Annotated in this window: 107 protein-coding genes, 3 rRNA genes and 1 pseudogene (2 of these 111 running past the window's edge); 75 read left to right on the top strand and 36 right to left on the bottom strand. The window is 71.5% G+C overall.

The window, feature by feature from the left end:
* Positions 1-151, bottom strand: partial view of a nucleopolyhedrovirus P10 family protein gene (locus tag B0675_RS35430; protein ID WP_081223689.1) — the 5' portion only. 599 nt of this gene lie to the left of the window's left edge; the window shows 151 of its 750 coding nt (coding positions 1-151); it begins with the start codon at positions 149-151; its stop codon lies beyond the left edge, outside the window.
* 88 nt (positions 152-239) lie between these two features.
* Between B0675_RS35430 and B0675_RS35425 the strand changes: the two genes are divergently transcribed.
* The 5 genes from B0675_RS35425 to amaP all read left to right on the top strand — a co-directional run bounded on the left by B0675_RS35425 (position 240) and on the right by amaP (position 2,680).
* Positions 240-722: an Asp23/Gls24 family envelope stress response protein gene (locus B0675_RS35425; RefSeq protein WP_081223688.1), complete on the top strand. Its 483-nt coding sequence runs from the start codon at positions 240-242 to the stop codon at positions 720-722.
* An 88-nt stretch (positions 723-810) separates the two neighbouring features.
* Positions 811-996: a hypothetical protein gene (locus B0675_RS35420; RefSeq protein ID WP_081223687.1), complete on the top strand. Its 186-nt coding sequence runs from the start codon at positions 811-813 to the stop codon at positions 994-996.
* Between the two features lie 45 nt (positions 997-1,041).
* Entirely contained in the window at positions 1,042-1,422 is a 381-nt protein-coding gene (locus B0675_RS35415; protein ID WP_081223686.1) for an Asp23/Gls24 family envelope stress response protein, read from the top strand.
* A complete protein-coding gene (locus tag B0675_RS35410; protein WP_081223685.1) occupies positions 1,419-2,096 on the top strand; it encodes a DUF6286 domain-containing protein in 678 nt (225 codons plus the stop codon). The genes B0675_RS35415 and B0675_RS35410 overlap by 4 nt, the downstream gene beginning before the upstream one ends.
* Complete coding sequence (gene amaP, locus B0675_RS35405) at positions 2,093-2,680, top strand: alkaline shock response membrane anchor protein AmaP (protein WP_081223684.1); 588 nt, start codon at positions 2,093-2,095, stop codon at positions 2,678-2,680. Before B0675_RS35410 ends, amaP begins: the two co-directional genes overlap by 4 nt.
* 9 nt (positions 2,681-2,689) lie before the next feature.
* On the opposite strand, the gene B0675_RS35400 is transcribed toward amaP, so the two are convergent.
* The 6 genes from B0675_RS35400 to B0675_RS35375 all read right to left on the bottom strand — a co-directional run bounded on the left by B0675_RS35400 (position 2,690) and on the right by B0675_RS35375 (position 8,547).
* A complete protein-coding gene (locus B0675_RS35400; RefSeq protein ID WP_081223683.1) occupies positions 2,690-3,445 on the bottom strand; it encodes an SDR family oxidoreductase in 756 nt (251 codons plus the stop codon).
* A gap of 67 nt (positions 3,446-3,512) precedes the next feature.
* A complete protein-coding gene (locus B0675_RS35395; protein WP_081224064.1) occupies positions 3,513-5,336 on the bottom strand; it encodes a glycoside hydrolase family 15 protein in 1,824 nt (607 codons plus the stop codon).
* An 86-nt stretch (positions 5,337-5,422) separates the two neighbouring features.
* Positions 5,423-6,220, bottom strand: coding sequence for an SURF1 family protein (locus tag B0675_RS35390; RefSeq protein WP_081223682.1), 798 nt, complete (start codon positions 6,218-6,220; stop codon positions 5,423-5,425).
* A gap of 90 nt (positions 6,221-6,310) precedes the next feature.
* The gene (locus tag B0675_RS35385; RefSeq protein WP_081223681.1) at positions 6,311-6,544 is read right to left on the bottom strand and encodes a hypothetical protein; all 234 of its coding nucleotides are present in this window, start codon (positions 6,542-6,544) and stop codon (positions 6,311-6,313) included.
* A 115-nt stretch (positions 6,545-6,659) separates the two neighbouring features.
* Entirely contained in the window at positions 6,660-7,658 is a 999-nt protein-coding gene (locus B0675_RS35380; protein WP_081223680.1) for a DEDDh family exonuclease, read from the bottom strand.
* A 271-nt stretch (positions 7,659-7,929) separates the two neighbouring features.
* Positions 7,930-8,547, bottom strand: a complete 618-nt coding sequence (locus tag B0675_RS35375) for a TetR/AcrR family transcriptional regulator (RefSeq protein ID WP_081223679.1) — start codon at positions 8,545-8,547, stop codon at positions 7,930-7,932.
* 124 nt (positions 8,548-8,671) lie between these two features.
* Here B0675_RS35375 and B0675_RS35370 point away from each other — a divergent pair, with 124 nt between their 5' ends.
* From B0675_RS35370 to B0675_RS35335, 8 genes are all read left to right on the top strand, one after another.
* Positions 8,672-9,469, top strand: a complete 798-nt coding sequence (locus B0675_RS35370) for an acetoacetate decarboxylase family protein (protein WP_081223678.1) — start codon at positions 8,672-8,674, stop codon at positions 9,467-9,469.
* Entirely contained in the window at positions 9,469-10,353 is an 885-nt protein-coding gene (locus tag B0675_RS35365) for an SDR family NAD(P)-dependent oxidoreductase (protein WP_081223677.1), read from the top strand. The genes B0675_RS35370 and B0675_RS35365 overlap by 1 nt, the downstream gene beginning before the upstream one ends.
* Before the next feature lie 9 nt (positions 10,354-10,362).
* Positions 10,363-11,646 carry an amidohydrolase family protein gene (locus B0675_RS35360; RefSeq protein ID WP_081223676.1) on the top strand — a complete coding sequence of 428 codons (1,284 nt, stop codon included), beginning with the start codon at positions 10,363-10,365 and terminating at the stop codon, positions 11,644-11,646.
* On the top strand, positions 11,643-12,875 hold the full coding sequence (locus tag B0675_RS35355; protein WP_081223675.1) for an amidohydrolase family protein: 1,233 nt from the start codon (positions 11,643-11,645) through the stop codon (positions 12,873-12,875). The genes B0675_RS35360 and B0675_RS35355 overlap by 4 nt, the downstream gene beginning before the upstream one ends.
* Positions 12,876-12,969: 94 nt before the next feature.
* The gene (locus B0675_RS35350) at positions 12,970-13,680 is read left to right on the top strand and encodes a VIT family protein (protein ID WP_081223674.1); all 711 of its coding nucleotides are present in this window, start codon (positions 12,970-12,972) and stop codon (positions 13,678-13,680) included.
* Between the two features lie 142 nt (positions 13,681-13,822).
* A complete protein-coding gene (locus B0675_RS35345; protein ID WP_081223673.1) occupies positions 13,823-14,788 on the top strand; it encodes a sterol desaturase family protein in 966 nt (321 codons plus the stop codon).
* Complete coding sequence (locus tag B0675_RS35340) at positions 14,785-15,456, top strand: lysoplasmalogenase (protein ID WP_081223672.1); 672 nt, start codon at positions 14,785-14,787, stop codon at positions 15,454-15,456. The genes B0675_RS35345 and B0675_RS35340 overlap by 4 nt, the downstream gene beginning before the upstream one ends.
* Before the next feature lie 38 nt (positions 15,457-15,494).
* Positions 15,495-16,538: a zinc-dependent alcohol dehydrogenase family protein gene (locus B0675_RS35335; protein ID WP_081223671.1), complete on the top strand. Its 1,044-nt coding sequence runs from the start codon at positions 15,495-15,497 to the stop codon at positions 16,536-16,538.
* 25 nt (positions 16,539-16,563) lie between these two features.
* Here B0675_RS35335 and B0675_RS35330 read toward each other — a convergent pair whose 3' ends face one another.
* The 3 genes from B0675_RS35330 to B0675_RS35320 form a co-directional block, all read right to left on the bottom strand.
* The gene (locus tag B0675_RS35330; RefSeq protein ID WP_081223670.1) at positions 16,564-17,616 is read right to left on the bottom strand and encodes a CopD family protein; all 1,053 of its coding nucleotides are present in this window, start codon (positions 17,614-17,616) and stop codon (positions 16,564-16,566) included.
* Positions 17,617-17,703: 87 nt separating this feature from the next.
* Positions 17,704-19,116 carry a CoA transferase gene (locus B0675_RS35325; protein WP_241540080.1) on the bottom strand — a complete coding sequence of 471 codons (1,413 nt, stop codon included), beginning with the start codon at positions 19,114-19,116 and terminating at the stop codon, positions 17,704-17,706.
* Between the two features lie 130 nt (positions 19,117-19,246).
* Positions 19,247-20,773, bottom strand: coding sequence for a S8 family serine peptidase (locus B0675_RS35320; RefSeq protein ID WP_081223668.1), 1,527 nt, complete (start codon positions 20,771-20,773; stop codon positions 19,247-19,249).
* Positions 20,774-21,164: 391 nt separating this feature from the next.
* On the opposite strand from B0675_RS35320, the gene B0675_RS35315 reads away from it, so the two are divergent.
* The 3 genes from B0675_RS35315 to moaA all read left to right on the top strand — a co-directional run bounded on the left by B0675_RS35315 (position 21,165) and on the right by moaA (position 24,338).
* Positions 21,165-21,542 carry a DUF485 domain-containing protein gene (locus B0675_RS35315; protein WP_241540079.1) on the top strand — a complete coding sequence of 126 codons (378 nt, stop codon included), beginning with the start codon at positions 21,165-21,167 and terminating at the stop codon, positions 21,540-21,542.
* Positions 21,539-23,176 (top strand): cation acetate symporter, encoded by a 1,638-nt coding sequence (locus B0675_RS35310; protein ID WP_081223666.1) that lies wholly within the window; start codon positions 21,539-21,541, stop codon positions 23,174-23,176. Before B0675_RS35315 ends, B0675_RS35310 begins: the two co-directional genes overlap by 4 nt.
* Positions 23,177-23,348: 172 nt before the next feature.
* Entirely contained in the window at positions 23,349-24,338 is a 990-nt protein-coding gene (moaA, locus tag B0675_RS35305; protein ID WP_081223665.1) for a GTP 3',8-cyclase MoaA, read from the top strand.
* 20 nt (positions 24,339-24,358) lie between these two features.
* Here the strand turns inward: moaA and B0675_RS35300 are convergent, their stop codons facing one another.
* Both B0675_RS35300 and B0675_RS35295 read right to left on the bottom strand, forming a co-directional pair.
* On the bottom strand, positions 24,359-24,595 hold the full coding sequence (locus B0675_RS35300; RefSeq protein ID WP_081223664.1) for a hypothetical protein: 237 nt from the start codon (positions 24,593-24,595) through the stop codon (positions 24,359-24,361).
* Between the two features lie 361 nt (positions 24,596-24,956).
* Positions 24,957-25,343, bottom strand: a complete 387-nt coding sequence (locus B0675_RS35295) for a DUF3099 domain-containing protein (RefSeq protein WP_081224063.1) — start codon at positions 25,341-25,343, stop codon at positions 24,957-24,959.
* Positions 25,344-25,585: 242 nt separating this feature from the next.
* On the opposite strand from B0675_RS35295, the gene B0675_RS35290 reads away from it, so the two are divergent.
* Positions 25,586-25,867 carry a GlsB/YeaQ/YmgE family stress response membrane protein gene (locus B0675_RS35290; RefSeq protein WP_081223663.1) on the top strand — a complete coding sequence of 94 codons (282 nt, stop codon included), beginning with the start codon at positions 25,586-25,588 and terminating at the stop codon, positions 25,865-25,867.
* 87 nt (positions 25,868-25,954) lie between these two features.
* On the opposite strand, the gene tyrS is transcribed toward B0675_RS35290, so the two are convergent.
* The 3 genes from tyrS to B0675_RS35275 are packed head-to-tail and all read right to left on the bottom strand — an operon-like array spanning position 25,955 to position 30,183.
* Complete coding sequence (gene tyrS / locus B0675_RS35285; RefSeq protein WP_081223662.1) at positions 25,955-27,223, bottom strand: tyrosine--tRNA ligase; 1,269 nt, start codon at positions 27,221-27,223, stop codon at positions 25,955-25,957.
* A 45-nt stretch (positions 27,224-27,268) separates the two neighbouring features.
* Complete coding sequence (locus tag B0675_RS35280) at positions 27,269-28,663, bottom strand: metallopeptidase TldD-related protein (protein ID WP_081223661.1); 1,395 nt, start codon at positions 28,661-28,663, stop codon at positions 27,269-27,271.
* Positions 28,660-30,183 carry a TldD/PmbA family protein gene (locus B0675_RS35275; RefSeq protein ID WP_081223660.1) on the bottom strand — a complete coding sequence of 508 codons (1,524 nt, stop codon included), beginning with the start codon at positions 30,181-30,183 and terminating at the stop codon, positions 28,660-28,662. Before B0675_RS35275 ends, B0675_RS35280 begins: the two co-directional genes overlap by 4 nt.
* A 262-nt stretch (positions 30,184-30,445) precedes the next feature.
* On the opposite strand from B0675_RS35275, the gene fabG reads away from it, so the two are divergent.
* The 3 genes from fabG to B0675_RS35260 all read left to right on the top strand — a co-directional run bounded on the left by fabG (position 30,446) and on the right by B0675_RS35260 (position 32,446).
* Complete coding sequence (gene fabG / locus B0675_RS35270; protein WP_081223659.1) at positions 30,446-31,165, top strand: 3-oxoacyl-[acyl-carrier-protein] reductase; 720 nt, start codon at positions 30,446-30,448, stop codon at positions 31,163-31,165.
* 5 nt (positions 31,166-31,170) lie between these two features.
* Complete coding sequence (gene fabI, locus B0675_RS35265) at positions 31,171-31,938, top strand: enoyl-ACP reductase FabI (protein WP_081223658.1); 768 nt, start codon at positions 31,171-31,173, stop codon at positions 31,936-31,938.
* Between the two features lie 151 nt (positions 31,939-32,089).
* Complete coding sequence (locus tag B0675_RS35260; protein WP_081223657.1) at positions 32,090-32,446, top strand: hypothetical protein; 357 nt, start codon at positions 32,090-32,092, stop codon at positions 32,444-32,446.
* 3 nt (positions 32,447-32,449) lie between these two features.
* Here the strand turns inward: B0675_RS35260 and B0675_RS35255 are convergent, their stop codons facing one another.
* The gene (locus tag B0675_RS35255; RefSeq protein WP_081223656.1) at positions 32,450-33,160 is read right to left on the bottom strand and encodes a FadR/GntR family transcriptional regulator; all 711 of its coding nucleotides are present in this window, start codon (positions 33,158-33,160) and stop codon (positions 32,450-32,452) included.
* Positions 33,161-33,279: 119 nt separating this feature from the next.
* On the opposite strand from B0675_RS35255, the gene B0675_RS35250 reads away from it, so the two are divergent.
* The 4 genes from B0675_RS35250 to B0675_RS35240 all read left to right on the top strand — a co-directional run bounded on the left by B0675_RS35250 (position 33,280) and on the right by B0675_RS35240 (position 36,167).
* Positions 33,280-34,569, top strand: a complete 1,290-nt coding sequence (locus B0675_RS35250; RefSeq protein WP_241540078.1) for a CynX/NimT family MFS transporter — start codon at positions 33,280-33,282, stop codon at positions 34,567-34,569.
* 71 nt (positions 34,570-34,640) lie between these two features.
* Entirely contained in the window at positions 34,641-34,757 is a 117-nt protein-coding gene (locus tag B0675_RS42500; RefSeq protein WP_263974370.1) for an SGM_5486 family transporter-associated protein, read from the top strand.
* Positions 34,758-35,040: 283 nt separating this feature from the next.
* Positions 35,041-35,253, top strand: a complete 213-nt coding sequence (locus B0675_RS35245; protein ID WP_081223654.1) for a hypothetical protein — start codon at positions 35,041-35,043, stop codon at positions 35,251-35,253.
* 383 nt (positions 35,254-35,636) lie between these two features.
* Entirely contained in the window at positions 35,637-36,167 is a 531-nt protein-coding gene (locus B0675_RS35240) for a histidine phosphatase family protein (protein WP_081224062.1), read from the top strand.
* A 58-nt stretch (positions 36,168-36,225) separates the two neighbouring features.
* Here B0675_RS35240 and serB read toward each other — a convergent pair whose 3' ends face one another.
* Both serB and B0675_RS35230 read right to left on the bottom strand, forming a co-directional pair.
* The gene (gene serB / locus B0675_RS35235) at positions 36,226-37,449 is read right to left on the bottom strand and encodes a phosphoserine phosphatase SerB (protein WP_081223653.1); all 1,224 of its coding nucleotides are present in this window, start codon (positions 37,447-37,449) and stop codon (positions 36,226-36,228) included.
* 894 nt (positions 37,450-38,343) lie between these two features.
* Positions 38,344-40,176, bottom strand: coding sequence for a streptophobe family protein (locus B0675_RS35230; protein ID WP_347110811.1), 1,833 nt, complete (start codon positions 40,174-40,176; stop codon positions 38,344-38,346).
* Between the two features lie 292 nt (positions 40,177-40,468).
* Here B0675_RS35230 and B0675_RS35225 point away from each other — a divergent pair, with 292 nt between their 5' ends.
* Entirely contained in the window at positions 40,469-42,967 is a 2,499-nt protein-coding gene (locus B0675_RS35225; RefSeq protein WP_081223651.1) for an FHA domain-containing protein, read from the top strand.
* Between the two features lie 88 nt (positions 42,968-43,055).
* Here the strand turns inward: B0675_RS35225 and B0675_RS35220 are convergent, their stop codons facing one another.
* From B0675_RS35220 to B0675_RS35210, 3 genes are all read right to left on the bottom strand, one after another.
* The gene (locus B0675_RS35220) at positions 43,056-43,799 is read right to left on the bottom strand and encodes a transglycosylase SLT domain-containing protein (RefSeq protein WP_081223650.1); all 744 of its coding nucleotides are present in this window, start codon (positions 43,797-43,799) and stop codon (positions 43,056-43,058) included.
* Between the two features lie 302 nt (positions 43,800-44,101).
* Complete coding sequence (locus B0675_RS35215) at positions 44,102-45,226, bottom strand: S-adenosylmethionine:tRNA ribosyltransferase-isomerase (RefSeq protein WP_081223649.1); 1,125 nt, start codon at positions 45,224-45,226, stop codon at positions 44,102-44,104.
* Entirely contained in the window at positions 45,223-45,918 is a 696-nt protein-coding gene (locus tag B0675_RS35210; protein WP_081223648.1) for an SDR family NAD(P)-dependent oxidoreductase, read from the bottom strand. The genes B0675_RS35215 and B0675_RS35210 overlap by 4 nt, the downstream gene beginning before the upstream one ends.
* A gap of 220 nt (positions 45,919-46,138) precedes the next feature.
* On the opposite strand from B0675_RS35210, the gene B0675_RS35205 reads away from it, so the two are divergent.
* The 4 genes from B0675_RS35205 to B0675_RS35190 all read left to right on the top strand — a co-directional run bounded on the left by B0675_RS35205 (position 46,139) and on the right by B0675_RS35190 (position 48,832).
* Entirely contained in the window at positions 46,139-47,305 is a 1,167-nt protein-coding gene (locus B0675_RS35205) for a GAF domain-containing sensor histidine kinase (RefSeq protein WP_081223647.1), read from the top strand.
* Positions 47,298-47,939 carry a response regulator transcription factor gene (locus B0675_RS35200; RefSeq protein ID WP_081223646.1) on the top strand — a complete coding sequence of 214 codons (642 nt, stop codon included), beginning with the start codon at positions 47,298-47,300 and terminating at the stop codon, positions 47,937-47,939. Before B0675_RS35205 ends, B0675_RS35200 begins: the two co-directional genes overlap by 8 nt.
* A gap of 212 nt (positions 47,940-48,151) precedes the next feature.
* Positions 48,152-48,397 carry a chaplin gene (locus tag B0675_RS35195; protein WP_081223645.1) on the top strand — a complete coding sequence of 82 codons (246 nt, stop codon included), beginning with the start codon at positions 48,152-48,154 and terminating at the stop codon, positions 48,395-48,397.
* Positions 48,398-48,592: 195 nt separating this feature from the next.
* Positions 48,593-48,832: a chaplin gene (locus B0675_RS35190; RefSeq protein WP_081223644.1), complete on the top strand. Its 240-nt coding sequence runs from the start codon at positions 48,593-48,595 to the stop codon at positions 48,830-48,832.
* A gap of 263 nt (positions 48,833-49,095) precedes the next feature.
* Here B0675_RS35190 and B0675_RS35185 read toward each other — a convergent pair whose 3' ends face one another.
* Positions 49,096-49,884 carry a hypothetical protein gene (locus B0675_RS35185; protein ID WP_081223643.1) on the bottom strand — a complete coding sequence of 263 codons (789 nt, stop codon included), beginning with the start codon at positions 49,882-49,884 and terminating at the stop codon, positions 49,096-49,098.
* Positions 49,885-50,005: 121 nt separating this feature from the next.
* Between B0675_RS35185 and B0675_RS35180 the strand changes: the two genes are divergently transcribed.
* The 3 genes from B0675_RS35180 to B0675_RS35170 all read left to right on the top strand — a co-directional run bounded on the left by B0675_RS35180 (position 50,006) and on the right by B0675_RS35170 (position 52,420).
* Positions 50,006-50,797, top strand: a complete 792-nt coding sequence (locus tag B0675_RS35180) for an ABC transporter ATP-binding protein (RefSeq protein ID WP_081224061.1) — start codon at positions 50,006-50,008, stop codon at positions 50,795-50,797.
* 95 nt (positions 50,798-50,892) lie between these two features.
* Positions 50,893-51,327: an NfeD family protein gene (locus B0675_RS35175; RefSeq protein WP_081223642.1), complete on the top strand. Its 435-nt coding sequence runs from the start codon at positions 50,893-50,895 to the stop codon at positions 51,325-51,327.
* A 130-nt stretch (positions 51,328-51,457) separates the two neighbouring features.
* Positions 51,458-52,420, top strand: coding sequence for an SPFH domain-containing protein (locus tag B0675_RS35170; RefSeq protein ID WP_081223641.1), 963 nt, complete (start codon positions 51,458-51,460; stop codon positions 52,418-52,420).
* A gap of 60 nt (positions 52,421-52,480) precedes the next feature.
* Here B0675_RS35170 and B0675_RS35165 read toward each other — a convergent pair whose 3' ends face one another.
* The 3 genes from B0675_RS35165 to B0675_RS35155 form a co-directional block, all read right to left on the bottom strand.
* Complete coding sequence (locus B0675_RS35165; protein ID WP_081223640.1) at positions 52,481-52,987, bottom strand: HNH endonuclease; 507 nt, start codon at positions 52,985-52,987, stop codon at positions 52,481-52,483.
* Positions 52,988-53,131: 144 nt separating this feature from the next.
* On the bottom strand, positions 53,132-53,671 hold the full coding sequence (locus B0675_RS35160) for a YbhB/YbcL family Raf kinase inhibitor-like protein (RefSeq protein WP_081223639.1): 540 nt from the start codon (positions 53,669-53,671) through the stop codon (positions 53,132-53,134).
* A 49-nt stretch (positions 53,672-53,720) separates the two neighbouring features.
* On the bottom strand, positions 53,721-54,506 hold the full coding sequence (locus tag B0675_RS35155) for a sporulation protein (RefSeq protein ID WP_081223638.1): 786 nt from the start codon (positions 54,504-54,506) through the stop codon (positions 53,721-53,723).
* Positions 54,507-54,719: 213 nt separating this feature from the next.
* On the opposite strand from B0675_RS35155, the gene B0675_RS35150 reads away from it, so the two are divergent.
* The 6 genes and pseudogenes from B0675_RS35150 (at position 54,720) to B0675_RS41615 (ending at position 63,769) form a co-directional block, all read left to right on the top strand.
* Positions 54,720-55,361: a DNA-3-methyladenine glycosylase gene (locus B0675_RS35150; protein ID WP_081223637.1), complete on the top strand. Its 642-nt coding sequence runs from the start codon at positions 54,720-54,722 to the stop codon at positions 55,359-55,361.
* 636 nt (positions 55,362-55,997) lie between these two features.
* Positions 55,998-57,523: ribosomal RNA gene (locus B0675_RS35140) — 16S ribosomal RNA — on the top strand.
* Between the two features lie 315 nt (positions 57,524-57,838).
* A 23S ribosomal RNA gene (locus B0675_RS35135) occupies positions 57,839-60,960 on the top strand.
* Positions 60,961-61,093: 133 nt separating this feature from the next.
* Positions 61,094-61,210, top strand: a 5S ribosomal RNA gene (gene rrf / locus B0675_RS35130).
* Together the 16S, 23S and 5S rRNA genes form the textbook arrangement of a ribosomal RNA operon.
* A 123-nt stretch (positions 61,211-61,333) precedes the next feature.
* A pseudogene (locus tag B0675_RS42625) lies at positions 61,334-62,245 on the top strand (tetratricopeptide repeat protein); the annotation flags it as partial.
* A 588-nt stretch (positions 62,246-62,833) separates the two neighbouring features.
* Positions 62,834-63,769 (top strand): hypothetical protein, encoded by a 936-nt coding sequence (locus B0675_RS41615; RefSeq protein ID WP_193791575.1) that lies wholly within the window; start codon positions 62,834-62,836, stop codon positions 63,767-63,769.
* A 111-nt stretch (positions 63,770-63,880) separates the two neighbouring features.
* Here the strand turns inward: B0675_RS41615 and B0675_RS35115 are convergent, their stop codons facing one another.
* A complete protein-coding gene (locus tag B0675_RS35115; RefSeq protein WP_081223636.1) occupies positions 63,881-65,173 on the bottom strand; it encodes a DUF1015 domain-containing protein in 1,293 nt (430 codons plus the stop codon).
* Between the two features lie 72 nt (positions 65,174-65,245).
* Here B0675_RS35115 and B0675_RS35110 point away from each other — a divergent pair, with 72 nt between their 5' ends.
* The 4 genes from B0675_RS35110 (at position 65,246) to B0675_RS35095 (ending at position 69,396) form a co-directional block, all read left to right on the top strand.
* A complete protein-coding gene (locus B0675_RS35110) occupies positions 65,246-66,274 on the top strand; it encodes an HAD hydrolase-like protein (protein ID WP_081223635.1) in 1,029 nt (342 codons plus the stop codon).
* Positions 66,275-66,377: 103 nt separating this feature from the next.
* Positions 66,378-67,421: an iron chelate uptake ABC transporter family permease subunit gene (locus B0675_RS35105; RefSeq protein ID WP_081223634.1), complete on the top strand. Its 1,044-nt coding sequence runs from the start codon at positions 66,378-66,380 to the stop codon at positions 67,419-67,421.
* Between the two features lie 11 nt (positions 67,422-67,432).
* Positions 67,433-68,512, top strand: a complete 1,080-nt coding sequence (locus tag B0675_RS35100; protein WP_081224059.1) for an iron chelate uptake ABC transporter family permease subunit — start codon at positions 67,433-67,435, stop codon at positions 68,510-68,512.
* On the top strand, positions 68,509-69,396 hold the full coding sequence (locus tag B0675_RS35095; protein ID WP_081223633.1) for an ABC transporter ATP-binding protein: 888 nt from the start codon (positions 68,509-68,511) through the stop codon (positions 69,394-69,396). Before B0675_RS35100 ends, B0675_RS35095 begins: the two co-directional genes overlap by 4 nt.
* On the opposite strand, the gene B0675_RS35090 is transcribed toward B0675_RS35095, so the two are convergent.
* Entirely contained in the window at positions 69,380-69,727 is a 348-nt protein-coding gene (locus tag B0675_RS35090) for an SCP2 sterol-binding domain-containing protein (RefSeq protein ID WP_081223632.1), read from the bottom strand. The genes B0675_RS35095 and B0675_RS35090 overlap by 17 nt on opposite strands.
* 42 nt (positions 69,728-69,769) lie before the next feature.
* Here B0675_RS35090 and B0675_RS35085 point away from each other — a divergent pair, with 42 nt between their 5' ends.
* The 6 genes from B0675_RS35085 to B0675_RS35060 all read left to right on the top strand — a co-directional run bounded on the left by B0675_RS35085 (position 69,770) and on the right by B0675_RS35060 (position 76,353).
* Complete coding sequence (locus B0675_RS35085) at positions 69,770-70,081, top strand: hypothetical protein (RefSeq protein WP_081223631.1); 312 nt, start codon at positions 69,770-69,772, stop codon at positions 70,079-70,081.
* A 7-nt stretch (positions 70,082-70,088) separates the two neighbouring features.
* Positions 70,089-70,904, top strand: coding sequence for a TlyA family RNA methyltransferase (locus B0675_RS35080; RefSeq protein WP_081223630.1), 816 nt, complete (start codon positions 70,089-70,091; stop codon positions 70,902-70,904).
* On the top strand, positions 70,901-71,806 hold the full coding sequence (locus B0675_RS35075) for an NAD kinase (protein ID WP_081223629.1): 906 nt from the start codon (positions 70,901-70,903) through the stop codon (positions 71,804-71,806). The genes B0675_RS35080 and B0675_RS35075 overlap by 4 nt, the downstream gene beginning before the upstream one ends.
* Before the next feature lie 150 nt (positions 71,807-71,956).
* Positions 71,957-73,687, top strand: a complete 1,731-nt coding sequence (gene recN, locus B0675_RS35070) for a DNA repair protein RecN (protein WP_081223628.1) — start codon at positions 71,957-71,959, stop codon at positions 73,685-73,687.
* A 249-nt stretch (positions 73,688-73,936) separates the two neighbouring features.
* Positions 73,937-74,755, top strand: coding sequence for a hypothetical protein (locus B0675_RS35065; protein ID WP_241540077.1), 819 nt, complete (start codon positions 73,937-73,939; stop codon positions 74,753-74,755).
* 461 nt (positions 74,756-75,216) lie between these two features.
* Positions 75,217-76,353: a glycosyltransferase family 4 protein gene (locus B0675_RS35060; RefSeq protein WP_081223627.1), complete on the top strand. Its 1,137-nt coding sequence runs from the start codon at positions 75,217-75,219 to the stop codon at positions 76,351-76,353.
* Positions 76,354-76,419: 66 nt separating this feature from the next.
* On the opposite strand, the gene B0675_RS35055 is transcribed toward B0675_RS35060, so the two are convergent.
* Together B0675_RS35055 and B0675_RS35050 are read right to left on the bottom strand one after the other, a co-directional pair.
* Positions 76,420-78,048, bottom strand: a complete 1,629-nt coding sequence (locus tag B0675_RS35055; protein WP_081223626.1) for a PucR family transcriptional regulator — start codon at positions 78,046-78,048, stop codon at positions 76,420-76,422.
* Positions 78,049-78,190: 142 nt separating this feature from the next.
* On the bottom strand, positions 78,191-79,993 hold the full coding sequence (locus B0675_RS35050) for a glycoside hydrolase family 15 protein (protein WP_081224058.1): 1,803 nt from the start codon (positions 79,991-79,993) through the stop codon (positions 78,191-78,193).
* Positions 79,994-80,531: 538 nt separating this feature from the next.
* On the opposite strand from B0675_RS35050, the gene B0675_RS35045 reads away from it, so the two are divergent.
* From B0675_RS35045 to B0675_RS34975, 15 genes are all read left to right on the top strand, one after another.
* On the top strand, positions 80,532-82,199 hold the full coding sequence (locus B0675_RS35045; protein WP_081223625.1) for a CTP synthase: 1,668 nt from the start codon (positions 80,532-80,534) through the stop codon (positions 82,197-82,199).
* Positions 82,200-82,310: 111 nt separating this feature from the next.
* Positions 82,311-82,937: an NUDIX hydrolase gene (locus tag B0675_RS35040; protein ID WP_081223624.1), complete on the top strand. Its 627-nt coding sequence runs from the start codon at positions 82,311-82,313 to the stop codon at positions 82,935-82,937.
* A 199-nt stretch (positions 82,938-83,136) separates the two neighbouring features.
* Positions 83,137-85,215, top strand: a complete 2,079-nt coding sequence (locus B0675_RS35035; RefSeq protein ID WP_081224057.1) for a tetratricopeptide repeat protein — start codon at positions 83,137-83,139, stop codon at positions 85,213-85,215.
* Between the two features lie 161 nt (positions 85,216-85,376).
* Positions 85,377-86,501, top strand: a complete 1,125-nt coding sequence (gene ald / locus B0675_RS35030; protein ID WP_179165498.1) for an alanine dehydrogenase — start codon at positions 85,377-85,379, stop codon at positions 86,499-86,501.
* 425 nt (positions 86,502-86,926) lie between these two features.
* On the top strand, positions 86,927-88,063 hold the full coding sequence (locus B0675_RS35025) for a ParA family protein (RefSeq protein WP_081223623.1): 1,137 nt from the start codon (positions 86,927-86,929) through the stop codon (positions 88,061-88,063).
* Positions 88,048-88,632 (top strand): hypothetical protein, encoded by a 585-nt coding sequence (locus tag B0675_RS35020; protein WP_081223622.1) that lies wholly within the window; start codon positions 88,048-88,050, stop codon positions 88,630-88,632. The genes B0675_RS35025 and B0675_RS35020 overlap by 16 nt, the downstream gene beginning before the upstream one ends.
* Before the next feature lie 288 nt (positions 88,633-88,920).
* Positions 88,921-90,204 carry a segregation/condensation protein A gene (locus B0675_RS41610; RefSeq protein WP_347110795.1) on the top strand — a complete coding sequence of 428 codons (1,284 nt, stop codon included), beginning with the start codon at positions 88,921-88,923 and terminating at the stop codon, positions 90,202-90,204.
* Complete coding sequence (gene scpB / locus B0675_RS35010; protein ID WP_081223620.1) at positions 90,201-90,857, top strand: SMC-Scp complex subunit ScpB; 657 nt, start codon at positions 90,201-90,203, stop codon at positions 90,855-90,857. Before B0675_RS41610 ends, scpB begins: the two co-directional genes overlap by 4 nt.
* A complete protein-coding gene (locus tag B0675_RS35005; RefSeq protein ID WP_081223619.1) occupies positions 90,857-92,074 on the top strand; it encodes a pseudouridine synthase in 1,218 nt (405 codons plus the stop codon). Before scpB ends, B0675_RS35005 begins: the two co-directional genes overlap by 1 nt.
* A gap of 169 nt (positions 92,075-92,243) precedes the next feature.
* The gene (locus B0675_RS35000; protein ID WP_081223618.1) at positions 92,244-93,212 is read left to right on the top strand and encodes a sigma-70 family RNA polymerase sigma factor; all 969 of its coding nucleotides are present in this window, start codon (positions 92,244-92,246) and stop codon (positions 93,210-93,212) included.
* Positions 93,209-93,802, top strand: a complete 594-nt coding sequence (locus B0675_RS34995) for a TIGR03086 family metal-binding protein (protein WP_081223617.1) — start codon at positions 93,209-93,211, stop codon at positions 93,800-93,802. Before B0675_RS35000 ends, B0675_RS34995 begins: the two co-directional genes overlap by 4 nt.
* A 20-nt stretch (positions 93,803-93,822) precedes the next feature.
* Complete coding sequence (locus B0675_RS34990; protein WP_081223616.1) at positions 93,823-95,301, top strand: MFS transporter; 1,479 nt, start codon at positions 93,823-93,825, stop codon at positions 95,299-95,301.
* A gap of 182 nt (positions 95,302-95,483) precedes the next feature.
* Complete coding sequence (locus B0675_RS34985) at positions 95,484-96,239, top strand: NUDIX domain-containing protein (RefSeq protein WP_081223615.1); 756 nt, start codon at positions 95,484-95,486, stop codon at positions 96,237-96,239.
* A complete protein-coding gene (locus tag B0675_RS34980) occupies positions 96,239-97,261 on the top strand; it encodes an ADP-ribosylglycohydrolase family protein (protein ID WP_081223614.1) in 1,023 nt (340 codons plus the stop codon). Before B0675_RS34985 ends, B0675_RS34980 begins: the two co-directional genes overlap by 1 nt.
* 3 nt (positions 97,262-97,264) lie before the next feature.
* Positions 97,265-98,044, top strand: a complete 780-nt coding sequence (locus B0675_RS34975; RefSeq protein ID WP_081223613.1) for a nucleotidyltransferase domain-containing protein — start codon at positions 97,265-97,267, stop codon at positions 98,042-98,044.
* On the opposite strand, the gene B0675_RS34970 is transcribed toward B0675_RS34975, so the two are convergent.
* The 4 genes from B0675_RS34970 to B0675_RS34955 are packed head-to-tail and all read right to left on the bottom strand — an operon-like array spanning position 98,041 to position 100,554.
* Positions 98,041-98,802, bottom strand: a complete 762-nt coding sequence (locus tag B0675_RS34970) for a nucleotidyltransferase domain-containing protein (protein WP_081223612.1) — start codon at positions 98,800-98,802, stop codon at positions 98,041-98,043. The two genes, B0675_RS34975 and B0675_RS34970, sit on opposite strands and share 4 nt — an antisense overlap.
* A gap of 21 nt (positions 98,803-98,823) precedes the next feature.
* A complete protein-coding gene (locus tag B0675_RS34965; RefSeq protein ID WP_081223611.1) occupies positions 98,824-99,246 on the bottom strand; it encodes a Rieske (2Fe-2S) protein in 423 nt (140 codons plus the stop codon).
* Positions 99,243-99,827 carry a DUF6529 family protein gene (locus B0675_RS34960; protein ID WP_081223610.1) on the bottom strand — a complete coding sequence of 195 codons (585 nt, stop codon included), beginning with the start codon at positions 99,825-99,827 and terminating at the stop codon, positions 99,243-99,245. Before B0675_RS34960 ends, B0675_RS34965 begins: the two co-directional genes overlap by 4 nt.
* A gap of 25 nt (positions 99,828-99,852) precedes the next feature.
* A complete protein-coding gene (locus B0675_RS34955) occupies positions 99,853-100,554 on the bottom strand; it encodes a hypothetical protein (protein ID WP_081224055.1) in 702 nt (233 codons plus the stop codon).
* Between the two features lie 185 nt (positions 100,555-100,739).
* Here B0675_RS34955 and B0675_RS34950 point away from each other — a divergent pair, with 185 nt between their 5' ends.
* From B0675_RS34950 to der, 6 genes are all read left to right on the top strand, one after another.
* Positions 100,740-101,171 (top strand): YidB family protein, encoded by a 432-nt coding sequence (locus B0675_RS34950; protein ID WP_081223609.1) that lies wholly within the window; start codon positions 100,740-100,742, stop codon positions 101,169-101,171.
* Between the two features lie 135 nt (positions 101,172-101,306).
* On the top strand, positions 101,307-101,669 hold the full coding sequence (aroH, locus tag B0675_RS34945) for a chorismate mutase (RefSeq protein WP_081223608.1): 363 nt from the start codon (positions 101,307-101,309) through the stop codon (positions 101,667-101,669).
* Positions 101,666-102,751, top strand: a complete 1,086-nt coding sequence (locus B0675_RS34940; RefSeq protein WP_081223607.1) for a prephenate dehydrogenase — start codon at positions 101,666-101,668, stop codon at positions 102,749-102,751. Before aroH ends, B0675_RS34940 begins: the two co-directional genes overlap by 4 nt.
* Positions 102,752-102,907: 156 nt before the next feature.
* On the top strand, positions 102,908-103,603 hold the full coding sequence (gene cmk / locus B0675_RS34935; RefSeq protein WP_081223606.1) for a (d)CMP kinase: 696 nt from the start codon (positions 102,908-102,910) through the stop codon (positions 103,601-103,603).
* The gene (locus tag B0675_RS34930; RefSeq protein WP_081223605.1) at positions 103,561-104,274 is read left to right on the top strand and encodes a lysophospholipid acyltransferase family protein; all 714 of its coding nucleotides are present in this window, start codon (positions 103,561-103,563) and stop codon (positions 104,272-104,274) included. Before cmk ends, B0675_RS34930 begins: the two co-directional genes overlap by 43 nt.
* Positions 104,275-104,351: 77 nt before the next feature.
* Positions 104,352-105,830: a ribosome biogenesis GTPase Der gene (gene der, locus B0675_RS34925; protein ID WP_081223604.1), complete on the top strand. Its 1,479-nt coding sequence runs from the start codon at positions 104,352-104,354 to the stop codon at positions 105,828-105,830.
* A 74-nt stretch (positions 105,831-105,904) separates the two neighbouring features.
* Here the strand turns inward: der and B0675_RS34920 are convergent, their stop codons facing one another.
* Both B0675_RS34920 and B0675_RS34915 read right to left on the bottom strand, forming a co-directional pair.
* Positions 105,905-106,255 carry a hypothetical protein gene (locus B0675_RS34920; RefSeq protein ID WP_107482962.1) on the bottom strand — a complete coding sequence of 117 codons (351 nt, stop codon included), beginning with the start codon at positions 106,253-106,255 and terminating at the stop codon, positions 105,905-105,907.
* A 358-nt stretch (positions 106,256-106,613) separates the two neighbouring features.
* Positions 106,614-107,387, bottom strand: coding sequence for a hypothetical protein (locus B0675_RS34915; protein ID WP_081223602.1), 774 nt, complete (start codon positions 107,385-107,387; stop codon positions 106,614-106,616).
* A 559-nt stretch (positions 107,388-107,946) separates the two neighbouring features.
* Between B0675_RS34915 and B0675_RS34910 the strand changes: the two genes are divergently transcribed.
* From B0675_RS34910 to B0675_RS34895, 4 genes are all read left to right on the top strand, one after another.
* Positions 107,947-108,609: a transglycosylase family protein gene (locus B0675_RS34910; protein ID WP_081223601.1), complete on the top strand. Its 663-nt coding sequence runs from the start codon at positions 107,947-107,949 to the stop codon at positions 108,607-108,609.
* Between the two features lie 116 nt (positions 108,610-108,725).
* Positions 108,726-109,439 carry a transglycosylase family protein gene (locus B0675_RS34905; RefSeq protein ID WP_081223600.1) on the top strand — a complete coding sequence of 238 codons (714 nt, stop codon included), beginning with the start codon at positions 108,726-108,728 and terminating at the stop codon, positions 109,437-109,439.
* Between the two features lie 224 nt (positions 109,440-109,663).
* Positions 109,664-110,665 carry a YafY family protein gene (locus B0675_RS34900; RefSeq protein WP_081223599.1) on the top strand — a complete coding sequence of 334 codons (1,002 nt, stop codon included), beginning with the start codon at positions 109,664-109,666 and terminating at the stop codon, positions 110,663-110,665.
* Between the two features lie 355 nt (positions 110,666-111,020).
* Positions 111,021-111,236, top strand: a complete 216-nt coding sequence (locus B0675_RS34895; protein WP_081224054.1) for an I78 family peptidase inhibitor — start codon at positions 111,021-111,023, stop codon at positions 111,234-111,236.
* Between the two features lie 139 nt (positions 111,237-111,375).
* Here B0675_RS34895 and B0675_RS34890 read toward each other — a convergent pair whose 3' ends face one another.
* Positions 111,376-112,413 (bottom strand): phosphatase PAP2 family protein, encoded by a 1,038-nt coding sequence (locus B0675_RS34890; protein WP_081223598.1) that lies wholly within the window; start codon positions 112,411-112,413, stop codon positions 111,376-111,378.
* 597 nt (positions 112,414-113,010) lie between these two features.
* Between B0675_RS34890 and B0675_RS34885 the strand changes: the two genes are divergently transcribed.
* Together B0675_RS34885 and B0675_RS34880 are read left to right on the top strand one after the other, a co-directional pair.
* Positions 113,011-114,684: an MFS transporter gene (locus tag B0675_RS34885; protein ID WP_081223597.1), complete on the top strand. Its 1,674-nt coding sequence runs from the start codon at positions 113,011-113,013 to the stop codon at positions 114,682-114,684.
* A 449-nt stretch (positions 114,685-115,133) separates the two neighbouring features.
* Positions 115,134-115,343, top strand: the beginning of a protein-coding gene (locus B0675_RS34880; RefSeq protein WP_081223596.1) for a GFA family protein. Its footprint extends 228 nt past the window's final position; the window shows 210 of its 438 coding nt (coding positions 1-210); it begins with the start codon at positions 115,134-115,136; its stop codon lies off the right edge, out of view.

Genomic DNA, 115,343 nt, shown 5'->3' with positions numbered 1-115,343 from the left:
GCACGCCGTCCACGGTCGTCGCCGCCCGCCGCAGCACGGCGTCCGCGGCGCTCTCCGTGATCCACGCGCCGTCGCGCGAAAGGCCCAACGGCAGCAGCCTGCCGAGTCCGAGCTGATTCCGTACCACTTGCGCCCACCGGTCCGCGGTCATGGCCCCAGCCTGCCCCATCACCGGGCGCGCGACCGCGCGACCCGACCTACTGTGGCCTCAGGAGGACGACCGAAAGGGACGTACGGCAATGACCGATATGACCGAGCGGAACCGGACGGACAGCCCCGACGCCGAGAAGGAGGCCGGGCGCAGGCCCACCAAGCGCGGCGGCGGGGACCCCGCCACGCGCGGGCGGACCACCATCGCCGACGGTGTCGTGGAGAAGATCGCCGGGCTCGCCGCGCGGGACGTCGTCGGCGTCCACGCGATGGGCAGCGGGATGAGCCGGACCATCGGCGCGATGCGCGACCGGGTGCCCGGCACCAGCAGCAGCAAGTCCGTGACCCGTGGTGTGAAGGCCGAGGTCGGCGAGGTGCAGACCGCCCTCGACCTGGAGATCGTCGTCGACTACGGCGTCTCCATCGCCGACGTGGCGCGTGACGTGCGCGAGAACGTCGTCGCCGCCGTCGAGCGCATGACCGGCCTCGAAGTGGTCGAAGTCAACATCGCGGTGAGTGATGTGAAGCTTCCCGAGGAAGAAGACGAGGAACCGGAGTCCCGTCTCCAGTGACGCCCGGGTCACCGGAACGCCCCGTCCCACCACCCGGCCACCGGGTCACGCGTGATCACACGGCCGCCGAACCGCTGAGGAGCGCACCATGAGCTTGGCCGTTGTCGGCATGATCGCCGGTATGGCGCTGGCCTTCGCCGGGTACTTCGGCGGATTCGGCGCCTTTCTCCTGGTGGCCGCTCTGGGCGCCGTCGGGTTCTTCGTCGGACGGTTCCTCGAGGGGGACCTGGACGTGGGCGACCTGTTCCGCGCCCGTGACGACCGGCGGCGGTGACCCGTGCCAGGTCAGGTCGACCGGCTCGATGAGACCCGGCCGGGCGTGACGACCGTGGTGGCGCCCGAGCGGGGCGCCACCCGGATCGCCGACCGGGTCGTCGCGAAGATCGCGTCGCAGGCGGCGCGCGAGGCACTCCCGCCGCTGCCGCCCGACGCCGTGCCCCCGCACGCGACCGTCGTCGTCCGGAGGCAGTCGTCCGGCGCCGGGGGAGAGGGCGACCGTCCGACGCACAGCGCCCAGGTCCGGGTCAGTCTCGAACTCGGATACCCCTCCGACATCGGTGGCCAGTGCAACGCGGTGCGTCGTCATGTCGCGGAGCGGGTAGAGGCGTTGGCGGGAATGGAAGTGCCGGAGGTCGCCGTCCAGGTGGAGCGGCTGCACCTGGCACACGGGCCGGGTTCGGTACAGGGGAGGACGCGATGAGCGAGCCCCAGGGCTCCGAGAACACCCGGAAGCTGCCGGTGCTGGAGAAGCCGGACGACGCCGGCGGGCTCGGCCAGTCCGCTTCGGCGGCGGCCTACGAACCGCTGGAGACGCTGGACGACAAGGACGCCCGACAGGGCCGCTTCTGGTCCGCGCGACGCGTTCCGGCGTGCGTCCTCGCGATCCTGCTCTTCGTGATCGCCGGATTCTTCCTGTACGACGTCGCGGCCGTCCGCGCCGGGCGCTCCGCGCTCGAACTGCGCAAGTGGTTCGCCCGGCAGCTCGCCGAGCGGCCTCTCGACGACACCGCCGTCCTCGTGGGCGCCGGCATCGCCGCCGCGCTCGGGCTCTGGCTGATCCTGCTCGCCGCCACCCCCGGACTGCGCGACGTGCTGCCCATGCGGCGCACCCACCGCGACGTACGGGCCGGGCTGCACCGGGGAGCCGCCGCGATGGCCCTGCGCGACCGCGCCATGGAGGTCGCCGGCGTCCAGTCGGTCCGGGTCCGCGTGAAGCGGCGCAAGGTCGACGTCCGCGCGGTGTGCCACTTCCGCGAACTCGACGACGTCCGTGCCGACCTGGACTCCACGCTCACCGACGGCATCCAGGGACTGGGGCTGTCCCGCTCACCGGGCCTCTCGGTGCGGGTCGCCCGTCCCGGACGGAAGGGGTGAGGTCCGTGCGCCGGACCGTCAACCGCGTACTGATCGGGCTGGCCGGACTCGTCCTGCTCGCCCTCGGCGGCTCCGTCCTCGCCATCGGGCTCGGCGTCAAGCCGCCCTCGTGGTGGATCCACGACGGACGTCACGACGTGCTCCTCAGCACCGCCGAACGGACCAAGTGGCGCGACCAGGGCTGGTGGTGGCCCGTCGTCATCGCCGCCCTCGCGGTCCTCGTGCTGCTCGCCCTGTGGTGGCTGTTCGCCGACCTCCGGCGCCGGCGCCTCGCCGAGGTGCTCGTCGACACCGGTGACGGAGAGGGCGCCCTGCTGCGCGGGCGGGCGCTGGAGAGCGTGCTGGCCGCCGAGGCCGACGGGCTGGGCGGCGTCGACACGGCCCGGGTCCGCCTGACCGGCCGCCGCACCCTGCCCGAGGCGCACGTACGACTCCTGCTGGAACCGCACGTCGACCCCGGACAGGCGCTGCACCAGCTGACCGTCGAGGCCCTCGCGCACGCGCGGAACTCGGCGGGGCTCGCGGCGCTCCCGGCGGAGGTGCGGCTGCGCGGCGTCAAGCACCGCGCGGAGCGCGTGACCTGAGCGGACCGGTCAGAACCCGCTGCGCATCCCGCCGTCGACCGGAACCATGATGCCGGTCAGGTACGAGGCGGCGGGGGAGAGCAGGAACGCGGCCGTGCGGCCGAACTCCTCCGGGGTGCCGTAGCGGCGCAGCGGGATACGCGACTCGTTGGCCGCCCGGGTGGCCTCGGGGTCGGCCGACAGACCGTCCAGCTCGCGGACCCGGTCCGTGTCGATGCGTGAGGGCAGCAGTCCGACGACGCGGATGCCGCGCGGGCCCAGCTCGTCCGCGAGGGACTTGGCGAAGCCCGCGAGGCCCGGACGCAGTCCGTTGGAGATGGTGAGCCCGCCGATCGGCTCGTACACCGAGCCGGAGAGCACGAAGCCGACGGCGCCGCCCGCGCCGAGTTCCGCGGCGGCCGCGCGGGCCAGCCGCACCGCGCCGAGGAAGACCGACTCGAAGGCGGCCGTCCACTGCTCGTCGGTGTTGTCCGCGGCGAAGCCCGGCGGCGGTCCGCCGACGCTGATGAGGATGCCGTCGAAGGCGCCGAAGTGCTCCCGGGCGGCCGCGATCAGGCGGGCCGGGGCCTCGGGGTCGGCGTTGTCCGCCGCCACCCCGACGGCGTTCGGGCCGAGCGCGGCGGCGGCGTCGGCCGCGCTCTTCGCGTCGCGCCCGCTCAGCACCACCTTCGCGCCGTCGGCGACGAGTTCCCGCGCGGCGGCGTTGCCCAGGCCACGGGTGGCACCCGTGACGACGTACACACGATCCTTCAGTCCAAGATCCATGGCGCCCATCCTCCCCCATGCCGTGGGCCGTCTCCAGGGTGGGCGCCGCCCGGGCGGGCGGAGCCCACTACGCCCCGTCGGGTGTGCCCCCGCCCTCCACCGGCGGGTTCGCGGGCGGTACCCCGAAGAGGCTGAGGGCGGTCACCACCAGGCCGATGTGGCTGAACGCCTGCGGGAAGTTGCCGAGCTGGCGCTCCGCGACGGGGTCGTACTCCTCGGACAGCAGCCCCACGTCGTTGGTGAGACCGACCAGCCGCTCGAACAGCTCGCGCGCCTCCTGCGTACGGCCCGTCAGATACAGGGCGTCGGCGAGCCAGAACGAGCAGACGACGAAGGTGCCCTCGTCACCGGGGAGCCCGTCGACATCGGTCGTCGCCGCGCTGTAGCGGCGCACCAGGAGACCGTCGGGCGCGAGTTCGGCACGGACCGCGTCCACCGTGCCGATCACCTTCGGGTCGTCGGCGGGCAGGAAGCCGACATGGGGGATGAGCAGCAGGGCGGCGTCGAGTTCCGCCGAGCCGTAGGACTGGGTGAACGTGTTGCGTTCGGCGTCGAAGCCGCGCTCGCACACCTCGCGGTGCACCGCGTCGCGCATCGCCCGCCAGCCCTCCAGGTCGCCTTCGAGCGACGGGTCCTCCTCCAGGGTGCGCACGGCGCGGTCGGCGGCCACCCAGGCCATCACCTTGGAGTAGACGAAGTGCCGGCGCGGGCCGCGGATCTCCCAGATCCCCTCGTCCGGCTGCCGCCACGCCACCCGCAGGAAGTCCATCATGGCGCACTGCACCCGCCACATGTGCGGCCTCGACGGCAGGCCCGAACGCCGCGCGAGCCACAGCGAGTCGATGACCTCGCCGTACACGTCGAGCTGCAACTGCTCGACGGCGCTGTTGCCGACCCGGACGGGCGAGGAGCCCGCGTACCCGGACAGCCACGGGATCTCGTACTCCGACAGCCGGCGTTCGCCCGACAGGCCGTACATGATCTGCAGGTCCGCCGGGTCGCCCGCGACCGCCCGCAGCAGCCAGTCGCGCCAGGCCTCGGCCTCCTCCTGATAGCCGGCCGCGAGCAGCGCCCCCAGGGTGAGCGTGGAGTCGCGCAGCCAGCAGTAGCGGTAGTCCCAGTTGCGGACACCGCCCAGCTCCTCGGGGAGCGAGGTGGTCGGGGCGGCCACGATGCCGCCGGTCGGCGCGTAGGTGAGGGCCTTCAGCGTGAGCAGGGAGCGCACGACGACGTCCCGGTGCGGTCCCTCGTAACGGCAGCGGGCGGCCCACGCCCGCCAGTCCGTGACGCTCGTCTCCAGCGACGCGAAGGGATCGCTGAGCGGCGGGCGCGGGCGGTGCGAGGGATGCCAGGTCAGGACGAAGGCGACCTTCTGACCCGCCTCGACGGTGAACTCGGAGTAGGTGCGGAAGTTCTTGCCCCAGGTGGGGACGGGCGGCTCGCTGCGCAGCCACACCGAGTCCGGGCCCGCGACCGCCACCCGGTGCCCGTCCGACTTCCGCATCCAGGGGACGACCGACCCGTAGTCGAAGCGCAGCTGGAGCCGGCTGTTCATCCGCACCCGGCCGCCGAGTCCCTCGACGACGCGCACGAGATCGGGGGCGTGCTCCCGTTGCGGCATCAGGTCGGTCACCCGGACGGACCCCTCGGCGGTGTCCCACTCGGTGTCGAGCACCAGGGTGTCGGGGCGGTACGCGCGCCGGGTGCACACGTCGGCGCCCTCGGGCGCGATCCGCCAGTGGCCGTTGCCCTCGTCGCCCAGCAGGGCCGCGAAGCAGGCGGCGGAGTCGAAGCGGGGAAGGCACAGCCAGTCGACGGACCCGTCGCGGCCCACCAGAGCGGCGGTCTGTTCGTCCCCGATGAGCGCGTAGTCCTCGATGCGTCGGTGCACGGAGGACCGGTTCCCGACCGCGGCGAGCGCCAATCGGGCCGCCGGAGTGGCAGGAGCGGCGACAGCGCTCCGGGGAGCGGATGCTCCTAGACGCCCGCCGGCTCCGCTTCCTCTTCCGGGGCCGTCGCCGCGGCCGCGGCCTCCGCGCGGTCACGGCGCTCACGGCGGACCAGGACCACCCAGCCGAAGGGGACGCCCGCGGAGAACAGCCACCACTGGATCGCGTACGCCATGTGCGGACCGATGTCGCTGTGCTCGGGGTCCGGGATCAGTTCCGGGGAGTCGCCCCCGGGACGCGGCGCGGTCTGCTCGACGTAGCCGCCGAGGACCTCCTCGCCGAGCCGCTGCGCCTGCTGCCGGCTGTTGATCAGCATGACCTGACGGTCGGGCAGCCCGCGGACGTTCTTGATGCCGCTGTCGGCGGTCGTCTGGTCGGCCATCAGCCGGCCGGTGACGGTGATCTCGCCGCGCTCGGGGGCGGGGATCTTCGGGAAGGCGGTCTGCGCGCCGTCCGCCGGGACCCAGCCGCGGTTGACCAGGAGGACCCGGCCGTCGGTCAGCACGAACGGCGTCAGGACGTGATAGCCGACCTCGCCGTCGGAGTTGGTGCGGCGGCGGACGACCTCTTCGTGCGCGGTGTCGAAGTGCCCCGTGGCACTGACGCGGCGGTACAGGTCGTCGTGCCGGATGTGCCGGCCCGGCGCGGTGAGCGTCTCGGCGGGTACCGGCTTCGCCGCCAGCGAGTCGGAGATCACCGTGTTCAGGGCGACCTTGTGCTCGTGCCGGTGCAGCTGCCAGAAGCCCAGCTTGATCATCGTGGGGACGAGCACGAGGGCCACGAGGGTGAGGATCACCCACTGCCGGGACAACAGGAAGCGGTACACCCCATTGACGGTACTCGGCACGGTTTCGGCCCCCGACGGGAGGGTCCCGCCGAGGGCCGCGCGTGGCCTGCTCCCGAGGTGGTCCGAGGCTCAGACCTTGTCGACGACCCCCGTCCTGCCCTCCGCGCGGGCGCAGTGCGCGCCGCAGTACCAGTGGCCCTCGACCTCGACGCCCTGGCCGATGACCTGCACCCGACAGTGCTCGCAGATCGGGGCCATCCGGTGGATCGCGCAGGAGAAGCAGTCGAAGACGTGCACCGCGCCCTGCGCGTGCACCTCGAAGCTCATTCCGTAGTCATTGCCGCATACTTCGCATCTCGCCATGCGCCACAGGGTGGAGTGCCGCGGCGGCGCGGGCGAGCGGGGGCCGGGCGAGTCGCGCGTCAATCACCCGTACGCCCGTCACTCTCCCGTGCCCGTTCGGCCACCCGTACGTCCGTCACCCGTGCGACGCGGGTTCGACGTCGTGCAGCAGCTGTCCGAACGCGGCCTCGTCGATCACCGGCGTCCCGAACTGCCGGGCCTTGACGACCTTCGACGTGGCGGCGTCGGGGTCGTTCGTCACGAGCAGGCTGGTGAGCCGGGACAGGCTCGTCGCGACGTGCAGTCCCGCCTCCACGGCGCGGTCCTCCAGCAGTTCGCGGTCGACGGAGGTGTCCCCCGAGAACGCGACGCGCATGCCCTGCTTGAGTGGTTTGCCCGACTCGTACCGCCCGGGGTTGGGATAGGGGCATGCCGGACGCTTGCGCGAGGGGCGCCAACTCCCCGAGGGGTAGCCGCCCGACGCGTACCCTCCGGCCTGCCGGCCGATCCGGGGCGCCGACGGGCTGCCGGACCACTCCTTGAGCGGCAGGCATTCGAGGAGGGGCAGGCGCACCCCGTCGCGCGCCGCGGCCCGCAGGCTCGGCCGGAACGCCTCGGCCAGCACGCGGGCGTCGTCCAGTGCGTGGTGCGCACGCTGCTGCACGACCCCGAAATGCGCGGCCAGCGACTCCAGCTTGTGGTTGGGCAGCGGCAGGCCCAGCTCCTTGGAGAGGGCGATGGTGCACAGCCGCTGACGCACCGGCGCCTCGCGCTCCGCGCGCGCGTACTCGCGGGCGATCATCGACCAGTCGAAGACCGCGTTGTGCGCGACGAGGACGCGGCCGTCGAGCCGTGCGGCGAACTCCTCGGCGATCTCCGGGAAGAGGGGCGCCCCTTCGAGCATGTCGCTGGTGAGCCCGTGGATCCACACCGGGCCCGGGTCGCGCTCGGGATTGACCATCGTGTACCAGTGGTCCTCGACCTCGCCGCGCGCGTCCAGCCGGTAGACGGCGGCGGAGATTATCCGGTCGTCGCGGGCCAGTCCTGTGGTCTCCACGTCAACGACCGCGTATCCCTGCGGATACGCGGCCGGCCAGGAGGCTGGGGACGCTGCGGTCGTGAGGTCTTCGAGCATGGTCACTGAGGATACGGGCCGTGACTGACAGCTCCGCTGCCGCCTTCCCGGAACGCGGCACTCCCCGGGCCCCGGACGTGGCACCGCGCGCGGGACCTCCCGCACGGGTGTGTTGTGCCCCGGAGTTGACGCCGGGGCGCCCCCGGGACGGCTGCCGGGACGGGTGCGGGTGCGGGATCTCGGCCCGGTGCCGCCATGACGTCCCCGCCCTCGGCGGCCCGTGTCCGCCGTCGGCCGGGCCGGCCGACGGCCGCGCTCTCCGTGCTCCGGGTCAGCCGGCCAGCAGGGCCTCCACCAGTGCCCGTACGGACACGACGAACAGCCGCTCCGGGTCGGCCGGCCGGCTCAGTGCGCGTGCCAGGGCGGGGTCGCCCTGTGCGGTCCGCACGTCCCACAGTTCCTCCTCGGCGGGCCGCTGCACGGGAGCGCGCTCCCGGTTGCGCTCGACGAGGACGAAGCCGACGACCTGGAAGAGCACCGCGCGGACGACCTCGGCCGCCCGCGCCCCGCGCAGCCCCGCCGCGTGCACCTCGCGCACCAGGGCCTGCCGGGCGGGCAGGAACATCCGTTCGGTGAGGCCGCGTTCGTGGACCATCGCCACGAGGTGGGGATGCTCCAGCAACTGTCGGCGCAGGGCCCGGGCGACCGAGACGACGCGGGCGGCGGGTGTGCGCCCGGCGGCCCGGATCTCGCCGAGGTCGGCCACGGTGCGTTCGACGAGGGCGTCGAGAAGCGACTCCCGGTTGCCGACGTGCCAGTAGATCGAGGTGACGGCGGTGCCCAGCTCGGCGGCGAGCCCTCGCATCGTCAGGGCGTCCGGACCGTGCCGCTTCACCAGACCTGCGGCGGTCTCCAGGACCTCCTCGCGGGTGAGTGCGGGTCTTCCCATGGCGCTCCCCGATTCCGTGCCTGCACGTGTCTTCACCCTTCGAGCAGTCTGCTGTAACTGTGTTACAGGCGCCAGTGACGGACCATCAGAAAGCTGCTGCTTCCCCCGCGAAGGGCGGTACGACATGGCACGAGTGAGGTACGGGGCACGCACCGAGGCGGAGATCGCCGCCGCGCGCACCGCGAACTCCCGGCTCCCCGACATCTGGTCCACCGGAGTGGTGGCCGTCTGGGAGAGCGACCCGGACGCGGTCGCGGCGGTCCTGCCGCCGCCGCTGAAGCCCACCGCGCGGCCCCTGGTCCGCGTGAACATCAGCAAGGTCGATCTGCCCGGATACCCGCTGGGCGCCGGCTCGTTCGCCGTCGCCGCCGCGCACGACGGCGTCGAGGGCTGGTACCCGCTGGTCATGCCGATGACCCACGAACGGGCCCTGACCGGCGGGCGCGAGGTCTTCGGGGAACCCAAGAAGCTCGGCGAGGTGACGGTCGAGCGGGACGGGCTCGTGGTGCGTGCCGCCCTCGCCCGGCACGGCATCGCCTTCGTCGAGGTGCGCGGCGCGGTGAGCGGCGACCTGCCGCTGCCGGACCCCGCGCGCAAGACCGACTTCTACTTCAAGTTCCTTCCCGCGGTGGACGGTTCGGGATTCGACCTCGACCCGGTCCTCGTGCACTGCGTGCGCAACGAGAAGGTCCGCCGGCTGGAGCGCGTCACCGGTGACGTCGTCCTGCGCGAGTCGATGTACGACCCGGTCGCCGACCTCCCCGTCCGCCGGCTCGTGGAGATCACCATCGGCGAGAAGACCACCGACCAGCAGGGCAGGGTCGTCGAACGCGTCAGCGCGCAGGCCCTGCTGCCGTACGTCCACCAGCGCTACGACGACCCCCGGCAGATCCTCGACGGCCCGCCCGAAGGGAGCGTGTGATGGACCTGCGCGCGGGACAGGTCGCCGTGGTCACCGGAGCCGCGAGCGGCATCGGGCTGGCGATGGCGCGACGGTTCGCCGCCGAGGGACTGAAGGTGGTCCTCGCCGACGTCGAGGAGGGAGCGCTGGACAAGGCCGCCGCGGAACTGCGCGAGGACGGCGCGGACGTGCACGCGCGCGTGGTGGACGTCGGTGAGCGCTCCGAGGTCGTCGCGCTCGCCGAGGACGCCTACAGCGCGTACGGCGCGGTGCACGTCCTGTGCAACAACGCGGGCGTCGGCTCCGGCGCCGAGGGCCGCATGTGGGAGCACGACCCGAACGACTGGAAGTGGGCCTTCGCCGTCAACGTGTGGGGCGTCTTCCACGGCGTCCAGGCGTTCGTCCCCCGGATGATCGCCGCCGGTGAGCCGGGCCACGTCGTCAACACCTCGTCCGGCGACGGCGGGATCGCCCCGCTGCCCACCGCCTCCGTCTACGCCGTCACCAAGGCCGCCGTGGTGACGATGACCGAGTCGCTGTACGCCCATCTGAAGGCGGAGCACGCGCGCGTGGGTGCCTCCGTCCTCTTCCCCGGACCCCACATGCTCCGCACCGGCCTGTGGGAGTCCCACCGCAACCGTCCCGAGCGCTACGCCAAGGCGCGGCCCCGGAAGACCCCGTACCGCAGCCTCGGCCAGTGGGAGGCCGCGATGAGGGAGTCGGGCCACGACGTCCAGTTCACCCCCGTGGAACAGGTCGCCGACCTCGTCGCCGAGGGAATCCGCCGGGACCGCTTCTGGCTGCTGCCCGAGAGCGAGCACAGCGACCGGCAGATCCGTGCCCGGTCGCAGTCGATGCTCGACCGGGCCGATCCGTCCTACCTGGAAAGCTTCATCCTCGACTGAGGGGGCGCGGTGACCGCACAGGACCCGTATCTGATCATCTCCTCCGACTGCCACGCCGGACTCCCCACCGAGGAGTACCGGCCCTACCTGGACGCCCGGTTCCACCGGGACTTCGACGAGTTCCTCGCGGGCCAGGGCCGGCGCCGCGAGGAGATGACCCGCCTCGGCATCCGCAACGAGACGTTCGCCGACAAGTGGTTCGAGGACAACGAGGAAGGTCTGCGCGGCGGTTGGGACACCGCGCAGCGCCTCAAGGAACTCGACGGCGACGGGGTGGCCGCCGAGGTCGTCTTCCCCGACGCGGACGCCGTCGACAGCCGCACCGCCGCGCCCTTCGGGGTCGGCCTCGGCCTCTCCGGCGACCAGGACCCGGACCTCGGCATGGCGGGCGCGCAGGCCCACAACCGCTGGCTCGCCGAGTTCGTCTCCGAACACCCCGAACGGCACTGCGGGGTGGCACTGCTGCCGGTCACGGGCGAGACCGGCCGGGTCGTCGCCGAGGTGCACCGGGCCAGGGAGTCGGGCCTCGGCGCCCTGATGATCCCGTCCATGTGGGTCGACAAGGAGCCCTACCACGACCGCCGTTACGACCCGGTGTGGGCGGCGGCCGCCGAGTGCGGGATGCCCGTGCTCACCCACTCCGGCGCCGCACCCCGCCACGAGTACGGCGACCACCTCGGGATCTACGTCTCCGAGGTCACCTGGTGGCCCGCCCGCCCCCTCTGGTTCCTGCTCTGGTCCGGAGTCTTCGAACGGCACCCCGGACTCCGCTTCGGTGTCGCGGAGTCCGGCTGCTGGTGGCTGCCCAACCTGCTGTGGTTCATGGACCGGCTCTACCTCGGCGCGCACGGCGGCAAGAAGCTATCGCCCTTCGCCGAACTGAAACGGCCCCCGCACGAGTACCTGGACCGCCAGGTGTTCGTCTGCGCGACCAACACCAAACGCCGCGAACTCGCTCAGCGCTACGAGATCGGCGTCGACAACATCCTCTGGGGCAGCGACTTCCCGCACCCCGAGGGCACCTGGCCCGACACCCGCGCCTGGCTGGCGAGGACCTTCCACGACATCCCGGTGGCGGAGACCCGCCGCATGCTCGGACTCGCCGCGGCCGAGGTGTTCGGCTTCGACGTCACCGAACTCGCCCCGCTCGCCCGGCGGATCGGACCCACACCCGCCGACCTCGGCCAGCCGGAGGACCAGTCGGCGGTCGAGGCGTCCTGGGCGCGCTCGCGCGAGGTCGGCCGCCACTGGCTGACCGACCACGACTTCCCCGACCTGGGGGTGACCCCGTGACCACCGACGACCGCTACACCGTCATCTCCGCCGACTGCCACGCCGGCGCCGACCTCCTCGACTACCGGCCGTACCTGGAGCGCGCCCACCACGACGACTTCGACGCCTGGGCGGCCACGTACGTCAACCCCTACGAGGACCTCCTCGCCGAGACCGCCGACCGGAACTGGAACTCCGCGCGGCGCCTCGCGGAGCTGGAGGAGGACGGCATCGTCGCGGAGGTCGTCTTCCCGAACACTGTGCCGCCCTTCTTCCCCTCGGCGTCCCTGATGGCCCCGGCCCCGACCGCGGCGGAGTTCGAGCAGCGCTGGGCGGGGCTGCGCGCCCACAACCGCTGGCTCGCGGACTTCTGCGCCGCGGCACCCGGCCGGCGCGCGGGCGTCTTCCAGATCCTCCTGAACGACGTCGGCCGAGCGGTCGAGGAGATCCACCGGTCCGCCGACGCCGGCCTGACGGGCGGCCTGCTGCTGCCCGGCACACCCCCCGGCTCCGGCCTGCCCGAGCTGTACTCGACGGCGTACGACCCGATCTGGGCGGCCTGCGCCGAACGCGGCGTCCCGGTCAACCACCACGGAGGCTCGGCCTCGCCGCCCCTCGGCGACGAACCGGCGGCCCGCGCTGTCTTCATGGTGGAGACGACCTGGTTCTCCCACCGGGCCCTGTGGCACCTGGTGTTCGGCGGAGTGTTCGGCCGCCACCCCGGCCTGCGGCTGGTCCTCACCGAACAGGGCTCGGGCTGGATCCCCGGGGTGCTCGACATGCTGGACTACTACCACCGCCGGCTGGTCGCGGCGGCCGGCCGGGCGGCGACGGCGGAGTCCCGGTTCGGCGCCGGGCTGGGCGAGGCGATGGGCAAGGGCCCCTCCCAGGTGTGGCGCGACCACTGCTTCGTCGGCGCCAGCTTCATGCGCCCTCACGAGGTCCCGCTGCGCGACCGCATCGGCCTCGACAAGATCATGTGGGGCAGCGACTACCCGCACGACGAGGGCACCCACCCCTACACCCGTGAAGGCCTGCGGATCGCGTACGCGGGACTGCCCCGCGAGGAGGTCGCCGCCATGGTCGGCGGCAACGCGGCCCGCGTCTACGGGTTCGACCTCGCCCACCTCGACGGGATCGCCGCGAAGGTCGGCCCCACGGTGGCCGAGATCGCCGAACCCCTCGTCACCCCGCCCGCCGACGCGACGAGCCCGGCGTTCGCGAGAGGAGGCTCGGTCCGGGTGTGGTGAGGGCACCCCGGTAGGCCCCGGCACCGTACACACGGACCGGAGAACCATCGGGTCGGTGCGGCGCGCCCCGACCCCGGGGTGCGATCCTCCCCGTGTGACGGAACCGACGCACGACGAGGCCCACGGCGGCACACTCGGCTCGCGGCTCAACTGGCTCCGGGCCGCCGTCCTGGGCGCCAACGACGGCATCGTGTCCACCGCCGGCCTCGTCGTCGGCGTGGCCGGCGCCACCGACAACCGCTCCGCCCTGCTCACCGCGGGCCTCGCGGGACTGCTCGCCGGGTCGATGTCGATGGCCGCGGGCGAGTACGTGTCCGTCTCCACCCAGCGCGACTCGGAACTCGCCGCGCTGGCCATGGAGCGACGCGAACTCAGGGACGCGCCCGAGGCCGAACTGGAGGAGCTGACCGGACTCCTCGAACAACGCGGCCTGTCACGGCAGGTGGCCCGCGAGGCGGCCGAACAGCTCACCGAACGCGACGCCCTGAAGGCCCACGCCTCCGTCGAACTCGGCATCGACCCCGACGACCTCACCAACCCGTGGCACGCCGCCTGGGCGAGCTTCCTCGCGTTCACCGCCGGCGCGCTGCTGCCGCTGCTCGCGATCGTCCTGCCCCCGGCGGCCTGGCGGCTCGGCGTCACCGTGGTCTGCGTACTGGCCGCACTCGCCCTCACCGGCTGGAGCAGCGCACGGCTCGGCGCGGCGGACCCGCGCCGCGCGGTGCTGCGCAACATGGCCGGGGGAGCGCTCGCCATGGCCGTGACGTACGCGGCCGGAGCACTGCTCGGAGCGGCGGGCGTGTGAACGCCCGGCCCGGCACCGGACGCCGCACGGCGAACTCCGGCGACCGGGACGGAAAACCGGCGGAAGGCAAACACCCACCGCCGGTCATACTTGTCGGTAACAGCATCTAGCCGCGGCCGACCAGCGCCTCTACGGTGCATCCATGCCGAACCTGCCCGACGTCGTGCTGTGGTCGATACCCGCCTTCGTGCTGCTCGCCGTGATCGAGATGGTGAGCGTCCGGCTCCATCCGGACGACGACGCCGCGGGCTACGAGCCGAAGGACTCCGCCACCAGCGTCGGCATGGGCCTCGGCAGCCTCTTCTTCGACTTCCTGTGGAAGTTCCCGATCGTCGCGATCTACGCGGCGGTGTACGAACTGACGCCGCTGCGCGTACCGCTCCTGTGGTGGACGGTCCCGCTGATGCTGCTCGCGCAGGACTTCTTCTACTACTGGGCCCACCGCGGCCATCACGTCGTCCGCGTCCTGTGGGCCTGTCACGTCGTCCACCACTCCAGCCGGAGGTTCAACCTCACCACCGCGCTGCGCCAGCCGTGGACCGGCTGGACGTCCTGGCCCTTCTACCTCCCCGTGATCGCGCTCGGCGTGCACCCCGCCGCCCTCGCGTTCTGCTCGTCCGTGAACCTCGTCTACCAGTTCTGGATCCACACCGAGCGCATCGACAAGATGCCCCGCTGGTTCGAGTTCCTCCTCAACACGCCCTCCCACCACCGTGTCCACCACGCGTCCCAGGGCGGCTACCTGGACCGCAACTTCGGCGGCATCCTCATCGTCTGGGACCGGCTCTTCGGATCGTGGGCGGCGGAGACCGACCGGCCCGTCTACGGGCTCACCAAGAACATCACCACCTACAACCCGCTGCGCGTGGCCACCCACGAGTACGCCGCCATCGCCCGGGACGTGAAGGCCGCGACGACCTGGAGCGAACGCGCCGGACGTGTCCTGCGCGGCCCCGGCTGGCAGCCCGCGCCCCCGGCCACGACCCCGGTCTCCGAGCCCGCCGCTTCCGCCTCCGCCTCGACGCCCGCCACCTCTGCCACCGCCCCTGCCTCCGCCTCGACGCCCGCCGCCTCCGCCTCGGCCCCGGTCTCCGAGCCCGCCGCGTGACCCCGCGCTCCACCCGGCTGCTGCTCGGCGCCTTCGCCCTGGCGACGGCCGTGGACGTCCTCTCGCTCGCCGTCGGGTACGAGCCCGGGCACCTCGTCGCCAAACCGCTCCTCATGCCCCTGCTCGCCGCGTACGCCGCCGTCCGCGGCGGACCCCGGCTGCTGATCGCCGCGCTGCTCCTCGGCTGGGCCGGCGACCTGGCCCTCCTCTCCGACGCCGACGCCGCCTTCCTCGCCGGCATGGCCTCGTTCGCGGCGGGACACGTCTGCTACCTCGTGCTCTTCCGGCGGACGGCCCGGGCCCGCGGCCCTTGGCCGTCCATCGCGTACGCCGTCGTCCTGACCGTCCTCGTCGTCCTGCTCTGGCCCGGGCTGCCGGCGGGGCTCCGCGTGCCCGTCGCCGGCTACAGCCTGCTGCTGACCGCGATGGCCTGCGGAGCCACCCGCCTGGGACCCGTCACCGGGCTCGGTGGCGCCCTCTTCATGCTCTCCGACACCCTCATCGCCACCGGTGTCGCCGACCGGCCGCAGCCACCGAACCCCGCCTTCTGGATCATGCTCACATACGCGGCGGCCCAGTTCCTGCTGGTCCGAGGCGTGCTCGGACCCCTCGACGGCTCGCCCGCGTCCGCGGCGGCGTACGGTGGTATGCGCTCGACCACCCCCTGAGCACACACCCCGCACACCGCACGAGAGGGACCCTCGCCATGCGCGCCACCACCATCCACGCCCCGTTCGACATGCGGGTGGAGGACGTGCCCGAGCCCATGGTGCAGCTGCCCACCGACGCCGTCGTCCGCGTGCTGCGCTCCTGCATCTGCGGCAGCGACCTGTGGGCGTACCGCGGTGAGGCGGCCCGCCAGGCCGGCCAGCGGATCGGGCACGAGTTCCTCGGCATCGTCGAGGAGACCGGCTCCGAGGTGGCCGGCGTCCGGCGCGGCGACCTGGTCGTGGCCCCCTTCATGTGGTCCGACGGCGTCTGCGACTTCTGCCGCGAGGGACTCACCACCTCCTGCGAGCACGGCGGCTTCTGGGGTTCCGTCGGCTACGACGGCGGCCAGGGCGAGGCCGTCCGCGTCCCCTTCGCCGACGGCACGCTCGTCCGGCTCCCCAAGGAAGCCGCCTCCGACGACCACCTGCTCTCCGCGCTGCTGACCCTCTCCGACGTCCTCGGCACCGGCCATCACGCGGCCCTCGGCGCCGGCGTCCGCAAGGGATCCACCGTCGCCGTCGTCGGCGACGGTGCCGTCGGCCTGTGCGCCGTACTGGCCGCCAAGCGCCTCGGCGCCGACCGGATCATCGCCCTCGGCCGGCACGCGGCACGGACGGACATCGCGCGCCGCTTCGGCGCCACGGACGTCGTCGCCGAACGCGGTGAGGCGGCCGTCGAGGCCGTGCGCGAGCTGACCCGCGGCCAGGGTGCGATGTGCGTCGTCGAGGCCGTCGGCACCGAGCAGTCCATGAGCACGGCCGTGAACATCACCCGCGACGGCGGCGCCATCGGCTTCGTCGGCGTGCCGCACGGCAGCGGGACGGGCCTCGACCTCGGCGTCATGTTCGACCGCAACGTCGCCCTGCGCGGCGGCGTCGCCCCCGTACGGTCCTACATCCCCGAGCTGCTGCCCGACGTCCTCGACGGCACCGTCGACCCGTCGCCGGTCTTCGACATGACCGTCGGCCTGGAGGGCGTGCCCGAGGGCTACAAGGCGATGGACGAGCGGACCGCTCTCAAGGTCATCGTCACGCACTGAGGTCCGCCGCCGGGCTGCCGGCTGCTCACCAGCGGATGGGCAGCGGCAGCGCCGTCAGCAGACCGGACACCACGACGACCGCCCCCAGCACGACGACCTCCGCCCGCGCGGGGGAGCAGGCGCCGAGCGGGTCCCGCGCGCTCCGCAGCCGCAGTCGCGCGCAGAGCGCCAGCACGGCGACGGCGGCCACGAGGAGCACCTTCGCCAGCAGGGTGCGCCCGTACGCCGTCGTCGTCAGCTGGTCCATGACCGTGCCGGCCGGCATCCGGCGCAGTGAGCTCCACACGCCGGTGGCGGTGATCGCCGCGAACAGGACGGCCGCCACGCGCGCGTAGCGGCCGAGCAGCGCGGCACCGGCCGACGGGCCTTCGTCGGCCCCGGCGGGGCCGACGAAGGCCGACTCCGCCGCGCGCCAGGAGCGCAGCAGTCGCAGGACGTGCAGCAGACCGCCCGCCCACAGCGCCGCGCAGGTCACATGGACGAGTGTCAGACCGGAGCCGGTCGGCGCGGTGTGCTCCGCCGCCGGATGGGCGCGCAGCGCCTCCGCCAGCGCCACCGCGGCCAGCGGCCACACCTGGGTGCCCGGCCTGCGCGACCGGGCACAGAACCAGGCCACCGCGAACGCGTTGACCTCCAGGAGCGCCAGCCTGCCGTCGCGGCTCGCGTAGAGGCCGCCCAGGTCCAGATCGGCGAGGTGGCGGGGCAGCAGGTTGCCGGTCGCGACCACGGAGGCGAGTCCCAGTGCGGCGACGAACCCGGCGACCGCCGCGTACGCCGCCCAGCTGCACGGCGCGTCCACCCGCGGAGCACCGGGCACCCGCCGCGCCAGCCGGGCCGCGAACAGCTCTCCCACGGGGACGCAGAGCGCGGCGAACAGCACCGCGCGCAGCAGGGCGATGCCGGCGACCCCGGGCGCGGCGGCCTCTCCCGTCCCGGTCAGCGCGGTGCGCGGGCCGAGCAGCGGGATCAGGGCCGCGACGGCCACCAGCGCGAGCAGGGCGAGGGCCCTGCGGGTGGCCTGCCGCCGGGCAGCCGCCCCCGCGTCCGCCGCGTCGGCCGTCGGTCGTGTCAACGTCACCCCACGATGCTCACCAGCCGTCGCGTCCCCGGCATCTCACGTTAGTCCGTTCGACGTCGCGGAACCGGGCGCCGGGCAAACCGTCCGTCACAGCCAGCGCGGCGCGTCCGCTCCCCAAGTGCCCGGCGGCCGGGCCCAGTCGGTGGGGCCGTCGGCGAAGGCGACCGGGGGAAGGGCGTACCGCAGGTGGCCGGCGGCGCCGTCGCGGTCGGTGAGCCAGGTGTCCGGCCCCTCGTACGGGAGACCCGTGGCGGCGTTCTCCGTCCCGAGGCCGGTGTAGTCGCCGGTGCCCCGGGCGACGCCGTCCGTCAGCCACGCCGCCGTCCGGGCCAGCGCCAGGCGTACGAGACGGCCCCGGCCGTCTCCGGACCGCTCGGTCAGGGCGCGGAGCACGGCCGCCGCCAGCAGGTACCCGGTGCCGTGGTCGAGTGCCTGCGCGGGCAGGGCGCCCGGCTGCTCGGCCGACCCCTCAGTGACGGCGATCCCGGTCGCCACCTGCACCAGGCTGTCGAAACCCCGTCGCCCGGACCAGGGCCCGTAGGCGCCCCACGCCGACAACTGGGCCACGACCAGGCCGGGCCGACGCTCGGCCAGCGCCTCGGGGGCGAGCCCGAACCGGTCGAGGGCGCCCGGCCGGTACCCGGTCACGACGACGTCGGCCGTCGCGAGCAGCTCCTGGAACCGACGCCGGTCGGTCGCCAGGTCCAGGGTCGTCGAGCGTTTCCCGAAGCCGGTGTCGGCGTGTGCGTCGGCCGCCTCGGGCAGATGCGGCGCGTCCACCCGCAGCACGTCGGCACCCAGCAGCGCGAGGGTGCGGGTGGCGACCGGGCCCGCGATGACCCGGGTCAGGTCGAGCACCCGTACCCCGGCGGCGGGCAGCAGCGGCCCGGCGCCGCCGGGCGGGGCGAAAGCGCGCGCGGGCGCGGAGTCCAGCAGGCCTCGCTCGATCAGCGGCCGGGCCGCCACCGCGCGCGCCTGCGCATGGGCGGCCCACTCCTCCGGGGTGCGCAGGGCGACGGCGAGGCCACCGGCCGCGTACACCGTCTCCTCGACCTCCCGCGCGGGGCGCTCCGCGAGCACCGCGGCCACGTCCTCGGGCGTCGCGTCGACCGCCAGACCCAGGGCCGCCGTCAGTCGTGTCCGGTGATGGGGATAGTTCGCGTGCGTGCGCACCCACCCGTCCGCCGTCCGCCAGAAGCGCGACAGCGGCGCGAACGAGACCGGTGCCCGGCCGTCGACGCGCAGATGGCGTTCGCTGACGAACGCCGTGGCCACGGCGCCGTCGTCCACCGTCACGCGCGGCACCCGGGCGCGTCCGGTCCGCTCGGCCGCCGACTCGGCGGCGGCCAGCGCGCACCCGCCGACACAGGCCCGCGCCATCTCCCGTACGGGCAGCCGGGCCTCCAGTGCCCCCGCCCGCGCCACGGTGGAGACTCGGGCGAGCAGCGCGGGGTCCCCGCCCAGCTCCCGCCACACGGCGGCCATCGGTGATTGCGTCATACGGGCACTATGCGGCGTGGATCGAATCAACATGCGTAGCGGCCCCCCCCCCGACGGGCGCCGCGTGACGTGACGTGGCCCCGGCCACCGCGCAGGGCGGCGGCCGGGGCCACGGAGGCGTCGGCGGAGGCTACTTGACCGCCCGCAGGGCGTTCACGATCCCGAATCCGTAGAAGCCGTTCACGTGCTTGCCGCCCACGCAGGTCGCGTCGACGACACCGTCACCGTTCCCGTCGTACGGTTCGGCCGGGCAACCCGGGTTGTCCGCCTGGGCCTTGAGCAGGATCTGCAGCTGGGCGGGCGTCGCCCAGGGGTACTTGGACTTGAGCAGCGCGGCCACGCCGGCGACGTGCGGCGTCGCCATCGAGGTGCCCTGGAGGTAGCCGTACGTGTTGTTCGGCAGCGTCGACAGGATGCGGCCGTTCTGCGACGGGGTGTCCGGGATCTGGTACCGGTCGCCGCCCGGCGCCGCGACGTCGATGACGCCCTTGCCGTAGCTGGAGAAGTACGACTTGGCGCCCTTGACGCCGGTCGAGGCGACCGTGACGACACCCGGCAACTGGGTAGGGATGTCGTAGCACTTGTGCGGGTCGACGGTCCGCGTCGTCGGCGCCGAGTCGTCGGGGCTGGAGGCGTCGGTCAGCGCGTCCGAGTCGAGGTCGTCGTTGGAGTTGCCCGCCGCGGCGACGTTCAGCGTGCCCTTGTGCTGGGCGTACAGCTGGGCCCGGTTGACGGCGTCGACGATCGCCTTCTGGTCGGGGTCGTCGACGCAGTTGTACAGCCACGGGTCCACGTAGTAGCTGTTGTTGGTGATCTCGACGCCGTGGTCGGCGGCGAACACGAAGGCGCAGACGACGCTCTCCGGGTAGAACAGCTGCGTCGAGTCCGGCTGGGCCACGGTGATGCCGGAGACCTTCACGCCGGGCGCGACACCGGCGACACCGACGCCGTTGCGGGCCGCCGCGATCTCACCGGCGACATGCGTGCCGTGGTAGTGGTCCGCGTCCACCGGACGCCAGGAGCCGTACGTCGTGTCCGGCTTGCCGCCCACACAGTTCGCGGACTGCGAGGCGGAGAAGTTCGGTGCGATGTCCGGGTGCGTGTCGTCGACGCCGACGTCGATCACCGCGACGGTCACCTTCTTGCTGCCCGGATCGACCGCGGCCGCCTTGTCGGCGCCTATCGCGCGCAGATCCCACTGGTCGGCCTCCAGGGGCTCCTCGCCCGGCGCGGCCGTCTTCGCGACCTTGGCGGCCTCGGACGCCGACAGCACCTGCGCCGCGCCCTCGTCCGTCGTCCCCGCGGGCGTCAGGGCCGAGGTGCGGGTGGCACCGGCCGACTGCACTCCGCGCGCCGCCCGGATCCGCTGCCCGAAGTCCGGGTCGGCGGAGTGGACGACGATCACGCCGATCTGCTCGTACGCGATGACGACGCTGCCGCCGGCCGCGGTGATCGCCTGCTTCACCGACGCGATGGTGCGGTGGTCCGCCCGCGTGTTGACCACGTAGGAGAGGTTCGGCCCGTCCGCCGTCGTCGCGGCGGGCGCTGTGGCGGGAGCGGCGGACGCGACACCCGGCAGGAAGCCCAGCGAAGCGGTGAGCGACAGAACGACCGGCACGGCGAGGGCGAGACGGCGTCTGGAACGCAGATGAGCCATGGGATCTCCACATCATCCGGAAAACGGAGCTGCCCGAACACAGGTGGTGCCCGGGCAGGTACATGACGGAAATGGCGCAGGCCGAAGCTATCCTCCCGGCGCCCGGGCCAGCAATGACTTCCGGCGACGACTTCCGCGGGATGGCGACTTCCGAAAGAACGCGGGGGAGTTGAACCGGTCCACGCGTGGCGCCGTGACCTTGGGCAGGGAGCCCGTGGACGATCGAGGCCCCCCGCTGGATCACGGAACGGAGCCGCCGTCTCGCACCCCGTAACGTGATCCACGTCACTGTGAGGTCAGCCGCATGTCCGTACCCGAACCGTCCCCGTCCGCGAGCACCGGCTCGCCCCCGCCCACCGTCGCAACCGCACCCGCAACGCGAGGAGACACCGTGGCCACCGACGCACCGCCACCCGCGAACGACGCCCCTCCGCCCGCGAGGACCGGCGCCCCCCTGCCCTCCACCGAGGAGTTCATCGAGGTCCAGCAGAGCGCCGAGTTCGGTGAACTGCGCCGATCCCACCGCTCGTTCGCCTTCCCGCTGACCATCGGCTTCATCCTCTGGTACCTGCTGTACGTCCTGCTCTCGAACTACGCGGGCGACTTCATGGGCACCAAGCTGTTCGGCAACGTCAACGTCGCCCTGGTGCTCGGCCTCGCCCAGTTCCTCACCACGTTCCTCATCGCCTGGTGGTACTCGCGGCACGCGGCCGCGCAGCTCGACCCCAAGGCCGACGCCATCAAGTCCCGGATGGAGGGCGGCGCATGAGCTCCGTACAGACCAGCGTGCACACGACGGTGCTGGCCGCCGGCGAGGCCAGTGAGCACCGGCCGCTGATCATCACCCTGTTCGCGGTGTTCGTCGCCGCGACCCTCGTCATCACCGTCTGGGCGGGCCGCCAGACCAAGGACGCCGCCGACTTCTACGCGGGCGGCCGCCAGTTCACCGGCTTCCAGAACGGCCTCGCCGTCTCCGGCGACTACATGTCCGCCGCGTCCTTCCTCGGCATCGCCGGCGCCATCGCCCTCTTCGGCTACGACGGCTTCCTCTACTCCATCGGCTTCCTGGTCGCCTGGCTGGTCGCCCTGCTCCTGGTCGCCGAGCCGCTGCGCAACTCCGGCCGGTACACGATGGGCGACGTCCTCGCCTACCGCCTGCGCCAGCGCCCGGTCCGCACCGCCGCGGGCACCTCGACCATCGTCGTGTCGATCTTCTACCTGCTGGCCCAGATGGCCGGCGCCGGCGTCCTCGTCTCCCTGCTCCTCGGCATCACCAGCGACGCCGGCAAGATCGGCATCGTCGCCCTCGTCGGCGTCCTGATGATCGTGTACGTCACCATCGGCGGCATGAAGGGCACCACCTGGGTCCAGATGGTCAAGGCCGTCCTGCTGATCGTCGGCGCCCTGCTGCTCACCTTCCTGGTGCTGCTGAAGTTCAACTTCAACATCTCCGACCTGCTCGGCAAGGCGGCCGAGAACAGCGGCAAGGGATCGCCGTTCCTGGAGCCCGGCCTCAAGTACGGCGCCACCTCCACCACCAAGCTGGACTTCATCTCGCTCGGCATGGCGCTCGTCCTCGGCACCGCGGGCCTCCCGCACATCCTGATCCGCTTCTACACCGTGCCGACCGCCAAGACCGCCCGGAAGTCCGTCAACTGGGCCATCGGCCTCATCGGCGCCTTCTACCTGATGACCCTCGCCCTCGGCTTCGGCGCCGCCGCGCTGATCAAACCGGACGAGATCATCGCCTCCAACAAGGCGGGCAACACGGCGGCACCGCTGCTCGCCCTGCATCTGGGCGGCGTCGACTCCAACTGGGGCGCGATCCTCCTCGCCACCATCTCCGCCGTCGCCTTCGCCACCATCCTCGCGGTCGTCGCGGGACTGACCCTGGCCTCGTCCTCGTCGTTCGCGCACGACATCTACGCGAACGTCATCAAGCGGGGCCAGGCCACGGAGAAGCAGGAGATGCGGGCCGCCCGCTACGCCACCGTCGGCATCGGCGCCGTCTCGATCCTCCTCGGCGCCCTCGCCCGCGACCTCAACGTCGCAGGCCTGGTCGCCCTCGCCTTCGCGGTCGCCGCCTCGGCCAACCTGCCCACGATCCTCTACAGCCTGTTCTGGAAGAGGTTCACCACCCAGGGCGCGCTCTGGTCGATCTACGGCGGTCTGGCCACCGCGGTCGGCCTCGTCCTGTTCTCCCCGGTGGTCTCGGGCAAGCCCACGTCGATGTTCCCGGACGTCGACTTCCACTGGTTCCCGCTGGAGAATCCGGGCCTCATCTCGATCCCGGTCGGCTTCCTGCTGGGCTGGCTCGGCACCCTGCTGTCGAAGGAGGAGCCCGACGCCGGCAAGTACGCCGAGCTGGAGGTCCGCTCCCTGACGGGCACCGGAGCGCACTGAGGCACCGGCATCGCGCGGGCCCGTCGCAGGCCGCTGGTGGATCACCACTAGTAGATCCCTACGACGGGCCCGCGCCGCGTCTCGTGGGATCGGGCCGCTGTCCTTGTCGGCCGCGTCACGTAGGCTCGCAGATGACCGGAAAACGTGATCAGCATCGAGGGAGGGGGCCCACGTGCTCATCGACACCTTCGGCCGAGTAGCCACCGACCTGCGGGTTTCCCTGACAGACCGGTGCAACCTCCGCTGCACCTACTGCATGCCCGAAGAGGGCCTGCAGTGGCTCGCCAAGCCCGATCTGCTCACGGACGACGAGATCGTCCGGCTGATCGACATCGCGGTCACCCACCTCGGCATCGAGGAGGTCCGCTTCACCGGCGGTGAGCCGCTGCTGCGCCCCGGCCTCGTCGGCATCGTCGAGCGCGTCGCGGCCCTCGCCCCGCGCCCCCAGATGTCACTGACGACCAACGGCATCGGCCTCAAGCGCACCGCCACGGCCCTGAAGGCCGCGGGCCTGGACCGGGTGAACGTATCGCTGGACACCCTCCGGCCCGACGTCTTCAAGACCCTCACCCGGCGCGACCGGCACAAGGACGTCATCGACGGTCTCGAGGCCGCCCACACCGCCGGCCTGACCCCGGTGAAGATCAACTCGGTGCTGATGCCCGGCCTGAACGCCGACGAGGCCCCTGACCTCCTCGCCTGGGCCGTCGCCCACGACTACGAACTCCGCTTCATCGAACAGATGCCGCTGGACGCCCAGCACGGCTGGAAGCGCGAGGGCATGGTCACGGCGGGCGACATCCTCGCCTCGCTGCGCACCCGCTTCGAGCTCACCGAGGAGGGTGACGGCGAGCGGGGTTCCGCACCCGCCGAGCGCTGGACCGTCGACGGCGGCCCGCACCGGGTCGGGGTCATCGCCTCGGTGACCCGCCCCTTCTGCGCGGCCTGCGACCGTACGCGTCTCACCGCCGACGGACAGGTGCGCACCTGCCTCTTCGCCACCGAGGAGACCGACCTGCGGGCGGCGCTTCGCTCGGACGCCCCCGACGAGGAGATCGCCCGGATCTGGCGGGTCGCCATGTGGGGCAAGAAGGCGGGAGCGGGTCTGGACGACCCGTCGTTCGTGCAGCCCGACCGTCCGATGTCGGCGATCGGCGGCTGACGCTCTCGCGGGGCGCCCGATCAGGCCTCCGGGGACTCCCACTCCTCCAGCCGCACCACGTCCTTCAGGAACCCGCGGATGCCGAGGAACTGGGACAGGTGTTCGCGGTGTTCGTCGCACGCGAGCCACGTCTTGCGGCGCTCGGGCGTGTGCAGCTTCGGGTTGTTCCACGCGAGCACCCACACGGCGTCCGCGCGGCAGGCCTTGGCCGAGCAGACGGGAGAGGCGGGGTCGGAGCCGGGCACGTTCAGGATCACCCTGCCGACCCTAGCCGAGGCCTCACTTCACGTGTTCCGCGCGGTCGGCCGGCGTCCCCGGAGGAGGTCCTCGACGGGGTCTGCGGCACCCCCGCAAAGGCGACGCCGAGCAGCCACGGGGGGAGCTGCCCGGCGTCGGTCCGTCGCTCCGACGGGGGATGCGGAGCGCGTACGAAGTATGTCACGGCCGACCCGCCGCCCGGCACCTGAACAACATGATTGATCTGAGGTTTTCTTGAGCTTGGCGCGTGGCCGGATTCCGTTTCCGGAGCGGCCTCCGGGGCCGTTTGCGGGCGCGTGACCGGGCCTCTTCGGAACCGTTCCGGAGACGCCTCCGGCGCTCCCGCGGACCCGCCGGGCGTCAGCTCCGATCGTGCGGCTCGGGCCGCAGCGGCATCCCCGGATCGGCGGTGACGTCGTCCGCGAACGGTGCCGCGGGACCGTCCTGACGCGGCGGCGCGATCATCGGCCGCGAGGGCGCGGCGACGAACGTCGAGGGGAGCCCCGGGGCGTTCTCGCGGCCCGCGTTGGCGATGACGACGGCCACGTAGGGGAGGAGGATGCCGAGCACCAGTGCGGCGATCGCCACGTATCGCTCGACGTTCCACAGGGTCGCCCCGAGGATCACCGCGACCGTACGGACGGACATGGAGATGATGTAGCGGCGCTGCCGGCCGCGGACGTCCTCGTCCAGTCCCTGCCGTGCTCCGGTGATCCGGAAGACCTGGACCTCGCTCTGCTTCCTGATCACACTCCACCACCCGTCTGTCTCGGACGCTCCCCGGCCCGTACCCGGTACGAACCCGTCGAGAGCGGGCCCGGACCGTCCCCACGGTACGCCGCGGCTGCGCCGCCTTCGAGACCGGGGCAGGTCCGCGGCGGGTGGATCGGATGCGCCGTACCGCGTATGGCTCCGCCCGACATGCGGCGTATGACCGCCACCACGACACTGGCGGTACTGCTCACGGAGAGCCGTACTAGGAGGCAGACATGGGCTGGTTGTGGGCGATCATCGTCGGGTTCGTGCTGGGCCTGATCGCCAAGGCGATCATTCCGGGCAAGCAGCACAGCCCGCTCTGGCTGACCACGATCTTCGGCATCCTCGGCGCCATCGTCGGCAACGCCATCGCGCGGGGCATCGGCATCGCCGAGACCCGGGGCATCGACTGGGGCCGCCACGCGCTGCAGCTCGCCGCCGCGATCGTCATCGTCTTCCTCGGCGACATGCTCTACATGGCGGTGCGGGGCAACAAGGTGAACACGACCCGGTGAAACCCGCCCGGTGAACGACGACGAAGGGGCGGCCCCCGACCGGGGGCCGCCCCTTCGCCGTACGTCACATCGCCCGGGGCCGATGCCTCAGGCGCCGGTGACCTCGACCGCGGCCAGGCTCTTCTTGCCCCGGCGCAGCACCAGCCACCGTCCGTGCAGCAGGTCCTCCTCGGCGGGGACCGCGTCCTCGGCGGCGACCTTCACGTTGTTCACGTAGGCACCGCCCTCCTTCACCGTCCGGCGGGCGGCCGACTTGCTGGCCACCAGACCGACCTCGGCGAAGAGGTCCACGACGAGACCCGGCTCGGCGACCCGGATGTGCGGCACCTCGGAGAGCGCCGCGCTCAGCGTCCGCTCGTCGAGCCCGGCGAGCTCGCCCTGTCCGAAGAGCGCCTTCGACGCGGCGATCACGGCGGCCGTCTGGTCGGCACCGTGCACCAGCGTCGTCAGTTCCTCGGCCAGCGCCCGCTGCGCGGCCCGCGCCTGCGGCCGCTCCTCCGTCTGCCGCTCCAGCTCCTCCAGCTCCTCACGGGACCGGAAGGACAGGATGCGCAGGTACGTCGAGACGTCCCGGTCGTCCACGTTCAGCCAGAACTGGTAGAAGGCGTACGGCGTCGTCATCTCGGGGTCGAGCCAGATGGCGCCGCCCTCGGTCTTGCCGAACTTGGTGCCGTCCGCCTTCGTCATCAGCGGCGTCGCCAGCGCGTGCACATGGGCCCCCGGCTCCAGCCGGTGGATCAGGTCCAGGCCCGCCGTGAGGTTGCCCCACTGGTCGCTGCCGCCCTGCTGGAGCGTGCAGCCGTACCGGCGGTACAGCTCGAGGAAGTCCATGCCCTGGAGCAGCTGGTAGCTGAACTCCGTGTAGCTGATGCCCTCCTCGGACTCCAGCCGGCGGGCGACCGAGTCCTTGGTGAGCATCTTGTTGACACGGAAGTGCTTGCCGATGTCCCGCAGGAACTCGATGGCCGACAGACCGGCCGTCCAGTCCAGGTTGTTCACCATGACCGCGGCGTTCTCGCCCTCGAAGGACAGGAACGGCTCGATCTGCGACCGCAGGCGCGTCACCCAGTTAGCTACCGTCTCCGGGTCGTTCAGCGTGCGCTCCGCCGTCGGCCGCGGGTCGCCGATCTGTCCCGTCGCCCCGCCGACCAGTGCGAGGGGGCGCAGGCCCGCCTGCTGGAGCCGGCGCATCGTGAGCACCTGCACCAGGTGGCCGACGTGCAGGCTCGCCGCGGTCGGGTCGAAGCCGCAATAGAACGTGACGGGACCGTCCGCGAGCGCCTTGCGCAAAGCATCTTCGTCGGTGGACAGGGAGAACAGCCCCCGCCACTTCAGCTCGTCGACGATGTCCGTCACGATTCTCGTATCTCCTTGGGGTGGTCTCGTGGATCAGGTACGAGGTTATACGCCCTGGCTGACGGAACTCATATTGAAGTCCGGCACCCGCAGCGCGGGCATCGCAGCCCTGGTGAACCAGTCGCTCCATTCGCGCGGCAGCGTCTTTTCCGTCCGCCCCGCCTCGGTGGCCCGACCGAGCAGGCCCACCGGCGACTCGTTGAAGCGGAAGTTGTTCACCGCGCCGACGACCTGGCCCTTCTCGACCAGGTAGACGCCGTCCCGGGTGAGCCCGGTCAGCAGCAGCGTCGCCGGGTCGACCTCACGGATGTACCAGAGGCAGGTGAGCAGCAGACCGCGCTCGGTGGCGGCGACCATGTCCTCCAGCGACCGGTCCTCGCCGCCGTCCAGGACGAGGTTCCCGATCGACGGCGTCACCGGCAGCCCGGTCAGCTCCGCGCTGTGCCGGGTGGTGGACAGGTGCCGCAGCTCGCCCTCCCGGATCCAGTCGGTCGCCGTCAGCGGCAGCCCGTTGTCGAACACGGAGGCGTCGTCGCCCGAGGAGTGCGCCAGCACGAACGGCGCGGACTCCAGGCCCGGTTCGTTCGGGTCGCTGCGCAGGGTCAGCGGCAGCTCGGTGAGCCGCTCGCCGATGCGGGTGCCACCGCCCGGCTTGCTGAAGACCGTCCGGCCCTCGGCGGCGTCCCGGGCGGCCGCCGACCACATCTGGTAGATCATCAGGTCCGCGACGGCGGTCGGCGGCAGCAGCGTCTCGTAGCGCCCGGCGGGCAGGTCGACACGCCGCTCCGCCCAGCCGAGCCGTACCGCCAGCTCCGCGTCCAGCGCGGCCGGATCGACGTCCTTGAAGTCCCGCGTCGAGCGCCCCGCCCACGCCGAACGCGTCCGGTCCGGGGACTTGGCGTTCAGCTCCAGCGTCCCGTTCGGCTGGTCGTGCCGCAGGCGCAGCCCGGTCGACGTGCCGACGTAACTGGTGACGAGCTCGTGGTTGGCGAAGCCGTACAGCTCGCGGCCGCCCGCCCGCGCGCGGGCGAACGACTCGCCCAGCGCCGGCGCGAAGTCGGCGAACACCGCCGACGAGGTCTCGGCCGGCGCGTCCGTGAAGTCGGGGGACTCGGCCACGCCCGTCACGAGCGGCCGGCCGTCCTCGGCGGGACCGGCACCCCGTGCCGCCGCCTCGGCCGCCCGCACCAGCGGCTCCAGCTCGTCGGCGGTCACCGCCGAACGCGAGACGACGCCCGACGCGGTGCCCTCGCGGCCGTCGACGGTGGCGATCACCGTGAGCGTGCGCCCGCGGGTGACCCCGTTGGTGGTCAGGGCGTTGCCCGCCCAGCGCAGGTTGGCGGAGGACTCCTCGTCGGCGATCACCACACAGCCGTCGGCCCGGGACAGTTCGAGGGCGCGCTCGACGACCTCGTGCGGCTTGTTGGTACGGGCGCTCATCGACCGGCCTCCTGCGTCGTGTTCAGAATGTTGACGCCCTTGAAGAGGGCGGAGGGGCAGCCGTGCGAGACCGCGGCGACCTGGCCCGGCTGGGCCTTGCCGCAGTTGAAGGCACCCCCCAGGACGTAGGTCTGCGGACCGCCCACCGCCGCCATCGAACCCCAGAAGTCGGTGGTCGTGGCCTGGTACGCGACATCGCGGAGCTGGCCCGCGATCCGGCCGTTCTCGATGCGGAAGAAGCGCTGCCCGGTGAACTGGAAGTTGTAGCGCTGCATGTCGATGGACCAGGAGCGGTCGCCCACGACGTAGATACCGCGGTCGACACCCCCGATCAGGTCCTCCGTCGACAGGCCGCCCGGGTCCGGCTGGAGCGACACGTTCGCCATGCGCTGCACCGGCACGTGCCCGGGGGAGTCGGCGTAGGCGCAGCCGTTGGAGCGGTCGAAGCCGGTCAGCTTCGCGATGCGCCGGTCCAGCTGGTACCCGACGAGCGTGCCGTCCTTGACGAGGTCCCAGGACTGGCCGGCGACCCCCTCGTCGTCGTACCCGACGGTCGCGAGGCCGTGCTCGGCGGTGCGGTCACCGGTGACGTTCATCAGCTCCGAGCCGTACCGCAGCTTGCCGAGCTGGTCGAAGGTGGCGAACGACGTTCCCGCGTACGCCGCCTCGTAGCCGAGCGCACGGTCCAGCTCGGTGGCGTGCCCGATGGACTCGTGGATCGTCAGCCACAGGTTGGACGGGTCGACGACCAGGTCGTACACCCCCGCCTCGACGCTCGGCGCGCGCATCTTCTCGGCGAGCAGCGCGGGGATGCTCTCCAGTTCGGCGTCCCAGTCCCAGCCGGTGCCGCGCAGGTACTCCCAGCCGCGTCCGACCGGAGGCGCGATCGTCCGCATCGAGTCGAACTCGCCGCTCGACTCGTCCACCGCGACCGCGGTGAGCTGCGGATGCAGCCGCACCCGCTGCTGCGTGGTCACGGTGCCCGCGGTGTCCGCGTAGAACTTGTTCTCGTGCACGGACATCAGCGACGCGTCGACGTGGTTGACGCCGTCGGCCGCCAGCAGCCGCGCGCTCCAGTCGGCGAGCAGTCCCGCCTTCTCCTCGTCCGGCACCGAGAACGGATCGATCTCGTACGAGGAGATCCACGTCCGGTCGGCGTGCACCGGCTCGTCCGCCAGCTCGACCCGCTCGTCGGAACCGGCCGCCCTGATCACCTGGGCGGACAGCTTCGCCATCGCCACGGCCTGCGAGGCGACCTTCGCCGCCGCGTCCATCGTCAGATCGACGCCCGACGCGAACCCCCAGGTCCCGCCGTGCACCACGCGCACCGCGTAGCCCAGGTCCGTGGTGTCCGACGACCCGGCCGGCTTGGCGTCGCGCAACCGCAGGGTCGCGCTGCGCACCCGCTCGAACCGGAAGTCCGCGTGCGCCGCGCCGAGCGCCCGCGCCCGCGCGAGCGCGGCGTCCGCGAGGGCGCGCAGCGGCAGCGCCGTGAACGCTTCGTCGATGGAATGAGGCACCGAGGTCTCCCTGCTGTCGTGGCCTGTCGGGTCCGATCATGTCGCGCGGGACGGCTCCGGGGCCACGTCTTTCGGTTGACCGGGCGCTTTTTCGGCCGGGCCTGCCCGGCTTTCTGTAGGGACCCGACAGAGGGCACCCGGACCCACTGTCGGTGCCCGATTCTCTGACAGGCCGGACGGACCGATAGGTTTTCGAGGAAGGCGCCTGCACGCAGGGGTCCCGCACGCAGGGGTTTCAGTCCGCTATCGAAAGGGTGATCCGTTGAGCCGCTCGGTTCTCGTCACCGGAGGCAACCGAGGCATCGGCCTCGCCATCGCCCGCGCATTCGCCGACGCAGGCGACAAGGTCGCGATCACATACCGGTCCGGTGAGCCGCCGGCCGCCCTCATGGATCTGGGGTGCCTCGCCGTCAAGTGCGACATCACGGACACCGAGCAGGTGGAGCAGGCCTACAAGGAGATCGAGGCCGAGCACGGCCCGGTCGAGGTCCTCGTCGCCAACGCCGGCGTCACCAAGGACCAGCTGCTGATGCGCATGTCCGAGGAGGACTTCACCTCGGTCATCGACACCAACCTGACCGGCGCCTTCCGCGTGGTCAAGCGCGCCAACCGCGGCATGCTGCGGGCCAAGAAGGGCCGCGTCGTCCTCATCTCGTCGGTGGTCGGACTGCTCGGCTCCGCGGGCCAGGCGAACTACGCCGCCTCCAAGGCCGCCCTTGTCGGCTTCGCGCGTTCGCTCGCCCGGGAACTCGGCTCGCGCAACCTCACCTTCAACGTCGTCGCGCCCGGCTTCGTCGACACCGACATGACGCAGGCGCTCACCGACGAGCAGCGCGCGAACATCGTGTCGCAGGTGCCGCTGGGCCGTTACGCGAAGCCCGAGGAGATCGCCGCGACGGTGCGGTTCCTCGCCTCGGACGACGCCTCGTACATCACTGGAGCCGTCATCCCGGTTGACGGCGGACTGGGAATGGGTCACTGATCACCATGAGCGGAATTCTCGAGGGCAAGCGCGTCCTGATCACCGGTGTGCTGATGGAGTCCTCCATCGCCTTCCACACCGCCAAGCTGGCCCAGGAGCAGGGCGCCGAGATCATCCTGACCGCGTTCCCGCGGCCCACGCTGACCGAGCGCATCGCGAGGAAGCTCCCGAAGCCCACGAAGGTCATCGAGCTCGACGTCACCAACGACGAGCACCTCGCCCGTCTCGCCGACCTCGTCGGCGAGGAGCTGGGCGGCCTCGACGGCGTCGTGCACTCCATCGGCTTCGCGCCGCAGGACGCCCTCGGCGGCAACTTCCTCAACACGCCGTTCGAGTCGGTGGCCACGGCCATGCACGTCTCGGCGTTCTCCCTGAAGTCGCTGACCATGGCCTGCCTGCCGCTGATGCAGAGCGGCGGCTCGGTCGTCGGCCTCACCTTCGACGCGCAGTACGCGTGGCCCCAGTACGACTGGATGGGTCCGGCCAAGGCCGCCCTGGAGGCCACCAACCGCTACCTCGCCCGCGACCTGGGCAAGCAGAACGTGCGCTCCAACCTCATCTCCGCGGGCCCCATCGGCTCGATGGCCGCCAAGTCCATCCCGGGCTTCAGCGAGCTGGCCTCCGTGTGGGACTCCCGCGCCCCCCTGGAGTGGGACCTCAAGGACCCCGAGCCCGCCGGCAAGGGCGTCGTCGCCCTGCTGAGCGACTGGTTCCCGAAGACCACCGGCGAGATCATCCACGTGGACGGCGGCCTGCACGCCATCGGCGCGTAACACCCACGCCCGGTCCGACGCCCCGTTTCCCGCAGCTCGCGGGGACGGGGCGTCCCCCGTTCGGCCTACTCGGCCGGGCGCCCGGGGTACCCCGGCACGCAGTCTGGGAAGACGCACCGCCCCGCAGCCGTACGGCCGAGGAGGTCCCCTTGTGCGCCTGTCCCGCCGCGTTGCCCCGGCGCTCGCCGCTGTCACCCTGGTGATGGCCGTTCCGACCGACGCGATACCCCGGACGTCGGGCGACGACGGCACCGGCCTCGCACGCTCCGCGCGGTCCCAGCCCTTCGGCGCCGACTGCCGGACCACCGTGACCGGCTCGCACGTCGTGGCGTACTGCCACAACCCCTATGTGGACACCGACACCGTCCGGCTGCACGTCGAGTGCGCCCGCTGGTGGGACGTCGACACGGACACCGCCCCCGTCGACGTCGCGCCGGCGCTGACCGTCCGGCTGACCGGGCGGTGCTGGAAGGAGATCCGCGCCGTCTGGATCACGCACGGCACCTGACGGTCAGCCGCGGCCGGTCCCCAGCGCCCGCCCCTGGGCGTCCAGCCGCCCCGGCCGGCACATGAACGCGTAGCTCCCCGCCTCCTCGGCCGCGGCCTCCGGGGCGCCCGAGCGGATCGCGTCGACGAGCCGGGCGTGGTCCATGTGACTCTCCGGCGTCAGCTCCGCGCCCACGTCCTCGCGCAGCCAGTCGCGCAGCACCTCGCCCAGGTCCGCGTACATCGCCGTCATGACGTCGTTGTGGGACGCGGCCACCACGGCCAGGTGGAAGGTCGCGTCGGCGGTCACGAAGGCCTCCGTGTCACCCGACTCCCAGGCCTCCTCCCGGCGTACGAGGAGGGCGTCCAGCTGTTTGAGATCGCGCTCGGTGCGCCGCTCGGACGCCAGCGCGGCGGCACTGGACTCCAGCGTGGACCGCAGCTCGGCGATGTGCCGGGGGTCGGCGTCCGCGAACCTGCGGTGCATCACACCCGCCAGCTCACTGGTCGCCACGACATAGGTGCCCGAGCCCTGCCGGATGTCCAGCAGACCGTTGTGGGCCAGCGCCCGGACGGCTTCGCGCACCGTGTTGCGGGCGACACCGAGCTGGTCGACGAGTTCCGGCTCGGTGGGGATGCGGGAGCCCACCGGCCACTCGCCCGAGGTGATCTGGGTCCGCAGCTCGGCGATGACCTGCTCGGACAGTGCCGAACGGCGGGGGTGGCTCAACGGCATGACGGTCCTTCGTACGGGCCCGGGTGCGGTCGGTCGCGCGGGCCGGAGATTCCGGAGATTAACGCAGCGGGTTCAGCGGATTGGACAGCCAATCATCCCATGATTCTATGATGGGCGTCATGGCAAGCGAGGAGACCCGGACGACGATGACGTCCCCACCGACAGACCGGCCCGCCGAGAGCACGACGGCCCGGCCGCCCGCCCCGCGCGCGTGGGCGACGCGATTCGTGGTCGTGGGCATCGTCCTCACCGCCCTGAACCTGCGTCCGGCCATCACCAGCCTCGGCGCCCTCCTCGAAGAGGTGCGCGACGGGCTCGGCATGAGTGGCAGCGTCGCCGGACTGCTCACGTCCGTGCCACCGCTCTGCTTCGCCGTCTTCGGTGTGACGGCTCCCCGGCTCGCCCGCCGCTTCGGGCCCGCCGCGGTCGTCTGCGCGGGCATGGCCGCCATCGCGGCCGGCCTCGCGCTGCGCCCCTTCATCGGGGGGACGGCCGGGTTCCTGGCCGCCAGCGCGCTCGCGCTCATGGGCATCGCCGTCAGCAACGTCCTGATGCCCGTGATCGTCAAGCGCTGGTTCCCGGACCGGGTCGGCTCCATGACGGGCCTGTACTCGATGGCGCTCGCGCTCGGCACCTCGCTCGCCGCGGCCGTCACCGTGCCCATGACCGATGCCCTGGGCGGCTCGTGGAAGTCCGGACTCGTGGTCTGGGCGGGCCTCGCGGCGGCGGCCGTGCTCCCGTGGATCCCGCTCGTCCGCGCGCGGGGAGCCGCTCCCGGCTCCGCCGGACAGGCGCCCGCGGACGCCCGCCAGGAAGCCCCCGCACTGCGCATCACCCGCAGCCGTACGGCCTGGGCCCTCGCCGTCTTCTTCGGCCTCCAGGCCACCGCCGCCTACATCACCATGGGCTGGATGGCACAGATCTTCCGCGACGCCGGCGTCGCCGCGGGCACCGCGGGACTGCTCCTCGCGGTCACCATGGTGATGGGCGTGCCGCTGGCCTTCGTCATCCCGCGTCTCGCCACCCGGCTGCCCCACCAGGGCCCCATCGTGGTCGCCCTCGGTGTCTGCGGACTCGCCGGATACGCGGGCCTCTACCTCGCCCCGGCGGGCGGCGCCTGGGCCTGGGCGGTACTCCTCGGCGTCTCCAACTGCGCCTTCCCGCTGGCCCTCACCATGGTCGGCATGCGGGCCAGGACCGGCGCCGGTGTCGTCCAGCTGTCGGCGTTCTCCCAGAGCACCGGCTACCTCCTGTCGATCCCCGGCCCGCTGCTCGTCGGCGTCCTCTACCAGCACAGCGGCGGCTGGGGCCTCCCGCTCGCGCTCATGGCCGGGCTGATGATCCCGCAGATCGCGGTCGGCGTCCTCGCGGGGCGCAACCGGACGGTCGAGGACGAGCTGGCCGGCTGACCCCGGCCGGCGCGGCCCACGAACCGGGACCCGGCGGCGGCCGGGCCCACCCGGGGTGCGAGACTGAGGCCATGCCTGTGCTCGACCCGAACCCCCAGAACGGCCAGAAGAAGCTGCTGCTCGTGCTCGGCGCGATGCTGGCCATCACGGTGATCATCGGCATCATCGCGTCCATCGCCTCACCGTGAACGACCGCGCCCGTCGACCGTCGAACGGCTGACCTCGCGCCGGTCCGCGGCCGGCCCCGCGTCCTGAGCCCCAGGGCCCGCTCCAGTGCTCTCCCGACCCCGCCGCGTCCCGCGCCGGGGCGCCGCGGAGCCCGGGGGTAGGGCTAACCCCCCGTCCCCTAGGGGGCGAGTGTCAGGGTCAAGTGGGTGGATCACCGGATGGGTCGGAGCCCGCGCGGTCCGTACCTTCGAATCGTGGCCGCGAGGAGCGGCCCGCGACCACTCGAAGACCCACGGAGGCGGCATGTCGGCCCGTACGCACACCCGGATCCACCCGGCGGCGCCCGGCCGTGTGGACATCCGCCTGCCCTGGTGGGCCCTCGCTCTCCCCACGCTCGCCTTCATCACGCTGCTGCTGATGATCCTGAACCCGTCGGACGCGCACGCCGCGGGCGGGGACCCGGCCCTCACGCACGTGTTCGAGCGCATCCAGACGGTGCTGCACACGGCCCCGTGACGAGACGCGCTGCTCCGTGACCGTGTCGCACGAAAGCCACGTGACGGAAGCCCGCCGCCCCGCTGCCCGCCTCCGCCCGCCCGGCCAACCGCGCCTCTCACTCCGCACCCCCGGCCCCGCCTCCACCCACCACGACCAGCCATACCGGCACTTCACACCACCACGACACCGCATGCCACGGGGGCGCGGTGTGTCACCGATGCACCCATGCCGGTGCCCGACCCGCGCGAGGCCCCGCACCGGGCGACCGCCCACCACCGAGAGCGACCGCTTCGCCCCTTTCGGGTACGGCATCACCCCTGACGGGGGAGGGCGTCACCCGTGCCGGGGGAGCACGTCAACTCCCTGCGCCTCGCGGCATGTTTCGTGCGAAGCTGGGACGCATGAGCGTCGCAGAACCCCGCAGGATCGTCCTCTTCCGGCATGCGAAAGCCGACTGGCCGCAGATGTCCGACCACGAGCGGCCGCTCGCCGACCGGGGCCGGATGGACGCCGCCGTCGCCGGGCGCAGGCTGGGTGAGACCGGCATCCCCTTCGATCTGGCCCTCTGTTCCACCTCGATCCGGACCCGTGAGACGTGGAAGCACGCTGTCCAGGAGCTCCCGCACCGGCCGAAAACGGTCTACGAGGAGCGGATCTACGAAGCCTCGCCCGGCGAGCTGATCGCGGTCCTCAACGAGACCCCGGACGACGTGCGGAGCGTGGTCCTGATCGGTCACAACCCGGGCGTCCACGGCCTCGCGGACGTCTTGGCGGGCCAGGCCGAGGACGACACCCGTGAACGGATGAAGGCCCAGGGCTTCCACACCGCGGCCTTCGCGGTGCTCTCCTTCGACGGCCCCTGGAAATCCCTGGAACCGGGATCGGCCTCGCTGACCGAGTACTGGGCGCCCACCGAGGAGACCGGCCACTGACGGCGACGGGGCCCGGCACCACCAGGTGCCGGGCCCCGTCCGCAGCGCGGGCGCCGTGTCAGTGTGCGGCGGTGTCCTCGTCCTCGTGCATGTCGGCGGCCTCGACCTCTTCACGGGTGACGCCCAGCAGGTACAGCACCGTGTCGAGGAACGGGAAGTTCACCGCGGTGTGCGCGGCCTGGCGCACCACCGGCTTCGCGTTGAAGGCGACCCCGAGGCCGGCGGCGTTGAGCATGTCGAGGTCGTTCGCGCCGTCGCCGACCGCCACGGTCTGGGCCAGCGGCACCCCGGCCTCGGCGGCGAACCGGCGCAGCAGACGTGCCTTGCCGGCCCGGTCCACGATCTCCCCGGTCACCCGGCCGGTCAGCTTGCCGTCGACGATCTCCAGGGTGTTGGCGTGGGCGAAGTCGAGCCCGAGCCGCTCCTTCAGATCGTCGGTCACCTGGGTGAACCCGCCCGACACGACGCCGACTTGGTAGCCGAGCCGCTTCAGCGTACGGATCAGGGTGCGCGCGCCGGGAGTCAGCCGGACCTGTTCGCGGACCTTCTGCACGACCGACTCGTCGAGCCCGGCGAGGAGCGCGACGCGGGCGTGCAGCGACTGCTCGAAGTCCAGTTCGCCGCGCATGGCGGCCTCGGTGACTCCCGCGACCTCGTCCTCGCATCCGGCGTGCGCGGCGAAGAGCTCGATCACCTCGTCCTGGATGAGCGTCGAGTCCACGTCCATCACGACGAGCCGCTGGGCGCGCCGGTGCAGGCCCGCCGCCACGACGGCGATGTCGACGCCGAGCGCGGCGGCCTCGGTCACCAGCGCGGTCCGCAGCGCCTCGGTCTCGGCGCCGGACACGGCGAACTCGACTGCTGTCACCGGGTACTTGGCGAGACGGAAGATGCGGTCGATGTTGCCGCCGGTCTTGGTGATCCGGGCGGCGATGGCGGCCGTCGACTCCGCGGTGAGGGGGTGCCCGAGCACCGTCACCAGCGAACGCCCGGAGCCGCGCGGCCGGTTGTCGCCGAGGCCGGAGATGATCTCGGCCTGCATCTTCATCGACTCCGCCCAGCTGTGGACGGTGGCCCTCAGATCACCTTCGAGACCGGGGGTCGGCTCGGTCACGAGCGCGCACAGCACCATGCGGCCCCGGGTGACGACCTGCTCGATGTCGACGACGTCGACGGAGTAGGCGGCGAGGGTGTCGAAGAGTCCGGCGGTTATGCCCGGGCGGTCCTTGCCGAAGATCTTGACGAGGAGTGTGGGCACATCAGAGGTCTGCGAAGCGCTCATGGTGATCCCACCGTATCCGGCACGGCGTGCCGTCCGCCCGCCTGGTCCGCCTGACGGACAGCGAACACTGCCCGACACCCAGGCATCCCCGGGACGACCCCCACACGCCCTCTCGGGTTGCGCCCCGGGATGACCCCCGTACGCCCTCCCCACCACGCACCACCCCGCACCGCCGCCACCCGCCGGGCCGCACCCCCAATCCCTCCACCCGAGGCAGCCCCCGCCGGACCAGCGCGGCACCACCCGTCTCTCGCCCCCTCCGCCCCTACCCGTCCCACCCCTGGGGCTCCGCCCCAGACCCCGCTCCTCAATCGCCGGAGGGGCTGAATTTCCCCCGCTCGAAGCGCTGAAGGATCTGCCCGCACCCGGGATCAGTCGGAAGAGGCGAGCCCCGGCCACGCACGGCCCCCAGCCGCCGTCCACGATGGCCCCACCCTGCTACCGCCCGCGACCGCCCTCCGGCGAGAGGGGCCGTGGAGGGGCGGCCCCAGCCCGCTACCGCCCGCAGCCGCCGTCCGGCGGGAGGGCTCTTGGCCGGCGACCCCAGCCCGCCACCGCCCGCACCCGCCCTCCGGCGAGAGGGGCCTTGGCCGGCGTCCCCGGTCCGCCACCGCCCGCAGCCCCCGTCCGGCGAGAGGGGCCGTGGAGGGGCGGCCCCAGCCCGCTACCGCCCGCAGCCGCCGTCCGGCGGCAGGGCTCTTGGCCGGCGGCCCCAGCCCGCCACCGCCCGCACCCGCCCTCCGGCGAGAGGGGCCGTGCCGGTACATCAGATGCCCGTCGCTTACGTTCGGATCGAGCAGCCGGGCGTTGATGACCGACGTCTGATTCAGCGGCGACGGGCGGATGTACCGGCACGGCCCCGACCCACCCACAGGCGCAGGCGCTCGGCCGGCCTCAGCGCCGCGGCCGTCCTCCCGGCGGAGGCGGCGCCGGCGGTGGCGGGGGCGGCGGCGGAGGAGGCCCACCCTCACCCCCGTCCGGCCGCCGCTTCGGCAACGGCCCCATCGGCCGCATCACCGTCGGCGCCCCGTACACGTCCCCGGACCCCTGTCCCGGCACCGGCCCGCCCTCGCCCCCCGGCCGCCGATCCTCAGGCTCAGCCTTCCGCAACTCCTCCGGCACCCTCAGATACGGATTGGTGTCCGGATTCGGCGCCCGATACGACCCCCGAGGCCGATACGGCCCAGCCTCACCCCCACCACCCGCACCCGGACCAGATCCCGCACCCGGACCAGCTCCCGGACTCAGAGCAACCCCCGCATCAAGACCCGCACCCGCGCCGCCCCCGCTCGCCACAGCCCCCGCCCCCGCCCCCGCCGTCGCCGCCAAGACGGCCACCCGCCGTCCCGCCGCCCCACTCACGCACGCCAGCAAGGCACCCACGCCCCCGGCCCCCGCCCCCCACACCGCACCGAGCACCAACGCCATCCCCAGTCGCCCGTGCAGCAGGATCCCCGCGCCGAAGGCGTCGAACCCGAGGACCGACAGCGACGCGTCCACCGACACGTCCGTCAGCCAGGCGAGCAGCGGCAGTGCCAGTGCGGTCGCGACGCCGAGCCGAACGGCGCAGAGGCCGGCGAACCGCAGCGCGCTCCCACCTCGTACAGAGGTGTCACCCGGTGCCCCCGCAACGGCCGCACCCCCGGCCCGTACGAATGGCGTACGGACAGCCGTCAGGACGCCCGCGTACAGCATCATGAGCGCGGTCGCGACGGCCAACAGCCAGACCCGGCCGTCGAGTTCGGCGAGGCGGCTCAGGGTGACGGGCCGGTCGGTGCCACCGCCGAGGAGCCGGTCGAGCGGATCGGGCAGGAGCTTGGCGAGTTCGCCGGTGGCCCGCCCGTCCCAGGGGACGAAGAGCCCGAGCGGGACGGCGAGCCACGCGCCGTTGGGCGCGCCGAGCAGCGCCGCCCCCGCGATCCGCTTCGGATGGTCGTCGCCGACCGCCGCGTACGCCGCCGCGGCGAGTCCGGCGAGGACCGTGACGAGAAGGACGGTGACGAGGGAGGCGACGGCCGGCCGTACGACGCGGTGCACGGCGTCCCAGCCGGGCGGAAGGGGCGTACGCCGGGAGGCGAGCAGGGCGATCAGCAGGACGCCGGCGGCCCAGGCGGCTCCGCCGAGGAGGGTCGGCGCGGTGTCGACGGAGAAGCCCACGGCCGCCTTCGCCTTCACGAGGTCGCCGACCTTGTCGGGCAGCAGCCCCCCGAGGTCCCCCAGATCGCCCAGTCCGCCCGGAAGTTTGTCGGTGATGTCCCCGAGTCCGCCACTTCCGCCGGCGACCTTGTCGAGCCCGAGCCTGCCGCCGTCGATGGTGATCACGTCGTGGCCGGCCCAGGCGAGTCCGCCGAGGGTGGCGACGAAGAGGACGATCACCGAGCCCGCGCGCGCCAGGAGTTCGGAGGGCGCGACCACAACTCCGGCCGCGCGCAAGGACCTCAGGAAGAACCACCCCATGAGGAGCGCGCCGACGAGCCCGACGCCGAGCGGGGTGATCTGGATGGCGGTGTGGGCCTGCGCGCCCCGCAGGCCGAAGGCGGACACGTCACCGGACGGGGTCACCGAACCGTTCGCCCCGAGCGCGACGACGGCCGCGGTCATCGGGCCGAGCGAGCCCGCGGTGTCCGCGCCGAGGAGATGCAGACCGAGCGCCGCGGTGCCCGCCATGCCGACCAGCGCCCAGCTCACGGAGGCGATCGCCGACAGGAGTACGTCCCCCCACGGCACCCCCCGCGGCACCCTCCCGGTGCCTCCGCCGTGCCGCTCGGTCCCGTTGCCCATCGCCAGACCCCCCGATCCGCGCCGCGGCGATCCCGCGGATGTCCCCCTCGCGGGGGATTACCACTCTCCGGTCCGGTTTCAACCCCGTCAACGGAAACGGGCAACTCGCCCGTACCCATCGTTCACATGGCCCGACTTTCGGTCGGGGGCCTCCTACTGAAATAGTTCCCCACGATGTTCGACATCCCTAGACTCCCTGTGTTGGGGGTAACTCGGGGGACAACACAGTGGGGCTGGAGTGCCGGAACTCGTACTGGAATTGAATGGACGGACCTGGACGCTCGATGCCTCCAGGTCCTACGCCCTCGGACGCGATCCGCAGGGGGACATCGTGCTCGACGACGCCAGGGTGTCCTGGCGTCACGCCACGATCAGCTGGAACGGCCGTAGTTGGGTCATCGACGACCACGGGAGCACCAACGGCACGTTCGTACACGGGCAGCGCGTCCACCAGACGGAGGTCGGACCCGGTTCGGCCGTGCATCTCGGCAACGCGACCGACGGCCCGCGGGTGAGCCTGTCCGGCACGGCGGCCTCGGTCGCACAGCCGCAGCAGCAGCCGTACGCGGCGCAGGGCGCGGGCCCGGGCTGGTCTCAGCAGCCGACGCCGCAGCAGGCTCCGGGCCAGGGCGGGCAGCAGCCGCCGCAGCCCATGGGCATCCCGCAGCAGCAGGGACCCGGTGGGGGCGCGGGGGCGCCGCCGGTGTACGGAGACCGCAGCCCGACGACGTTCCACCAGTTCTCGCTGGGGCGCGTGATGCGCATCGGTCGTGCGCTGGAGAACGAACTGGTGGTCTCGGACCTCCAGGTCTCCCGGCACCACGCCGAGTTCCACGCGACGCCGGACGGCCGCTTCGAGATCCGCGACCTCGGTTCGCACAACGGCACGTACGTCAACGGCATGCCGATCACCAAGGGCGGCTCGGCGCTCCTCGGCCCGAACGACATCGTCGGTGTCGGCCACTCCACGTTCCGGCTGGTGGGGGACCGTCTCGAGGAGTTCGTCGACACCGGTGAGGTGTCCTTCTCGGCCCGTCATCTGACGGTCACGGTCGACGGCGGCAAGCAGATCCTCAAGGACGTCTCCTTCGGCGTGCCGGAGAAGTCGCTCGTCGCGGTGATCGGCCCCTCGGGTTCCGGCAAGTCGACGCTTCTGAAGGCGCTCACGGGTTACCGCCCCGCCAACCAGGGCGACGTCCTCTACGACAACCGAAACCTCTACAAGCAGTTCGCCGAGCTGCGCCAGCGCATCGGTCTGGTCCCGCAGGACGACATCCTGCACAAGGAGCTGACCGTCAAGAAGGCCCTGAAGTACGCGGCCAAGCTGCGCTTCCCCGCGGACACCACGGGCCAGGAGCGCGAGGCCCGGATAGACGAGGTCCTGCGCGAGCTGAAGCTGGACGTCCACAAGGAGAAGAAGGTCACCTCCCTCTCCGGCGGCCAGCGCAAGCGGGTGTCGGTGGCGCTGGAGCTGTTGACCAAGCCGTCGCTGATCTTCCTGGACGAGCCGACCTCCGGTCTCGACCCGGGCATGGACCGTGACGTCATGCAGTTGCTGCGCGGCCTCGCCGACGACGGTCGTACCGTCCTGGTGGTCACGCACTCGGTGGCCGAGCTGGCGATCTGCGACAAGCTCCTCGTGATGGCGCCGGGCGGTGCCGTCGCCTACTTCGGCCCGCCGGAGGAGGCGCTGAACTTCTTCGGCTACGAGACCTGGGCCGACGTCTTCTCCGCGTTCGAGAACTACCGCGACTACGACTGGGCGGGCCGCTGGAAGGGCTCGCAGCACTACCAGATGTACGCCGCGGACATCGACGCCGTCGCCCCGCAGTCGACGCAGATGCCGTCGGCGCAGGCGATGAAGCCGCCGAAGCCGCAGAGCTGGGGCTCCCAGCTGACGACGCTGATCCGGCGCTACGCCTCGGTCATCGCGTCCGACAAGGGCTTCCTGGCGCTGACGGTGATCCTGCCGGCGGTGCTGGGCTCGGTGAGCCTGCTGATCGACAACGGCAAGACCCTGCTGGTCAACGACAAGGTGCTGCCCTCGGGCGTCCATGTCGCGAACGGCACGGCCACGACGGTCCTGCTGATCCTCGCGGTCGGCGCGTGCTTCGCGGGCGCCGCCAACTCCGTCCGTGAGCTGATCAAGGAACGGGTGATCTACGAACGGGAGCGGGCGACCGGGCTGTCCCGGTCCGCCTACCTGATGTCGAAGGTGATCGTCCTCGGCGTGGTCACCCTGCTGCAGGGTGCGCTGGTCGGCGCGATCGGGTTCGGCAGCCGCACGGTCCCGGACGAGGGCCTGATCCTCAAGAGCCTGCCCAAGGTCGAGCTCACCATCCCGATCATGGCGCTGGGCTTCGCGTCGATGATGTTCGGCCTGGTCATCTCCTCGCTGGTGAAGACCGCCGAGAAGACGATGCCGCTGCTGGTCATGTTCGCGATCGTCCAGGTCGTCTTCACCGGCTGCCTGTTCATCCTGAACGGCACGGTGGGGGTCAACCAGTTCTCGTACCTGATGCCGGCCCGCTGGGCGGTCGCCGCGTCCGGCACGACGCTGGACTTCAACAACATCTTCCCGAACCCCGACGATCCGACGAACACGGACCCGCTGTGGGACCACACGGCCGGCGCCTGGGCCATGGACATGGTCGCGCTGATCGCGCTCGGTGTGGCCTGCGGATTCCTCGTGGCCCGCTTCCTGCGCCGCCACGAGCCCGAGGTCATGCGCAAGTAGCTTCCGCGTCCGAGGACAGCGCGAGGGCGGCACCCCGGATCGGGGTGCCGCCCTTCGGCGTCTGTGACGGGAGCTCCGCGCTCGGCCCTCAGTACGCGCTGTTGACGTTGTCCATCGAGCCGTACTTGTCGGCCGCGTAGTTGGCGGCGGCGGTGATGTTGGCGACCGGGTCGTAGATGTTCCACGACGTGCCGGCCACGTGGTAGGCGTTGAAGGTCGGCGGGATGACCTGCAGCAGACCCTTCGACGGGATGCCGTTGATGGCGTTGATGTCCCAGTCGTTGATGGCCTTCGGGTTGCCCGAGGACTCACGCAGGATGTTGCGGTGCAGCCCGTTGTAGGAGCCCGGGATGCCCTTCGACTTCATGATGTCCAGGGACTCGCGGATCCAGCCGTCGAGGTTGTTCGCGTACGTCTTGGCGGAGACGGGCTGGACCTTGATCCGCTCGGAGGAGCGGCTCGCGGCGGCCTTGGAGCGTGCCTGGGCGGCCTTCTTCGCGGCTGCCTTCTTCTTCGCGGCGGCTGCCTCGGCTGCCTTCTTCTTCGCCGCGGCGGCGTCGGCCGCCTTCTTCTTCGCGGCGATGTCCTGGGCCTTCAGCTTCGCGCCGGCCAGCTGGTCGGTGACGCTGGCCTTGACGTCCTTGATCTGCTTGTCGCTGTAGGCGACCTTCGCGGTGGAGACGGCGGCGTCGTTCGTGGTGGTGTGGGAGTTGTCCGGCACCAGGGAGAACGCGAGGGTGGCGGCACCGAGGGTGGCCACGCCGGCGATCGAAAGCTTGTGGAGCTTGGTCAGCTTCGGACTATGTCCAGGAGTGATGATGTTCTTGGGCATGACTGAGACCTCTTCGAATAGCGCGGAGGTCGCTCGCGGTCCGAGGGGACATTGCTTCATTGCGTTTCCGGACGAACGCCCCGGGGCAGAACCCGAGGCGCTGAGCGACGAGGGCAATTCTTAGCGGCCGCAAAATGCTGTGGCAAAGGTGTGACGTACGAAGCCAGGTAGTGGAGACGGAAAGGGCAAAACGGGGCAGACTGGCACGTCTGCCCCGCTCATCCAGGGTCCAGTTGTCTCCTATGTCCGTTCGTACGTGATGTGCACCCTATGTGCGGGCTCACATCGGAGGTGTTGCGATCTCACCAAGAGTTGCGTGCGCAACGCTCTGTGTGAGGGGTCTCCTCCGGGAGGATGAGGTGCACGTCGCCGAACTCGTGCCAGAGGTAGAGCCCGGCCAGCGCGGCCTCGTAGCCACGGTCCACGGCAGCCCTCCCGGCGACCGCCTCCAGCATCAGAAGATGCGAGGCCTCCGGCTCGTGCAGCCCGGTCAGCAGCCCGTCGACGATCCGTACGCCCCGCTCCGGGGTCACCACCAGGTCCGTCCAGCCCCGCGCCGCCCGCACCAGCCCGTCCGGCCCGGTCGCGGACTCCACGGCCCGCACGGCCGTCGTACCGACCGCCACGATCCGGCCCCCACCGGCCCGCGCCGCGTTGATCAGCCGGGCCGACGTCTCCGGCACGGCGTAAGGCTCCGGATACGGCGGCTCGTGCGCCTCCGCCGACGCCACCCCCGTGTGCAGGGTGACCGGAGCGAACTGCACCCCGCGGCTCACCAGCTCCGCCACCATGCGCGCGGTGAAGGGACGGGCCGCGCTCGGCATCTCCGCGCTGCCCGCCCCGTCGTCGGACGGCAGGGCGAACACCGTCTGGTAGGCGGACAGTGGCTGGTCCCGGTCCGTGTAGGAGTAGCGGATGGGCCGCCCGCACCGCCGCAGCAGGCCATGGATGTCCGCGCCGTCCGGCACCCGCGCCCACCACAGCCGCGGTCCGCGCGCGCTCAGCGGCTCCTCCAGGACAAGGCGTACGTCCTCCGGCAGCCGCACCTCCGTCCCGGCGGGCCCGCCCGCACGCGCACGCGTGGTGCCCGTCCCGTCCGGATCCCGCAGCTCGACGGCCCACCGCCCGTCGTCGCCGCGCGTCGAGAAGTGCACCACCACGCGCGCGTGCCCGACCCGCCCGTCCACCGCCGCCGCCAGGGTGGCCGACGTGTTCACGATCAGCAGGTCCCCGGCCTGGAGCTGCCGCGGCAGCTCCACGAACGCGTGATGCGACACCGCACGGCCCCGCGACACCAGCAGCCGTACGGAATCCCGCTCGCGCCCCGCGCCCCGCTGCTCGGCCGGCACCCGCGCGGACAGCTCCTCCGGAACGGCTCCCCACGTCCGGCCGCTCCCGGCCGCAGGCACCCCCGTCGCCGTCGTCATCGCTGCTCCAGCAGGGCCGGAGCGGCGTAGCGGCCGCTGGCCGGCCGTTCGTCGAGCAGTCGCAGGAACGCCGGAACCACCCGGTCCGGCGCCGGCCGCGGATCGTCGTCGTCCGGCACGGCCGCCCGGTACAGGTCCGTTCCCATGTCCCCGGGGTCCACGGCCCAGACCCGCAGCCCGGGCTCCTCCTCGCCGAGCACCGCCGACAGCTGGTCGAGCGCCGCCTTCGAGGCCCCGTACCCGCCCCACGTCTCGTACGCCTCCGCCGCCGCGTCCGAACTGACGGCCACGACCGCCCCGGCCGGCGCCGCCCGCAGCAGGGGCAGCGCCTCCTGGACCAGGCCCAGCGCGGCGACCACATTGACCTCCAGCGCCCGTCGCAGCCCGTCCAGACCCAGCTCCTCCAGACGCACCAGCGGCTCGGCGCCCAGCGCGCTCGCGTTGTTCACCAGCAGGTCGACCCCGCCCAGCTTCCGGGCCGCCGCCACGAGCGCGGCCCGGTGACCGGCGTCCGTCACGTCTCCGGGCAACGCCTCCACCCGCGTCCCGTACGCGGCCAGGTCCACGGCGCTCTCCTCCAGCGCCCCGGCCGATCTGGCGTCCAGCACCAGATCCCAGCCGCGCTCCGCGAGGGCCGCACCCAGCGCCCGTCCCAGTCCCTTAGAGGCCCCTGTGATGATCGCTACCGGCATAACGTCCGTCCCCTCGTCCATGACCCGCCCTCCGGCGGATGCCCTCACGCTAGGAACGGGACCCGCCCGGCCGCCTCGTACGCGGGCCGCAATGATCCGGGTCCCTTCGTCCTAGGTCCGCCAAGGGCACGGGAACGGACCCGGCCTAGGCCCAACGACCCAGGTCGGCGCCATCACCGGTCCGATACGCGCTGTCACCGCCCGCCGGTACGTTGGGGGCATGAGCCAAGGACCCCGGTCGGGCCTGTACGCGGTGAGCACCGCGCTGCTGGCCATGAGCCGGCACCTCGAAGTGCGCGACGTCCTCAAGACGATCGTCGCCTCGGCGCGCGAACTGCTCGACGCGCAGTACGCGGCCCTCGGCGTGCCCGACGACCACGGGGGCTTCGCCCAGTTCGTCGTCGACGGCGTCAGCGACGCGCAGTGGAAGGCCATCGGCCCGCTCCCGCGCCAGCACGGCATCCTCGCCGCGATGCTGAGCGAGGCCCGCCCCGAGCGCCTCGCCGACGTCCGCGAGGACCCCCGCTTCGAGGGCTGGCCCTCCGCCCACCCCGACATGTCCGACTTCCTCGGCCTGCCCATCCGGGACGGCGACGAGACGATCGGGGCGCTCTTCCTCGCGAACAAGCGGCGCCCCGCGGGGGACGACAGCACGGCGCCGGGGGCGCACACCTGCGGCTTCACCGAGGACGACGAGGAACTCCTCACCATCCTCGCCCAGCACGCGGCGATCGCCCTCACCAACGCCCGCCTCTACGAACGCAGCCGCGAGCTGACCATCGCCGAGGAGCGGTCCCGCCTCGCGCACGAACTGCACGACGCCGTCAGCCAGAAGCTGTTCTCCCTGCGCCTCACCGCCCAGGCCGCCGCCACCCTCGTCGACCGGGACCCCTCCCGGGCCAAGGGCGAACTCCAGCACGTGGCCTCCCTCGCAGCGGAGGCCGCGGACGAACTGCGCGCGGCCGTCGTCGAGTTGCGGCCCGCCGCACTCGACGAGGACGGCCTCGTCGCCACCCTGCGCACCCACATACAGGTCCTCGACCGCGCCCACTCCGCGCGCGTCACCTTCGCCGGCCGCGGCGTCCGGGCGCTGCCCGCCTCCCAGGAGGAGGCGATGCTGCGCGTGGCCCAGGAGGCCCTGCACAACGCGCTGCGCCACTCCGGCGCCGCCCACGTCGACGTCACCGTGGAGAGGCGCGGCCCCGGCGCCGTCCTGCACGTGGTCGACGACGGCAGCGGCTTCGACCCCACCGCGACACGCAACGCCGGGCGCCACCTCGGCCTGGTGTCGATGCGGGACCGGGCGAGCGGGGTCGGCGGCAGACTCACCGTGCAATCGGCGCCCGGAAAGGGCACCACGATCGAGATGGAGGTCCCTGGTGGCTGACGCAATCAAGGTGCTGCTCGTCGACGACCACCAGGTCGTCCGCCGGGGCCTGCGCACCTTCCTCGAGGTGCAGGACGACATCGAGGTCGTCGGTGAGGCGTCCGACGGCGCCGAGGGAGTCGCCCGCGCCGAGGAGCTGAAGCCCGACGTCGTCCTGATGGACGTGAAGATGCCGGGCATGGACGGTATCGACGCGCTGCGCAAGCTCCGCGAACTCGCCAACCCCGCCCGCGTGCTGATCGTCACCAGCTTCACCGAGCAGCGCACGGTGGTGCCCGCCCTGCGCGCGGGCGCCGCCGGGTACGTGTACAAGGACGTGGACCCCGACGCGCTGGCCGGCGCCATCCGCTCCGTCCACGCGGGGCACATCCTCCTGCAACCCGAGGTCGCGGGCGCCCTGTTGTCCCAGGAGGAGGCGAACACGGGCCAAGGGAGAGGCGGTTCGCTCACCGAACGGGAACGCGAGGTGCTCGTGCTGATCGCCGACGGCCGCTCCAACCGGGAGATCGCCCGCGCCCTGGTGCTCTCCGAGAAGACGGTGAAGACCCACGTCTCGAACATCCTGATGAAGCTCGACCTCGCCGACCGCACCCAGGCCGCCCTCTGGGCCGTCAGGAACGGCATCGCGGGCTGACCACCCCCGGAGCGGTCACCAGCGGCTCCCTGCTCCGGCGCACCCCTCGGGCGCGGCCGGGGCCGCCCCCCGACGAGGGGGTTCCGGTCCGGAATGAGATTCATACCGTCGTGTGTATGTCCCCCGAACGGCGCAACCTCCGAGGATCGTCGCCGTTCTCCAGGGCGTGCTGCGGCGACCTGCCGCAGTGTTCGCAAGGAGGGGTTTCAGAAGTGAAGAACCTGAAGAAGGTCACCGCTGTCGCGATGGTCGCCGGTGGCCTGGTCGCCGCCGGCGCCGGTATGGCCTCGGCCTCCGACGGATCGCTGGCGGTCGGCAAGGCCGAGGGTTCCCCCGGTGTCATCTCGGGCAACACCATCCAGGCCCCTGTCCACGTCCCGGTGAACGCGGTCGGCAACAGCGTGAACGTCATCGGCGTGCTGAACCCGGCGTTCGGCAACCTCGGCCTCAACCGCTGACGTCCGCCGTCGGACGGTCGTGACCACCGGCTCCCGGGGATTCCCCGGGGGCCGGTCTGTTTGTCGGCTCATCGGTGTAATGCATCGAACGGGGCAATCGCGACGGCCTCCCGTGCCGTCCCGGCCTCCCCGGCGTTGCTCAGCGTACGACCCGCGGGCCGGGTCGGATCCGTATACGCAGGAGGAACGCTTCTCATGAACATCGCCAAGAAGGCCGCCCTGGCCATCACCGTCGCCGGCATCGCCGCCGGTGCTTCCGCCGGTGCCGCTGTCGCCGACTCGGGCGCCGAGGGTGCGGCCATCGGGTCGCCGGGCGTCGCCTCGGGCAACGTCGCGCAGGTCCCGGTCCACGTCCCGGTGAATGTCGTGGGCAACTCCGTCAACGTCATCGGCCTGCTCAACCCGGCCTTCGGCAACGGCGGCGTCAACGGCTGACGCACCACCTGGAGGAGCCCCGCGAACGGAAACGATTCGCGGGGCTCTTCCGCGTCCCGGCCGGCACCGCGCAGCCCCGGCCGCGTCGAGAACTCCGGGGCAGGCCGGCCGGCACGGACACCCGCCCCGCCCGACAACGAGGCCGGCCCGGAACGATGCGGTGACCATCACCCGCATCACCCGCATCACCCGCATCACCCGCATCACCCGCGAAGGCCGCCGACGCGCGCGCACGGGCGCCGGCGTCACGCAGCGGGCCGACTTCAGCGGACGCCGCGCTCCCGCTCCTCCACGAACGCGTTGTACGCCGCCACCTGCGCCCGCCGCGCCGTCCGCTCCACCGGCCGCAGCGCCTCGGCCCGGGCGGCCATCTCCGAGGCGCTCACCGCGCCACCGTGCCCGTTCTCGTACGCCACCGAGATGAGCAGCCCCACCCGCTGCGCCAGTTCCAGCACGCGCACCGCACGCGGCGGATACCCGGGAGCCAGTACCTCCCGCCCGCGCTCGGCCCGCGCCCGGTACGCGTCGACCGCCGCCTCGGCGACCGGTCCCGACCCGGCCACGTCCAGACGCGACAGCACCTCCGTCGCGTCGCGCAGCGCCTCCGCCAGCTCCCGCTCGGCCTCACCGAGCGAGGGCACGTCGGCTGGCGGCGCCTCCCGCACGGCGAGGCAGTGCCAGACGACCTCGACGTGCACGTCGCCGGCGGGCCCGGCCTCGTACACCTCCGGTACGAGCCCCAGTGCCGACCCGTGGCACACCACGGCCTCCTCGGCCTCCAGGGCGCGCGCGTTGAACGCGGGCGGGCCGCTGAGCCCGAGGGGATGGCCCGGCGCGGGCAGCGCCACCCGCAGCCCGGTCACCCCGAGCGCGCGCAGCCGGCCGAGGGCGAGCGTGAGCCCGACGGGCCCCGACTCGCCCGGCAGCCCCTCGACCCGGTGCACGGCGTCGTCACCGACGATGGCGAGCACGGCGTCGTCCGGCGAAACAAGTCCGGCCAATAGGGCATTTCCCCATGCGGCCAGTTGTCCTGAGCGTGGTTCCGAGAGCATGCCTCCACCCTAAGGACCGACCGATGGATCGGTGCGGCCGACCGGTGGCGTAGGTTTTCCCTGGGGGCTGCGTCCACAGACGTAAGCGACGGCCGAGACTGCAATGGGAGACAACGCGCTCATGAGCGATGTACTGGAGCTGGAGGACGTATCCGTGGTCCGCGAGGGCCGGGCTCTGGTGGACCAGGTCTCCTGGTCGGTCAAGGAGGGGGAGCGCTGGGTCATCCTCGGTCCCAACGGCGCCGGGAAGACGACCCTGCTCAACGTCGCCTCCAGCTACCTCTTCCCCAGCGCGGGCACCACCACCATCCTCGGCGAGACCCTCGGCAAGGTCGACGTCTTCGAGCTCCGCCCGCGCATCGGCATCGCCGGCATCGCGCTCGCCGAGAAGCTCCCCAAGCGCCAGACCGTCCTGCAGACCGTCCTCACCGCCGCCTACGGCATGACCGCCGGCTGGAACGAGGACTACGAGGACGTCGACGAGCGGCGCGCCCGCGCCTTCCTCGACCGTCTCGGCATGAGCGAGTACCTGGACCGCAGGTTCGGCACCCTCTCCGAGGGCGAGCGCAAGCGCACGCTGATCGCCCGCGCGCTGATGACCGACCCCGAGCTCCTCCTCCTCGACGAGCCCGCCGCCGGCCTGGACCTCGGGGGACGCGAGGACCTCGTGCGCCGCCTGGGCCGCCTCGCCCGCGACCCGATCGCGCCCTCCATGATCATGGTGACGCACCACGTCGAGGAGATCGCCCCCGGCTTCACCCACGTCCTGATGATCCGTCAGGGCAAGGTGCTCGCGGCCGGACCCCTGGAGCTCGAACTCACCTCGCGCAACCTCTCGCTCTGCTTCGGCCTCCCGCTCGTCGTCGAGCAGGTCGGCGAGCGCTGGACCGCGCAGGGCCTCCCGATGGCCTGACGCCCCCGGGCGCACGGACGCGCAGATCCCGTCAGGAGCAGGCGAGTTGATCGTGCGCCCTGTCCGCGGGAGGAGTGCGGTCCTACCATGACCACGTGGACGACATCGACGCATGGGTGTGGTGGCTGATCGGCGCCGCAGGACTGGGCATCCCGCTCGTGGTGACGGCGATGCCGGAGTTCGGCATGTTCGCCGTGGGAGCCGTCGCCGCGGCGGTCACCGCGGGTCTCGGTGCCGGAATCGTCGTCCAGGTCCTCGTCTTCGTGGCCGTGTCGGTCGCCCTCGTCGCCGTCGTACGGCCCATCGCGGCCCGGCACAGCGCACAGCGCCCCCAACTCGCCTCCGGCGTCGACGCGTTGAAGGGCAGGCAGGCCGTCGTCCTGGAGCGCGTCGACGCCTCGGGCGACGGCAGGATCAAACTCGCCGGAGAGATCTGGTCGGCACGCGCCCTCGACGCCGGACAGGCCTACGAGGTCGGCCAGGAAGTCGATGTGGTGGACATCGACGGAGCCACGGCGATCGTCATGTGACCTCGGACAACGCAAGTGAACCGAACGCCCCACGCGGCAGACGACGTTCTGTCAGACTCGTCCAGCAAGATCTTCAACAGCCATAAGATCTTTCGGAATTACCGAGTGGAGAAGGGTACGGGGAGCATCGATGGAACCGATCATCATCGTCCTGATCATTCTGGTGGTGTTGGTCTTCATCGCCCTGATCAAGACCATCCAGGTCATCCCACAGGCCAGCGCCGCCATCGTCGAACGCTTCGGCCGCTACACGCGGACACTGAACGCCGGCCTCAACATCGTCGTCCCGTTCATAGACTCGATCCGCAACCGCATCGACCTCCGTGAACAGGTCGTCCCCTTCCCGCCCCAGCCGGTGATCACCCAGGACAACCTGGTCGTCAACATCGACACCGTCATCTACTACCAGGTCACCGACGCGCGCGCCGCGACGTACGAGGTCGCCAGCTACATCCAGGCGATCGAGCAGCTCACCGTCACCACGCTGCGCAACATCATCGGCGGCATGGACCTGGAGCGGACCCTGACCTCCCGCGAGGAGATCAACGCGGCCCTGCGCGGGGTCCTCGACGAGGCCACCGGCAAGTGGGGCATCCGCGTCAACCGTGTCGAGCTCAAGGCGATCGAGCCGCCCACCTCCATCCAGGACTCGATGGAGAAGCAGATGCGCGCCGACCGTGACAAGCGTGCCGCGATCCTCACCGCGGAAGGCATCCGGCAGTCGCAGATCCTCACCGCCGAGGGCGAGAAGCAGTCCGCGATCCTCCGCGCCGAGGGTGAGGCCAAGGCCGCGGCCCTGCGCGCCGAGGGCGAGGCCCAGGCCGTCCGTACGGTCTTCGAGGCCATCCACGCCGGAGACCCGGACCAGAAGCTCCTCTCCTACCAGTACCTCCAGATGCTCCCGAAGATCGCCGAGGGCGACGCCAACAAGCTCTGGATCGTGCCCAGCGAGATCGGCGACGCCCTCAAGGGCCTGAGCGGCGCCATGGGCAACTTCGGTGGTCTGGGCGGCGGTTCGGGTTCCGGCAACAGCGGATCGTCCGGAAACTCCGGCGGCAGGGAACGCCGCGAGAAGCCGTCCATCACGGACTGACGCCGTACGACATCGGGGCCCACCTCCTGGTACGGAGGTGGGCCCCGGTCGTTCACGACGCTACGCGGCGGGCTGCGCCAGCCACTCGGGAAGCGCCTTGAAGTCGTCCTGGCCGAGCGCCAGCAGCATGGCGTCCGCCGGTGTCGGCTCGAACGGCTGCCGCAGCAACGGCATCTCGGCCTGCTCCGGCGTACGGTCCGCCTTGCGGTGGTTGTCCTCGGCGCACGAGGCCACCGTGTTCAACCACGAGTCCTGACCACCCTGGGCCCGCGGCACCACGTGGTCCACGGTGGTGGCACGGCGACCGCAGTAGGCACAGCGGTGCCGGTCACGTATCAGTACACCCCGCCTCGACCACGGCGCTTGTCTTCGGAACGGCACCCGGACATAGCGGCAGAGCCTGATCACCCGGGGCACGGGGATGTCCAGGGCGGCCCCGCGCATACGCAGTTCGGGGTGGGCCTGCTCGACGACGGCCTTGTCCGTCAGCACCAGAACGACGGCCCGGTTCAACGTCACCGTCGACAGCGGCTCGAAGCTCGCGTTCAGTACCAGCGTGTCCCGCATGCAGCCCACCTCCTCTTGCGCACCGGCCCACCTGCGGCGGGCTGGGATCAACTTTGGCCGGGCACGACGAGATGGACAACGCAATAAAAAATGCCCGCCCCTGATCACTTCCAAGACCAGAGGCGGGCAAACGTTCCGTGAACGTCAGTCTTCCGCGGGAGCCGCGTACTCACCGACGAGCTGGGCGCGCGCCAGCGTGTGGAACCGCAGGTTGAAACCGACCACGGCCGGCGACGCGTCCGCGTCGGGGCCGAGCTTCTCCTGGTCCACGGCGTACACGGTGAACACGTAGCGGTGGGCGGGGTCCCCGGGGGGCGGCGCGGCGCCGCCGAAGTCCCGCGACCCGTAGTCGTTGCGGGCCTGGACGGCGCCCTCCGGCAGCCCCTCGAAGGTGCCACTGCCCGCACCCACCGGCAGCTCCGTGACGGAGGCCGGGATGTCGAACACGACCCAGTGCCAGAACCCGCTGCCCGTCGGGGCGTCCGGGTCGAAGCAGGTCACGGCGAAGCTCTTGGTCTCCGCCGGGAACCCCTCCCAGCCGAGCTGGGGAGAGGTGTTCCCGGCGGCCTGGACCTGCGCGTCCTTCAGCACGGCCCCCGGCGCGACGTCCTCGCTGGTGACCGTGAACGCCGGCACCGGCGGATGGAAAGCGTGCGGGAGCGGCGCCCTGTTGAGCTCGGTCACGTCATACCTCCTGAACGGCGGAATCTGTGAGTCCGAGCCTAGGACAGTCCTAGAACCAACTGCGCTTGCTGCCGACCTCGGACAGCCACTGGTTCAGGTACCCGGCCCAGTCCGTGCCGTGGAAGTCCTGCAGACCCACCTGGAAGGAGCGGAAGGAGTCGCTGCCCTCGCTGAAGAGGCCCGGCTTCTTGTCCATCTCCAGGATGACGTCCATCGCGCGGTCGTCCGCGACGAAGCTCAGCTCGACCTGGTTCAGCCCGCGGTACTGCGACGGCGGGTAGAACTCGATCTCCTGGTAGAACGGCAGCCGCTGACGCGTGTTCCGGATGTGGCCGCGCTCCATGTCCGCGCTCTTGAAGCGGAAGCCGAGCTGGATGAACGCGTCGAGGATGGCCTTCTGCGCGGGCATCGGGTGCACGTTGATCGGGTCGAGGTCACCCGAGTCGATCGCGCGGGCGATCTCCAGCTCGGTGGTCACCCCGATGTTCATGCCCCGAAGGCTCTGTCCGTCGATCATGGTGATCGGCGTCTCCCACGGGATCTCGAGCCCGAACGGCACCGCGTGCACGGCGCCGGCCTGCAGCTCGAAGGCCCCGCCGAGCCGCACCTTCGCGAAGTCGATGTTCTGCTTGTACTCCTGGTCGTCGTGGCCCTCGACCTCGACCCTGGCCTGCAGGCCGACCGACAGACCTTCGATCGCCTGGTCGACCGATCCGCCCTGGATCCGCACCTCACCCTGGACGACGCCGCCCGGAACGGTGTTCGCCTCGGTCAGCACCGTCTCGACCGAAGCCCCACCGGCCCCCATGCTCGCAAGCAGCCGCTTGAACCCCATGTCACTTCCTCCCCAGGCAAAGCCTGTTCCGTCCTGTGTCCGTGTGGATCCCTTGATCCCTACAAACGCGATCCGGCCCCGACCGGTTCCGTGTCCTCACCCTTCCAAGAGAGAGGACACCTGACCACCCCGCCGACAGCCGTCCCTCAGTACGGCGTGCACCGCAGCCACCGTCGCCCGGCGGACCGGACGGCTGGACTACGCTCGGACGCCATGATCGCGGCCCCTGACCGTACGCCCCTGACACGGGACTTCTTCGACCGCCCCGTACTGGAGGTGGCCCCCGACCTCCTGGGGCGTCTCCTCGTGCGCGACACCCCGGAGGGCCCCATCGAACTGCGCCTCACGGAGGTGGAGGCGTACGACGGACCGGACGACCCTGGCTCACACGCCTACCGTGGCCGCACGGCCCGCAACGGCGTGATGTTCGGTCCACCCGGTCACGTGTACGTCTACTTCACCTACGGCATGTGGTTCTGCATGAACCTGGTCTGTGGCCCCGAGGGCAGGCCCAGCGGTGTCCTGCTCCGGGCCGGCGAGGTCACGGTGGGCGCGGAACTGGCCCGCAGACGTCGACTCTCGGCCCGGAACGACAGGGAACTGGCCAAAGGACCGGCCCGCCTCGCGACGGCACTCGACGTCGACCGAGCACTCGACGGTACGGACGCCTGCGGTCCCCAGGGCTCGCCCGTGACCATGCTGACCGGGACACCCGTGCGTTCCGACCAGGTGAGCAGTGGCCCGCGGACCGGGGTCTCGGGTGACGGAGGCGTCCATCCCTGGCGGTTCTGGATCGCCAACGACCCGACAGTGAGCCCCTATCGAGCCCACGTGCCCCGTAGGCGCCCAACTTGACTCGCCCTTGCGGGAACCGTAATGTAGCCCGAGCCGCTTGACCCGGGTACGGCGTTCAGCCAGCAGCCGGAAGTGGCCAACCCACTACCTACGTCTTCCCCTCCGCCGGGGTCTCTTCGGCATGTCACCATGCCCGAATTCGAACTCGCGGAACTCGATTATGAGTCACCGAGGGAATCCGCTAACGTAGTGAATGTCGAAAGGCCGACGAAACGCGAAAGCTTTCAAAGGCCCAAAGACAACCCCGGCCGACCGGGAATCAGGCCCGAAAGGATCTGATAAAGTCGGACTCGCCGGAAAGGGAAACGCAAAAGCGAAAACCTGGAAAGCGCCGAGGAAATCGGATACGGAAACGGTCTGATAGAGTCGGAAACGCAAGACCGAAGGGAAGCGCCCGGAGGAAAGCCCGAGAGGGTGAGTACAAAGGAAGCGTCCGTTCCTTGAGAACTCAACAGCGTGCCAAAAATCAACGCCAGATATGTTGATACCCCGTCTCCGGCCGTTCGGTCGGGACGAGGTTCCTTTGAAAAAGTCCTGCCCCTCGGGGTAGGCGCACAGCGAGGACGCTGTGAACGACCGGTCCTATTCCGACCGGTTGTTCCGCTCTCGTGGTGTCGTCCCGATTACGGGAAAACATTCACGGAGAGTTTGATCCTGGCTCAGGACGAACGCTGGCGGCGTGCTTAACACATGCAAGTCGAACGATGAAGCCCTTCGGGGTGGATTAGTGGCGAACGGGTGAGTAACACGTGGGCAATCTGCCCTTCACTCTGGGACAAGCCCTGGAAACGGGGTCTAATACCGGATAACACTCCTGCCTGCATGGGTGGGGGTTAAAAGCTCCGGCGGTGAAGGATGAGCCCGCGGCCTATCAGCTTGTTGGTGAGGTAGTGGCTCACCAAGGCGACGACGGGTAGCCGGCCTGAGAGGGCGACCGGCCACACTGGGACTGAGACACGGCCCAGACTCCTACGGGAGGCAGCAGTGGGGAATATTGCACAATGGGCGAAAGCCTGATGCAGCGACGCCGCGTGAGGGATGACGGCCTTCGGGTTGTAAACCTCTTTCAGCAGGGAAGAAGCGAAAGTGACGGTACCTGCAGAAGAAGCGCCGGCTAACTACGTGCCAGCAGCCGCGGTAATACGTAGGGCGCAAGCGTTGTCCGGAATTATTGGGCGTAAAGAGCTCGTAGGCGGCTTGTCACGTCGGTTGTGAAAGCCCGGGGCTTAACCCCGGGTCTGCAGTCGATACGGGCAGGCTAGAGTGTGGTAGGGGAGATCGGAATTCCTGGTGTAGCGGTGAAATGCGCAGATATCAGGAGGAACACCGGTGGCGAAGGCGGATCTCTGGGCCATTACTGACGCTGAGGAGCGAAAGCGTGGGGAGCGAACAGGATTAGATACCCTGGTAGTCCACGCCGTAAACGGTGGGAACTAGGTGTTGGCGACATTCCACGTCGTCGGTGCCGCAGCTAACGCATTAAGTTCCCCGCCTGGGGAGTACGGCCGCAAGGCTAAAACTCAAAGGAATTGACGGGGGCCCGCACAAGCAGCGGAGCATGTGGCTTAATTCGACGCAACGCGAAGAACCTTACCAAGGCTTGACATACACCGGAAAGCATTAGAGATAGTGCCCCCCTTGTGGTCGGTGTACAGGTGGTGCATGGCTGTCGTCAGCTCGTGTCGTGAGATGTTGGGTTAAGTCCCGCAACGAGCGCAACCCTTGTTCTGTGTTGCCAGCATGCCCTTCGGGGTGATGGGGACTCACAGGAGACTGCCGGGGTCAACTCGGAGGAAGGTGGGGACGACGTCAAGTCATCATGCCCCTTATGTCTTGGGCTGCACACGTGCTACAATGGCAGGTACAAAGAGCTGCGAAGCCGTGAGGCGGAGCGAATCTCAAAAAGCCTGTCTCAGTTCGGATTGGGGTCTGCAACTCGACCCCATGAAGTCGGAGTTGCTAGTAATCGCAGATCAGCATTGCTGCGGTGAATACGTTCCCGGGCCTTGTACACACCGCCCGTCACGTCACGAAAGTCGGTAACACCCGAAGCCGGTGGCCCAACCCCTTGTGGGAGGGAGCTGTCGAAGGTGGGACTGGCGATTGGGACGAAGTCGTAACAAGGTAGCCGTACCGGAAGGTGCGGCTGGATCACCTCCTTTCTAAGGAGCACTTCTTACCGAGTCCTTCGGGGCGAGGTCAGAGGCCAGTACATCGGCGAATGTTCGATGCTGGTTGCTCATGGGTGGAACGTTGATTATTCGGCACTCAAGTCATCTCGGGCTGCAAGTACTGTTCTTCGGAGCGTGGAAAGCTGATCACGAGTGGCGAGGGTGTCGGGCACGCTGTTGGGTGTCTGAAGGTACGGCCGATGGTTGGCTGCCTTCAGTGCCGGCCCCAGTGAACTCCGGTGGTAACCGGGGGTGATGGGTGGTTGGTCGTTGTTTGAGAACTGCACAGTGGACGCGAGCATCTGTGGCCAAGTTTTTAAGGGCGCACGGTGGATGCCTTGGCACCAGGAACCGATGAAGGACGTGGGAGGCCACGATAGTCCCCGGGGAGCCGTCAACCAGGCTTTGATCCGGGGGTTTCCGAATGGGGAAACCCGGCAGTCGTCATGGGCTGTCACCCACTGCTGAACACATAGGCAGTGTGGAGGGAACGCGGGGAAGTGAAACATCTCAGTACCCGCAGGAAGAGAAAACAACCGTGATTCCGGGAGTAGTGGCGAGCGAAACCGGATGAGGCCAAACCTTGTATGTGTGAGACCCGGCAGGGGTTGCATGCAGGGGGTTGTGGGATCTCTCTTTCACAGTCTGCCGGCTGTGAGGCGAGTCAGAAACCGTTGATGTAGGCGAAGGACATGCGAAAGGTCCGGCGTAGAGGGTAAGACCCCCGTAGTCGAAACATCAACGGCTCGTTTGAGAGACACCCAAGTAGCACGGGGCCCGAGAAATCCCGTGTGAATCTGGCGGGACCACCCGCTAAGCCTAAATATTCCCTGGTGACCGATAGCGGATAGTACCGTGAGGGAATGGTGAAAAGTACCGCGGGAGCGGAGTGAAATAGTACCTGAAACCGTGTGCCTACAAGCCGTGGGAGCGTCGGATATGTGCTTGCACATGTCTCGTGACTGCGTGCCTTTTGAAGAATGAGCCTGCGAGTTTGCGGTGCGTTGCGAGGTTAACCCGTGTGGGGAAGCCGTAGCGAAAGCGAGTCCGAATAGGGCGATTCAGTAGCGCGCTCAAGACCCGAAGCGGAGTGATCTAGCCATGGGCAGGTTGAAGCGGCTGTAAGAGGTCGTGGAGGACCGAACCCACCAGGGTTGAAAACCTGGGGGATGACCTGTGGTTAGGGGTGAAAGGCCAATCAAACTCCGTGATAGCTGGTTCTCCCCGAAATGCATTTAGGTGCAGCGTCGTGTGTTTCTTGCCGGAGGTAGAGCACTGGATAGGCGATGGGCCCTACCGGGTTACTGACCTTAGCCAAACTCCGAATGCCGGTAAGTGAGAGCACGGCAGTGAGACTGTGGGGGATAAGCTCCATGGTCGAGAGGGAAACAGCCCAGAGCATCGACTAAGGCCCCTAAGCGTACGCTAAGTGGGAAAGGATGTGGAGTCGCACAGACAACCAGGAGGTTGGCTTAGAAGCAGCCACCCTTGAAAGAGTGCGTAATAGCTCACTGGTCTAGTGATTCCGCGCCGACAATGTAGCGGGGCTCAAGCGTACCGCCGAAGTCGTGTCATTGCAGCAATAGGGCCAACGCCTGCTGTGATGGGTAGGGGAGCGTCGTGTGCCGGGTGAAGCCGCGCCGTAAGGCAGTGGTGGACGGTTCACGAGTGAGAATGCAGGCATGAGTAGCGATACACACGTGAGAAACGTGTGCGCCGATTGACTAAGGGTTCCTGGGTCAAGCTGATCTGCCCAGGGTAAGTCGGGACCTAAGGCGAGGCCGACAGGCGTAGTCGATGGATAACCGGTTGATATTCCGGTACCCGCTGTGAAGCGTCAAACATCGAGCCCATTAATGCTAAGGCCGTGAAGCCGCCCTGATCTCTTCGGAGTTGAGGGGAGTGGTGGAGCCGCCGGCCCAAGGTGGTAGTAGGTGAGTGATGGGGTGACGCAGGAAGGTAGTCCATCCCGGGCGGTGGTTGTCCCGGGGTAAGGGTGTAGGACGTTGTCCAGGTAAATCCGGACAGCACATAGTCTGAGACCTGATGCCGAGCCGATTGTGGTGAAGTGGATGATCCTATGCTGTCGAGAAAAGCCTCTAGCGAGTTTCATGGCGGCCCGTACCCTAAACCGACTCAGGTGGTCAGGTAGAGAATACCGAGGCGTTCGGGTGAACTATGGTTAAGGAACTCGGCAAAATGCCCCCGTAACTTCGGGAGAAGGGGGGCCATCACTGGTGATCCGATTTACTCGGTGAGCTGGGGGTGGCCGCAGAGACCAGCGAGAAGCGACTGTTTACTAAAAACACAGGTCCGTGCGAAGCCGTAAGGCGATGTATACGGACTGACGCCTGCCCGGTGCTGGAACGTTAAGGGGACCGGTTAGTCACTCTTCGGGGTGGCGAAGCTGAGAACTTAAGCGCCAGTAAACGGCGGTGGTAACTATAACCATCCTAAGGTAGCGAAATTCCTTGTCGGGTAAGTTCCGACCTGCACGAATGGCGTAACGACTTCTCGACTGTCTCAACCATAGGCCCGGTGAAATTGCACTACGAGTAAAGATGCTCGTTTCGCGCAGCAGGACGGAAAGACCCCGGGACCTTTACTACAGTTTGATATTGGTGTTCGGTTCGGCTTGTGTAGGATAGCTGGGAGACTTTGAAGTCATGGCGCCAGCCATGGTGGAGTCGTCGTTGAAATACCAGTCTGGTCGTGCTGGATGTCTAACCTGGGTCCGTGATCCGGATCAGGGACAGTGTCTGATGGGTAGTTTAACTGGGGCGGTTGCCTCCTAAAGAGTAACGGAGGCGCCCAAAGGTTCCCTCAGCCTGGTTGGTAATCAGGTGTTGAGTGTAAGTGCACAAGGGAGCTTGACTGTGAGACCGACGGGTCGAGCAGGGACGAAAGTCGGGACTAGTGATCCGGCGGTGGCTTGTGGAAGCGCCGTCGCTCAACGGATAAAAGGTACCCCGGGGATAACAGGCTGATCTTCCCCAAGAGTCCATATCGACGGGATGGTTTGGCACCTCGATGTCGGCTCGTCGCATCCTGGGGCTGGAGTCGGTCCCAAGGGTTGGGCTGTTCGCCCATTAAAGCGGTACGCGAGCTGGGTTTAGAACGTCGTGAGACAGTTCGGTCCCTATCCGCTGTGCGCGTAGGAATATTGAGAAGGGCTGTCCCTAGTACGAGAGGACCGGGACGGACGAACCTCTGGTGTGCCAGTTGTCCTGCCAAGGGCATGGCTGGTTGGCTACGTTCGGGAGGGATAACCGCTGAAAGCATCTAAGCGGGAAGCCTGCTTCGAGATGAGTATTCCCACCCCCTTGAGGGGTTAAGGCTCCCAGTAGACGACTGGGTTGATAGGCCAGATCTGGAAGGCGGGTAACCGCTGGAGGTGACTGGTACTAATAGGCCGAGGGCTTGTCCTCAGTTGCTCGCGTCCACTGTGTAGTTCCCAGACAACGAACGGTTGTGCTGGCTGAACAGTTCCACTTAATTGAAAAGTGTGCTTGTTCGCTGCCCGTTCGAGACCTCTCTTTATCGAGAGGTGTCTGACAGGGTTTCGGTGGTCATAGCGTGAGGGAAACGCCCGGTTACATTCCGAACCCGGAAGCTAAGCCTCACAGCGCCGATGGTACTGCAGGGGGGACCCTGTGGGAGAGTAGGACGCCGCCGAACAATCTTTGGAGGACCCTTGGTCCCAGCGACTCGCTGGGACCAAGGGTCCTTTTGTTTTTCCGAAGCGCGCTGGGTACCCGGCTGCGCGAGAATGACTTGCGGTACCGATGACAGGAGTCACCCATGTCCACCAACTCTCCCGACGAGCGACCGGAGCGCGACGAGCGCCGTCGTGACAGTGGTGACCGCGGTGGCTACCGCGGGGCTCCGCGTCGAGACAACGACCGCCGTGACAACGACCGTGCCGGCTCCGGCCGTCGGGACGACCGTGGCGGCGATCGCGGTGGGGACCGTGGTGGTTTCCGTCGTGACGACAACCGTGGTGGCAGTGGTGGCGGCGGCTTCCGTCGTGACGACAACCGCGGCGGCGCCGGCGGCGGCCGGCCTCCGTTCCGGCGTGACGACCGTCCCACCGGCGGTCCGCGTCGCGACGACCGGCCGAGCGGTCCGCGCCGTGACGACCGCGACCGCGGTGGCTTCCGCCGGGACGGCGACCGTCCCGCCTTCAACCGTGACGACCGTCCGAGCGGTGGCCCGCGTCGCGACGACCGGCCCAGCAGCCCCCGCCGTGATGACGACCGCGGCGGCTTCCGCCGCGACGACCGCGGCGGCGATCGTGGTGGTTTCCGTCGCGATGACAACCGTGGCGGCAGTGCCGGTGGTGGTTTCCGTCGTGACGACAACCGCGGTGGTGGCAGCACGGGTGGCGGTTTCCGCCGTGATGACAACCGTGGTGGCAGCGCTGGCGGCGGTTTCCGTCGCGACGACCGTCGTGATGACCGAGGCGGCGATCGTGGTGGTTTCCGTCGCGACGATCGTCGTGATGACCGTGGCGGCAGTGCCGGTGGTGGTTTCCGTCGCGATGACAACCGCGGTGGCGGCAGCACCGGTGGCGGTTTCCGCCGTGACGATCGTCGTGATGACCGTGGCGGCGATCGCGGTGGGGACCGTGGTGGCTTCCGGCGTGACGACAACCGTGGCGGCAGCGACCGTCGGGGCGACGACCGCGGCTTCCGTCGTGACGGCGACCGTCCGGCCTTCCGCCGTGACGACCGTCCGAGCGGTGGTCCGCGTCGCGACGACCGGCCCAGCAGCCCCCGCCGTGACGACGACCGCGGCGGCTTCCGCCGCGACGACCGTCGGGACGACCGCGGTGGGGACCGTGGTGGTTTCCGTCGCGATGACAACCGGGGTGGCGGCGACTTCCGTCGCGACGAGCGCAGGGACGACCGTCGGGACGACCGCGGTGGCGATCGGGGCGGGTTCCGTCGCGACGACCGCGGTGACTCCCGTCGCGATGACCGCGGTGGGGATCGTGGCGGGGAGCGTGGTGGTTTCCGTCGTGACGACAACCGTGGCGGCAGCGACCGTCGGGGCGACGAGCGCAGGGACGGCGACCGTCCGGCCTTCCGTCGTGACGACCGACGTGACGACCGCGGCGGAGACAACCGGGGTGGTGGCTTCCGTGGCCGCGACGACCGCGGCCGCGGTGGACCGCAGCGCGACGACCGGGGTGGGCGTCCCTCCGGCTTCCGCGGCCGGGACGACCGCGGCGGCGACGACCGCCGTGGCGGCGGACGCTACCGCGACGAGCGGGAGCGGGACCGCGAGCCGATCAAGCGGCTGCCGATCCCGGACGACGTCACGGGCGACGAGATCGACAAGGACGTACGACAGGAGCTCCAGAGCCTGCCGAAGGGGCTTGCCGAGGAGGTCTCCCGCAACCTGGTGATGGTCGCCCGGCTGATCGACGAGGACCCCGAGGGCGCCTACGCGTACTCGCGGATCGCCCTGCGGCTCGCGTCCCGCGTCGCCGCCGTGCGTGAGGCGGCCGGGTTCGCCGCGTACGCCAACCAGAAGTTCAGCGAGGCCCTCGCCGAGTTCCGTGCCGCGCGGCGGATGACCGGCAGTGTCGAGCTGTGGCCCGTCATGGCGGACTGCGAGCGCGGTCTCGGCCGGCCCGAGAAGGCACTGGAGATGGCCGGCGCCCCCGAGGTGCAGAAGCTGGACAAGGCCTCGCAGGTCGAGATGCGGCTCGTCGCGGCCGGTGCCCGGCGTGACATGGACCAGCTCGACGCGGCCATCGTCACTCTCCAGAGCCCGGAGCTCGCGTCGAACTCCGTCCAGCCCTGGAGCGCGCGCCTGCGGTACGCCTACGCGGACGCGCTGCTCGCGGCCGGCCGTGAGGGCGAGGCCCGTGAGTGGTTCGCCAAGGCTGTCGAGTCCGACAAGGACGGCAGCACGGACGCCTCCGACCGGCTCGCCGAGATGGACGGTGTCGAGTTCGTCGACGCGTTCGCCGAGGACGAGGACGACGAGGACGGCGAGGGCGCGCAGGTGACGGTCTCCGAGGAAGCCGGCACCCGCGTGCCGGCCGACGATGACGATGCCGCCGACGACGTGGACGACGTCGAGCTCGCGGATGTCGCCACGGACGACGTGGACGACGACATCGACGGCGGCGACCTGCAGGACGACGTGGACGACGAGGGCGACGACCTCGACGACGAGGACGGGGACGACAGCACGGGTGACGCTCCTGTGCGTCCTCGGAGCTGACGTCCGACACAGCGGTTCACCACATGGGCGGCGGGACTCCGGAAGGGGTACCTCCGCCCATGTGGCGTTTCAGGCGTCCTTGACGTCGTCCTCGCGGTGGGCCCGGGCGCGTCAGGAGGTGAGCGCGCGCAGGACCAGTCCCGAGGCCGGCTTGGGGCCGAAGGACGTCGACTTGCGGGGCATCGTGACGCCCTGACGGGCGAGATCGCGTACGACCTCCTCGCGGACGGGGTGCATCAGGACGGCCGTGCCGCCGTCCTGCTCGGCCTTCTCCACCGTGGCGACCGTGTCGTGGATGTACGCGATGTGCTCGGGCGAGTCCTCCGGGATGCCCCACACATGGTCGAGGAGCGTGGCGTGCAGGACCGTCGCGTCCAGGGTGCGCCAGGCCTCCGGATGGCCGGCCGGGATCGTACGGGCCAGGAGGTCCGGTGACGGGCGGTCGATCAGGTGGAAGGCGCCGTCCCCGGCGAGCAGGAAGGCGTTTCCGTCGGCGGCCGCCGACGCCAGGGACTCCAGAGCCTCCGCGAGGGGCACGTCGAGGCGGCGGACACGGAAGGTGTCTCCGACGGCGGCCAGGGCCTCCGCGACCGGCAGGCGGTGCAGCAGGCGGTGGATCGCCCGGACGCGCAGCGGGTAGCGGGCGGTGTCCACGAGGAGGACGAGGCCGTAGTCCCAGGGGCTCGGCGAGGCATGCTCCGCGCGTAGACGCAGATAGGTCGCCCAGCGGTGATGGCCGTCGGCGATCAGGGCCTGGTGGCGGCCGAGGTCCGCCCGGATCTCCGCGAGGCCGGCCGGATCCGTCACCGCCCACAGCCGGTGGCTGATGCCGTCCTCCGTGGTGGTGGCCAGCAGCGGGGGCAGCGTCGCGGTCTTCTCGACGACGGCGGCCGTGCCGCAGCCGGAGGCGTCGCCGCGATAGGTGAGCAGCAGCGGTTCGAGGTTGGCGGATGTGGCCCGCATCAGGTCCGCGCGGTCCGCGACGATGTGCGGCATCACGTCCTCGTGGGGCAGTACGACGCCGTCCGCCGGATCGGACAGCCGCAGCGTGCCGATCACACCGCGCTGCAGCAGGTCGCCGTCGCGCTGCTCGTACACGTACAGGCCCGGCTCGTTGTCGGTGGTCAGGACGCCTTCCGCCCGCCAGCGGCGCAGTGTGTAGGCGGCCTGCTGGTTGCGGGCGGCGGGCGAGTGGTCCTGCGGGAGGATCAGCCGCACGATGTTGTACGGGTCGGCGGATTCGAGTTCGAGCAGTCCGTCGGGCCGGACGATCACGTCGTACGGCGGGGATGTCACGGCGGCCAGGCTGCCGACCCGGTCGGGGTCGTAGCGCAGGCCTTGGAACGGGGTCAGCTCGAGGCCGTTCCGTGCCGGTGTTTCCTCCTCGGGACCCGCATAGTTCATTGAGGCATCGTAAGTGTGTCGGTGGCATGAGCGATGATCGGGGCAAAGGGATCGAACGAGGAGCGATGCGTAATGAGCCAGACCGTCAGGACGAGGCCCGAAGGCAGCAGTCAGGCCCTGAGAGAGGCGTACGACACGGCGCTGCTCGACCTGGACGGTGTGGTCTACGCGGGCGGGAACGCGATCGCGCACGCCGTGGAGTCCCTCGGGACGGCGAGCTCCGGCGGAATGCACCTCGCGTACGTCACGAACAACGCGCTGCGGACACCGGACGCGGTCGCCGAGCACCTCACGGAGCTGGGCATACCGGCGGCGGCCTCCGACGTGATCACCTCGGCGCAGGCCGTGGCGCGGCTCATCAGCGAGCAGGTGCCCGCGGGTGCGCGGGTGCTGGTCATCGGCGGTGAGGGCCTGCGGGTCGCGCTCCGTGAGCGCGGGCTCGAACCGGTCGACTCGGCCGACGACGAGCCGGTGGCGGTCGTTCAGGGGTACGGCGGTCCCGACCTGGTCTGGTCGCGGTTCGCCGAGGCCTGTTACGCCATCGCGCGCGGAGTGCCGTGGTTCGCCTCGAACACCGACCTGACGATCCCGAGCGCGCGTGGCATCGCGCCGGGGAACGGCGCGGCGGTGGAGGTCGTCCGGATCGCGACGGGCGCCGAGCCGCAGGTGGCGGGCAAGCCGCTGCCCCCGATGCACCGCGAGACGATTCTGCGGACCGGCGCGAAGCGGCCGCTGGTGGTCGGCGACCGGCTGGACACCGACATCGAGGGCGCGTTCAACGGCGAGGTGGACTCGCTGCTCGTCCTCACCGGGGTGACGGACGGCGCGCAGCTGCTGGCCGCGCCGCCGCGGCACCGGCCGACCTATGTGGACGCCGACCTCCGCGGGATGCTCACCGGTCAGCCGGAGGTCGAGGAGGCCGGCGAGGGGTTCCGCTGCGGCGGCTGGACGGCGAAGGCGGGGGACGAGGAGCTGGAGCTGTCGGGTGACGGCGAGGCCATCGACGGACTGCGGGCCCTGTGCGCCGCCGCCTGGACGGCCGCGGGGGAGTCCGGATGCGAGCTGGACGGGGGCAAGGCGCTGGCGCGGCTGGGACTCTAGAGCCGACGGACCGTCCGATGCGGGCGCTGACCCGGGCGTGGGTGCGTGGGCGGCACGCGGAGCCGGATCCAGAGCAAATGCGAGGGTAGGCTAACCTAACCTCGTGTTGGTCGACAGTCCTCCAGAACAGCGCGCGGAGACCGCCCCCGCGCCCCCGACCCGACGGGCGATACGCACCCTCGGACTCCTGCTCTCCGTAGGGCTCCTGGTGCTCGTCGCATTGGCGAGCATCGCGATCGGCGCGAAAGCGCTGCCGCTGGACCAGGTGTGGCACGGCCTGTTCCACGACTCGGGGACGTACTCCGATGTCGTGGTCGGCGACCGGATCTCGCGCACCGTCCTCGGTCTGCTCGTGGGGGCGGCGCTGGGACTGTCCGGTGCCGTTCTGCAGGCGCTCACCCGCAATCCGCTGGCCGACCCGGGTCTGCTCGGCATCAACGCGGGGGCGTCCGCCGCGGTCGTCACCGCGATCACCTTCTTCGGTGTCACCTCGCTGAGCGGCTACGTCTGGTTCGCCTTCGGCGGCGCGGCCGCCGTCGGCGCGCTCGTCTGGTTCCTGGGCGGCAGCCGGGGCGCGACCCCGGTGCGGCTCGCGCTCGCCGGTACCGCGATCAGCGCCGCGCTCTACGGCTATCTGCAGGCCGTGATGATCACGGACGACGCGGCGCTCGGCAAGATGCGCTTCTGGACGGTCGGTTCCCTCGCCTCGGCGACCGACTCGACGATCCGGCAGGTCGCCCCCTTCCTCGCCGTCGGCACCCTGCTGGCGCTGGCGCTGGCCCGGCCGCTCAACGCGATGGCCATGGGTGACGACACCGCCCGCGCCCTCGGCGCCCACCTCAACCGCACCCGCGCGCTGTCCATGGCAGCGGCGACGGTGCTGTGCGGCGCCGCGACCGCCGCCTGCGGGCCGATCGTGTTCGTCGGGCTGATGGTCCCGCACGTCGTCCGGTCCTTCACCGGCCCCGACCTGCGCTGGATCCTGCCGTACGCCACCGTCCTGTCGCCCGTGCTGCTGCTCGGCGCCGACGTCCTCGGGCGGATGGCCGCCCGGCCGGCGGAACTCCAGGTCGGCATCGTCACCGCGATCCTCGGCGGGCCGGTCTTCATCTTTCTCGTACGGCGACGGAGGACGGCGCAGCTGTGACGACCCCACGTATCCGAACCCCCCGCGCGCGCGGGGCAGGCCCCGCGCCGGTCACCCGACGCGTCCGGTCGGTCCGTACGGCGGGCGGGATCTCCGTCCGTCTCGACGTCCGCACGTCCGTCGTGGTCGCCCTGCTGCTGGTGGCCGCGGCCGCCGCGAGCGTGGTGCTCATCGGCACCGGCGACTTCCCGATCCCCGTCGCCGACGTCATCAGGACGCTGTTCGGCGAGGGCAACGCGAGCCAGGAGTTCATCGTCAACGACCTGCGGCTGCCGCGGGTCCTGGTCGGACTGCTGGTGGGTGCCTCGCTCGGACTCGGCGGCGCCCTCTTCCAGTCCATCTCCCGCAATCCGCTGGGCAGTCCCGACGTCCTCGGGCTCGGGCAGGGCTCCACGGCCGGCGCGCTCATCATGATCGTGCTGTTCTCGGGCAGTGCGACCGAGGTGGCCCTCGGCGCGCTCGCCGGAGGCCTCGTGACCGGTCTCGCCATCTATCTGCTCGCCTGGAAGCGGGGCGTGCACGGATACCGGCTGGTCCTCGTCGGCATCGGTGTCTCCGCGATCGTGACCGCGGTCAACGGCTATCTGCTCACCAAGGCCGACATCGTCGACGCGGCCCGCGCCGTCGTCTGGATGACCGGCTCCCTCAACGGCCGTGACTGGACACAGGTCTGGCCCCTGCTCATCCTCTGCGGCGTCCTCGTCCCGCTCGTCCTCGGCAACGCCCGCGGGCTGCGCATGATGGAGATGGGCGACGACGTGTCGTACGCCCTCGGCGTGCGCGTCGAACGCACGCGGCTGCTGCTGATGGTGGCGGCCGTGCTGCTCACCGCGGGTGCCACCGCCGCCGCCGGCCCGGTCGGCTTCGTGGCCCTCACCGCGCCCCAGCTGGCCCGCCGGCTCACGCGGTCGCCCGGCCCCAACCTGGTGCCGTCGATGTGCATGGGCGCGACCCTGCTCATCGTCGCGGACTGGGCCTCGCAGCGTGCCTTCGGAGCCGACCAGTTGCCCGTCGGTGTCGTGACCGGAGTCCTCGGCGGCGTCTACCTGCTGTGGCTCCTGGTCACCGAGCGCAAGGCGGGCCGGATATGAACCGCCCGGCGAGGACGACCCCCGTGACCGCGGACGAGAACATCCCAAGGAGCACTGTGAACCGCCTGTCCGCCGACAACGTCACCCTCGGCTACGACCAGCGCGTCATCGCGGAGAAGCTGTCGGTGGAGATACCCGACAACTCCTTCACGGTGATCGTCGGTCCGAACGCCTGCGGCAAGTCCACCCTGCTGCGCGCCCTTTCGCGCATGCTGAAGCCCTCCGAGGGCCGGGTGCTGCTCGACGGGCAGGCCATCCAGTCGATGCCCGCGAAGAAGGTCGCCCGCACCCTCGGCCTCCTGCCGCAGTCGTCGATCGCGCCCGACGGCATCACCGTCGGCGACCTCGTCGGCCGCGGCCGCTACCCGCACCAGGGCCTGCTGCGCCAGTGGTCCTCCGAGGACGAGCGGGTGGTCCAGGAGTCGATGGCCTCCACCGGGGTCGCCGAACTCGCCGACCGCTACGTCGACGAACTCTCCGGCGGACAGCGCCAGCGCGTGTGGATCGCCATGGCGCTCGCGCAGCAGACCCCGCTGCTCCTCCTCGACGAGCCGACGACCTACCTCGACATCCAGCACCAGATCGACGTCCTCGACCTGTGCGCCGAACTGCACGAGACACAGGGCCGGACCCTCGTCGCCGTGCTGCACGACCTCAACCACGCGGCCCGCTACGCCACCCACCTGATAGCGCTGCGCGACGGTGAGGTCATCGCCGAGGGCGCGCCGAACGACATCGTCACGGCCGGTCTGGTCGAGGAGGTCTTCGGCCTGCGCTGCCAGGTCATCGACGACCCGGAGACCGGGACGCCGCTGGTGGTGCCCGCGGCCCGCAGGGCCCGCGTGGCGGCCGTCGGGGCTTCGGCGGCTACAGGAGGGTCCTGAGCCGGAACAGGTCCCGCAGGCCCGCCTCCAGCTTCACCCGGCCCGAACCCCAGGCCTTCGCGAAGTTCAGCCGGCCGTCCACCATCGCCACCAGATCGTCGCCGGCCATGGCCAGACGGATCTGTGCCTTGTCCGGGGGCGGACCCTGGAGCGTGTCGAGCACCTCGATCCGGCCGTCCTTGAGGCGGCCCACGAAGGTGACGTCCAGGTCGGTGACACGGCAGCTCAGCGACCGGTCCAGGGCCGCCGCGCTGCGGACGTCCCCTTCCGCGCTCGCCATGGTGTCCGAAAGCTTGTCGAGTGCGGCGCGGCACTCCTCAATCGTGGCCATCGTGATCGACGGTACCGCAGCGCTTCGCGGTAGCGTCGGGGCATGAGCGACTCAGTTCCCGAGGGCGAGGTCCCGCAGGCCGCGACGCCCGCGGAGCCCGGCGCGCCCGCACCGGCACCGCCGGAACCGGCGTACGACCCCGCAGCACCGGCCCCGCTGAACGTCCCGCGCGTGCCCTCCGGCGACGCGGACGTCGACGCCCGGCTCGACCGGCTCGCGGACGCCGACCACCTCGCGACGGACGGGCACGTCGAGGTGTACGAGGATGTACACCGGGGGCTGCGCGACGTGCTCACCGCGCTCGACGCCCGCCCGGGACCTCCGGCGCCCCCATCGACGTACCCGAGGAGCTGAACCGAACGTGGCAGGAGTGGCGCGCCGACGCCTCGACGCCGAGCTGGTCCGCCGGAAGCTCGCCCGCTCGCGCGAGCACGCGGGCCAGCTGATCGCCGCGGGGCGGGTCAGCGTGGGCAAGACCCTCGCGACCAAGCCCGCCACCCAGGTGGAGACCGCGGCCGCGATCGTCGTCACGAAGGACGACAACGATCCCGACTACGTCTCGCGCGGCGGGCACAAGCTCGCCGGCGCCCTCGCCGCCTTCGTGCCCCTGGGCCTGAAGGTCGAGGGACGGCGGGCGCTCGACGCCGGCGCCTCCACCGGAGGCTTCACCGACGTGCTGCTGCGCGCGGGCGTCGCCCACGTCCTCGCCGTCGACGTCGGTTACGGACAACTCGCCTGGTCGCTGCAGAGCGATGAACGCGTCACCGTCAAGGACCGTACGAACGTACGCGAGTTGACGTTGGAGGCGATCGATGGGGAGCCCGTGGACCTTGTTGTCGGGGATCTGTCCTTCATCCCGCTCGGACTGGTGCTGCCCGCCCTCGTGCGGTGCGCGGCGCCGGATGCCGATCTGGTGATGATGGTCAAGCCGCAGTTCGAGGTGGGGAAGGACCGGCTGGGCAGCGGCGGAGTCGTGCGCAGCCCGGAGCTGCGCGCCGAGGCCGTGCGCGCGGTGGCGGGCCGCGCCCGCGAGCTGGGGCTCGGAGTACAGGGTGTGACCGCAAGCCCGTTGCCCGGACCCTCGGGCAACGTCGAGTACTTTCTGTGGCTGCGGGCCGGGGCACCCGACCTCGACCCGGCCGACGTTGACCGTGCAGTGGCGGAGGGGCCGCGTTGACACAGACCCGAGCTCGTACTGTTTTCCTGCTGGCCCACACCGGGCGTCCGGCAGCCATCCGCAGCGCCGAACTGGTCGTCGAGGGCCTGCTGCGCTCCGGGATCGGCGTGCGGGTCCTGGAGGCCGAGGCGGCGGACCTGCCGCTGCCCGACCAGGTGGAACTCGTCAAGGAGGCCACCCCGCAGTGCCTCGACGGCTGCGAGCTGCTCATCGTCCTCGGCGGTGACGGCACACTGCTGCGCGGCGCCGAGTTCGCCCGGGCCTCCGGGGTCCCGATGCTCGGCGTCAACCTCGGACGGGTCGGCTTCCTCGCCGAGGCCGAGCGCGACGACCTGGACAAGGTCGTCGACCGGGTGGTGACCAAGGCGTACGAGGTCGAGGAACGCATGACCGTCGACGTCGTCGTCCACCAGAACGGCGACATCGTGCACACCGACTGGGCCCTGAACGAGGCGGCCGTGCAGAAGGTGTCCGCCGAGAAGCTCCTCGAGGTGGTGCTGGAGATCGACGGGCGGCCCGTCACCGGGTTCGGCTGCGACGGGATCGTGTGCGCGACCCCGACCGGCTCGACGGCGTACGCCTTCTCCGCGGGCGGGCCGGTCGTCTGGCCGGAGGTCGAGGCACTGCTGATGGTGCCGATCAGCGCGCACGCCCTGTTCGCCAAGCCGCTGGTCACCTCGCCGGACTCGGTGCTCGCCGTGGAGGTGCTGCCGCACATCCCGCCCGGCGTGCTGTGGTGCGACGGGCGGCGCACGGTGGAGCTGCCCCCCGGCGCGCGCGTCGAGGTGCGGCGCGGGGCCGTGCCCGTACGCCTGGCGCGGCTGCACCACGCCTCCTTCACCGACCGGCTGGTCGCCAAGTTCGCCCTGCCGGTCGCCGGCTGGCGCGGGGCACCCCACTAGCGGTACGAGGACGACCGGGGCTCCGCAGGTGCGGAGCCCCACTCACGCGGGTGACAACGGCCTCTTTGTGCGGCCTTGTCACCTGCGCCTTCGCACCCGCGGGGCGGGGCCCGTCGCACACCCCGCCCCTGACCTCGTAAGGTCGTGTCCGTGTTGGAGGAGATGCGGATACGGTCGCTCGGAGTCATCGACGACGCGGTGGTCGAGCTGTCGCCCGGCTTCACCGCCGTGACCGGTGAGACCGGCGCGGGCAAGACGATGGTGGTCACCAGCCTCGGGCTGCTGCTGGGCGGGCGCGCGGACCCGGCCCTCGTACGGATCGGTGCCAAGAGCGCCGTCGTGGAGGGGCGGATCACCGTTCCCCCGGGCGGGACGGCCGTCGTACGGGCGGAGGAGGCGGGTGCCGAGCTGGACGACGGCGCGCTGCTGTTCAGCCGTACCGTTTCGGCGGAGGGGCGCTCACGGGCCCACCTGGGTGGACGCTCGGTGCCGGTGGGCGTGCTCGCCGAGCTCGCCGACGAACTCGTCGCGGTGCACGGGCAGACCGACCAGCAGGGTCTGCTCAAGCTGTCCCGGCAGCGGCAGGCCCTGGACCGGTACGCCGGCGACGCGGTCGCCGTGCCCCTCGCCAAGTACGCGGGCGCCTACCGCCGGCTGCGGGCGATCTCGGCCGAACTGGACGAGATCACCACCCGCGCGCGGGAACGCGCCCAGGAAGCCGACCTGCTGCGTTTCGGGCTCGAGGAGGTCGCGGCCGTGGAGCCGCGCGCCGGTGAGGACACCGAACTGGCGGCGGAGGCGGAGCGGCTCGGCCACGCGGAGGCCCTCGCCTCGGCCGCCACGGTCGCCCACGCCGCGCTCGCGGGCAATCCCGAGGACCCGGAAGGCATCGACGCGGCCACCCTCGTCGCGGGCGCCCACCGTGCGCTGGAGGCCGTGCGCTCGCACGACTCGGCCCTCGCCACCCTGTCCGGCCGGATCGGCGAGATCGCCATCCTGCTCGGCGACGTGGCGGGAGAACTCGCCGGGTACGCCGACGACCTCGACGCCGACCCGCTGCGGCTCGCGGCGGTCGAGGAGCGCCGCGCCGCACTCACCCAGCTGACCCGCAAGTACGGCACGGACATCGACGCCGTCCTCGCCTGGGCCGAACAGGGCGTCACCCGGCTCAACGAACTGGACGGCGACGACGACCGGCTCGGCGAACTGACCGCCGAGCGGGACGCGCTCCGTGCCGAACTGGGCGGACTCGCCCAGGCGTTGACCGACGCCCGGGCGGAGGCCGCCGAACGCTTCGCCGCCGCCGTCACCGCCGAACTGGCCTCGCTCGCCATGCCCCACGCGCGCGTCTCCTTCGAGATCCGGCAGGCCGACGACCCGGAGGGCGTCGAGGTCGGCGGCCGTACGGTGGCCTACGGCCCGGCGGGCGTCGACGAGGTGGAGCTGCTGCTCGCCCCGCACCCCGGTGCGCCGCCGCGGCCCATCGCCAAGGGGGCGTCGGGCGGTGAACTCTCGCGCGTGATGCTCGCGGTGGAGGTCGTGTTCGCGGGCACCGACCCGGTGCCGACCTACCTGTTCGACGAGGTCGACGCGGGTGTCGGCGGCAAGGCCGCCGTCGAGATCGGGCGCCGCCTCGCCCGGCTCGCGAAGACCGCGCAGGTCGTCGTCGTGACGCACCTGCCGCAGGTCGCCGCGTTCGCCGACCGCCAGCTGCTGGTCGAGAAGACCAACGACGGGTCGGTGACCCGCTCCGGCGTGAAGGTCCTGGAGGGCGAGGAGCGCATCCGCGAACTGTCCCGGATGCTCGCCGGCCAGGAGGACTCGGAGACGGCCCGGGCCCACGCAGAGGAACTCCTCGCAACGGCCCGCGCGGACGGCTGAGGCGGCCACCGCGCGGTTGCCGGCCGGCGGATCCGATGCCACCGCCGAGGGCTCGCCGACGACGGACCTCGTCCAAGGCCGGGGCGGCCGTCCGGCCGCTTCGCCGCTTCCGGGGGGAGGGGCGGAGCACGCCCCGTGGCCGTCCGGCCGGCTTCCGAGGCCAGGCAGCCCGTGCACGGGTGGCGCGGGGCGGTCGTCGTCGTGGTCCCGGCTCCCGCGAGACCCCCGCGGCCTTCTAGGGTGGTCCGCATGGTGCTGGGTGGGCAGCAACGGGCCGTCGGATGCGTGGCCGCCGCTGCGGTCACGCGCGCGTGCCTCGTCGCCCTGCGGCGCAGGCCGCCCGGTGGACCTGGCCGTTGGGCCCGTGCCAACTACGCGGGGAGGACCGTCGATCTCCTCGCGGGCCCCGCGACCGCCGTGGGCGCGACCTTCGCCGCAGCCAGGGTCCGGCCCGTCGCGGCGGTGGCCGTGGCCGTCGCCGGTGCGTGCGGCGTGTACGACGACCTCGCCGGGGCCGGTGACCCGCGGCGCGGCCTCAGGGCCCACCTGGGCGCCCTGCGCGACGGGGAGGTGACCAGCGGGACCGTCAAACTGTTCGGGATCACGGCGGCGGGGCTGCTGACCGGGTCCCTGCTCAAGGAACGGCCCCTGGACAAGCTGCTCGCCGGTGTTGTGATCGCCGGCGCCGCGCATTTCGTCAACGTGGTCGACGTACGGCCGGGCCGCGCCGTGGGAGCCGTCGTCGCCCTCGGCGTGCCCGGGGTGCTGCGCGGCGGCCGGGCGGGGCAGGTGTCGGCGGGGACACTCGGCACCGTCGCAGCGGTCCTCGGCGACGACCTCGCGGGTCGCGCCATGATCGGCGACGCGGGCGCGCACGCCCTGGGTGCCGCGCTCGGTACCGCCGTCGTCCTCGGTACCGGGCGGGTCGGCCTGGCCGCGCACGCGGCGGCGCTGGTGGCGGCGGCGGCCTGCGGACACCGGGTCACCGCGGCGGCGCGGTGGGGGACACCGGAGGCGGCGGGGCAGTTCGGGACGGAGGAGTGCGGACCCGCGGGCGACACCGTGTGAGCCCCCCCCGCAGTGCCGTGACGAACTCACGCGGCCCGAGTGAGCCGCTACGGCGCAAAGGCTCGGTGCCCCGGCCCGGTCTGCGCCGACCGGTCGTCCGTAAGACGGTCGTTGTGCGTGGGGCGCGGCCCGGTGGAGGGGCGTGCGGGGTGACGGATGCGACCCGTGGTGGTCGTGTGAACCAGGTGGGCGCCGGGGCGGAAGGGCGTCTTGGGATGGATGTGGTCGGCGTGGCGTCGAAGGGTGCCGGACCGGGGCATTTCTCACTCGTCCGGGTGACCGTCGTCGTCGAGTTGCCGTCTCTGACGTGCCCTCGTCGCGACGGCTGTGCCGGAACACCCGTACGGCCTGGCATCCTTGGCGTAGATACGCCGTGCACGACGTGCGGTCCATCCCCTCCGCGCGATCCTTCTGTACGTTTCTTCGTGACGGTCCGACGCCGAACCAGGAGCCCCGGCCACGTGAGCCACGTGAGCAGCCACTCACCGCACGGCCAGTCGCCGCTGCGCACCGTGCAGGTGCTCGGCGGCGGCAGCGCGGGCAGCAGCGCGCACGTGCGGTCGCTGGCCTCGGGACTCGTCGCGCGGGGCGTACGGGTCACCGTGTGCGCCCCCGCCGAGGCCGACCGTGCGTACGGGTTCTCCGGAGTGGGCGCGCATCACGTCCCCGTCCCCCGCAGCAGTGATCCCTCCTCCGTGTCCGCGCTGCGGACGGCCTGCGCCGAGGCCGATCTCGTGCACGCGCACGGGCTGCACGCCGCGCTGCGAGCGGCCCTCGCGCTCAGCGGGCGGCGCGTGCCGCTCGTCGTCACCTGGCACACGCGCGCCGACGCCGAGGGAGCGCGGGCCCATCTCCTGCGCCTCCTCGAACGACGGGTCGCCCGCGCCGCGTCCGTGGTCCTCGGCACCTCCTCCGATCTGGTGGACCGGGCCCGCCGCAGGGGAGCGCGCGACGCGCGGCTCGCCGCGGTCGCGCTGCCCGCGCCGCGCCCGCCCGTCGAGCCCGCGGACCCGGACCGCTGCCGGCACAAGGCGCGCGCCGAACTCGGTTCGACCGAGCGTCCGTTGCTCATGGCGGTCGGTTCGCTCGACCGGCAGCGCGGCTACGAGACCCTGCTGGACGCGGCGCACGTCTGGTGCCGGCTCGATCCCGTACCGCTGCTCGTCATCGCGGGGGAGGGGCCGCTCCGCGCGGTCCTCCAGCGCCGTATCGAGCACGAGGAACTGCCGGTCCGGCTCATCGGGCGGCGCGACGACATCACGGAGCTGCTCGCGGCCGCCGACCTCGCGCTCCTGCCGAGCAGTTGGGAATCACGGTCGGTCCTCGCGCAGGAGGCACTGCACGCACGGGTGCCGCTCGTCGCGACCGCGGTCGGCGGCATCCCCGAACTCGTCGGCGACGCCGCCGAACTCGTCCCGTACGGCGACGCCAGGGCGCTCGGCGAGACGGTCGTACGACTGCTGGCGGATCCGGCACGCCAGGAGGAGCTGCGTGAGCGCGGCACCCGGCAGGCCGCGAGCTGGCCGACCGAGGACGAGACGGTGGCCCAAGTGCTCAGCGTGTACGACGAGTTGACGCAACCCAGGCTGTCGAACTGATCCGGGCGGATCCGTGGCCCGCTCCGGGCGGCGGTCCGTGACCCGGGGCGATCCACGCGGTGTCCGCTACGGCACGTGCCTGCGGGCCCGCAGCGCCAGGCTCAACGCCAGGACCGTCTGCGGGTCGTCGAGGTCGGTGCCCAGCAACTCCCCTATCCGGGCCAGCCGGTTGTAGAGGGTCTGCCGGTTGAGGTGCAGTTCACGGGCGGTCTCCGCCTTGCGGCCCGCGTGCGCCAGATAGGTCTCCAGGGTCGGCAGCAACGGCGGCTTGGAGCGCTGGTCGTGATCGCGCAGCGGGCCGATCGCCCGGTCCACGAACGCGGCCAGGTCGGGATGCTCACGTAGCCGCCACAGCAGCAGGTCGATGTCCAGCCGGCGGGCGTCGTACCAAGGACGGTCGGACAGGCCCTGCGCGGCCGTCGCCGTCTCCGCCGCGTGCCGCAGGCCCGCCGACGCGGCCGCCCAGCCGCCCGCCACCCCGACGACCACGACCGGCGGCTGTGCCCCGGGCCGCTGCATGCCCGCCCGCTCCACACCCGCACGCAGTGCCGCCGCGACCCGGTCGGCGACGGTCGCGCGTTCCGACTCCGCGCGCAGGCCGAGGAGCAGCGGAACACGGCCCTCCACGGGACGGACGCCCAGCAGGACCGGGACGCCGACCGAGGCCAGCTCCTCGGCGACCGCGCGCGCGAGGACCGCCCATCCGCCGCCCGGCGCGAGGCCGTCGGCCAGCCGCATCACGACCGGCAGGAGTGGGCTGGTGCCGGGCTTGAAGCCGAGCACGCGGGCCTGTGCCGGAGCGTCCTCCGCCTCGATACGGCCCTCGGCGAGATCCGTGAGGAAGTCACCGCGTCCGCGCGCGGCCAGCTCCTCCTCCTGGCGGGCCTGCATGAGCACGACGGCCAGGATGCCGGCGGCCCGTTCGGCGGCGAGCCGGTGCACCGGGGCGACGGGGGCACTGACCGGCAGCACGACCAGACGTGCCCGCACGGAACCGGTGCCCGGTCCGCCTCCGGGCACGTCCACCAGGGTCGTCCCCGCCGGCGGCTCCTCCTTGTGCTGGCCGCGCATCCCCTCCCAGACCTGGAGCGGGTCGGCGCCCGCGGCTCCGGCCCCGGCCGAGTAGAGCAGCTGCCCGTCGGCGGTCTCCAGGAAGACCGGGTTGCCGCTGAAGTCGGCGAGAATGCGCAGCACTTGGGGTACCCCGCCGCCGCCGAGGAGAGCCTCGGTGCAGCGCCGGTGCACCTCCTCGGCCTGCTGCAGCAGGGTGTAGTGGCCGTTGACGATCTCGGTGTGGACCTCCTCCGTGACCGTCACGAAGGGCACCTCGCGGTGCAGCTGGACCAGCGGCAGACCGGCCGAGCGCGCCGTCTCCACGAGGGCGGCGGGCAGCCGGGTGAAGCGGGGGCCGAGTTCCACCACGAGCGCGGCGATACCGCGCTCGGCGAGGGTGCGGACGAACGCACGCTGCTCGGCGGGGCGGGTGCCGAGCCCGTATCCCGTGGTCAGCAGCAGTTCGCCGCCCTTGAGGAGCGAGGCGATGTTCGGCACCTCACCGGCGTGCACCCAGCGCACGGTGCGCTGCAGCCGGTCGGCCCCCGCGAGGATCTCCGGCAGCCCGCTCCGCAGGCCGGGCAGCTCGAGGGCCCGCTGCACGGTGATTCCGGCGCCCTGGGTGTCGTAACGGCTGTCCATGCTGCGGACGCTACCCGCGGACGGGGCGCCGGGGCATCTCCACCGTCGCACGGTGGTCCGCGCGGGGAGCGGGCCACCACCCGGTCCCGGTGGATCGGGCGCGGTGGGGCGGGTGCCCGGGTGCGCCCGATCCGGGCTGGGATCAGCCGCCGTACGCCCCGCTCGCGGTGAGCCGCAGGGCCGTGTCGATCAGCGGGACGTGGCTGAAGGCCTGCGGGAAGTTGCCGACCTGGCGCTGCAGGCGCGGGTCCCACTCCTCGGCGAGCAGGCCGAGGTCGTTGCGCAGGGCGAGCAGGCGCTCGAAGAGCTTGCGGGCCTCGTCGACGCGCCCGATCATCGCGAGGTCGTCGGCCATCCAGAACGAGCAGGCGAGGAACGCGCCCTCGTCGCCCTCCAGACCGTCCACGCCCGCGTGCTCGCCCGTCGTCGGGTAGCGCAGGATGAAGCCGTCCTCGGTGGACAGCTCGCGCTGGATCGCCTCGATGGTGCCGATCACACGCTTGTCGTCCGGCGGCAGGAAGCCCATCTGCGGGATCAGCAGCAGCGAGGCGTCCAGCTCCTTGGAGCCGTACGACTGCGTGAACGTGTTCCGCTCCTTGTCGTAGCCCTTCTCGCAGACGTCCCGGTGGATGTCGTCGCGCAGCTCGCGCCACTGCTCCAGGGGGCCGTCCGCGTCACCGGACTCGATGAGCTTGATCGTGCGGTCCACGGCGACCCAGGCCATCACCTTGGAGTGCACGAAGTGCCGGCGCGGACCGCGGACCTCCCAGATCCCCTCGTCCGGCTGGTCCCAGTGGTCCTCCAGGTAGCGGATCAGCTTCAACTGGAGCAGCGAGGCGTAGTCGTTGCGGGACAGGCCCGTCATGTGGGCCAGGTGCAGGGCCTCGGTGACCTCGCCGTAGACGTCGAGCTGGAGCTGGTGCGCCGCGCCGTTCCCGACGCGGACCGGAGCCGAACCCTCGTACCCGGGAAGCCAGTCGAGCTCGGCCTCGCCCAACTCCCGTTCACCCGCGATGCCGTACATGATCTGCAGGTTCTCCGGGTCGCCGGCGACCGCGCGCAGCAGCCACTCGCGCCAGGCGCGGGCCTCCTCGCGGTAGCCGGTGCGCAGCAGCGAGGAGAGGGTGATGGCCGCGTCGCGCAGCCAGGTGTAGCGGTAGTCCCAGTTGCGGACGCCGCCGATCTCCTCCGGGAGGGAGGTGGTCGGCGCGGCGACGATGCCGCCCGTGGGCGCGTAGGTCAGCGCCTTCAGCGTGATCAGGGAACGCACCACGGCCTCGCGGTAGGGGCCGTGGTACGTACATTGGTCGACCCAGTCGCGCCAGAAGTCCTCGGTCGCCTCGAGGGACTGCTCCGGCTCGGGCAGCGCGGGCGGCACCTTGTGCGAGGGCTCCCACGAGATCGTGAAGGCGATCCGGTCACCCGGCGCCACCGTGAAGTCGGCGTACGTGGTCAGGTCCTTGCCGTACGTCTCGCAGTCCGTGTCGAACCAGACCGAGTCCGGTCCGGCGACGGCGACCGTGCGGCCCTCGTGCTTGTGCACCCAGGGCACCACGCGGCCGTACGAGAAACGCATCCGCAGCGCGGAGCGCATCGGCACCCGGCCGGTGACGCCCTCGACGATCCGGATGAGCTGCGGGGCGCCGTCACGTGGGGGCATGAAATCGGTCACCCGGACCGTGCCCCGCGGGGTGTCCCACTCGGACTCGAGAATGAGCGAGTCGCCGCGGTACCTGCGACGCGCCGCCGTGGGGGGTTCGGTGTCGGCCGCGTGGGCGGGTCCGAGCCGCCAGAATCCGTGTTCCTCCGTGCCGAGCAGTCCTGCGAAGACGGCATGGGAGTCGAAGCGGGGCAGGCACAGCCAGTCGACTGTGCCGTCCCGGCAGACCAGCGCGGCTGTCTGCATGTCTCCGATGAGTGCGTAGTCCTCGATGCGCCCGGCCACGTGCATCTCCAGTCGAACGGCCACGGCGCCCCTGCGCGGGGCGGTCGCTCTTGCGGTCAAGGGAACGTAGGTAGTGCGGAAAAGTAGGCAATGCGGAACTTCGGTACTGCTGAGGATCGGGGGTGGGGGGACGTAGTTCGTACGTCGCTGCGGAGCGTCCGTTTCAGTGTGAGGGGCGATCCGATTGTCGTCTCGAAACGAACTGACAAGCCCTTTTTGTTCCGGATACGGACGGGATGATGCCGTGTACCGGCGGGACTCGGCAGCGAGTGTCCGAGCAGGATACGACGCACGTGGAAGATCCGCGTGCCGCTCCCGGCAACCCGGCTGGGCCGATCGAGTGAGCGGTGTGCGGGGTGTGTGCCGAGGTGTGCGCGGAGCGTGGCCGGAAGCAGCCTCGTTCGGTCGCTGATACCCTGGTAGCCCGTGGACCGGTGGGCAAGAAACCCCCGAACCGCAGCGACGGCGCCTCCGGAAATCTCCGGACCCCACGCCGGTACGCACCCCAGACCGCGACCACGGGAGCCCCCTCTTGGCCATGCCGCCCGCTGCTTTCCGAAACAGCACTGCCACGACGACCAAGCACATCTTCGTCACCGGGGGTGTCGCCTCCTCCCTCGGCAAGGGACTGACGGCCTCCAGCCTGGGCGCGCTGCTCAAGGCGCGGGGTCTGCGGGTCACGATGCAGAAGCTCGACCCGTACCTGAACGTCGACCCGGGCACGATGAACCCGTTCCAGCACGGTGAGGTGTTCGTCACGAACGACGGCGCCGAGACGGACCTGGACATCGGTCACTACGAGCGCTTCCTCGACGTCGACCTCGACGGCTCGGCCAACGTCACCACCGGTCAGGTGTACTCCACCGTCATCGCCAAGGAGCGGCGCGGCGAGTACCTGGGCGACACGGTGCAGGTCATCCCGCACATCACCAACGAGATCAAGCACCGCATCCGCCGTATGGCCACGGACGACGTCGACGTCGTCATCACCGAGGTCGGCGGCACGGTCGGCGACATCGAGTCCCTGCCCTTCCTGGAGACGGTCCGCCAGGTCCGCCACGAGGTCGGCCGCGACAACGTGTTCGTCGTGCACATCTCGCTCCTCCCGTACATCGGCCCGTCCGGCGAGCTGAAGACGAAGCCCACCCAGCACTCGGTGGCGGCGCTCCGCAACATCGGTATCCAGCCGGACGCGATCGTCCTGCGCGCCGACCGCGAGGTGCCCACCGCCATCAAGCGCAAGATCTCGCTGATGTGCGACGTGGACGAGGCCGCCGTGGTCGCGGCGATCGACGCCAAGTCGATCTACGACATCCCGAAGGTCCTGCACACCGAGGGCCTGGACGCCTACGTCGTCCGCAAGCTGGACCTGCCGTTCCGCGACGTGGACTGGACGACCTGGGACGACCTGCTCGACCGCGTCCACAACCCCGTCCACGAGATCACCATGGCGCTCGTCGGCAAGTACATCGACCTGCCCGACGCCTACCTCTCGGTCACCGAGGCGCTGCGCGCCGGCGGGTTCGCGAACAAGGCCCGCGTCAAGATCAAGTGGGTCACCTCCGACGACTGCAAGACCCCCGCGGGTGCCGCGGCCCAGCTCGGGGACGTCGACGCGATCTGCATCCCCGGCGGCTTCGGCGACCGCGGCGTGTCCGGCAAGGTCGGCGCCATCCAGTACGCCCGCGAGAACGGGATCCCGCTGCTCGGCCTCTGCCTCGGCCTGCAGTGCATCGTGATCGAGGCCGCGCGGAACCTGGCCGACATCCCGGACGCCAACTCCACCGAGTTCGACTCCGCCACCGGCCACCCGGTCATCTCCACGATGGCCGAGCAGCTCGACATCGTCGCCGGCGAGGGCGACATGGGCGGCACCATGCGGCTGGGCATGTATCCGGCCAAGCTCGCCGAGGGCTCGATCGTGCGCGAGGTGTACGACGGCAAGGAGTACGTCGAGGAGCGCCACCGTCACCGCTACGAGGTGAACAACGCCTACCGCGCCGAGCTGGAGAAGAAGGCCGGTCTGCAGTTCTCCGGTCTTTCCCCCGACGGCAAGCTCGTCGAGTACGTCGAGTACCCGCGCGACGTCCACCCGTACCTCGTCGCGACCCAGGCGCACCCCGAGCTGCGCTCCCGCCCGACCCGGCCGCACCCGCTCTTCGCGGGCCTGGTCAAGGCCGCGGTGGAGCGCAAGACGGGCAGGTAACACAAGGGTTGTACGGTGGCCGGGGTGCCGACCCGCGGGTGAAACCGCAGGTCGCGCGCCCCGGCTCCGTCGACGGACCGGCTTCTTTGGGCACGTGTGGGAGGACAGACCATGACGATCAAGGACACCCCCGAGGAGTGGGAGGTCCGGGCGACCGAGACCCCCTTCAAGGGCAACAAGACCTCGGTACGCACCGACGACGTGGTCATGCCCGACGGGTCCGTCGTCCGCCGCGACTACCAGGTCCACCCGGGCTCCGTGGCCGTGCTCGCCCTCGACGACGAGGGCCGGGTGCTGGTGCTGCGCCAGTACCGCCACCCCGTGCGGCAGAAGCTGTGGGAGATCCCGGCGGGCCTGCTCGACATCCCCGGTGAGAACCCGCTGCACGCCGCCCAGCGCGAGCTGTACGAGGAGGCGCACGTCAAGGCGGAGAACTGGCGTGTGCTGACCGACGTGTACACCACGCCCGGCGGCTGCGACGAGGCCGTGCGCATCTTCCTCGCCCGTGACCTCTCCGAGGCGGAGGGCGAGCGGTTCGACGTCGAGGACGAGGAGGCCGACATGGAGCTGGCCCGCGTTCCCCTCGACGACCTCGTCCGCGGTGTCCTCGCCGGCGAGCTGCACAACAACTGCCTGGTCGTGGGCGTCCTCTCGCTCGTCGCGGCGCGGCAGGGCGACGGGCTGGACGCACTGCGTCCCGCGGAGGCGCCCTGGCCGGCGCGCCCCTTCGAGGCCTGACACCGGTTCCTCCCGCCACCCCTCCGGACGCGGAACACCCACCCGTCCGGAGGCGCCGGTCCTACGATCGCCTGATCCGATCGGGGGACGTCCCCGCCGCGCTCCTCCCGGATCGTCGCAGAGCGTGAACTAGGCTCTGGAAACGCCCGAACCGGAGTCCCGGCGGGCTTGCGCGCGCAGTGGAACGGGAGTGTGGCCCGTGGCGGATCAGGCAGTGGACGACGGCGGCACGAAGGTGTCGGCCAAGGGGCGGCGACCGGCTGCCGGGTCCGCTCCTACGGAGAGTCAGTTCCTGGGCCGTACCAGAGAGTTGAAGGAACTCCGGGCCGACATCGAACGCGCGGGGCTGGACACGTTGTCCGGCCGCAAGGCACCCCGCGCGCGGGTTCTCCTGATCGCCGGCAAACCCGGATCGGGCCGCACCGCGCTCGCCGCCGAACTCGCCGGGCAGGTCGCCGAGAGTTACCCCGACGGCATACTGCGAGCCCGGCTCACCGAACCCGACGGCACCCCCGTGCCCACCGAGTCCACCGCCCGTGAGCTGCTGACCGCGCTCGGACTGCCGACGCCTCCCGGAGCCGGCGCGGACGATCTCGGCGAACGGCTGCGCGAGGCCCTCGCCGTCCGCCGGGCGGTCCTCGTGCTCGACGACGCGGCCGACGCCGAACAGGTCGACGCGGTGCTGCCCGACTCCCCGGACTGCCTGGTCGTCGCCGTGTCCGAGGGACCGCTGACCGGGATCGCGGACGTCCGCCCCTGCACCCTCGGCGGTCTGGACACCAAGTCCGCCCTCGAACTCCTCGGCCACTTCACCGGCTCGGTGCGCATCACCGTGGACCCGCTCGCCGCCGAGGGACTGGTCGAGCTCTGCGCCGGTCAGCCGGCCGCCCTGGTGCTCGCCGGCGGCTGGCTCGCCGCACGCCCGGCGTCCGCCGTCGCCGACCTCTCCAAGCACCTGCGTTCCGAGGGCGAGGACGGCACCGCGCTGGCCCGCGTCTTCCGGCTCGCCTACACCTCGCTGCCGAGCACGGCCGCGCGGATACTGCGCCTGCTCTCCCTCGCGCCCGCGGGCCTGGTGGACCCGCACACGGCCTCCGCGCTCGCGGGCTGCTCGGTCCAGGCCGCGCGCACCACGCTCGACGACTTCGCCGCGCTCGGCCTCCTCCACGTCCCCGGCCCGCTGCCCCAGTACGAGGTCCCCGGCTGCCTCCAGCCGCTCCTCCAGGGACTCGTCGAGGCCCACGACCGTCCCGCCGAGGTGCAGCTCGCCCGTGCCCGGATGCTGGAGCGGACCGTACGGCTGCTGGTGTCCTGCCGCGCCATCACCGAGACCGACAGCTCGCCCGCCCAGGAGAAACTCGCCGGGATGCCGCGCGCCCTGCGCTTCCCGAGCCCCCGGGCGGCCGAGGAGTGGCTGACCGTCCGCAAGCCCGCGCTGCTCGCCTCCGCCCGGCTCGCGGTGGCGGACGGGGAGCTGGACACCCTCGCCCGGCGTCTGATGGCCGCCCTGGTGCGGGCCATGGTCGCGCACTTCGGTACCCAGGCCGCCGCTCCCGAGCTGTACGGCATCCACCGGCTCGTCCTGGACGTCGCCGAGCGCCGGAAGCTGCCCCGCGAGAAGGCCGCGGCCCTGTTGAACCTCGCCGACCTCGACGCGCAGACCGGCCGGAGCACCGATGCCCTCGCCCGCTACCGGGCCGCGCTGGACGCCGGACGCGAGGCGAACGACCCGTACGCGACCGGCCGCGCGATGGAATCCGTAGGCGGTGCCCACCAGGAGCTGGGCGACTACGACCGGGCCGCCGACTGGTACGGCCGGGCCCTCGCCGAGCGCCTCGCCCGCGGTGAGCGGGTGGACGCCGCCCGGCTGTACGGACGCCTCGCCACCGCGCACACCTACGCGGGCCGCTACGGCGAGGCGCTGGTCAACTGGCGCTCCGCCGTCGCCGGGCATCGCAAGAACGGCGATGTCGCCGCGCAGGCACGCGCGTTGAGCGAGACCGCGCGTGTCCAGGAGTACGCGGGGCGGCCCGAGGAGTCGTTGCGCACCTGCCAGGAGGCCGTCGAGTGGGCGCGTCGCGCGGACGACGTACGGCTGCAGGCCGCGCTGCAGCTCCGGCTGGCCGACACCCTGGACCGGCTCGGCGACCCGGCGGCCGCCCGGCTGCACCGCGCCGCCGCCGAGCGCATGCTGGGAGAAGAGCTCCCGGAGAGCGCAATCGACCCGGAACAGGACGCTAATGCCTGCGAAATCCGTAGTGCATCCGCTGAAGATTGATGCATTGAAAGGCTAGACAGAAAGAATCCCTTCATTAGACTGGCTCCGCCGCGTTCTTCCGTGGTGTCTCCCGGTGTGCTCCCGTATGCCGGGTATGACATGCATCGCCTGGCTTGCATCGCCTCGGCGTGCATAGCCCCGAACCCTCTGAGCCAAGGACCGTGATCGACGTGAAGGTCGGCATCCCCCGCGAGGTCAAGAACAACGAGTTCCGGGTGGCCATCACCCCCGCCGGCGTGCACGAGCTGGTGCGCCACGGCCACCAGGTCGTCGTCGAGCAGAACGCCGGTGTCGGCTCCTCGATCACGGACGAGGAGTACGTCTCCGCCGGTGCGCAGATCCTCGGCACCGCCGACGAGGTCTGGGCCGCCGCCGACCTGCTGCTCAAGGTCAAGGAGCCGATCGCGGAGGAGTACCACCGCCTGCGCAAGGACCAGACGCTCTTCACGTACCTGCACCTCGCCGCCTCCAAGGAGTGCACGGACGCCCTGCTGGAGTCGGGCACCACGGCGATCGCGTACGAGACCGTCGAGCTCCCGAGCCGCGCGCTGCCGCTGCTCGCCCCGATGTCCGAGGTCGCGGGCCGGCTGGCCCCGCAGGTCGGCGCCTACCAGCTGATGCGCGCCAACGGCGGCCGCGGCGTCCTGCCGGGCGGTGTCCCGGGCGTGCTCGCCGCCAAGGCCGTCGTCATCGGCGGCGGCGTCTCCGGCTGGAACGCCGCGCAGATCGCCATCGGCATGGGCTTCCACGTGACCCTGCTCGACCGCGACATCAACAAGCTCAAGGAGGCGGACAAGATCTTCGGCACGAAGATCCAGACCGTCGTCTCCAACACCTTCGAGCTGGAGAAGGCCTGCCTCGAGGCCGACCTCGTGATCGGTGCCGTGCTCATCCCGGGTGCCAAGGCCCCGAAGCTGGTCACCAACGAGCTCGTGTCGCGGATGAAGCCGGGAAGTGTCCTTGTCGACATCGCGATCGACCAGGGCGGCTGCTTCGAGGACTCGCGTCCCACCACGCACGCCGAGCCGACCTTCCCGGTCCACAACTCGGTCTTCTACTGCGTGGCCAACATGCCCGGCGCGGTGCCCAACACCTCGACGTACGCGCTGACGAACGCGACGCTCCCGTACATCGTCGAGCTCGCCAACCGCGGCTGGGTCGAGGCGCTGCGCCGCGACAACGCCCTGGCCAAGGGCCTCAACACCCATGACGGCAAGGTCGTTTACCGCGAGGTCGCCGAGGCCCACGGCCTGGAGCACGTCTCCCTGGAGAGCCTGCTCAGCTAGGGCCCGCGCAGGCGTCGAGAGTCGACATTCGCGGTCGACTCCGGGCTGACAAAAGGCGATACGTCAACACAGGTCGTCAACACCGCGCACCCGGCCGGACCTTGCCCGACAAGGTCCGGCCGGGTGTGTGTCGGGTCACTTTGCGACACTCGTTCAACTCGCCACGAACGTAACTCTTTAACCGATTCGCACACCGGTGAAACCTGCTGTGCGACGGCCTTACGCCCTTGACAGAGGGGTGTTCGGTTGCCGACACATCGGGTCGGGTCCGGCGGATTGTGTTGCTGCGGAGCGGTGACACGCCATAGAGTCGCCAACCGTCGGCATGGTGCCACGCTGACCTATCTAGAAGTTTCCTGGTCACCAAGGAGGTAAGACGACTTGTGAATGAGTCGACATTTACTCCCGGGGGTGGTCAACCAGGAATGCCGGCGCGGGGCCAGAGCCCCACGGGGCTCGAGGCTGTCGGCTCCGTCGCTGTCCGCACCTTCGCGGCCCACCAGAGTCCCCGTAGAACAGGGCTGACCCAGCCAGCACACCAGAGCATGGATGGCCATCACGTGAACGCCATGGCCGGCAACGGAAGTGGCGAGAACCACACCCACTTCGCCGACTACGACGAACTGCCCGAGGGGCACTTCTACGACCCCGATGCCGAGTACGAGCCCGATCCGGAGTACGCGGCCACGCTCGCGCCCGACGCGGCCCGCCAGCGCCGCGAGCGCATCGGCCCGACGGGGCGGCCCCTGCCCTACTTCCCGATCCCGGGTCCGCTGACCAGCCACGGCCCCGCGACGATCATCGCGATGTGCAACCAGAAGGGCGGCGTGGGCAAGACCACGTCGACCATCAACCTGGGCGCGGCGCTCGCCGAGTACGGCCGCCGCGTGCTCCTCGTCGACTTCGACCCGCAGGGCGCGCTGTCCGTGGGACTCGGCGTCAACCCGATGGAGCTCGACCTCACCGTCTACAACCTGCTCATGGAGCGGGGCATGGCGGCCGACGAGGTGCTCCTGAAGACGGCGGTCCCGAACATGGACCTGCTGCCCAGCAACATCGACCTGTCCGCCGCCGAGGTGCAGTTGGTGAGCGAGGTCGCGCGCGAGTCCACGCTCCAGCGGGCCCTGAAGCCGCTGATGGCCGACTACGACTACATCGTGATCGACTGTCAGCCCTCGCTCGGTCTGCTCACCGTGAACGCGCTGACGGCCGCCCACAAGGTGATCGTGCCGCTGGAGTGCGAGTTCTTCGCGCTGCGCGGTGTCGCGCTGCTCACGGAGACCATCGAGAAGGTCCAGGAGCGGCTCAACCCCGAGCTGGAACTCGACGGCATCCTCGCGACGATGTACGACTCCCGCACGGTGCACAGCCGTGAGGTGCTCGCGCGCGTCGTCGAGGCCTTCGACGATCACGTCTACCACACCGTGATCGGCCGGACCGTCCGCTTCCCGGAGACCACCGTCGCCGGCGAGCCGATCACCACGTACGCCTCCAACTCCGTCGGTGCCGCCGCCTATCGCCAGCTCGCCAGGGAGGTGCTCGCCCGGTGTCACGCCGAGTGAGTCTGCCGGGGGCCGACGAACTGTTCCGTACCACCGGGGGAATGGCGCTCCAGTCGTCCACGCCCTCGCGCCGGACCAACGGCGAGGCCCGGGTGCCGGCTCCGGCCGGTGAGAGCGACGCGGCGGCCGCCGGGGAGGACGCACCGCACGCGGTGCCCGTCCAGGGCGGTGACGGCGAGGGCGACGAACATGTCGCCGCCGGTGCCGAGTCGTCCGACGCGGGGGAGTCCCGCAGCCGGGGCGGTGCCCCGGACCGTTCGGGGCGGCGCCCGCAGGCGCAGGAAGGTTCTGCCGCCCCCGCCGGAGCGGGACAGTCGTCCCGCAAACGCGGTCGGGCGGCCGCCAACCGGCGGCCCAGCGGGCGGGAACGGCACGACGAGAAGATCACGGTGTACGTGTCCGCCGAGGAACTGATGGACCTCGAACACGCCCGCCTGGTGCTCCGCGGTGAGCACGGGCTCGCCGTCGACCGCGGGCGGATCGTCCGCGAGGCGGTCGCCGTCGTCCTCGCCGATCTGGAATCGCGCGGGGACGCGAGCATCCTCGTACGACGGCTGCGCGGGCGGTAGCGGTAGCCTGCGACGGCTATGACCTCGAACGACCCGCCTCCGACCGCCGCCTCCGGCGGCCGTCGGCGTGCGCTGGGGCGAGGGCCGGGCACGGCACCGGCGCCCGGTGGGGCCCAGCCGCCACCGTCCCCGGAACCGTCCGGCCCGTCGGCCGGACCTGCCGAGCCGCCTCCCGGGCAGCCGCCGGCCCCGGTGCGCCCCTCCGCCGAGGAGGTCGAGGACGTCGAGGCCCCGGGAGCACACCAGGCGCCCGGCGTCCGACACGGGAACCCCGCCGAACCGCCTGAGGTGGCCCCAGAGGGCTCCGGCGCGTCCGCCGGGCCCGCGAGTCCGGCCGGACTCTCCGAGGCGCTCCAGGGGCCCGCGGAGGCCGCGGAGGCCCTTCCGGGGTTCGCGGGGTCTGCCGGGTCCGACCGCTCCGCCGGTGCGAGCGGAGCCGGGGCCGAGCCCTTCGTGCGTCCCGCCGGACCCGCCGCGGAGTCCGACGACGGCCCCGTCGCGGTCGCCGCCCGGACCGCGGTCCCGCCCGCGCCCGGCGCCCCGTCCGCCCTGCCTGCGCGCGCGCCCGGTGACGCTACGGCGGTACCGGGTCGGGCGGGCGCGGCCGGATCCGGCTCGCCCGTCACCGCTCCCGGCGGGGCCGGGACAGCGGGCGGCGACGTCTCCGGACCGATCGCCGTCACCGACGGTGCCGATGCCGTCGAGCCCGTCGACCCCGTGGACGACGGGGTCTTCAAGGTGCGGCTCTCGAACTTCGAGGGGCCCTTCGACCTGCTGCTCCAGCTCATCTCGAAGCACAAGCTCGACGTCACCGAGGTCGCTCTGTCGAAGGTGACCGACGAGTTCATGGCGCACATCCGGGCGATGGGCACGGACTGGGACCTCGACCAGACGACCGAGTTCCTGGTCGTCGCGGCCACCCTGCTCGATCTGAAGGCCGCCCGCCTGCTGCCGACCGCCGAGGTCGAGGACGAGGGCGACCTGGCCCTCCTGGAGGCACGGGACCTGCTGTTCGCACGGCTGCTCCAGTACCGCGCGTACAAGCAGATCGCCGACATCTTCAACGCCCGGCTCGAAGAGGAGGGCCGCCGCTACCCCCGTACCGTCGGTCTGGAGGCGCACCACGCGGCGCTGCTGCCCGAGGTGGTCATCAGCATCGGGCCGGAGGGCTTCGCACGGCTCGCCGTGAAGGCCATGCAGCCCAGACCCAGGCCGCAGGTCTACGTCGACCACATCCACGCTCCGCTCGTCAGCGTGCAGGAGCAGGCGGGGATCGTGGTGGCGCGGCTGAGGGAACTGGGCGAGGCCAGTTTCCGGGCGCTGGTCGAGGACACCGACGACACCCTCACCGTCGTCGCCCGCTTCCTGGCCCTGCTGGAGCTCTACCGGGAGAAGGCCGTCGCCCTGGACCAGGAAGAGGCCCTCGGGGACCTGATGGTGCGCTGGACGGGCGGCGAGGGCGAGGACCGGCCGAGGGTGACGGACGAGTTCGACCGGCCCCCGGAGCCGCTGGACGACGGGAACAGGCGGGCGGGCGGGAAGCCCGGGGAAGCCGAGGAGGAGAAGGCGTGAGCGAGGACACCATGGAGACCCCCGCGGGGCCGCGCACCGTCGCCGACCTCGACCTCAGGCCCGCGCTGGAGGCTGTCCTGATGGTCGTCGACGAACCGGCGACCGAGGAGCACCTCGCGAAAATACTGGAGCGGCCCAAGCGGCAGATCGCGGACGCCCTGCGCGCGCTGGCCGACGACTACACCGTCCAGGGGCGCGGATTCGAGCTGCGGCTGATCGCCGGCGGCTGGCGTTTCTACACCCGGCCCGAGTACGCGGCCGCCGTCGAGCGCTTCGTCCTGGACGGGCAGCAGGCCCGTCTCACCCAGGCGGCACTGGAGACGCTCGCCGTCGTCGCGTACCGCCAGCCGGTCAGCCGATCCAGGGTCTCCGCGGTCCGCGGAGTCAACTGCGACGGCGTGATGCGCACCCTTCTCCAGCGGGGTCTGGTGGAGGAGGCGGGCGCGGAACCCGAAACAGGTGCGATCCTGTACACGACGACGAACTACTTCCTGGAGCGAATGGGCCTGCGCGGTCTGGACGAGCTCCCGGAGCTCGCGCCCTTCCTCCCCGAGGCGGACGCGATCGAAGCAGAGACGCTGGAAGGGGTCCCGTCGTTCGATCCGGATGCACCGGATACAGACGCAGACGACACGACGACGACGGAACTTTGATGCGAAGCAGTGGCAGTGGCAGCGGCAGGAACAGCGGGCGCGGCAACCCGCGGGGAACCGGCGGGAGCGGCAGCTCGCGTGGGTCCGGCGGGAACGGCGGTGCGCGCGGAAGCGGCGGCGGTCCGCGTGGGACCGGCGGAGGCGGCGGCCCCCGTGGGGCCGGCGGTTCGCGTGGGGCCGGCGGGAGCGCGGGATCGCGCGGAGCCGGCTCCCAGCCGAGGAGCGACGACCAGCCGAAGCGTCCCAGCAAGCCCCGTCCCGAGGAGCGTCGCTACGACGTAGGCCCCGGCGGCACGCACGAGGGCCCGAAGTCCGGGCGCGGCGCCTCGGCGCGCGGCGGCGCCAAGGGCGGCCCCAAGCAGAGTCAGCAGCGCGGCGGCCGCACGGAGCCCTCGCGCTCCCGTGAGTACGAGACGCGGACCGAGGAGCGCAACCGCGACCGGTACGCGGGCAAGCCCGACATCAAGCTCCCCAAGACCTTCCCGGGTGCCGAGGAGGAGGGCGAGCGTCTCCAGAAGATCCTCGCGCGAGCGGGCTACGGTTCGCGGCGTGCCTGCGAGGAGCTGGTCGACCAGGCCAGGGTCGAGGTCAACGGCGAGATCGTCCTGGAGCAGGGTCTGCGCGTCGACCCGGAGAAGGACGAGATCAAGGTCGACGGCCTCACGGTCGCGACGCAGTCGTACCAGTTCTTCTCGCTGAACAAGCCCGCCGGTGTCGTCTCCACCATGGAGGACAACGAGGGCCGTCAGTGCCTCGGCGACTACGTGACGAACCGTGAGACGCGGCTCTTCCACGTCGGCCGGCTCGACACCGAGACCGAGGGTGTCATCCTGCTCACCAACCACGGTGAGCTCGCGCACCGGCTGACCCACCCGAAGTACGGCGTGAAGAAGGTCTACCTCGCGCACATCGTCGGCCCGATCCCGCGGGACCTGGGCAAGCGGCTCAAGGACGGCATCCAGCTGGAGGACGGGTACGCCAAGGCGGACCACTTCCGCGTCGTCGAGCAGACCGGCAAGAACTACCTCGTCGAGGTGACCCTGCACGAGGGCCGCAAGCACATCGTGCGCCGCATGCTCGCCGAGGCCGGCTTCCCGGTCGACAAGCTGGTGCGCGTCTCCTTCGGCCCGATCACGCTGGGCGACCAGAAGTCGGGCTGGCTGCGCCGCCTGTCCAACACCGAGGTCGGCATGCTGATGGCCGAGGTCGGCCTCTAGCCTCCGGCGGGCGGGCGCACGGCTCACCGCCCCACGCCTCGCGCGTACGACGGCCGGTTCCGGAACTTCTCCGGGGCCGGCCGATTCGTTTTCGCCGCCCCGCCGGTCTGTACCGGTGAACGGACCACCGGTGTGCCGACGTGCGCCGGGTGCGACGAAGGGAGCGGCGATGACCGCGACGACGGACCGTGACGAGTTCGTCCGGCTGACCGACCCGTACCGGCGGGAGCTGCTCGCGCACTGCTACCGCATGCTCGGTTCGGCCGACGACGCGGAGGACCTGGTCCAGGAGACGTACCTGCGGGCCTGGCGCTCCTACGAGGGGTACGAGGGCCGGGCGTCCCTGCGCACCTGGCTCTACCGGATCGCCACCAACACCTGCCTGACGGCCCTGGAGGGGCGGGGACGGCGTCCGCTGCCCACCGGGCTCGGCGGGCCGGGAGACGCGCCGGAGGGCCCGCTGAGGGCCCCGGCGACGGACGTCCCCTGGCTCCAGCCGCTGCCCGACTCGCTCCTCGACCCGGCGACGGTCGTCGCCGCGCGCGGCACCCTGCGGCTCGCGCTGGTCGCCGCGCTGCAGAACCTGCCCGCGCGGCAGCGGGCCGTGCTGATCCTGCGGGACGTGCTGGCCTGGCGGGCGTCCGAGGTCGCCGCCGTGCTCGACACCTCGACCGCGGCGGTCAAGAGCACCCTCCAGCGCGCGCGTGCCCGCCTCGACGAGGTCGCACCGGAGGAGGACCTGGTGGTCGAGCCCGACGGGGCCGACGACCGCGAACTGCTCGACCGGTACATGCGGGCCTTCGAGAACGCCGACATGGAGGCGCTGCTCGGACTGCTGAGGGACGGCGTCGAGCTGGAGATGCCGCCCCATCTGGAGTGGTTCAGCGGCAAGAAGGACGTCCTGCGCTTCCTGCGGGTACGGGTGCTCTCCGGCCGCGCGCCGGGATGGATCCGCATGCTGCCGGTCCGGGCCAACGGGCAGCCCGCCGTGGCCGCGTACGAATCCGGTGCCGACGGGGTGCTGCGGGCGCACTCGGTGCAGGTGCTCACCGTCGAGGAGGGGGCCGTCGCACGGCTCACCGTGTTCCTGGACCCCGAGAGGTTCCCCGGGTTCGGGCTGCCCGGGGTGCTCGCGTGAACCCCGGTGAGCTGCTGGAGCGTTCCCTCGCCTACGCGCTGGGCGGGGTCGCCGCCGTCCCGCGCGCGGATCTCGGCCGCCCGACGCCGTGCGCGGAGTGGGACCTCGGGGAACTGCTCCGGCATCTCGACGACTCGCTGGACGCGCTCCACGAAGGGGTCGCCGAGGGCCGGGTCGGGCTGTGCCCCGCCGTGCCCGCCGCCGATCCGGTGTGCGCCTTCCGGGCGCGGGCCGGGGCACTCCTCGGGGCCTGGGCCGCCGTGTCCGCCGCGCCGGCCGCCCCCGCCGTGGGCGACCGCTGCCTCGACCTGGGGCTGCTGGCGGCGGTCGGCGCCCTGGAGATCGCGGTGCACGGCTGGGACGTGACGCAGGCGTGCGGCCGCCCCCGGCCGATACCGGCCGCGCTCGCGGCGGACCTGCTGCCCCTCGCGCCGGTCGTGGTGGCGGACGCCGACCGCGGGGTGCGGTTCGCCGATCCGGTCGCGGTCCCCGCCGGGGCCGGGCCGGGCGACGTGCTCCTCGCCTTCCTGGGACGCGGCCCCGGCCACGATTCCTTTCCGGGGCGGCGCCGGTCCGTCTTCCGTGAGTGATCCTCACGGAAGGAACCGTCATGACCGACACCACCGCCCGCGCCCCCGTCCAGCAGCCGACGCCCGTGCCCGCACGCCGTGCGTGGACCGTCGTGCTCGCCGGACTGGGGGCGCTGCTCTGCTCCCTGGACGTGGTCGTCGTGGCCACCGCGCTGCCCTCGCTGCGGGCCGACTTCGGGGCGAGCCTGTCCGACCTGGAATGGACGATCAACGCGTACAACCTCGTGTTCGCCTGCCTCACCCTGACCGGTGCCGCGCTCGGCGACCGCTTCGGCAGGCGGCGCATGTACGTCGCCGGACTCGCCGTCTTCACCCTGGCCTCGGCGCTCGCGGCGCTGTCCGGGGGCCCGGGACAGCTCATCGGCGCGCGAGTGCTCCAGGGCGCCGGCGCGGCCGTCCTGCTGCCGCTCACCCTGACCCTGATCAGCGAGGCGTTCCCGGCCGAGAAGCGGGGCGTGGCCATCGGCGTGTGGGGCGGGGTGACCGGCCTCGGGGTGGCGGCGGGACCCGTCCTCGGCGGGGCCGTCACCGAGGGCCTGTCCTGGCAGTGGATCTTCTGGCTGAACGTGCCCACCGGGTTGGTGATGCTGCCCCTGGCCGCGCTGAAACTGCGCGAGAGCCACGGGCCGCGTCCACAACTCGACATCGTGGGAATGCTGTTGGCGGCCGTCGGACTGACCGGACTCGCCTGGGCGCCGGTGCGCGCCCCGCAGGCGGGCTGGGGGAGCGCCGAGGTGCTGGGCGCACTGGCCGTGGGAGCGTTCTTCACGGCGGCCTTCCTCGGCTGGGAGCGGTCGCGGGCGCGCTACCCGATGCTGCCCCTCGGGTACTTCCGCAGGCGGGCCTTCTCCACCGCCAACGGCGTCGCCTTCCTGACCTTCATGTCGCTGCTCGGTTCCCTGTTCATGATCACGCAGCTGTTCCAACTGGGGCTCGGGAACTCGCCGTTGCAGGCCGGTGTCCGCATCCTGGTGTGGACCGGCATGCCACTGGCGGTGGCCCCGCTCGCCGGCGCGCTCGCCGACCGGTTCGGCAACCGGCCCTTCATGCTCGGCGGGCTCGCCCTCCAGGCCGCCGGTCTCGGTCTGCTGGCGTGGCAGGTCGAACCGGGCGTGGCCTACGGGCGGCTGGTCCTTCCGCTGATCGTCGCGGGCGTCGGCATCTCGATGGTCTTCCCCACCGTCGCCAACGCGGTGACCTCGTCGGTCCCGCCCGCCGACGCGGGGGTCGCCGCCGGCGTCAACAACGCGCTGCGCGAACTCGGCGGAGTCTTCGGGATCGCCGTCGCCGCGGCGGTGTTCACCCGGTACGGGGGATACGGCTCGGCCGAGCGGTTCGTCGACGGCTGCGGCCCCGCGCTGTGGGTCTCCGCCGGCGTCGCGGCCGTCGGAGCGCTCGTGGCGGCTCTCGCACCGGCGCGCGCACCGGCGCAGGGGCTCGACGTGCGCCGGTCCGGAGCCCGTCGGGCCGAGTCTCCGAAAGCCGGGGCCGACGGGTGAGCGGCGCGGCCTCGGTCCGGGTTCCGCACCCCTTCCGCCGCCCCCGCCCCAGGCGCGGTCACCTCTCCCGCGGGCGCCCCGAGAATCCACAACTTCCCTGGCTGTGAACCTTGTTGGGGTCCACGCATCCCCTTTATAGTCGTACTGACCATAGTCAGGCCGACCATAAAGGGGATGAGGGTGTGACGTCGGAGGACGGCCGCGCACCGGGCGGTACGAGGCCCGAGGGATACGACAAGTACGCCTTCGAGCCGTTCGCCGTCACCGTCGACCTGGCCGTCCTGACCGTGCGCGCGGGCGCACTCCAGGTGCTGCTCGTCGAGCGCGGCCAGGAGCCGTACGCCGGCCACTGGGCACTGCCCGGCGGCTTCGTGCTGCCCCACGAGTCCGCTGAAGCGGCGGCACGCCGCGAACTCGCCGAGGAGACGGGCCTGACGGACATCTCGGGGCTCCACCTGGAACAGCTGCGCACCTACAGCGAACCCGACCGCGACCCCCGGATGCGGATCGTCTCCGTCGCGTTCGCCGCGCTCGTCGCCGACGCGCCCGAACCGCACGGCGGCGGAGACGCGGCACAGGCCCAGTGGCTGCGGTTCAACGCGCTCGCCCCGCTCGCCTTCGACCACGACCGCATCCTCGCCGACGCCCACGAACGGGTGGGCGCCAAGTTCGAGTACTCCTGTCTCGCCACCTCCTTCTGTCCGCCCGAGTTCACCCTCGGAGAACTGCAGCAGGTCTACGAGACCGTGTGGGGCACCGCTCTCGACCGGCCCAACTTCCGCCGCAAGGTCCTCGCGACGCCGGGTTTCGTCGAACAGGTCCCCGGCGCCGCGCGCCTCACGGGCGGCCGCGGCAAGCCCGCCGCCCTGTACCGCGCGGGCGGCGCGAAAGCACTGCACCCACCCCTGCTGCGCCCCACCTCGGAAGGACGGCCCTGATGACCACCACCACCCTCGCGAAACGCGCCGCCACCGGCTCCCTGATCGGTCTGGCCCTCGGCGACGCGCTCGGTTTCCCCACCGAGTTCAACTCCGTGCCCGCCATCCTCGACAAGTGCGGCCCCTGGCGGCAGATGGCGCTGCCCCGGCCCGCGATCGTCACCGACGACACCCAGATGACGCTCGCCCTGGCCCGCGGACTGCGCACCGCCATGGACCGCGGGCTGCTCGGCCCGCTGCGGATGGAACGGCCGGTGCGCGAGGAGTTCGTGGACTGGTACCAGTCACCGCAGAACAACCGCGCCCCCGGCCGGACCTGCCTCACCGCCTGCAACCTCCTCAAGAACGAGAAGCGCCGCTGGCAGGAGGCCAGCCAGATCGGCTCCAAGGGCTGCGGCGCCAACATGCGGGTCGCGCCCGTCGGACTGGTCCGCGGCCTCAGTGACGAACAGCGCGCGGGGGCCGCACAGCTCCAGGCCGCGCTCACCCACGGCCACCCCACCGCGCTCGCCGCCTCGGACCTCACCGCCCACGCGGTCTGGCTGCTCGCCCAGGGCACCGAACCGATGGGACTCATCGGCAGGCTGCGCTCGTACGCGTACGAGAACCGGCACCGCTATCACGCGCGCTGGCTCGGCGACCTGTGGAGCTTCGGCGAGGACGCCACACCGGAGCAGTACATCTCCCGCGGCTGGGACGAGTGCCTCGACGTCCTCGACAACCTCCGGCACGCCGTGCGCACCGTCTCGCCCGAGTCCGACCCCTGCATGGCCACCGGCGGGGGCTGGGTCGCCGAAGAGGCGCTCGCCACGGGCCTGCTGTGCTTCCTGCTGTTCGTCGACGAACCCGTCACCGCGCTGCGCCGCGCCGCCTGCACCTCGGGCGACTCCGACTCGATCGCGTGCCTGACCGGGGCGTTCGCCGGCGCCTACCACGGCTCCGGTGCCTGGCCCCGGGAGTGGGCCGACCGGATCGAGTACCAGGGCGACCTGATGTCCCTGGGGGCGCTCTGGGACGCTTGAGGGATGACAGACGCCCTGGACCTCGGCACCGACCTCGCGAGCGTGGTGGCCGAGCAGCCCGACCCCGTGCTCTTCGCCACCGTCTCCGGGGCGCACCTGTACGGCTTCCCCTCGCGCGACTCCGACGTCGACCTGCGCGGTGTCCATCTGCTGCCCACGGCCGACCTCGTCGGACTGCGCGAGCCGGAGGAGACCCGGTCCCGCATGTGGCTGCGCGAGGGCGTCGAGATGGACCTGGTCACCCATGACCTGCGCAAGTTCGTACGGCTGATGCTGCGGCGCAACGGCTACGTGCTGGAGCAGCTGCTGTCGCCGCTCGTCGTGCACACCGGTGACGAACACCGGGAGCTGGTCTCGCTCGCCCCCGGCGTCCTCACCCGCCATCACGCCCACCACTACCGGGGGTTCGCCTCGACGCAGTGGCGGCTCTTCGAGCGGACCGGCGAACTCAAGCCGCTGCTCTACACGTTCCGTGTGCTGCTCACCGGCATCCATCTGATGCGCAGCGGCGAGGTCCAGGCCGATCTGCCCACGCTCGTGGCACAGGTCGCCTCTCCCGACTATCTCCCGGAGCTGATCGCCGAGAAGACCGAGCGCGAGCACGGCACGGCCGACGTCCCCCGCGACCGGGTGGAGGCCGACGTCGAGCGGCTGCACGGTGTCCTCGACGAGGCCCAGGACACCTCGGCCCTGCCGGACGCCCCCTCCGTGCGCGACGCCCTGCACGACTACGTCGTCCGGGTCCGCCTCGACGCCGACCGACGGGCCGCGGTGGTCTCCTAGGGCGTGTCGTGCGTGTCGGGCGCGCCGGATTCCCGGAGCGCCGACGCCCGGCGCGTCCGGATCAGGAAGTCCTCCACGCGTGCGTGGTCCGGCTCGGGCGGAAGCGGGCTGCGGGACTCCGCCTCCTCGGCCTCCGCCGCCAGCCGGGACATCCAGGTCTCGACCCGGTCCCAGGACAGCTCGCCCCGCCGCACCGCGAGGAGCGGCTCCCGCTGGTCGCCCACGTCGACCGTGAGGACGCCGGTGCGCAGCAGATCGCGCGCACTCATCAGGAGCCGCAGCAGATGCATGGCGTGCTTCCAGCGCGGGGCGCCGTGCCGGCGGACGTCCGCCTCCAGCTTCCTGCGCTGGCCCAGGGCGTAGCGGGCAAACGTCTCGTGCGCGTGACGGGACAGGAACGCGTCCCGGAGGGCGAGGAGTTCGCGCCCCACGTCGTCCGTGCGCGTGACGAGGGGGGAGTGCAGGCACTCCAGGATGTTCGGGTTGGCCCGCAGCGCGAGTGCGCAGAACCGCTCCAGCTCCCAGCTGAACTGCTCCTCCGCCGGCCCCTCGACATGGGTCGGCGGTTTCTCGAAGCGCCAGAACAGGGCGGTGGGGGCGAGGAAGACGCCGCGGACGTCCGTGTCGCTGTCGTCCGTGGCCAGCCCGAAGGCCCGCGACCCCATCACACAGGAGTAGACCGTGTGTTCACGCACCAGGGCGAACGGGGAGGCAGGGGACGCCGCGACGACCCGCGGCGCTCCGGAATCGGGACGCATGCCCGGAGCGTACGGGGCCTCTCACGCCGTGCGGATCGAATTTCCGTCCACGACGATCTTCTCCGCGGGCAGCGGACGCGGGGCGGGACCCGCCTTCACCGCGCCGTTCTCGACACTGAACCTGCTCCCGTGGCACGGGCAGTCGATCGTGCCGTCGGCGACGGTGTTCACGGTGCAGCCCTGGTGCGTGCAGATCGCCGAGAAGGCCTTGAAGTCGCCCTTCGTCGGCTGGGTCACCACGATCTTCCGGTCCTTGAAGATCTTGCCGCCGCCGACCGGGATGTCGCTCGTCGAGGCGAGCTCCTCCCCGTTCGACGCCTTCGGCGAGGTGGTGTCCGAGGAGGAGTCCGAACCCCCGTCGTCTCCGTACTTGCTGCATCCCACGAGCAGCGCGGACGCCCCCGTCGCGAGGATCACGGTGCGCCGCGTCGAGCGGTGGGTCATGTCGTCACTCCGAACGTACGGAAGAACCAGAGGGCGGACGTCAGCCAGATGGCCGTGAGCACGGCGAAGACCAGGCCGCCGACGATCGGCAGCAGCCAGCCGGGCAGGCGCTCCCAGCGGAGCAGCAGCATCTTGGCACTGAAGGCACCGAAGAAGAAGCAACCGAGGAGCGAGTGCAGCAGGACGCGTGTCCCGTACGTCTGACAGCCCAACGCGTACAGACAGTGCACGGCGACCGGCACCGCCACCAGGAAGGCGATCCGCCCGGACCACCGGTGCAGCGTGGACGCCCAGCCCGGCCCCGGCAGCTTCCCGTACATCATGAGCGCCGACACGAACTGGACGACGGCGAAGAAGAACGCGGTCGTGGCGAGCCACGACTTGACGGCGCCGGTGCTGCTGAAGCCCGCGAGGTTGAAAGCCGTCCCGGCAGGGTCGTGCAGCCTGCCGTAGACACCGAGGCCGAGAGCGACCGCCCCCGCGACCAGGGCCGGGACGAGATAGCGGGCCGGACTCTGCCGGCCGTGGGCGGGCGGCCGAACGGGAAAGCCCCGGGTGGCGGCGTTCGGGTCCACGGTCATGAGCTGCTCCCTGCGAGAGAGGGGGTCAGGGGGTGACGGGTCGCGCGACGATCCTGTGTCCGTCGACGGTCACGGCACCGGTCTCCGGGTCGATCGCCGGAGCCTTCGAGGGGGTGCCGTCACGGTCGAGGACGCCGACCTGTTGTCCGCCCGGCAGCACGATCCAGCCGCCGTCGATCTTCGCCCCGCGCACGGTCGAGGTCGCCCGGTACAGCCCGGACGGCTTGACCGCGCGGTCGGCCGTGAAGCCGTAGCGGCGCCCGCCGAGGTCGACGGTCCCGCGGATCCGCCTGCCGTCGTCGAGCGTGCCGTTCAGCTCGGCGCCGTCGCGGCCCGTGAGCCTCAGGGCGCCGTTCCTGCCGACGTCACCCTTCAGCCAGGACTCCTTGTCGTGCCCGTCGCAGAAGTACGCGATCGCCTTCCCGTTCCGCAGGGAGACCGCGACCGCCGACGAGTCGTCGTCGGTGCGGCCCGCGTAGTCGGCGTCGCGCACCGGGCGGACCGCCGGCGACGACGAAGGCGAGGAGGGCGACGAACCCGGCGACGAGGGGGCCGGTGAGGACCGGGACGCGGAGGCCCCGGGTGCGGCGGGCGACACCGTGGCGCCCGGCGGGTTCTTCTGGTCGGCCGACGCGGTCCTCGTCCCCGTCGCCGCGTTGAGCGACAGAAGGAGCACGCCGAGCACCAGCCCCGCGAGAAGGGTGAGAAGTGGTCCTGGACGCTTCATGCGGGCCATACGGGCCTCCCCCGAGGCGAGTCTCCTGCCATCAGAGCGGACCCGCGGCTCCGCGTCCAGGGGCGCACAGGGGCGTTCTCACCACAAGTGGCGGAAAGGGGTGATTCCGGTGACATTGGCAGAGCCCGAGGCCGGATGGGGATCTCCCGCCGGCCGCACTCACGAAAGGCGGGACCATGGCGGGTAACGATCTCGGCAGTCTGCTCGGCGGCCTCCTCGGCGGGGGCGGCCAGTCCGGCTCCTCCTCCGGCGGCGCCGGCAACATCCTGGGCGCCCTGCTCGGAGCCCTCGGCGGCGGCGCTTCGGGCAACGGCGGAAGCAGTCCGCTGGGTGGCCTGATGGGCATGCTCACCAAGTCGGGCCTGGTCGACCAGGCACAGTCCTGGGTCGGCAACGGCGAGAACAAGGCCGTCAGCGGTCAGCAGATCGCCGAGGCGCTGCCCGACGAGACGCTCCAGAAGGTCGCCGAGCAGAACGGCGTCAGCCCCCAGCAGGCCGCCGACCAGATCGCCCAGTCGCTTCCGCAGGCCGTGGACAAGCTCACTCCGGCCGGACAGATCCCTTCCGGCACCTCCCTCGAGGACCTCATCAAGCAGCAGTCCCTCTGACCTGCGGCCCCGGCCGCCCACAGCCGGGTCCGGTGCGCGGCCCCGTCTCGGTGGACGGGCGCCGCGCACTCCCGCTCCGGGCGCTGACTACGCTGGCCACGACACGACATCCGCAGACCAGCGAGGAGCATCACCGTGGCGGTACGAGCGGTCCGGGGCGCCGTCCAACTGGAACGGGACGAGGCCGGCCACATGGACGAGCAGGTCAGCGAGCTGCTCACCGCCGTCCTGGAGCGGAACGCGCTCACCACGGACGACCTGATCAGCATCTGGTTCACGGCGACCCCCGATCTGCACAGCGACTTCCCGGCGGCCGCGGCGCGCAAGCTCGGCATCGTGGACGTCCCGCTGATCTGCGCACAGGAGCTGGACATCGAAGGCGCCATGCCGCGCGTCGTCCGCGTCCTCGCCCACATCGAGTCCGACCGGCCGCGCGCCGAGATCGTGCACGTCTACCTCGGCGCCGCCGGCGCGCTGCGCAAGGACATCGCCCAGTGAGGACCGCACTCGTCATCGGCACCGGCCTGATCGGTACCTCGGCCGCCCTCGCCCTCGCCGCCCGCGGCGTCGTCGTCCACCTCGCCGACCACGACCCGGAGCAGGCCCGTACGGCCGCCGCACTGGGCGCGGGCACCGACGAGCCGCCCGCGGGCCCCGTCGACCTCGCCATCGTCGCCGCGCCGCCCGCGCACGTCGCCGCGACCCTCGCCGACGCCATGCGCCGGGGGCTCGCCCGCGGCTACCTGGACGTCGCCAGCGTCAAGGGCGGCCCCCGCCGCGAGCTGGAGGCCCTCGGCCTCGACCTCGCCTCGTACATCGGCTCGCACCCCATGTCCGGCCGGGAGAAGTCCGGCCCGCTGGCCGCGACCGGCGACCTCTTCGAGGGACGCCCCTGGGTGCTCACGCCCACCCGCGACACCGACACCGAGGTCCTGAACCTCGCCCTGGAACTGGTCTCGCACTGCCGTGCCGTGCCCGTCGTGATGGACGCGGACGCCCACGACCGCGCCGTCGCCCTCGTCTCGCACATGCCGCACCTGGTGTCCAGCATGGTCGCCGCCCGCCTGGAGCACGCGGAGGAGGCCGCCGTACGTCTCTGCGGTCAGGGCATCCGCGACGTGACCCGCATCGCGGCCTCCGACCCCCGGATGTGGATCGACATCCTGTCCGCCAACCCGGGACCCGTCGCGGACCTCCTCACGGACGTCTCCGCCGACCTCGACGAGACGGTACGGGCGCTGCGCGCCCTCCAGTCCTCCGACGACGTCAAACGCCGCGACGGCGCCACCGGCATCGAGGACGTCCTGCGCCGCGGCAACGCCGGCCAGGTCCGTGTCCCCGGCAAGCACGGCTCCGCGCCCCGCGCCTACGAGGTCGTGGCGGTCCTCATCGACGACCAGCCCGGCCAGCTCGCCCGCATCTTCGCCGACGCGGGTCAGGCCGGCGTCAACATCGAGGACGTACGCATCGAGCACGCCACCGGCCAGCAGGCCGGTCTGGTGCAGCTGATGGTCGAGCCGAAGGCGGCGCCGGTGCTCAGCGCCGCGCTGCGGGACCGCGGCTGGGCGCTGCGCCAGTAGCCCGCTCCCGAGGCCGGGCGACCGGAACCCTTCCCGGGCCGTCGGCACGGTCCGGGAAGGGCCAGTAATACGGGGTCCGCGGAGCCAGTAACCTTGTGCGGGGCGCGATCGTGCCCCGCACAGACCTCCACCCCGCACCAGGAAGGTGTTCCCACCGTGGAAAACGGCGCCGCCCGGACCGCTCCGACCGTCATCGTGGCCATCGACGGCCCCTCGGGCACCGGCAAGTCGAGCACCTCGAAGGCCGTGGCCGCGAAGCTCGGTCTGAGCTACCTGGACACCGGGGCCCAGTACCGCGCGATCACGTGGTGGATGGTCAGCAACGACATCGACGTCACGGACCCCTCCGCGATCGCCTCCGCGGCCGGCAAGCCGGAGATCGTCTCGGGGACCGACCCGTCCGCCCCGACCATCACGGTCGACGGCACCGACGTCGCGGGCCCGATCCGCACACAGGAGGTCACCTCCAAGGTCAGCGCGGTCAGCGCCGTACCCGAGGTGCGCGCCCGGATCACCGAGCTGCAGCGCACGCTCGCCGCGTCCGCCGCCGACGGCATCGTCGTCGAGGGCCGGGACATCGGCACCACCGTGCTGCCCGACGCCGACCTGAAGATCTTCCTCACCGCGTCCCCGGAGGCCCGCGCAGCCCGCCGCAGCGGCGAGCTGAAGGGCGCGGACGTCGCGGCGACCCGCGAGGCGCTCATCCAGCGCGACGCCGCCGACTCCAGCCGCAAGACGTCCCCGCTCGCCAAGGCGGACGACGCGGTCGAGGTGGACACCTCCGACCTCACGCTCCAGCAGGTCATCGAGTGCGTCGTCACCCTCGTCGAGGAGAAGCGGGCCGCCAAGTGACCGCACCCTCCGCGAGAGGCGCCGAGGTCGGACGCCGTATCGGCGTCGGCCTGATGTACGGGCTGTGGAAGCCGCGTGTGCTCGGCGCCTGGAAGGTCCCCGCGACCGGTCCGGCGATCCTGGCCGTGAACCACTCGCACAACATCGACGGACCGATGGTCATGGGCGTGTCGCCCCGGCCCACCCACTTCCTGATCAAGAAGGAAGCGTTCATCGGCCCGCTCGACCCCTTCCTGCTGGGCATCGGCCAGCTGAAGGTGGACCGCCACACCACCGACCGCACGGCCATCACCGACGCCCTCGGCGTCCTGACGTCCGGCGGCGTCCTCGGGATCTTCCCCGAGGGCACCCGGGGCGACGGCGACTTCGCCTCGCTGCGCGCCGGCCTCGCGTACTTCGCGGTGCGCAGCGGCGCCCCCATCGTCCCGGTGGCGGTACTGGGAAGCTCCGAGCGGAACAGCCGGTTGATAAGGGGGCTGCCTCCGCTGCGCAGCAGGGTCGACGTCGTCTTCGGCGACCCCTTCGAAGCGGGTGACGGCAGCGGACGGCGCACCCGCAGCGCCCTGGACGAGGCCACCGGCCGCATCCAGAAGCAGCTCAGCGCGCACCTGGACCACGCCAGGCGCCTCACCGGGCGCCCGGAAAACGCCGGGCGCCCCGCCGGGCGTTAGGCGACACTTGAGTAGTGGACCGGCCGATTTGCGGTCGTTCCACCGATCACCACGATGAACGACGAGGTACGGACTTCATGAACGACCACATCCAGCCCGACGGCTCGGCAGAGCACGAGCACGGGGCGCTTGGCGATGCCGAGTACGCGGAGTTCATGGAGCTCGCCGCGGAAGAGGGCTTCGACATCGAGGACGTCGAGGGCGCGATCGGGGAGGCGGGCCACGGCCCGCTGCCCGTCCTCGCCGTCGTCGGCCGCCCGAACGTCGGCAAGTCGACCCTGGTGAACCGCATCATCGGCCGCCGCGAGGCGGTCGTCGAGGACAAGCCCGGCGTCACCCGCGACCGCGTCACCTACGAGGCCGAGTGGGCGGGCCGCCGCTTCAAGCTCGTCGACACCGGCGGCTGGGAGCAGGACGTCCTCGGCATCGACGCGTCCGTGGCCGCCCAGGCCGAGTACGCGATCGAGGCCGCCGACGCGGTCGTCTTCGTCGTCGACGCCAAGGTCGGCGCCACGGACACCGACGAGGCCGTCGTGCGGCTGCTCCGCAAGGCCGGCAAGCCCGTCGTCCTGTGCGCCAACAAGGTCGACGGCATGAGCGGCGAGTCCGACGCCTCGTACCTGTGGGCCCTCGGTCTCGGCGAGCCGCACCCGGTCTCCGCGCTGCACGGCCGCGGCACCGGCGACATGCTCGACGCCGTCCTGGAGGCCCTGCCCGAGGCCCCCGAGCAGACCTTCGGCACCGCGGTGGGCGGCCCCCGCCGCATCGCCCTCATCGGCCGCCCGAACGTCGGCAAGTCCTCCCTGCTGAACAAGGTGGCGAACGAGGACCGCGTCGTCGTGAACGAGGTCGCGGGCACCACCCGTGACCCGGTCGACGAGCTGATCGAACTCGGCGGCATCACCTGGAAGTTCGTCGACACGGCGGGCATCCGCAAGCGCGTCCACCTCCAGCAGGGCGCGGACTACTACGCCTCGCTGCGCACCGCTGCCGCCGTCGAGAAGGCCGAGGTCGCGGTCATCCTGATCGACGCGTCCGAGTCCATCTCCGTCCAGGACCAGCGCATCGTGACCATGGCCGTCGACGCGGGCCGTGCGATCGTGCTCGCGTTCAACAAGTGGGACACCCTCGACGAGGAGCGCCGCTACTACCTGGAGCGGGAGATCGAGACCGAGCTCGCGCAGGTGGCCTGGGCCCCCCGTGTGAACGTCTCGGCCCGCACCGGCCGGCACATGGAGAAGCTCGTCCCGGCGATCGAGACGGCCCTGGACGGCTGGGAGACCCGCGTCCCCACCGGCCGCCTGAACGCCTTCCTCGGCGAGCTGGTCGCCGCCCACCCGCACCCGATCCGCGGCGGCAAGCAGCCCCGCATCCTGTTCGGCACGCAGGCGGGCACCAAGCCCCCGCGCTTCGTGCTCTTCGCCTCCGGCTTCATCGAGCACGGCTACCGCCGCTTCATCGAGCGCCGGCTGCGTGAGGAGTTCGGCTTCGTGGGCACGCCGATCCACATCTCGGTGCGGGTGCGCGAGAAGCGCGGCGCCAACAAGAACAAGTAGCGTCCGGTGACACGGGTGAGGGGCGGCTCCTTCTGGAGCCGCCCCTCACCCGTTGTCGTCCGGAGAACCGTTTCTCACAGCCCCCGACGCGGTGCCGGCGGCAGCGCGGCCGGGATGTGGTGCATCCCGGTGGCGTGCTGACGGCTGCCTGCCTGCCAGACCGCGGTCGCGCCCTGCCCGTTCTGCGCCGCGATCTGCCGGGCGGTGTGCGCCCCCGCGCTGTACGAGCTGTAGGAGTTGTACGAACTCGACGAGCTGTACGAGTTCGAGCCGCGCCCGAGGCCCCCGAACGCCGTGAAGCCCAGCTCCTCCTCGCCGTGCCGGTCCCCGGGCAGCGTCCTGAACGAGCGGACCCACTCGGCGTAGAGCGCGTCGTAGATCGGCGTGGCCGAGGGGGCGTCCCGGGCCGGTCGGGACGCCGCCACCTCTCTGCCGGAACGCAGCGGGAGAGGGGAACCGGTCGGGGGTACCGGATGGAACGGCCGGGGGCTGGGGACGTCGTAGGTGTGCACGTACGTGCCAACGACCCCGCCGCTCAACGGATGCGGGCCGACCGGCGATTTCGCAGGTCACCGGGAGTGAGTGGCGCTCGCGGGGGCGCGGACGACCGCGCGGACGACCGTCCGCGCGGGGGCGCGCCCGTTCCCGCGCCCCCGGCCGCCCGCTTCCCCGGCCCCTGGGCCTTCGCGCAGCCGGATGCGCCCCGCCGGGTGTAGGGCCGCCCGGCGGGGTCGGGGGCGCGCCGTCGCGGGGGAGAGCCGCGGGCACGCTTCCGCGGTCGGCTCAGGTGCCGGCCAGCGGCATCGTGGCCGCGACCAGCTGGCCGTTGGCCGCCGCCTTGTCGAGCGCGTCGCGCAGCAGGTCCTCGCGGGGCTGACGGCCGATCGAGCCGACCGGCGCGGCGAACAGCAGTACCTGCTGGTGCTTGTTGGCGGCCGCGCGCCAGCTCTCGGCGACCTGGAGGGCCTGGTGGGCCTGCCACCAGGCGACGGGGGAGCCGCCTCCGGTGCCCGGCTGGAGCACGGCGTGCAGCTGGCCCATGGCGAGCAGCACGGACCAGCCGTGCAGGACCGGCGGCACCGCGCTCAGTTCGGTCACCGGCATGAAGCCCTGCTCGATCAGCAGCGGCAGGAAGTCGTCGCCGATGTCGGTCGAGCCGGGGCGCACGATCGGCCCGGTCGGCTCGACGACGAGCGCCGGGTGCAGATCGCCGTTGAGCAGCACGAGTCCGCTGGTGACACCGAGTACGGCCTGCTCGGGCGCGCTGTCGGTGGGAGCGCCGTCGGGGTGGATGGAGCGGACGGCGCCCTGCAGTTGCTCCTCGGTGACCTGCACGACCTGCGAGGGCAGGCAGGTGGCGTGGGCGAACGCGAGGACGGCGGTCTCGTCGCCGATGAACAGGACCGTGCTGGTGCGCTCCTGTTCCGAGTCGCCCGGGGTGCGGCACGACGTGCAGTCGTAGCTGCCGGGGGCGTTCTCTCCGGCGAGCAGCCGGTCGGCTTCTTCGTCGCCGATCTCGGCGCGTACGTCGTCGCTGACGTCGAGCATGCGCGGCACGGTGGCTCCTCGGGATGCGGTGCGTGGCGGTGCCGGGGTGGCGCCCGGCCCATGAACCCGGGGGTTCCCGGCTCATGAAGATGACAACGGGCGATCTGTGGCCGGGGTCACGCTCAAGAGCGAACGGAATCGAACCAACCGACGCCCAGGGTGAGGTGGCGCCCGGAATCGGTCACTCCACGTCAACTTGTTGCTCTGCAGAGGAAGTTGAACGGGTGAAGTAGCTCACAGGCCGTCAGGGTGACAGGTCGACAAATCAGGAAATCACCCGATGAAGTGGGTGGCCGAAAATCGACGATACCGTCGGTAACGGGGAACTGGCCTCGAATGACAGGGAATTGGTTGATACCAGGCCGCCGCGCTCCCTAGATTCCTCCGCCGTGTGCACAGAGCACCGCTCGGGTACGTCCGCCGGCCGATCACGGAAAGACCGCACGACAGCACGACAGCACGACAGCACTGCCTCCGGCGGACGGGGCGGAGCGCGACGACCGCGTCCTACGCGTGGCACGCCGCGCCCCTGCCTTGGGGGATCCCGGGTGTTCGGAGAGGGAAATACATGTCCGCATGTGCCGATAGCGCTCACGGCAACAGTTCCAAGGCCCGTACGCCGCACAAGGCGCGTACGACGGCGGTTCTCGCCGGGGCGGCACTGCTCGCCCCGCTCGGCGTGCTCGCCGCCACCGGCGACGCCGCCGCGGCCGACAGTGGAGTGTGGGACCGTATCGCCCAGTGCGAGAGCGGCGGCAACTGGCACATCAACACCGGCAACGGCTACTACGGAGGGCTCCAGTTCTCCGCCGGCACCTGGCGCGCTTACGGCGGCACGGCCTACGCGCCGACCGCCGACCAGGCCTCCAGGAGCGCGCAGATCGCCGTCGCCGGCAAGGTACAGAGCGCCCAGGGATGGGGGGCCTGGCCCACCTGCTCGGCCCGCGCGGGCGCCTACGGAGGCGCACCCGCCTCCTCGGCCGGGGGGACGGCCGCGAAGTCGACACCGAAGCCGACGCCGAAGTCGGCCCCGGCGAAGGCGCCGGAGCGCCCCGCGGCCCACACCAACCGCAGTGCGTCCCGCGGTGACTACACCGTCCGTGACGGCGACACCCTGAGTGTCATCGCCGCTCGGCACGGGACCACCTGGCGGAAGATCTACGCCGCCAACAAGGCCGTCATCGGCGGCGATCCCGACCTGATCGTGCCCGGCCAGCGCCTCGACATCTGAGGCATGCTCCCGCACGCCGCGTGACGGGCCCCGCCCGGTCGTCCGACCGGGTGGGGCCCTGGGCGTGCCGGGCGCGGCTGGGCGGGCCCGCCGGGCGCGCTGCTTAGCGTGGCCCGATGTCTCCCATGTCGAACAGGTGCACCCCGCCGACCTCCAGGACCGCGGCCGCGCCCGGACCGCTCGGCGGGCCCGCCCGGTACGCGGCCGTGACCGCCCTCGCCGCCGCCGTGCTGGCCACCGTGGTCCCCCAGGACGCGGTCGCCGCACCGGCGCCCCCACGGCCAGGAGCCCGGACCGCGGGCGTCTCGTACGCGTGCGCGGCCGACGGCTGGCCCTGGGGCTGTCTCGCCGACTGCGAGAGCAGCGGCCGCTGGAACGCGAACACCGGCAACGGCTTCTACGGCGGGCTTCAGTTCTGGCAGCCGACCTGGAAGGAGTTCGGGGGGCTCGTCTACGCCCCGCGGGCCGATCTCGCCACCCGCGCCGAGCAGATCAAGATCGCCGAGAAGGTACTGGCCGTCCAGGGGTGGGGGGCCTGGCCCGCCTGTTCCAAGAAGTACAAACTGCGGGGCCGGGCACACATCGTGAAGAACGGCGACACGCTCTCCTCCATCGCCCGCAAGTACCGGATCAAGGGCGGCTGGCAGGCGCTCTACCAGGCCAACAAGAAGATGATCGGCGCCAGTCCGGACAAGCTGAACCCGGGCACGCTGCTCTCGCTCCCGAAGGCGGGGAGCAGCACGCGCGTCCTGGACCCGGCCGGGTTCGGGCCGCCCGTCGCCTCCGCCGGTGCGGGCTCCCGGGGGTCCACTCGGCCGCCTCTCCGCTGAACACGACCGCGCCCCGGCCCGGTTCGAGCGGAGCCGGGCGCGGGCCGGGAGTCCAGGGCGGGGGCGAGGTCGGCCCCGCCCTGGACGCCCGGCGACCCGCATGAGCTTCGCCCCTTCGCCCCCGCCCCCCTTCGTCCCTCCCGGTCCCGTACCGGGGGCGTTCTGCCCGCGGACCGTCGCCCCTCGATCGCCGGAGGAGCCGGACTCTTGGCAGACTCGGGGGCATGTTGGAGACCTCCGCGCGGCTGCTGCGGCTGCTGTCGCTGTTGCAGGCCCACCGGGAGTGGTCGGGCGCGGACCTGGCGGGACGGCTGGGTGTCACCCCGCGCACCGTCCGCCGTGACGTGGACCGCCTCCGAGAGCTCGGCTACCCCGTCCACGCCAGCCCCGGCACGGGCGGCGGCTACCAGCTCGGCGCCGGCGCGGAACTGCCCCCGCTGCTCCTGGACGACGACGAGGCGGTCGCCGTGGCCGTCGGACTGCGCACGGCCGCGGGGCAGGGCATCGCGGGCATCGGCGAGGCCTCCGTCCGGGCGCTCGCCAAGCTGGAGCAGGTCCTGCCGAACCGGCTGCGCCGCCGCGTCGGGGCCCTGAACTCCTTCACGGTGCCGATGCTGCGCGGCCCCGAGCCCTCCGCCGTCGACCCGGGCGTCCTCACCGACCTGGCCAACGCCTGCCGCGACAGCGAGCGGCTCCGGTTCGAGTACCGCGACCACGGGGGCTCCTCGACGCGCCGCACCGTCGAGCCGTACCGGCTGGTGTGCACCGAGCGCCGCTGGTACCTGGTCGCCTGGGACGTCGAGCGTGACGACTGGCGTACGTTCCGCGCGGACCGCATCACGCCCAGGCCGCCGCACGGACCCCGCTTCCCGCCCCGCACACCGCCGGCGGAGGACCTGGCCGCGTACGTCTCCCGGGGCGTCTCCACGCGCGCGTACGCCACGCACGCCGTGGTCCGGCTGCTGGTGCCCCTGGAGCGGGCCGCCGAGCGGATCTCGCCCTCGGACGGGACGCTGGAGGCCGAAGGGGAGTCGACCTGCCTGCTGCGCACGGGGGCGGCGAACCTCGACGTGATGGTCATTCACGTGATGCTGATGGGCTTCGAGTTCGAGATCGTCGAGCCCGCGGAGCTCACCGAGTCGATCAGGACGGCCAGGGACCGGCTGTCCCGCGCGCTGGAGCGGGCCGAGCCCGGAGGGCCCGCGGTCCCGCCTCCGGTGCTCTAGCGGACGATCGGCGGCGAGGAGAGAACAGGCGGGGGTTCTGTGTCGGATCCGTGTATTTCCTATGCCGTGTCAGCTGTCGCGGTGGCCGGTGGAATCGGCGGGACGGGAATGGAAACACAGCGGCCGAACGTATGCGCGCGCACATTCCGCGAGGTTATTCGGGAAGCGCCGGTGAAGGCTCCGAATTGCGTTCGAAGGCGTTCGGAACACGGTGTGTGATCCTCGCGCGCGGGACGGAGTTCCGCCGAAACGCGTGTCGTGATCCTGTGACAGAGATGTGACCGGCGGGGGACGAGTGACGCATGGTGGTCGCCCGGGCTTCCACCGCGGGGTCGCGGAGCCTAACGTGGCGGTCATGGCACCCATTCACCCCTCGCGTCCCGAGCCGCAGGACAGTCCGGAGAGCTATGTCGGACTGGAGGTGAGCCGTGCCGAGGAGCGCGCGCGGGAGCACGGCTGGACCTCGGTGCGCTCGCTGCCCCCTGGCGCGATCATCACCATGGAGTACCTCGTGGGACGGCTGAACTTCGAGGTCAGGGACGGCGCCGTGGCCCGCTGCTGGAAGGGCTGAGCCGCCCCGGAGCGGGTCGGTTCGATACCCCTGCCGCGGGACGGACGAGGCGGCCACCGGACGTGCGAAGGCCCCCGGCTCGATGAGCCGGGGGCCTTCGCGGTGCGGGGAGAGGCTGTGCGTACCGGCCCCGCAGTCCTCAGCCGCCCGTCAGGGGACGGGCCGAGGTGGTCGTCGTCGCCGTGCGGGCCACGCGGTCGGCGTGCGGTGGCCGACGGCTGCCCGCCGGGGTGACGGGGGTGCGCTCCGAGCGGGCGGTGTGCGGGCCCGGAGCCAGGTAGACAGGGGCTCTGGCCGGGGCCGGGCGCGAGGTGGCGGCGCTGCGGGCCGGCACCTCCCCGGTGTCCGTGGGGGAGGGCTGCGTGGCCATGACCGGTGCGCCGACCGGCGCGGGTGCCGGAGCGGGGGCGGTACCGCCGCGACGGGAGCGCACGATGTCCCGGAGTGTGAAGATCCAGGCCTCGGCCCGGGCGATCAGCGGCTCGAACCAGGGCAGTGCCAGCAGGATCAGCAGACCCGCGGCCCAGCCCAGCAGGACGTCGCTCAGCCAGTGCGTACCGAGGTACACGGTGGTGAGGCCGACACCGAGGGAGGTCACGGCGGACAGGGCGGAGAGCCAGCGTCTGGCCCTCGGGGTCGACGCCAGATACGCCAGGATTCCCCAGGTCACGACGGCGTTCGCGGTGTGGCCGGAGGGAAATATATCGCCGCCCAGACCCATCTCGTTCGAGCCGATCGTGATGGCGTAGTGCGGGCCGAGACGGCCCATGCCGAGCTTGGCGGCGCCGACCGTGATGTTGAGCAGCAGCAGGGAGGCGCCCAGCGTGAGCAGCGGGCGCAGGGTGTGCTGCCGCCAGGAGCGCCAGCCGAGCCAGGCCGTGACCATCACGGCGGTGGGGCCGCGCTGGCCCAGCACCACGTAGTAGTCGAGGAAGGCGTGGATCTCCGGCCACTGCTGGTAGGGCCGGAAGAACATGACCTGCCAGTCGAACCGGACCAGCCACGACGTGACCGAGACGGCCCACACGATGGCCAGGTAGAAGGCCAGGGTCGCCGCGAAGAGCACGACCCTGTGCCGACTCATTCTGGAGACATCGATGTGGGCCGGCCGTTCCGGCTCACGGTCGAGCCGGGCGAAGACCCGGTCCAGACGGGTGAGGTTTCGTTCGGTACGCACCCAATCGACGTTACAGCGAGTGAGCTGCGTTCCAGGCCGATTCACTCGCTTTGTGATGACGATGTGATGTGGGATTCCTCTCAGGATCATGTTCATTTCCAATGAATCTCTAATCCGTGGAGTGCGGAGCCTTCAATTCCTTTGGTCATCGGCGGCTGCGGTTATATAGCGCTTATGTATTCGTTCACCGAATGATGGCGCGGAATTACCCGTCCGCTCACCGACCGCACACGGGTGGCCGGGCCGCCGCCCACAGCGGTCCCGGGCCCTTCGTCGCAGGTCGGCGGACCCGCACCGCACACCGCCGTACCCCGTGGACCGGCATCGACCTGGATGGACGCACCCGGTCGGGTCCGGGCCCCGGAAGGCCGGCATCGCGCGGGTCCCGTCTGCCCCGCTGGGCGTGGCGTACGCCACACGGGCTCCGGAAGAACGTGAGAGGTCCGCCACGTGTCATCCACGGGAACTCGCGTACGCTGACGCCTCACTCGCCTTTGTTGCGCAGGCCCGGGATTCCCGCTCTTCGGGCCGCAGCCCCCAGGGAGTCCCCACCCTGGCGGATCCGCCGAACGCGAGGGAACCTCTGGAGGTACGTACATGTCCGGGACGACCACGGCCGCCGCGCGATGCCGTCGGGAGACCGGGGCCGGTGCCAACCGCTGGGTCGTCCTCGTCGTGCTGTGCGTCAGCCTCCTGCTGGTCGCCCTCGACGCCACCGTGCTCCACGTGGCGGTGCCCGCCGTCACCGAGGACCTCAGGCCCGGCGCCATGGAGCTGCTCTGGATCGTCGACGTCTACCCCCTCGTCTGCGCCTCGCTCCTCATCCTCTTCGGCACGCTCGGTGACCGCATCGGCCGCCGACGGGTCCTCCTCCTCGGCTACGCCCTCTTCGGCGTCGCCTCCGGCATCGCCGCCCTCGCCGACAACGCCCAGGTCCTGATCGGCGCCCGTGCCCTGCTCGGCGTCGGCGGCGCGATGATCATGCCCGCGACCCTGTCGATCCTGCGCCAGGTCTTCCCCGACCGGCGTGAGCGGGCCCTCGCGATCGGCATCTGGAGTGCGGTGGCGGCGGTCGGCGCGGCCATCGGCCCGCTGCTCGGCGGGTTCCTCCTCGAACACTTCTGGTGGGGATCGGTCTTCCTCGTCAACATCCCCCTGATGATCGTCAGCCTGCCCGTCGGACGGCTGCTGCTGCCCGAGTCCCGCGGCGACCGCGACGGCCCCTGGGACGTGGTCGGCGCGCTGATGGCCGCCGCCGGCCTGTTCGGACTCGTCCTCGGGGTGAAGCGCCTCGGCGGCGGCGAGGCACCCCTCAGCCCGTTGACCCTGGGGCCCCTGCTCGTCGGCGGCCTGATGATGGCCGCCTTCGTCCGGCGCCAGCGGCGGCGCAAGCATCCGCTGGTGGACCTGCGGATGTTCTCCCGGCCCGCCTTCAGCACGTCGGTGGGGTGCATCGTCCTCGCGATGCTCGCCCTCGTCGGGCTCGAACTGATCGCCGCGCAGTACCTCCAGCTCGTCCTCGGCCTGTCCCCGCTGGAGACCGGGCTGCGGCTGCTGCCGCTGACGGTCGCGGCGATGGCCGCCGGCCTCGCGGGCGCGAAACTGCTGCGCCGTTTCGGTCCGCGCACGATGGTCTGCCTCGGCTTCTGCCTCACCGCGGCCTCCGTGATCACGCTCACCGCCATGGGCACCGAGGACAACACCGGGCTGCTCCTTTTCGGCTTCGTCATGCTCGGCTTCGGCCTGGAGACCACACTCTTCGGCGCCTACGAGTCGATGCTCAGCGAGGCGCCGCAGGCGCAGTCCGGCGGGGCCGCCGCGATCGGCGAGACCTCCTACCAGCTGGGCGCCGGTATCGGCATCGCTCTCCTGGGCAGCGTGATGAACGCGGCGTACGCGCCCGGACTGTCCTCCGTCCCGGGCGTCCCCTCCGCCGACTCGAAGGCGGCCGGTCACTCGCTGGGGGAGGCGTACGAGGTCGCCGCGCGCCTCGGCGGACCGGCGGGCGGTGCGCTGCGGCAGGCCGCCCGGACCTCCTTCGTGCACGGACTCCATGTGACCCTGCTGGTCAGCGCGGCCCTGCTGCTGCTCGGCGCGGTGATGGCGCTGCGCCTGCCGCGGGTCATGGACTGCGGACCCGCCGCCACGGCCACTGCCCCGGACGCCGGTCCCGGCAGGGATTCCGTCCCGGACCCGGGCGCGGACCCCGCGCCGGGCTCGGCGGACATCCCGTCCCCCCGGGACGTCGCCGAGACCCGCGTCTCCGCGTAGCTCCTGCCGGGCCTCCGGTTGCCCGGTCCCGTCTGCCTGGGTAGCTTGCTGAAGTATCCGTTCTGCCCCTCAGGTCCGTTCCGTGAGGGGCGCAGCCTCCTCGGGCGCCTCGATGACGGCGAGCCCGGAGGCCCGCGTCGAGCCGACGTGATCCTCCACCCGACTGGACCGGCCCGTGCAGTCGGGCAACGGCGGAGGTAGATGACGGGCCGGGGACGAGCTGGAGAAGCTCCCCCGTCAACTGCAGATGCGGACCCGCCTCAGGCCGTACGCCGGGACGTGAGCGCAATCCTCTACGAGCCCGAGCCCGAGCCCGAGCCCGAGCCCGAGCCCGAGCCCGGCTTGGCCGGCCGCCGGCGCCCCTCCTCGCGGGAGTGCCGACGCCCGCACGGGAGGCGGGTCAGGCTGCTGCGCGGCGTGGCAGCCGATCAGAGAAGGGCGCGATCAGGATGAGCAAGTACCAGGGTCACTGCGCGTGTGGTGCGGTGACGTACGGATTCGACGACGACCCGTCGTTCGTCGCCAACTGCCACTGCACGGACTGCAAGCGGGCATCCGGCGGCGAGATGGCGACCTTCGCCCTCGTCTCGGAATCGGATTTCACCGTCAAGGGCGAGACCAGAAGCTTCCCGTACCCGAAGAACACGGAGACCTGCGCG

The organism is Streptomyces sp. M41(2017) (assembly GCF_002078175.1).
GTDB lineage: Bacteria > Actinomycetota > Actinomycetes > Streptomycetales > Streptomycetaceae > Streptomyces.
The sequence above is the reverse complement of the archived record's forward strand: the minus strand, read 5'-3'. Positions and strand labels throughout refer to the sequence as shown.

Coding starts and splice junctions, on each gene's coding strand:
- B0675_RS35425 (WP_081223688.1), top strand. CDS start 240: ATGACCGATATGACCGAGCGGAACCGGACGGACAGCCCCGACGCCGAG.
- B0675_RS35420 (WP_081223687.1), top strand. CDS start 811: ATGAGCTTGGCCGTTGTCGGCATGATCGCCGGTATGGCGCTGGCCTTC.
- B0675_RS35410 (WP_081223685.1), top strand. CDS start 1,419: ATGAGCGAGCCCCAGGGCTCCGAGAACACCCGGAAGCTGCCGGTGCTG.
- B0675_RS35400 (WP_081223683.1), bottom strand. CDS start 3,445: ATGGATCTTGGACTGAAGGATCGTGTGTACGTCGTCACGGGTGCCACC.
- B0675_RS35385 (WP_081223681.1), bottom strand. CDS start 6,544: ATGGCGAGATGCGAAGTATGCGGCAATGACTACGGAATGAGCTTCGAG.
- B0675_RS35380 (WP_081223680.1), bottom strand. CDS start 7,658: ATGCTCGAAGACCTCACGACCGCAGCGTCCCCAGCCTCCTGGCCGGCC.
- B0675_RS35375 (WP_081223679.1), bottom strand. CDS start 8,547: ATGGGAAGACCCGCACTCACCCGCGAGGAGGTCCTGGAGACCGCCGCA.
- B0675_RS35370 (WP_081223678.1), top strand. CDS start 8,672: ATGGCACGAGTGAGGTACGGGGCACGCACCGAGGCGGAGATCGCCGCC.
- B0675_RS35365 (WP_081223677.1), top strand. CDS start 9,469: ATGGACCTGCGCGCGGGACAGGTCGCCGTGGTCACCGGAGCCGCGAGC.
- B0675_RS35345 (WP_081223673.1), top strand. CDS start 13,823: ATGCCGAACCTGCCCGACGTCGTGCTGTGGTCGATACCCGCCTTCGTG.
- B0675_RS35335 (WP_081223671.1), top strand. CDS start 15,495: ATGCGCGCCACCACCATCCACGCCCCGTTCGACATGCGGGTGGAGGAC.
- B0675_RS35325 (WP_241540080.1), bottom strand. CDS start 19,116: ATGACGCAATCACCGATGGCCGCCGTGTGGCGGGAGCTGGGCGGGGAC.
- B0675_RS35320 (WP_081223668.1), bottom strand. CDS start 20,773: ATGGCTCATCTGCGTTCCAGACGCCGTCTCGCCCTCGCCGTGCCGGTC.
- B0675_RS35310 (WP_081223666.1), top strand. CDS start 21,539: ATGAGCTCCGTACAGACCAGCGTGCACACGACGGTGCTGGCCGCCGGC.
- B0675_RS35290 (WP_081223663.1), top strand. CDS start 25,586: ATGGGCTGGTTGTGGGCGATCATCGTCGGGTTCGTGCTGGGCCTGATC.
- B0675_RS35280 (WP_081223661.1), bottom strand. CDS start 28,663: ATGAGCGCCCGTACCAACAAGCCGCACGAGGTCGTCGAGCGCGCCCTC.
- fabI (WP_081223658.1), top strand. CDS start 31,171: ATGAGCGGAATTCTCGAGGGCAAGCGCGTCCTGATCACCGGTGTGCTG.
- B0675_RS35255 (WP_081223656.1), bottom strand. CDS start 33,160: ATGCCGTTGAGCCACCCCCGCCGTTCGGCACTGTCCGAGCAGGTCATC.
- B0675_RS35250 (WP_241540078.1), top strand. CDS start 33,280: ATGGCAAGCGAGGAGACCCGGACGACGATGACGTCCCCACCGACAGAC.
- B0675_RS42500 (WP_263974370.1), top strand. CDS start 34,641: ATGCCTGTGCTCGACCCGAACCCCCAGAACGGCCAGAAGAAGCTGCTG.
- B0675_RS35245 (WP_081223654.1), top strand. CDS start 35,041: ATGTCGGCCCGTACGCACACCCGGATCCACCCGGCGGCGCCCGGCCGT.
- B0675_RS35240 (WP_081224062.1), top strand. CDS start 35,637: ATGAGCGTCGCAGAACCCCGCAGGATCGTCCTCTTCCGGCATGCGAAA.
- serB (WP_081223653.1), bottom strand. CDS start 37,449: ATGAGCGCTTCGCAGACCTCTGATGTGCCCACACTCCTCGTCAAGATC.
- B0675_RS35220 (WP_081223650.1), bottom strand. CDS start 43,799: ATGCCCAAGAACATCATCACTCCTGGACATAGTCCGAAGCTGACCAAG.
- B0675_RS35215 (WP_081223649.1), bottom strand. CDS start 45,226: ATGACGACGGCGACGGGGGTGCCTGCGGCCGGGAGCGGCCGGACGTGG.
- B0675_RS35210 (WP_081223648.1), bottom strand. CDS start 45,918: ATGCCGGTAGCGATCATCACAGGGGCCTCTAAGGGACTGGGACGGGCG.
- B0675_RS35205 (WP_081223647.1), top strand. CDS start 46,139: ATGAGCCAAGGACCCCGGTCGGGCCTGTACGCGGTGAGCACCGCGCTG.
- B0675_RS35190 (WP_081223644.1), top strand. CDS start 48,593: ATGAACATCGCCAAGAAGGCCGCCCTGGCCATCACCGTCGCCGGCATC.
- B0675_RS35185 (WP_081223643.1), bottom strand. CDS start 49,884: ATGCTCTCGGAACCACGCTCAGGACAACTGGCCGCATGGGGAAATGCC.
- B0675_RS35180 (WP_081224061.1), top strand. CDS start 50,006: ATGAGCGATGTACTGGAGCTGGAGGACGTATCCGTGGTCCGCGAGGGC.
- B0675_RS35170 (WP_081223641.1), top strand. CDS start 51,458: ATGGAACCGATCATCATCGTCCTGATCATTCTGGTGGTGTTGGTCTTC.
- B0675_RS35165 (WP_081223640.1), bottom strand. CDS start 52,987: ATGCGGGACACGCTGGTACTGAACGCGAGCTTCGAGCCGCTGTCGACG.
- B0675_RS35155 (WP_081223638.1), bottom strand. CDS start 54,506: ATGGGGTTCAAGCGGCTGCTTGCGAGCATGGGGGCCGGTGGGGCTTCG.
- B0675_RS35150 (WP_081223637.1), top strand. CDS start 54,720: ATGATCGCGGCCCCTGACCGTACGCCCCTGACACGGGACTTCTTCGAC.
- B0675_RS35115 (WP_081223636.1), bottom strand. CDS start 65,173: ATGAACTATGCGGGTCCCGAGGAGGAAACACCGGCACGGAACGGCCTC.
- B0675_RS35110 (WP_081223635.1), top strand. CDS start 65,246: ATGAGCCAGACCGTCAGGACGAGGCCCGAAGGCAGCAGTCAGGCCCTG.
- B0675_RS35095 (WP_081223633.1), top strand. CDS start 68,509: ATGAACCGCCCGGCGAGGACGACCCCCGTGACCGCGGACGAGAACATC.
- B0675_RS35090 (WP_081223632.1), bottom strand. CDS start 69,727: ATGGCCACGATTGAGGAGTGCCGCGCCGCACTCGACAAGCTTTCGGAC.
- B0675_RS35085 (WP_081223631.1), top strand. CDS start 69,770: ATGAGCGACTCAGTTCCCGAGGGCGAGGTCCCGCAGGCCGCGACGCCC.
- B0675_RS35065 (WP_241540077.1), top strand. CDS start 73,937: ATGGTGCTGGGTGGGCAGCAACGGGCCGTCGGATGCGTGGCCGCCGCT.
- B0675_RS35055 (WP_081223626.1), bottom strand. CDS start 78,048: ATGGACAGCCGTTACGACACCCAGGGCGCCGGAATCACCGTGCAGCGG.
- B0675_RS35045 (WP_081223625.1), top strand. CDS start 80,532: ATGCCGCCCGCTGCTTTCCGAAACAGCACTGCCACGACGACCAAGCAC.
- B0675_RS35040 (WP_081223624.1), top strand. CDS start 82,311: ATGACGATCAAGGACACCCCCGAGGAGTGGGAGGTCCGGGCGACCGAG.
- B0675_RS35025 (WP_081223623.1), top strand. CDS start 86,927: ATGCCGGCGCGGGGCCAGAGCCCCACGGGGCTCGAGGCTGTCGGCTCC.
- B0675_RS35005 (WP_081223619.1), top strand. CDS start 90,857: ATGCGAAGCAGTGGCAGTGGCAGCGGCAGGAACAGCGGGCGCGGCAAC.
- B0675_RS35000 (WP_081223618.1), top strand. CDS start 92,244: ATGACCGCGACGACGGACCGTGACGAGTTCGTCCGGCTGACCGACCCG.
- B0675_RS34990 (WP_081223616.1), top strand. CDS start 93,823: ATGACCGACACCACCGCCCGCGCCCCCGTCCAGCAGCCGACGCCCGTG.
- B0675_RS34980 (WP_081223614.1), top strand. CDS start 96,239: ATGACCACCACCACCCTCGCGAAACGCGCCGCCACCGGCTCCCTGATC.
- B0675_RS34975 (WP_081223613.1), top strand. CDS start 97,265: ATGACAGACGCCCTGGACCTCGGCACCGACCTCGCGAGCGTGGTGGCC.
- B0675_RS34970 (WP_081223612.1), bottom strand. CDS start 98,802: ATGCGTCCCGATTCCGGAGCGCCGCGGGTCGTCGCGGCGTCCCCTGCC.
- B0675_RS34965 (WP_081223611.1), bottom strand. CDS start 99,246: ATGACCCACCGCTCGACGCGGCGCACCGTGATCCTCGCGACGGGGGCG.
- B0675_RS34960 (WP_081223610.1), bottom strand. CDS start 99,827: ATGACCGTGGACCCGAACGCCGCCACCCGGGGCTTTCCCGTTCGGCCG.
- B0675_RS34955 (WP_081224055.1), bottom strand. CDS start 100,554: ATGAAGCGTCCAGGACCACTTCTCACCCTTCTCGCGGGGCTGGTGCTC.
- B0675_RS34950 (WP_081223609.1), top strand. CDS start 100,740: ATGGCGGGTAACGATCTCGGCAGTCTGCTCGGCGGCCTCCTCGGCGGG.
- der (WP_081223604.1), top strand. CDS start 104,352: ATGAACGACCACATCCAGCCCGACGGCTCGGCAGAGCACGAGCACGGG.
- B0675_RS34910 (WP_081223601.1), top strand. CDS start 107,947: ATGTCCGCATGTGCCGATAGCGCTCACGGCAACAGTTCCAAGGCCCGT.
- B0675_RS34905 (WP_081223600.1), top strand. CDS start 108,726: ATGTCTCCCATGTCGAACAGGTGCACCCCGCCGACCTCCAGGACCGCG.
- B0675_RS34900 (WP_081223599.1), top strand. CDS start 109,664: ATGTTGGAGACCTCCGCGCGGCTGCTGCGGCTGCTGTCGCTGTTGCAG.
- B0675_RS34895 (WP_081224054.1), top strand. CDS start 111,021: ATGGCACCCATTCACCCCTCGCGTCCCGAGCCGCAGGACAGTCCGGAG.
- B0675_RS34885 (WP_081223597.1), top strand. CDS start 113,011: ATGTCCGGGACGACCACGGCCGCCGCGCGATGCCGTCGGGAGACCGGG.